This window comes from Paenarthrobacter sp. TE3676 (assembly GCF_056279165.1).
Genome location: NZ_JBWBQU010000003.1, coordinates 341,462 through 456,387 on the forward strand (window position 1 = coordinate 341,462; position 114,926 = coordinate 456,387).

Annotated in this window: 101 protein-coding genes, 3 tRNA genes and 2 pseudogenes (2 of these 106 running past the window's edge); 64 read left to right on the top strand and 42 right to left on the bottom strand. The window is 63.0% G+C overall.

Annotated elements, in window-relative coordinates; genetic code table 11:
* On the top strand, positions 1–1,221 hold the 3' portion of the coding sequence (gene menD, locus ACZ881_RS09155) for a 2-succinyl-5-enolpyruvyl-6-hydroxy-3-cyclohexene-1-carboxylic-acid synthase (RefSeq protein ID WP_476114480.1). 489 nt of this gene lie to the left of the window's left edge; 1,221 of the gene's 1,710 nt are visible here — the last part of the coding sequence; its start codon lies off the left edge, out of view; it ends in the stop codon at positions 1,219–1,221.
* Positions 1,222–1,539: 318 nt separating this feature from the next.
* On the opposite strand, the gene ACZ881_RS09160 is transcribed toward menD, so the two are convergent.
* The 4 genes from ACZ881_RS09160 to ACZ881_RS09175 form a co-directional block, all read right to left on the bottom strand.
* Positions 1,540–2,334 carry an amino acid ABC transporter ATP-binding protein gene (locus ACZ881_RS09160; RefSeq protein ID WP_476114483.1) on the bottom strand — a complete coding sequence of 265 codons (795 nt, stop codon included), beginning with the start codon at positions 2,332–2,334 and terminating at the stop codon, positions 1,540–1,542.
* Positions 2,335–2,345: 11 nt separating this feature from the next.
* The gene (locus ACZ881_RS09165; RefSeq protein WP_011775740.1) at positions 2,346–3,137 is read right to left on the bottom strand and encodes an amino acid ABC transporter permease; all 792 of its coding nucleotides are present in this window, start codon (positions 3,135–3,137) and stop codon (positions 2,346–2,348) included.
* Positions 3,138–3,237: 100 nt separating this feature from the next.
* Complete coding sequence (locus tag ACZ881_RS09170; RefSeq protein ID WP_178997396.1) at positions 3,238–4,035, bottom strand: ABC transporter substrate-binding protein; 798 nt, start codon at positions 4,033–4,035, stop codon at positions 3,238–3,240.
* Between the two features lie 158 nt (positions 4,036–4,193).
* Positions 4,194–5,549, bottom strand: coding sequence for an isochorismate synthase (locus tag ACZ881_RS09175; protein WP_179019558.1), 1,356 nt, complete (start codon positions 5,547–5,549; stop codon positions 4,194–4,196).
* Between the two features lie 91 nt (positions 5,550–5,640).
* Here ACZ881_RS09175 and ACZ881_RS09180 point away from each other — a divergent pair, with 91 nt between their 5' ends.
* The 4 genes from ACZ881_RS09180 to ACZ881_RS09195 all read left to right on the top strand — a co-directional run bounded on the left by ACZ881_RS09180 (position 5,641) and on the right by ACZ881_RS09195 (position 10,336).
* A complete protein-coding gene (locus tag ACZ881_RS09180; protein WP_017197159.1) occupies positions 5,641–6,402 on the top strand; it encodes a demethylmenaquinone methyltransferase in 762 nt (253 codons plus the stop codon).
* Positions 6,403–6,430: 28 nt separating this feature from the next.
* Complete coding sequence (locus ACZ881_RS09185) at positions 6,431–7,774, top strand: geranylgeranyl reductase family protein (protein ID WP_476114488.1); 1,344 nt, start codon at positions 6,431–6,433, stop codon at positions 7,772–7,774.
* A gap of 9 nt (positions 7,775–7,783) precedes the next feature.
* Positions 7,784–8,887 carry a polyprenyl synthetase family protein gene (locus ACZ881_RS09190; protein ID WP_091469256.1) on the top strand — a complete coding sequence of 368 codons (1,104 nt, stop codon included), beginning with the start codon at positions 7,784–7,786 and terminating at the stop codon, positions 8,885–8,887.
* Between the two features lie 579 nt (positions 8,888–9,466).
* The gene (locus ACZ881_RS09195) at positions 9,467–10,336 is read left to right on the top strand and encodes an endonuclease domain-containing protein (RefSeq protein WP_476114492.1); all 870 of its coding nucleotides are present in this window, start codon (positions 9,467–9,469) and stop codon (positions 10,334–10,336) included.
* A gap of 180 nt (positions 10,337–10,516) precedes the next feature.
* Here ACZ881_RS09195 and ACZ881_RS09200 read toward each other — a convergent pair whose 3' ends face one another.
* Both ACZ881_RS09200 and ACZ881_RS09205 read right to left on the bottom strand, forming a co-directional pair.
* On the bottom strand, positions 10,517–10,942 hold the full coding sequence (locus tag ACZ881_RS09200; protein WP_178997390.1) for a hypothetical protein: 426 nt from the start codon (positions 10,940–10,942) through the stop codon (positions 10,517–10,519).
* 13 nt (positions 10,943–10,955) lie between these two features.
* The gene (locus ACZ881_RS09205; RefSeq protein ID WP_091469247.1) at positions 10,956–11,627 is read right to left on the bottom strand and encodes a trimeric intracellular cation channel family protein; all 672 of its coding nucleotides are present in this window, start codon (positions 11,625–11,627) and stop codon (positions 10,956–10,958) included.
* On the opposite strand from ACZ881_RS09205, the gene ACZ881_RS09210 reads away from it, so the two are divergent.
* The 10 genes from ACZ881_RS09210 to ACZ881_RS09255 all read left to right on the top strand — a co-directional run bounded on the left by ACZ881_RS09210 (position 11,628) and on the right by ACZ881_RS09255 (position 22,404).
* A complete protein-coding gene (locus tag ACZ881_RS09210) occupies positions 11,628–12,395 on the top strand; it encodes a sirohydrochlorin chelatase (protein WP_091469243.1) in 768 nt (255 codons plus the stop codon).
* A 153-nt stretch (positions 12,396–12,548) separates the two neighbouring features.
* Positions 12,549–14,291, top strand: coding sequence for a nitrite/sulfite reductase (locus tag ACZ881_RS09215; RefSeq protein ID WP_178997384.1), 1,743 nt, complete (start codon positions 12,549–12,551; stop codon positions 14,289–14,291).
* Positions 14,288–15,040 carry a phosphoadenylyl-sulfate reductase gene (locus ACZ881_RS09220; RefSeq protein WP_091469237.1) on the top strand — a complete coding sequence of 251 codons (753 nt, stop codon included), beginning with the start codon at positions 14,288–14,290 and terminating at the stop codon, positions 15,038–15,040. The genes ACZ881_RS09215 and ACZ881_RS09220 overlap by 4 nt, the downstream gene beginning before the upstream one ends.
* Positions 15,037–16,098, top strand: a complete 1,062-nt coding sequence (gene cysD, locus ACZ881_RS09225) for a sulfate adenylyltransferase subunit CysD (protein WP_442004535.1) — start codon at positions 15,037–15,039, stop codon at positions 16,096–16,098. The genes ACZ881_RS09220 and cysD overlap by 4 nt, the downstream gene beginning before the upstream one ends.
* The gene (locus ACZ881_RS09230) at positions 16,099–17,502 is read left to right on the top strand and encodes a sulfate adenylyltransferase subunit 1 (RefSeq protein ID WP_476114509.1); all 1,404 of its coding nucleotides are present in this window, start codon (positions 16,099–16,101) and stop codon (positions 17,500–17,502) included.
* Between the two features lie 99 nt (positions 17,503–17,601).
* Positions 17,602–18,555 carry a homocysteine S-methyltransferase gene (gene mmuM / locus ACZ881_RS09235; RefSeq protein ID WP_476114512.1) on the top strand — a complete coding sequence of 318 codons (954 nt, stop codon included), beginning with the start codon at positions 17,602–17,604 and terminating at the stop codon, positions 18,553–18,555.
* 154 nt (positions 18,556–18,709) lie between these two features.
* Positions 18,710–19,855 (top strand): ABC transporter substrate-binding protein, encoded by a 1,146-nt coding sequence (locus tag ACZ881_RS09240; RefSeq protein ID WP_476114516.1) that lies wholly within the window; start codon positions 18,710–18,712, stop codon positions 19,853–19,855.
* A 96-nt stretch (positions 19,856–19,951) separates the two neighbouring features.
* Positions 19,952–20,683, top strand: coding sequence for an ABC transporter ATP-binding protein (locus ACZ881_RS09245; RefSeq protein WP_089595922.1), 732 nt, complete (start codon positions 19,952–19,954; stop codon positions 20,681–20,683).
* On the top strand, positions 20,673–21,617 hold the full coding sequence (locus tag ACZ881_RS09250; protein ID WP_476114519.1) for an ABC transporter permease: 945 nt from the start codon (positions 20,673–20,675) through the stop codon (positions 21,615–21,617). Before ACZ881_RS09245 ends, ACZ881_RS09250 begins: the two co-directional genes overlap by 11 nt.
* 247 nt (positions 21,618–21,864) lie before the next feature.
* Positions 21,865–22,404 (top strand): hypothetical protein, encoded by a 540-nt coding sequence (locus ACZ881_RS09255; RefSeq protein WP_476114522.1) that lies wholly within the window; start codon positions 21,865–21,867, stop codon positions 22,402–22,404.
* Positions 22,405–22,496: 92 nt separating this feature from the next.
* Here ACZ881_RS09255 and ACZ881_RS09260 read toward each other — a convergent pair whose 3' ends face one another.
* Together ACZ881_RS09260 and ACZ881_RS09265 are read right to left on the bottom strand one after the other, a co-directional pair.
* A complete protein-coding gene (locus ACZ881_RS09260) occupies positions 22,497–23,117 on the bottom strand; it encodes a DUF305 domain-containing protein (RefSeq protein WP_476114525.1) in 621 nt (206 codons plus the stop codon).
* Between the two features lie 106 nt (positions 23,118–23,223).
* Positions 23,224–23,673, bottom strand: a complete 450-nt coding sequence (locus tag ACZ881_RS09265; protein ID WP_476114527.1) for a hypothetical protein — start codon at positions 23,671–23,673, stop codon at positions 23,224–23,226.
* Positions 23,674–23,804: 131 nt separating this feature from the next.
* Here ACZ881_RS09265 and ACZ881_RS09270 point away from each other — a divergent pair, with 131 nt between their 5' ends.
* Both ACZ881_RS09270 and ACZ881_RS09275 read left to right on the top strand, forming a co-directional pair.
* Positions 23,805–24,362, top strand: coding sequence for a dihydrofolate reductase family protein (locus ACZ881_RS09270; RefSeq protein ID WP_476114529.1), 558 nt, complete (start codon positions 23,805–23,807; stop codon positions 24,360–24,362).
* Positions 24,363–24,397: 35 nt separating this feature from the next.
* The gene (locus tag ACZ881_RS09275) at positions 24,398–25,435 is read left to right on the top strand and encodes an LLM class flavin-dependent oxidoreductase (RefSeq protein ID WP_476114531.1); all 1,038 of its coding nucleotides are present in this window, start codon (positions 24,398–24,400) and stop codon (positions 25,433–25,435) included.
* On the opposite strand, the gene ACZ881_RS09280 is transcribed toward ACZ881_RS09275, so the two are convergent.
* Positions 25,432–28,149, bottom strand: coding sequence for an aminotransferase class I/II-fold pyridoxal phosphate-dependent enzyme (locus ACZ881_RS09280; protein WP_476114533.1), 2,718 nt, complete (start codon positions 28,147–28,149; stop codon positions 25,432–25,434). The genes ACZ881_RS09275 and ACZ881_RS09280 overlap by 4 nt on opposite strands.
* A 28-nt stretch (positions 28,150–28,177) precedes the next feature.
* The gene (locus tag ACZ881_RS09285) at positions 28,178–29,656 is read right to left on the bottom strand and encodes an amino acid permease (protein ID WP_476114535.1); all 1,479 of its coding nucleotides are present in this window, start codon (positions 29,654–29,656) and stop codon (positions 28,178–28,180) included.
* A gap of 342 nt (positions 29,657–29,998) precedes the next feature.
* On the opposite strand from ACZ881_RS09285, the gene ACZ881_RS09290 reads away from it, so the two are divergent.
* The 6 genes from ACZ881_RS09290 (at position 29,999) to ACZ881_RS09315 (ending at position 37,792) form a co-directional block, all read left to right on the top strand.
* Entirely contained in the window at positions 29,999–31,645 is a 1,647-nt protein-coding gene (locus ACZ881_RS09290) for a PucR family transcriptional regulator (protein WP_091469209.1), read from the top strand.
* Between the two features lie 4 nt (positions 31,646–31,649).
* Positions 31,650–32,561, top strand: coding sequence for a glutaminase (locus tag ACZ881_RS09295; protein ID WP_091469207.1), 912 nt, complete (start codon positions 31,650–31,652; stop codon positions 32,559–32,561).
* A 15-nt stretch (positions 32,562–32,576) separates the two neighbouring features.
* The gene (locus tag ACZ881_RS09300; protein WP_476114538.1) at positions 32,577–33,392 is read left to right on the top strand and encodes a DNA alkylation repair protein; all 816 of its coding nucleotides are present in this window, start codon (positions 32,577–32,579) and stop codon (positions 33,390–33,392) included.
* A gap of 90 nt (positions 33,393–33,482) precedes the next feature.
* Positions 33,483–34,754 (top strand): uroporphyrinogen-III C-methyltransferase, encoded by a 1,272-nt coding sequence (gene cobA, locus ACZ881_RS09305; protein ID WP_476114540.1) that lies wholly within the window; start codon positions 33,483–33,485, stop codon positions 34,752–34,754.
* Between the two features lie 101 nt (positions 34,755–34,855).
* The gene (locus ACZ881_RS09310; RefSeq protein WP_476114542.1) at positions 34,856–36,322 is read left to right on the top strand and encodes an FAD-dependent oxidoreductase; all 1,467 of its coding nucleotides are present in this window, start codon (positions 34,856–34,858) and stop codon (positions 36,320–36,322) included.
* 93 nt (positions 36,323–36,415) lie between these two features.
* Positions 36,416–37,792, top strand: coding sequence for an MBL fold metallo-hydrolase (locus ACZ881_RS09315; RefSeq protein WP_476114545.1), 1,377 nt, complete (start codon positions 36,416–36,418; stop codon positions 37,790–37,792).
* A gap of 16 nt (positions 37,793–37,808) precedes the next feature.
* Here ACZ881_RS09315 and ACZ881_RS09320 read toward each other — a convergent pair whose 3' ends face one another.
* The 3 genes from ACZ881_RS09320 to ACZ881_RS09330 form a co-directional block, all read right to left on the bottom strand.
* Positions 37,809–38,489: a FadR/GntR family transcriptional regulator gene (locus ACZ881_RS09320; RefSeq protein ID WP_476114548.1), complete on the bottom strand. Its 681-nt coding sequence runs from the start codon at positions 38,487–38,489 to the stop codon at positions 37,809–37,811.
* Positions 38,486–39,772 carry an MFS transporter gene (locus ACZ881_RS09325; protein WP_476114550.1) on the bottom strand — a complete coding sequence of 429 codons (1,287 nt, stop codon included), beginning with the start codon at positions 39,770–39,772 and terminating at the stop codon, positions 38,486–38,488. The genes ACZ881_RS09320 and ACZ881_RS09325 overlap by 4 nt, the downstream gene beginning before the upstream one ends.
* Positions 39,773–39,838: 66 nt before the next feature.
* Entirely contained in the window at positions 39,839–41,290 is a 1,452-nt protein-coding gene (locus ACZ881_RS09330; protein ID WP_476114553.1) for a PucR family transcriptional regulator, read from the bottom strand.
* A gap of 144 nt (positions 41,291–41,434) precedes the next feature.
* On the opposite strand from ACZ881_RS09330, the gene ACZ881_RS09335 reads away from it, so the two are divergent.
* Positions 41,435–42,865 carry a gamma-aminobutyraldehyde dehydrogenase gene (locus ACZ881_RS09335; RefSeq protein WP_476114555.1) on the top strand — a complete coding sequence of 477 codons (1,431 nt, stop codon included), beginning with the start codon at positions 41,435–41,437 and terminating at the stop codon, positions 42,863–42,865.
* Positions 42,866–42,906: 41 nt separating this feature from the next.
* The gene (gene gabT, locus ACZ881_RS09340; protein WP_017197131.1) at positions 42,907–44,262 is read left to right on the top strand and encodes a 4-aminobutyrate--2-oxoglutarate transaminase; all 1,356 of its coding nucleotides are present in this window, start codon (positions 42,907–42,909) and stop codon (positions 44,260–44,262) included.
* Positions 44,263–44,506: 244 nt separating this feature from the next.
* Here the strand turns inward: gabT and rarD are convergent, their stop codons facing one another.
* Positions 44,507–45,592, bottom strand: a complete 1,086-nt coding sequence (gene rarD, locus ACZ881_RS09345) for an EamA family transporter RarD (protein WP_476114558.1) — start codon at positions 45,590–45,592, stop codon at positions 44,507–44,509.
* Positions 45,593–45,708: 116 nt separating this feature from the next.
* Here rarD and ACZ881_RS09350 point away from each other — a divergent pair, with 116 nt between their 5' ends.
* The 6 genes from ACZ881_RS09350 (at position 45,709) to ACZ881_RS09375 (ending at position 53,385) form a co-directional block, all read left to right on the top strand.
* Positions 45,709–47,142: an FAD-dependent oxidoreductase gene (locus ACZ881_RS09350; protein ID WP_476114560.1), complete on the top strand. Its 1,434-nt coding sequence runs from the start codon at positions 45,709–45,711 to the stop codon at positions 47,140–47,142.
* Positions 47,143–47,231: 89 nt separating this feature from the next.
* Positions 47,232–48,575, top strand: a complete 1,344-nt coding sequence (locus tag ACZ881_RS09355; protein ID WP_476114562.1) for a GAF domain-containing protein — start codon at positions 47,232–47,234, stop codon at positions 48,573–48,575.
* A 96-nt stretch (positions 48,576–48,671) separates the two neighbouring features.
* Positions 48,672–50,195 carry an acetaldehyde dehydrogenase ExaC gene (exaC, locus tag ACZ881_RS09360; protein ID WP_476114564.1) on the top strand — a complete coding sequence of 508 codons (1,524 nt, stop codon included), beginning with the start codon at positions 48,672–48,674 and terminating at the stop codon, positions 50,193–50,195.
* Positions 50,196–50,237: 42 nt separating this feature from the next.
* Positions 50,238–51,248 (top strand): alcohol dehydrogenase AdhP, encoded by a 1,011-nt coding sequence (gene adhP / locus ACZ881_RS09365; RefSeq protein ID WP_091469652.1) that lies wholly within the window; start codon positions 50,238–50,240, stop codon positions 51,246–51,248.
* On the top strand, positions 51,248–51,664 hold the full coding sequence (locus ACZ881_RS09370; protein ID WP_476114567.1) for a DUF779 domain-containing protein: 417 nt from the start codon (positions 51,248–51,250) through the stop codon (positions 51,662–51,664). The genes adhP and ACZ881_RS09370 overlap by 1 nt, the downstream gene beginning before the upstream one ends.
* Positions 51,665–51,831: 167 nt before the next feature.
* Positions 51,832–53,385: an amino acid permease gene (locus ACZ881_RS09375; RefSeq protein ID WP_476114569.1), complete on the top strand. Its 1,554-nt coding sequence runs from the start codon at positions 51,832–51,834 to the stop codon at positions 53,383–53,385.
* Positions 53,386–53,469: 84 nt separating this feature from the next.
* Here the strand turns inward: ACZ881_RS09375 and ACZ881_RS09380 are convergent, their stop codons facing one another.
* The 4 genes from ACZ881_RS09380 to ACZ881_RS09395 all read right to left on the bottom strand — a co-directional run bounded on the left by ACZ881_RS09380 (position 53,470) and on the right by ACZ881_RS09395 (position 57,036).
* A complete protein-coding gene (locus tag ACZ881_RS09380) occupies positions 53,470–54,105 on the bottom strand; it encodes a DUF2461 domain-containing protein (RefSeq protein WP_476114571.1) in 636 nt (211 codons plus the stop codon).
* A 132-nt stretch (positions 54,106–54,237) separates the two neighbouring features.
* Positions 54,238–55,719, bottom strand: coding sequence for a catalase (locus tag ACZ881_RS09385; protein WP_091469174.1), 1,482 nt, complete (start codon positions 55,717–55,719; stop codon positions 54,238–54,240).
* A 15-nt stretch (positions 55,720–55,734) separates the two neighbouring features.
* Positions 55,735–56,211, bottom strand: a complete 477-nt coding sequence (locus ACZ881_RS09390; protein WP_017199873.1) for a Fur family transcriptional regulator — start codon at positions 56,209–56,211, stop codon at positions 55,735–55,737.
* Between the two features lie 30 nt (positions 56,212–56,241).
* Entirely contained in the window at positions 56,242–57,036 is a 795-nt protein-coding gene (locus ACZ881_RS09395; RefSeq protein ID WP_476114577.1) for a hypothetical protein, read from the bottom strand.
* A 92-nt stretch (positions 57,037–57,128) separates the two neighbouring features.
* On the opposite strand from ACZ881_RS09395, the gene ACZ881_RS09400 reads away from it, so the two are divergent.
* On the top strand, positions 57,129–58,400 hold the full coding sequence (locus ACZ881_RS09400) for an MFS transporter (RefSeq protein WP_476114579.1): 1,272 nt from the start codon (positions 57,129–57,131) through the stop codon (positions 58,398–58,400).
* Between the two features lie 133 nt (positions 58,401–58,533).
* Complete coding sequence (gene htpX, locus ACZ881_RS09405; RefSeq protein WP_476114581.1) at positions 58,534–59,403, top strand: zinc metalloprotease HtpX; 870 nt, start codon at positions 58,534–58,536, stop codon at positions 59,401–59,403.
* A 78-nt stretch (positions 59,404–59,481) separates the two neighbouring features.
* Here the strand turns inward: htpX and ACZ881_RS09410 are convergent, their stop codons facing one another.
* Positions 59,482–59,973 carry a YajQ family cyclic di-GMP-binding protein gene (locus ACZ881_RS09410; protein ID WP_017200185.1) on the bottom strand — a complete coding sequence of 164 codons (492 nt, stop codon included), beginning with the start codon at positions 59,971–59,973 and terminating at the stop codon, positions 59,482–59,484.
* 182 nt (positions 59,974–60,155) lie between these two features.
* On the opposite strand from ACZ881_RS09410, the gene ACZ881_RS09415 reads away from it, so the two are divergent.
* The gene (locus ACZ881_RS09415; protein WP_476114584.1) at positions 60,156–60,422 is read left to right on the top strand and encodes a hypothetical protein; all 267 of its coding nucleotides are present in this window, start codon (positions 60,156–60,158) and stop codon (positions 60,420–60,422) included.
* Positions 60,423–60,550: 128 nt separating this feature from the next.
* Positions 60,551–60,632 (top strand) — tRNA-Tyr (locus ACZ881_RS09420).
* Between the two features lie 240 nt (positions 60,633–60,872).
* Here ACZ881_RS09420 and ACZ881_RS09425 read toward each other — a convergent pair.
* Both ACZ881_RS09425 and ACZ881_RS09430 read right to left on the bottom strand, forming a co-directional pair.
* Positions 60,873–61,631 carry a potassium channel family protein gene (locus ACZ881_RS09425; RefSeq protein WP_179019616.1) on the bottom strand — a complete coding sequence of 253 codons (759 nt, stop codon included), beginning with the start codon at positions 61,629–61,631 and terminating at the stop codon, positions 60,873–60,875.
* Positions 61,632–61,668: 37 nt separating this feature from the next.
* Positions 61,669–61,890, bottom strand: coding sequence for a hypothetical protein (locus tag ACZ881_RS09430; protein WP_054808616.1), 222 nt, complete (start codon positions 61,888–61,890; stop codon positions 61,669–61,671).
* A gap of 174 nt (positions 61,891–62,064) precedes the next feature.
* Here ACZ881_RS09430 and ACZ881_RS09435 point away from each other — a divergent pair, with 174 nt between their 5' ends.
* Positions 62,065–62,610 (top strand): acyl-CoA thioesterase, encoded by a 546-nt coding sequence (locus ACZ881_RS09435; RefSeq protein ID WP_454811199.1) that lies wholly within the window; start codon positions 62,065–62,067, stop codon positions 62,608–62,610.
* Here ACZ881_RS09435 and ACZ881_RS09440 read toward each other — a convergent pair.
* The 3 genes from ACZ881_RS09440 to ACZ881_RS09450 are packed head-to-tail and all read right to left on the bottom strand — an operon-like array spanning position 62,607 to position 65,072.
* Positions 62,607–63,407 (bottom strand): ABC transporter permease subunit, encoded by an 801-nt coding sequence (locus tag ACZ881_RS09440; RefSeq protein WP_476114589.1) that lies wholly within the window; start codon positions 63,405–63,407, stop codon positions 62,607–62,609. The genes ACZ881_RS09435 and ACZ881_RS09440 overlap by 4 nt on opposite strands.
* Positions 63,400–64,398, bottom strand: coding sequence for an ABC transporter ATP-binding protein (locus ACZ881_RS09445; protein WP_476114593.1), 999 nt, complete (start codon positions 64,396–64,398; stop codon positions 63,400–63,402). Before ACZ881_RS09445 ends, ACZ881_RS09440 begins: the two co-directional genes overlap by 8 nt.
* Complete coding sequence (locus tag ACZ881_RS09450) at positions 64,395–65,072, bottom strand: TetR/AcrR family transcriptional regulator (protein WP_474658991.1); 678 nt, start codon at positions 65,070–65,072, stop codon at positions 64,395–64,397. The genes ACZ881_RS09445 and ACZ881_RS09450 overlap by 4 nt, the downstream gene beginning before the upstream one ends.
* Positions 65,073–65,214: 142 nt before the next feature.
* Between ACZ881_RS09450 and ACZ881_RS09455 the strand changes: the two genes are divergently transcribed.
* Positions 65,215–65,592 carry a thioredoxin family protein gene (locus tag ACZ881_RS09455; protein ID WP_091469153.1) on the top strand — a complete coding sequence of 126 codons (378 nt, stop codon included), beginning with the start codon at positions 65,215–65,217 and terminating at the stop codon, positions 65,590–65,592.
* A 132-nt stretch (positions 65,593–65,724) separates the two neighbouring features.
* Here the strand turns inward: ACZ881_RS09455 and ACZ881_RS09460 are convergent, their stop codons facing one another.
* The gene (locus ACZ881_RS09460) at positions 65,725–66,003 is read right to left on the bottom strand and encodes a putative quinol monooxygenase (RefSeq protein ID WP_024817673.1); all 279 of its coding nucleotides are present in this window, start codon (positions 66,001–66,003) and stop codon (positions 65,725–65,727) included.
* Between the two features lie 83 nt (positions 66,004–66,086).
* Here ACZ881_RS09460 and ACZ881_RS09465 point away from each other — a divergent pair, with 83 nt between their 5' ends.
* The gene (locus ACZ881_RS09465; protein WP_476114599.1) at positions 66,087–67,763 is read left to right on the top strand and encodes an AMP-binding protein; all 1,677 of its coding nucleotides are present in this window, start codon (positions 66,087–66,089) and stop codon (positions 67,761–67,763) included.
* A gap of 13 nt (positions 67,764–67,776) precedes the next feature.
* On the opposite strand, the gene ACZ881_RS09470 is transcribed toward ACZ881_RS09465, so the two are convergent.
* The 3 genes from ACZ881_RS09470 to ACZ881_RS09480 form a co-directional block, all read right to left on the bottom strand.
* A complete protein-coding gene (locus ACZ881_RS09470) occupies positions 67,777–68,589 on the bottom strand; it encodes an ABC transporter permease (protein WP_091469148.1) in 813 nt (270 codons plus the stop codon).
* On the bottom strand, positions 68,589–69,557 hold the full coding sequence (locus ACZ881_RS09475; protein ID WP_179019626.1) for an ATP-binding cassette domain-containing protein: 969 nt from the start codon (positions 69,555–69,557) through the stop codon (positions 68,589–68,591). Before ACZ881_RS09475 ends, ACZ881_RS09470 begins: the two co-directional genes overlap by 1 nt.
* 103 nt (positions 69,558–69,660) lie before the next feature.
* Complete coding sequence (locus ACZ881_RS09480) at positions 69,661–70,632, bottom strand: DNA-3-methyladenine glycosylase family protein (protein WP_476114602.1); 972 nt, start codon at positions 70,630–70,632, stop codon at positions 69,661–69,663.
* 143 nt (positions 70,633–70,775) lie between these two features.
* Between ACZ881_RS09480 and ACZ881_RS09485 the strand changes: the two genes are divergently transcribed.
* The 3 genes from ACZ881_RS09485 to ACZ881_RS09495 are packed head-to-tail and all read left to right on the top strand — an operon-like array spanning position 70,776 to position 73,812.
* Complete coding sequence (locus tag ACZ881_RS09485; RefSeq protein WP_476114605.1) at positions 70,776–71,168, top strand: VOC family protein; 393 nt, start codon at positions 70,776–70,778, stop codon at positions 71,166–71,168.
* A 50-nt stretch (positions 71,169–71,218) separates the two neighbouring features.
* A complete protein-coding gene (locus ACZ881_RS09490; RefSeq protein ID WP_476114609.1) occupies positions 71,219–72,604 on the top strand; it encodes a cystathionine beta-synthase in 1,386 nt (461 codons plus the stop codon).
* A 44-nt stretch (positions 72,605–72,648) separates the two neighbouring features.
* On the top strand, positions 72,649–73,812 hold the full coding sequence (locus tag ACZ881_RS09495) for a cystathionine gamma-synthase (protein WP_476114611.1): 1,164 nt from the start codon (positions 72,649–72,651) through the stop codon (positions 73,810–73,812).
* Positions 73,813–73,900: 88 nt separating this feature from the next.
* On the opposite strand, the gene ACZ881_RS09500 is transcribed toward ACZ881_RS09495, so the two are convergent.
* Entirely contained in the window at positions 73,901–76,021 is a 2,121-nt protein-coding gene (locus ACZ881_RS09500; RefSeq protein WP_476114613.1) for a phosphocholine-specific phospholipase C, read from the bottom strand.
* A gap of 186 nt (positions 76,022–76,207) precedes the next feature.
* Here ACZ881_RS09500 and ACZ881_RS09505 point away from each other — a divergent pair, with 186 nt between their 5' ends.
* Both ACZ881_RS09505 and ACZ881_RS09510 read left to right on the top strand, forming a co-directional pair.
* Positions 76,208–76,759, top strand: a complete 552-nt coding sequence (locus ACZ881_RS09505; RefSeq protein WP_476114615.1) for a winged helix-turn-helix transcriptional regulator — start codon at positions 76,208–76,210, stop codon at positions 76,757–76,759.
* Positions 76,756–78,198, top strand: a complete 1,443-nt coding sequence (locus ACZ881_RS09510) for an MFS transporter (RefSeq protein WP_476114617.1) — start codon at positions 76,756–76,758, stop codon at positions 78,196–78,198. The genes ACZ881_RS09505 and ACZ881_RS09510 overlap by 4 nt, the downstream gene beginning before the upstream one ends.
* Before the next feature lie 146 nt (positions 78,199–78,344).
* Here the strand turns inward: ACZ881_RS09510 and ACZ881_RS09515 are convergent, their stop codons facing one another.
* From ACZ881_RS09515 to ACZ881_RS09530, 4 genes are read right to left on the bottom strand one after another with little or no spacing between them, the layout of a single operon-like run.
* Complete coding sequence (locus ACZ881_RS09515) at positions 78,345–81,425, bottom strand: glycoside hydrolase family 2 TIM barrel-domain containing protein (RefSeq protein ID WP_476114620.1); 3,081 nt, start codon at positions 81,423–81,425, stop codon at positions 78,345–78,347.
* Positions 81,425–82,339 (bottom strand): carbohydrate ABC transporter permease, encoded by a 915-nt coding sequence (locus tag ACZ881_RS09520; protein WP_091469125.1) that lies wholly within the window; start codon positions 82,337–82,339, stop codon positions 81,425–81,427. Before ACZ881_RS09520 ends, ACZ881_RS09515 begins: the two co-directional genes overlap by 1 nt.
* Positions 82,336–83,295, bottom strand: a complete 960-nt coding sequence (locus tag ACZ881_RS09525) for a carbohydrate ABC transporter permease (protein WP_476114625.1) — start codon at positions 83,293–83,295, stop codon at positions 82,336–82,338. The genes ACZ881_RS09520 and ACZ881_RS09525 overlap by 4 nt, the downstream gene beginning before the upstream one ends.
* Positions 83,292–84,626: an ABC transporter substrate-binding protein gene (locus tag ACZ881_RS09530; protein WP_476114628.1), complete on the bottom strand. Its 1,335-nt coding sequence runs from the start codon at positions 84,624–84,626 to the stop codon at positions 83,292–83,294. The genes ACZ881_RS09525 and ACZ881_RS09530 overlap by 4 nt, the downstream gene beginning before the upstream one ends.
* Positions 84,627–84,775: 149 nt before the next feature.
* Here ACZ881_RS09530 and ACZ881_RS09535 point away from each other — a divergent pair, with 149 nt between their 5' ends.
* Positions 84,776–85,396: a TetR/AcrR family transcriptional regulator gene (locus ACZ881_RS09535; RefSeq protein ID WP_476114630.1), complete on the top strand. Its 621-nt coding sequence runs from the start codon at positions 84,776–84,778 to the stop codon at positions 85,394–85,396.
* A gap of 59 nt (positions 85,397–85,455) precedes the next feature.
* On the opposite strand, the pseudogene ACZ881_RS09540 reads toward ACZ881_RS09535, so the two are convergent.
* The 4 genes and pseudogenes from ACZ881_RS09540 to ACZ881_RS09555 all read right to left on the bottom strand — a co-directional run bounded on the left by ACZ881_RS09540 (position 85,456) and on the right by ACZ881_RS09555 (position 90,126).
* A pseudogene (locus ACZ881_RS09540) lies at positions 85,456–86,630 on the bottom strand (acyl-CoA dehydrogenase family protein).
* A 42-nt stretch (positions 86,631–86,672) separates the two neighbouring features.
* A complete protein-coding gene (locus ACZ881_RS09545) occupies positions 86,673–88,199 on the bottom strand; it encodes an APC family permease (RefSeq protein WP_091469113.1) in 1,527 nt (508 codons plus the stop codon).
* Positions 88,196–89,401: a glutathionylspermidine synthase family protein gene (locus tag ACZ881_RS09550; protein WP_091469111.1), complete on the bottom strand. Its 1,206-nt coding sequence runs from the start codon at positions 89,399–89,401 to the stop codon at positions 88,196–88,198. Before ACZ881_RS09550 ends, ACZ881_RS09545 begins: the two co-directional genes overlap by 4 nt.
* A 2-nt stretch (positions 89,402–89,403) precedes the next feature.
* Positions 89,404–90,126 carry a Tat pathway signal protein gene (locus tag ACZ881_RS09555; protein ID WP_476114636.1) on the bottom strand — a complete coding sequence of 241 codons (723 nt, stop codon included), beginning with the start codon at positions 90,124–90,126 and terminating at the stop codon, positions 89,404–89,406.
* Positions 90,127–90,278: 152 nt separating this feature from the next.
* Between ACZ881_RS09555 and ACZ881_RS09560 the strand changes: the two genes are divergently transcribed.
* The 9 genes from ACZ881_RS09560 (at position 90,279) to ACZ881_RS09600 (ending at position 99,209) form a co-directional block, all read left to right on the top strand.
* Positions 90,279–91,832, top strand: coding sequence for a sensor histidine kinase (locus ACZ881_RS09560; RefSeq protein ID WP_476114638.1), 1,554 nt, complete (start codon positions 90,279–90,281; stop codon positions 91,830–91,832).
* Positions 91,829–92,503 carry a response regulator gene (locus ACZ881_RS09565; protein WP_091469103.1) on the top strand — a complete coding sequence of 225 codons (675 nt, stop codon included), beginning with the start codon at positions 91,829–91,831 and terminating at the stop codon, positions 92,501–92,503. Before ACZ881_RS09560 ends, ACZ881_RS09565 begins: the two co-directional genes overlap by 4 nt.
* Positions 92,504–92,535: 32 nt before the next feature.
* Complete coding sequence (locus ACZ881_RS09570; RefSeq protein ID WP_179019652.1) at positions 92,536–93,192, top strand: MOSC domain-containing protein; 657 nt, start codon at positions 92,536–92,538, stop codon at positions 93,190–93,192.
* 394 nt (positions 93,193–93,586) lie between these two features.
* Positions 93,587–95,743 carry a DEAD/DEAH box helicase gene (locus ACZ881_RS09575; protein ID WP_091469101.1) on the top strand — a complete coding sequence of 719 codons (2,157 nt, stop codon included), beginning with the start codon at positions 93,587–93,589 and terminating at the stop codon, positions 95,741–95,743.
* A gap of 213 nt (positions 95,744–95,956) precedes the next feature.
* Positions 95,957–96,463, top strand: a complete 507-nt coding sequence (locus tag ACZ881_RS09580; RefSeq protein WP_476114641.1) for a LysM peptidoglycan-binding domain-containing protein — start codon at positions 95,957–95,959, stop codon at positions 96,461–96,463.
* A 152-nt stretch (positions 96,464–96,615) separates the two neighbouring features.
* A tRNA-Thr gene (locus tag ACZ881_RS09585) sits at positions 96,616–96,687 on the top strand.
* 61 nt (positions 96,688–96,748) lie between these two features.
* A tRNA-Met gene (locus tag ACZ881_RS09590) sits at positions 96,749–96,822 on the top strand.
* 65 nt (positions 96,823–96,887) lie between these two features.
* A complete protein-coding gene (locus ACZ881_RS09595) occupies positions 96,888–97,544 on the top strand; it encodes an SDR family oxidoreductase (RefSeq protein WP_091469097.1) in 657 nt (218 codons plus the stop codon).
* Between the two features lie 93 nt (positions 97,545–97,637).
* Positions 97,638–99,209 (top strand): Na+/H+ antiporter, encoded by a 1,572-nt coding sequence (locus ACZ881_RS09600; RefSeq protein WP_178997262.1) that lies wholly within the window; start codon positions 97,638–97,640, stop codon positions 99,207–99,209.
* 11 nt (positions 99,210–99,220) lie between these two features.
* On the opposite strand, the gene ACZ881_RS09605 is transcribed toward ACZ881_RS09600, so the two are convergent.
* Positions 99,221–100,444, bottom strand: coding sequence for an ROK family protein (locus tag ACZ881_RS09605; RefSeq protein WP_476114644.1), 1,224 nt, complete (start codon positions 100,442–100,444; stop codon positions 99,221–99,223).
* 239 nt (positions 100,445–100,683) lie between these two features.
* Between ACZ881_RS09605 and ACZ881_RS09610 the strand changes: the two genes are divergently transcribed.
* From ACZ881_RS09610 to ACZ881_RS09630, 5 genes are all read left to right on the top strand, one after another.
* Positions 100,684–101,973: an ABC transporter substrate-binding protein gene (locus ACZ881_RS09610; RefSeq protein WP_476114646.1), complete on the top strand. Its 1,290-nt coding sequence runs from the start codon at positions 100,684–100,686 to the stop codon at positions 101,971–101,973.
* A gap of 24 nt (positions 101,974–101,997) precedes the next feature.
* Positions 101,998–102,927 carry a carbohydrate ABC transporter permease gene (locus tag ACZ881_RS09615; protein WP_364306880.1) on the top strand — a complete coding sequence of 310 codons (930 nt, stop codon included), beginning with the start codon at positions 101,998–102,000 and terminating at the stop codon, positions 102,925–102,927.
* Entirely contained in the window at positions 102,927–103,787 is an 861-nt protein-coding gene (locus ACZ881_RS09620; protein ID WP_476114650.1) for a carbohydrate ABC transporter permease, read from the top strand. The genes ACZ881_RS09615 and ACZ881_RS09620 overlap by 1 nt, the downstream gene beginning before the upstream one ends.
* A gap of 77 nt (positions 103,788–103,864) precedes the next feature.
* A complete protein-coding gene (locus ACZ881_RS09625; RefSeq protein WP_476114653.1) occupies positions 103,865–105,619 on the top strand; it encodes a glycoside hydrolase family 13 protein in 1,755 nt (584 codons plus the stop codon).
* 22 nt (positions 105,620–105,641) lie between these two features.
* A complete protein-coding gene (locus ACZ881_RS09630; protein WP_476114656.1) occupies positions 105,642–106,601 on the top strand; it encodes an aldo/keto reductase in 960 nt (319 codons plus the stop codon).
* 96 nt (positions 106,602–106,697) lie between these two features.
* Here ACZ881_RS09630 and ACZ881_RS09635 read toward each other — a convergent pair whose 3' ends face one another.
* From ACZ881_RS09635 to ACZ881_RS09650, 4 genes are all read right to left on the bottom strand, one after another.
* On the bottom strand, positions 106,698–107,630 hold the full coding sequence (locus ACZ881_RS09635) for a TauD/TfdA dioxygenase family protein (RefSeq protein WP_476114658.1): 933 nt from the start codon (positions 107,628–107,630) through the stop codon (positions 106,698–106,700).
* A gap of 80 nt (positions 107,631–107,710) precedes the next feature.
* Positions 107,711–108,640, bottom strand: a complete 930-nt coding sequence (locus ACZ881_RS09640; protein ID WP_476114661.1) for an ABC transporter permease — start codon at positions 108,638–108,640, stop codon at positions 107,711–107,713.
* Positions 108,640–109,527: an ABC transporter ATP-binding protein gene (locus tag ACZ881_RS09645; protein WP_364306886.1), complete on the bottom strand. Its 888-nt coding sequence runs from the start codon at positions 109,525–109,527 to the stop codon at positions 108,640–108,642. Before ACZ881_RS09645 ends, ACZ881_RS09640 begins: the two co-directional genes overlap by 1 nt.
* A 2-nt stretch (positions 109,528–109,529) precedes the next feature.
* Positions 109,530–110,555, bottom strand: a complete 1,026-nt coding sequence (locus tag ACZ881_RS09650) for an ABC transporter substrate-binding protein (protein ID WP_178997248.1) — start codon at positions 110,553–110,555, stop codon at positions 109,530–109,532.
* Positions 110,556–110,932: 377 nt separating this feature from the next.
* Here ACZ881_RS09650 and ACZ881_RS09655 point away from each other — a divergent pair, with 377 nt between their 5' ends.
* From ACZ881_RS09655 to ACZ881_RS09680, 6 genes and pseudogenes are all read left to right on the top strand, one after another.
* Complete coding sequence (locus ACZ881_RS09655; RefSeq protein ID WP_091469072.1) at positions 110,933–111,796, top strand: HpcH/HpaI aldolase/citrate lyase family protein; 864 nt, start codon at positions 110,933–110,935, stop codon at positions 111,794–111,796.
* Between the two features lie 2 nt (positions 111,797–111,798).
* Positions 111,799–112,721: pseudogene (locus tag ACZ881_RS09660) on the top strand (DUF2797 domain-containing protein).
* Positions 112,722–112,909: 188 nt separating this feature from the next.
* Positions 112,910–113,134 (top strand): DUF3188 domain-containing protein, encoded by a 225-nt coding sequence (locus ACZ881_RS09665; RefSeq protein ID WP_476114665.1) that lies wholly within the window; start codon positions 112,910–112,912, stop codon positions 113,132–113,134.
* A gap of 57 nt (positions 113,135–113,191) precedes the next feature.
* Entirely contained in the window at positions 113,192–113,641 is a 450-nt protein-coding gene (locus tag ACZ881_RS09670; protein WP_024817634.1) for an FAS1-like dehydratase domain-containing protein, read from the top strand.
* Positions 113,642–113,643: 2 nt separating this feature from the next.
* Complete coding sequence (locus ACZ881_RS09675; RefSeq protein WP_091469068.1) at positions 113,644–114,081, top strand: MaoC family dehydratase; 438 nt, start codon at positions 113,644–113,646, stop codon at positions 114,079–114,081.
* A 41-nt stretch (positions 114,082–114,122) separates the two neighbouring features.
* Positions 114,123–114,926 carry the 5' portion of an MFS transporter gene (locus tag ACZ881_RS09680; RefSeq protein WP_476114668.1) on the top strand. Its footprint extends 492 nt past the window's final position, so the window shows 804 of its 1,296 coding nt (coding positions 1–804); its start codon is at positions 114,123–114,125; the stop codon falls past the right edge of the window.

Genomic DNA, 114,926 nt, shown 5'->3' on the forward strand with positions numbered 1-114,926 from the left:
GACACCCCTCCGGGCCCCGCCCAAGTGAACCTTGCCTTCCGCGATCCATTGGTGCCGGCAGACGGCGACGCCCTTCCGGTCGCCGCAGGACACGGGGTGTTTCATTACGACGCCGGTCCCCAAGCGCTGGATCTTCCGGCAGCATCCACCCACCTCGTCGAGCGACGCACCGTGGTCCTCGCGGGCCACGACGCAGGCCCTGTCGCGGAGGCTTTTGCCCGCGCCCATGGCCTGCCGCTGCTGGCGGAACCTTCATCGAACGCACGCTTCGGGCCGAACGCGGTGGGGCCGTACCGGGTACTGTTGGCACATTTCGGACCTGATTCGCCGACGCCGATCGAGCGCGTGGTCCTGTTTGGCCGGGCCACTCTCTCCCGCCCGGTGGCCGCCCTCCTGGCGCGTGAGTCTGTTGAGTCAGCCATTTACCAGCCCGTCCCGGTGGCCTGGTACGAGGCTGGCCGGCGGCGTGAAACCCCTATCGAAACGCTCCCCGAGCTAGCCGAATTTGCCGGGCGTGGCTGCGCCGAATGGCTCGATTCCTGGCTTCTCGCGGGCGCTGCCGCCCAGCACGGCCTCGATGGCGTGTTGTCGGGGGAGAGCTTCGCCAACGGTCCGTCCGTCGGTGCCACCGTCTGGGAGCACTCCCGCGGGCAGCTGGTGCTCGGTTCCTCCAACGGCATCCGCGACGTGGACCTGGCAGGGCAACCTCACACTGAACCCATCGCCACGGTGTACGCCAACCGTGGCCTCGCCGGCATCGACGGCACCATCGCCACGGCCACCGGAATCGCCTTGGGCAGCGGACGCGAAACCACGGTCCTCCTGGGCGACGTCACCTTCCTCCATGACGCCGGCGGGCTGCTCCTCGGCCATGGCGAACCTGTGCCGGACCTCCGCATCGTGGTGCTCAACGACTCTGGCGGCGCCATCTTCAGTCTCCTCGAACACGGGGCGGTTGAGGACTCAGGCGCCTACGGCACCGCCGTCGAGCGCCTCTTTGGCACCCCGCACTCAGTGGACATCGCGGCACTCGCCGCTGCGTACGGCGTCGGACACCAAGCGGTGAGCACGACGGCGGAACTCGCCTCGGCCCTCAAGTCGCCGCTGAAGGGTCGCACCATTGTGGAGGTGCGCGTGGGCCGGACGGGCCTCCGCGAGCTTCATGCCCGGATCAAGGACGCCATCTCGGCCGCAGTGGGCCAAGTCCTGACAGCGGGCTAGTCCCTGCACCTGTTGCCGCCGATCGCCCCCGTAACCGCTGGTGCGAATGGCGCGAAGGAGTGCGATGTGGGCGAACGTGGGGTGCGCCCATCGGGTGAGGGTGCGGTGCCCTTTGACTGAGTCGTGGTGGGTTGCTCGCGCCTGTTGCCGCCGATCGCCCCCGTAACCGCTGGTGCGAATGGCGCGAAGGGGTGCGACGCCGGCGAACGTGGGGTGCGCCGGGCGGGAAAGGGTGCGCACGGCGGAAAAGTCGCAGAACGCAAGAAGGGAGGGACCCCCAAATGTGGGTGTCGCCCTCCCTTCAGTGGCGCCAGCGAGTTAGGCCTCCTCGACGCCAATGTGCGTGGGGTCGAGGACGCGGCGCAGGAATTCCTTGGTGCGCGGGTGGGTGGGGGCGCTGATGACGTTCTCCGCCGGCCCTTCTTCCACCACAACACCGGCGTCCATGAAGACCACACGGTCGGCAACTTCGCGGGCGAAGCCCATCTCGTGCGTGACCACCAACATGGTCATGCCTTCCTGGGCCAGTTTGCGCATGACGGCAAGGACGTCGCCCACGGTCTCGGGGTCCAGGGCAGACGTGGGCTCATCGAAGAGCATGAGCTGCGGGTCCATGGACAGTGCACGTGCGATGGCGACGCGCTGCTGCTGGCCACCGGAGAGCTGGTCCGGGAAGCGATCGGCGAGGTGTCCCAGGCCAACGCGTTCCAGGTTGCGGCGCGCCACATCCGCAGCCTCGGACTTGGACCGCTTGAGGACCTTGGTCTGGGAGATAGTGCAGTTGTCCAGGACGCTGAGGTGCGGGAAGAGGTTGAAGTGCTGGAACACCATTCCCACGCTTCGGCGCATCTTGTTGAGGTCGACGTCGGGGTCGGTGGCTTCAAACGAACCCACGTTGATGGTGCCCGCGTTCGGCTGCTCAAGCAGGTTGACGCAGCGAAGGAGAGTGGACTTGCCTGAACCGGAAGGTCCGATCAGGCAAACAACCTGGCCCGGTTCAACCGTCAACGAGATGCCCTTGAGGACCTCGTTGCTGCCGTAGGACTTGCGCAGATCCTTGATATTTACGCCGGCGGCGCGAACGGTGGCCGTGCTCCCAGTGGAGTTATTCATGACTGTCCTGCCTATCGCTTGGTCCGCGCGGAGCGGCTTTCGAACTTCCGTGCCAGGAGGCTCAAGGGGATGGTGATGACCAGGTAGAAGGCTCCCGCCACGAGCAGCGGCGTGAGACCGGCACCGAGGCTGGAGATTCCGTCGCGGCCAAACTTGGTGAGCTCGTACTGGGAAGCGGTGAGGCCCAGGACGTAGATCAGCGAGGAGTCCTTGGTGAGCAGGATGATCTCGTTGGTCAGCGGCGGCAGGACGATCTTGAACGCCTGGGGGATGACGATGGAAACCATCGCGCGCCAGTGCGGCATGCCCAGCGAACGGGCGGCTTCCATCTGGCCCTTGGGCACAGCCTGAAGGCCGGCGCGCAGGGTTTCAGCGATGTATGCGGCAGCGACCATGCCCAGCGACACCATCACGATGATGTTGACGTCCCATTGGATTCCGAAGGCCAGGGGAACGCCGTAGCCGAACGCGATGAACACCAGCAGGGCCGGAACGCCGCGGAAGAACTCGATGTAGCCGGTGGCAAGCCAACGGTACAGGGGGAACGAGGAGAGCTTCATCAAGGCGAGCAGGAGGCCGCCGGAGAGGCCCACCACAAAGCCCAGGAACGTATAGATAAGGGTGTTTTTGAGGCCCACCAGGAAGATATCCGGGAACATCGGGCCGATCTTGGCGAAGTTGAAGACGCTGGTGCCTACCGTCTTCCAGTCCACGGCAATAATTACGGCGGCCACGGCCACAACAAAGATTCCGGCCTGGACGTACAAACTGACTTTGGCTCGTTGACGTGCAGTCATTGCCATGGGGTTCTCGCATTCATGTTGCGCAGGTGGGGCCCCGAAAGGACCTGAACAGATCGTTTCGGGGCCCGCCTGCGTGGATCTCGGGGAGCCGGGGCTCGGACTACTTGGTGGCTTCGCCGAACCAGGTGGTCTCGAACTTCTTCAGGGTGCCGTCGTCGGTGATGCGCTTCAGCGTGGCGTTCACGGCATCCGTCATGGCGGTGTTGCCCTTCTTGATGGAGATGCCCAGCTTCTCGCCCGTTGCGTAGTCTTCAACGCGCTTGAGGTTGGAATCGTCCTTGATGGCGTAGCCGAGGACGGACTGGTTGCCGACGGCGGCGTCGATGGTGCCGGCCTTGAGGGCTTGGACCAGGAGGCCGGAGTCTTCGAACTGCTGGGCGTCAATTCCCTTGTCCTTGGCGTACTGGGCGCCGGTGGTGGCCTGCTGGACGCCCACCTTCTTGCCCTTTGCGCCATCGAGGTTATCGATGCCGGAAGCCGACGTGGCCACGAGGGTCAGGTCATCGTCCAGATAAGGAGTGGAGAAGTCCATGACGTTCTTGCGGACGTCAGTGATGGAGATCGAGGAGATGGAGACGTCGCAACCGGTCAGTGCGGTGCCGGTCTCGATGGCTTCGAAGGAGCTGTCCACCACGTTGAGCTCGGCCTTGACATCCTTGGCCAGCTCGGCGGCGATGTCCATGTCGAAGCCGACGATCTTGCCGTCCTTCTGGAATTCGAAGGGCTCGTAAGGGACGTCCGAGCAAACCGTGAGCTTGCCGGCGTTGATGAGCTTGAGGCCCGACTCGGAGGAGGCGGCGGGGGTGGAGGAACCACCACAGGCGGTCAGGGCCAGGGCGCCGGCTGCCAGGACGGCGGCAATCTTGGTGCCGGACAGAACCGAACGGGAGATCTGCATGTTGTTTACCTTTTGTTGCGGTGGATGCTGAACTGAGTCGGTTTTAGTGTAGCGCCGAACGTGAGATGTGCATCACAGGAAACGAAGTTTCACTATTGGATAACAAGTTTACCCAGTTATCAACCTCTCCAGCAGCAGCCGCGTCTGGGATCCCAGATTCAGCGCTTGATGCCCAGCGCTTCAAGCATTGGCCGGAACTTGGCCCACGTTTCGGCCAATTCTGCCTCCGGCTGGGAGCCCTCAACGATCCCGCAACCTGCGTACAGGCGCACCGTGTTGGCGTCTTCGATGACCGCGCCGCGGAGCGCGATACCCCATTCACCGTTTCCTGCAGCGTCGAGCCAACCCACCGGTCCGGCGTACGGGCCACGGTCCAGATGCTCGAGTTTGCGGATCAGCGCACCAGCTATCAGCGTGGGCGTTCCGCAGACCGCCGCCGTGGGATGCAAAGCGTTGATCAGGGCAAGGCAAGTGGGAACGTGTCCCTCGATGTCCGCCAGCTCAGCCTTCACGTCCGAGGCCAAATGCCACACATTGGGCAGCTCCAGAATGAACGGTTCGCTATGGGAATTCATCGCCTCCGAGAAAGGCGCCAACTGCCGCGTGAGCGAATCGATGGCGATCTCGTGTTCGTGCCGCTGCTTTTCCGAACCGGCCAAAACCCGTTCCGCATATTCCATGGGGGAGCCGTCCATGCCGTCGGCATCGCGGCGATCCAAGGTTCCTGCCAGCACGCGGGCCTGTGCAGTGCGGCCCTCCACCTGAATCAGCATCTCCGGCGTAGCACCCACGAGCCCGTCCACACCGTACGTCCAGCATTCCCGGTACCTTGCGGCGAGCTGACGAAGCACCTCCGCAGCGTTCACACCCTCGGGGAGGTTGGCCACGACGTCGCGCGCCAGCACAAGCTTTTCCAGCTTCCCGGCACGGATCTCCTCCACGCCGTTGGAAACTGCCTGCATCCAAGCGGCCTCGCTCAGGGAACCACGGCTAAGGTGACCCGCGGAACCGTCCGCAGCAACCGCCTCCGGTGAGAGTCCGACGTCGGACCCTCCTGCCGCTGAACCGTCACCGTTGGGCTCCGGCTCAGTGAGCCAGCGGTCCACCGAGGCGAGGACGCCCGCCTCGGTGAGGGGGCCGTCGTCGAACGTTAACTGGGTGGCCCAGGCGCGGCCGTCGCGGATGCCAACCACCAGCTCGGGAAGAATCAGGCGGGAAACGTGCGGAGAGGTTTTGGAGAAGGCGAACGAGCCGAAAGCCACAGGGCCCGTGCCGGGGACCTCAACGTGGTCCGTGATTTCCGCCTCAAGAATGAGGTGGCGCCACCAGATATCGGCCTCAAGGAATCTCTCGGGGCCGGTGGCATTGAAGCGCGTTAGCTCGCCGTAGCCCACCAGGCCGGCCTCGCGGCGGGACCAGCAAAGGACGTCGTCCCGCACCAGAAACGACGGCAGCCCCCCGGAGGATGATTCAACATCGAGGGGGACTGTCAAGGTACGGAGCGTGCTCGTCATGATGGAACAACAGTACTCCCGCGCGCAGCCAGAATCTGAGCCGACTTCTACAGCGCAGCAAAGTCGGCTGAATGTCTGAGACAATTACAGGGTGAACCGAGCATCCTTGGAAAAGCGTCCGGACGAAGTTGCGACGATGTTTGATGATGTCGCCCCAAAATACGACGTCGTCAATGATGTCCTGTCCATGGGGCAGACGCGGCGTTGGCGGCGGATCGTGGTTGACGCCATGGATGTGAAGGTAGGCCAGAAGGTCCTTGACCTGGCTGCCGGCACAGGAACTTCCAGCGAACCCTACGCTGATGCCGGCGTGGACGTAGTGGCCTGCGACTTCTCCCTGGGCATGCTCAAAGTGGGCAAGCGCCGCCGCCCGGACATTGACTTCATCGCCGGTGACGCCACCAACCTGCCGTTCGCTGACAACAGTTTCGATGCTTCCACCATTTCCTTCGGCCTCCGCAACGTGGTGGAACCCCGCAAGGCCCTCGAGGAAATGCTGCGCGTCACCAAGCCCGGCGGCCGCCTGGTCATCGCCGAGTTCTCCCACCCCGTGGTTCCGCTGTGGCGCAACCTCTACACCGAATACCTGATGCGTGCGCTCCCGGCGATCGCCACCAAGGTCTCCTCCAACCCGGACGCCTACGTGTACCTCGCCGAGTCCATTCGTGCCTGGCCGGACCAGGACCACTTGGCCCAGTGGCTCAGTGATGCCGGCTGGACGGACATCACGTACCGCAACCTCAGCGGCGGAATCGTTGCTGTCCACCGTGCACAGAAGCCCGGCGAGCACCGCGAAAGTGTTCCCGTGGCAAAGCTCCGCCGCCAGATAAAGCCGCGCCACCAGGCCGGCTAACCAGCACTGCCTGTTGAATTAGGACGTTGTGAAAGTACTGATTGTTGGCGCGGGCCCGGCAGGGTCCACCGCTGCGTATTACCTCGCCCAGCAGGGCATCGATGTCACGGTGCTGGAAAAGACTTCCTTTCCCCGTGAAAAGGTATGCGGCGATGGCCTGACTCCGCGCGCCGTCCGCGAGATCCAGAAGCTCGGGCTGCCCCACGCGGTCTCCGAAGGGTGGAGGCGCAACAAGGGCCTCCGCCTCATTGCCGGCGGTCGCACCATTGAACTTCCTTGGCCCGAGGTAGCTGACTTTCCCACGTACGGCCTGATCCGGACCCGCCTCGGTTTTGACGAGGACCTGGCCCGTCACGCTCAGTCCGCGGGCGCCGTCGTGCTTGAACGTCACAGCGTCACCTCCGCGTTGACGGCTGAAGATGGCCGCGTGGTCGGCGCCCGGGCTTCCATCCTTGACGAGTCCGGACGCAAGACGGGCGAAACGCGCGACTTCCACGCCGACGTCGTACTCGCCGCGGACGGAAACTCGACACGAACCGCGGTGTCGCTGGGTATGCACAAACGTGACGACCGTCCGCTGGGCGTCGCGGTGCGCACGTACTTCACCTCGCCCAGGCACGACGACGATTGGATGGAAGGCTGGTTGGAACTTCCAGGCAAGTCCGGTAAGCCGCTGCCCGGTTACGGCTGGGTGTTTGGTGTTGGCGACGGCACGTCCAACGTGGGCCTCGGCATCCTGAACTCGTCCAAGGAATTCGGCAAGCTCGACTACAAGCAGGTTCTTCGCGAATGGACCGCCGGCATGCCCTCCGATTGGGGCTTCACGCCGGAAAATCAGGTGGGGGAGATCCGCGGCGCCGCGCTGCCCATGGGCTTCAACCGCACGCCGCACTACTCACCCGGGCTGCTCCTGCTGGGCGACGCCGGCGGCATGGTGTCGCCGTTCAACGGCGAGGGAATTTCCTACGCGATGGAATCGGCCCGGTTCGCGGCCGAGTTCTTGATTGACGCTTCTTCGCGGTCGGCTTCGGCCGGTTGGTCCACGCACGACGCCGATGCCCACCTTTCGCGGTACGCGGACTATGTGCGGGACCAGTGGGGATCGCACTTCACGCTGGGCCGGATGTTTGCTTCCTTGATCGGGAAGCCTGCCGTGATGAAACTTGCACTGCGCACGGGCATGCCAATTCCGGTGCTCATGCGCTTTGTGGTTCGAATGCTCGCGAATCTCACGGATCCGTCCGCCAAGGGCTTCGAAGACCGCGTAATCCGGGTCTTCGAGATGCTGGTTCCGGCTACGTCCAACACTTCCCCTGCCAGCGCCCTTACGCCGGCAGGCACCGACTCCGCGGTTTCCGCAACAACTAGTTAGGGTTAACCCGTGACGAACTCTGCCGAACACAGCTGGACGCATGCCGGGCACGGCTTGCCGCAGGCTGTTGAGCCTGCTCCCAACACCACTGCAATCGCAACGGGACTCCAGCTGCCCGCCGGATTCGCTGCCATTGCGGGCGATCCCGAGCTCGGCCCTGCCATCACCACCAACCTTGCCCGGGTGGAGAAGAAGCTCCGCGAAGCTATTTCCAACTCGGACCCATTGGCTGATGCGACGTCGCGCCACCTGGTGGAAGCCGGCGGAAAGCGCATCCGTCCGCTGCTTACTCTGCTGTGTGCCCACCTCGGCGATGCTTCACGTCCCGAGGTTGTCCAGGCCGCTGTTGTGGTGGAACTGACGCACCTTGCCACGCTGTACCACGACGACGTGATGGACTCAGCTCCGTTCCGCCGCGGTGCTCCCACTGCCCACGAGGTATGGGGCAACTCGGTGGCGATCCTTACTGGCGACCTCATCTTTGCCCGCGCTTCCATCCTGGTGTCCGAGCTCGGTTCGCGTGCCCTTGGCATCCAGGCCCGCACGTTTGAGCGCTTGTGCCTCGGCCAGCTCCACGAAACCGTGGGCCCTCGCGAAGACGAAGATCCCGTAGAGCACTACCTGTCCGTCATTGCTGACAAGACCGGCTCACTGGTTGCAGCGTCCGGCCAACTCGGGGCGATCTTCGCCGGTGCCGACGAGTCCTTCGAGGACCTGCTGGTGGAGTACGGCGAGAAGGTTGGCGTAGCCTTCCAGCTCGCCGACGACGTCATCGACGTCACCGGTGTCAAGGTCAAATCCGGCAAGTCCCCGGGCACCGACCTCCGCGAGGGTGTTCCCACTCTGCCTGTCCTGCTGCTTCGCCGTGATGCTGCCGCGGGCGATGCCTCGGCCAGTGCACTTCTGGAACTGGTGGACGGCGACTTGTCCTCCGACTCGGCTCTGGCTGAGGTTGTTGCCGGTCTGCGCGAGCACCCGGTCACCGAGGAGTCCTGGAAGATTGCCCGCCAGTGGTCCGCCGAGGCAGTTGCTGCCCTTGACCCGCTGCCGGAGGGCGTCGTGAAGGCCTCACTGACCAACTTTGCCCACGCAGTGGTGGACCGCAGCAGCTAGTTTTTTTGGGTTGGCGGGCGTCCGGACTTTTCATAGGCCGGGCGCCTGCTTTTTGTTTCCCCACATTTTGGGCCCGCAGCCTTGGTGGACCCGGTACCTTCACCACCCACTTTGAGCCTGCGAGGGTGGTGCCACGCCGGTGGATGCGGTGTGTTGTGCCCTCGGTGGAATCAAAGGGGGTGGTGGCCGTACGCGCCCAAACTCTTAGTCCCCCCGAAAAACGGAATGGCCCCGGCTCGCTGCAACGTTACGAGTCATACGCTGCACCGAACCGGGACCACAATCTCCGTTCGCATCAGACCCACCGGAGGCATTTAGTGGATCCGTGAAAAGCTTATGACAATCCTGTCACATATGCAACTCCCGGCGTCAATGGCTTTCCCGTTCCCGCAGCGCAATTTACAGCCAAACGCCGATCCTTCATCACCAACTTTGAATCTTGGAAGTGAGGGACTCGCCGGAAGTAGGGTGTGTCATAACCTCAGGGCCGCCAAACCTAGTGGTGGAGGTACACAGCAGTTATCCACATAGGGGACTTTGCGGCCATCTCAGGGTCCCTGCCGAACTCAGCATGGCTACATGGACATCGACAATTTCCTCCGAAGCCGGCGCGGAGCAGCGACCACTCGGACCCTGCAGACTGCGGGCTTCACTCGCCGCATGCTCGCAAACGCGGTGAGGGACGGAGTAGTCAATCGCCTTCATCGCGGCGTCTACACGTCCCGGGTATCAGACCCCGACGTCGTTGCCGCCTTTCGAGCCGACGGCTTACTTACCTGCGTCTCGGCAGCGCGCTTCTATGGTCTCTGGACCCTGGGAGGCGTAGACGCTCTCCATCTCAGCTGCAGCACGGGACAAGCGAGACGGGGTGTAGTCCACCACGGGGCCTGCCTGCATCCAGTCCACTCGTATCTACCCATAGCGGGGGTGGCCGATGTCCTGATCCACGCCCTCAGATGCCTACGGGAACTTGAAGCACTGGTCATGGTGCAGAGCGCAGTTAGCCAAGCACTGCTGTCCATAGATTTCCTGAAATCAAAGCTTCCGGGCAACAGGAATGGCAAAGTTCGCGAAATCCTGGACTTGGTTTTGCCTCGGGCCGACTCGCTCCTGGAAGTCCTCGCGCACACCCACTTCACCAGGGCAGGTCTTAAAGTCCAGATGCATGTGGACGTCCCGGGCGTAGGGGAGGTGGACTGCTTGGTTAACGAATGCCTGATTGTAGAACTCGACGGCGGCACGCACCTTGAGGGAAAACAGGTCAAGAAGGATCAATATAGGAACAACGCAGCCATGCGCAGAGGCCTATTGACCCTCCATTACTACTACGTCGACGTCGTTCATCACCCAGAGAGGATGGTCGCCGAAGTCATGGCAGTTCTGCGCAACAGGGAAGTTGGCCGCTACGCGCCGGCGAGGTACGCGCCAGGGTGGGTTCCGCCGTCGTGAGCCCCTCTGGGCCTGTACCGCCACCACCTACTTTGACCCCAACTTTCTGGCAACAAACCCCCGAAGCGGCGTGTCAGGGCAGGCCCAAAATCAAAGTGGGTGGTGGCCGCACAGGGTCCCAATAAAACAGCCCCTTCACAACCCGGAATGGGTGGGAAGGGGCTGCTCCAAAACGGGAACTTAGTCTTCGTCGTCGTTGAATGCCCACTCGAACATGTCGAACACGAACTCGGAGAACGTGCCCTCTTCGCTCTTCCACTGGCCGCGGGCGTTGTTGCGGCGCCAGACGATGGGGTCCGGGATGCTGAGGTCGGCGGTGCGGAAGCCCCAGGTGAACTGCTCGTCCTCGTCCTCAAGGAACATGAGGAAGCCTTCGTCGTCCACCTCGAGTTCCTCGGGATCCCAGAAGTAGTGGTAAGCCTCCATGAGGTCCTCGCAGCCGCCGATTGCAAGGTAGAACTCGCGCAGGACCAGCGGGATGGTGAAGGAGTGATCGGAGAGGGCGTCGTCCAGTTCGTCGGGCGTGAGGCCGTCTTCTTCCTGCCATTCATCCTCGAGATACTTTGGGACCAGCGCGCGGAACTTCTCGAGGAACATGTCAGTCATGCTCTTATCCTAGCTAATCCCGGGCACCGGAAATTGCGCCCCCACCGGTGCCTGCGCGATGCCAACCACGCACAGCCAGGGGCACATACCAGCCGCGGCGCCATGCGGTCACCCGGAAAGTGAAAACAACACCGGCAATGACACAGGCCGTAAGCCCGCTAAAGAGGCCAAGGTGCCACAATAACGTGGTCAAACCGGCGCCCACGAAGGCAGGCAGCGCGTAGATATCGCGGTTGTTGAACAAGGTGGGGATCTCGTTGGCGGTGATGTCACGGAGCAGGCCGCCGCCCACTCCGGTGGTGACTCCCAGGAGGATCGCAGCCACCGGGTTCATGCCCGCACTGATGGCTTTCAGGGTGCCGGTGATGCAGAACAACGCCAATCCGCCGGCGTCGAACAACGTTAAAAGGGACGTGAAGCGCTGCACTGACGAGAAAAGGTAGTAGACCAGCAATGCTGCCAGCACAGGCGGGGCGAGGTAGGCGGGGTTTGTGAAGGCGATCGGGGGGCCGGCGTTGATCACGATGTCGCGGATCACCCCACCGCCCAGCGCCGCGATGGAGGCGAGCAGCACCGAACCAACAAAGTCGAACTGCTTCCGGGCGGCCAACAACGAGCCCGACACAGCAAAAAAGAACACGCCGATGAGGTCAAGCCAAAGAAGAACAATGTCAAAGGAAATCAAGTGGACTGGTTCTTTCTTAACGTGCTTCACAACAGGTGCTGGCTCAACGTTACGCTAGCTCCCATGAACAGCCCCGTTTTGATCGCTTGCGCCCATGGAACCCGCAACGCCGAAGGCCAAGCAGCCATCCGGCGCGTGATGGCTGAAATTGAAACTCTCCGCCCCGGTTTGCGCGTGGTTGAAGCGTACGTTGACGTCCAGGAACCCGAGTTGGGCGGTGTGGTGGAGGGCCTGCCCGAGGGGACTGCCGCCGTCGTCGTACCGCTTTTGCTCTCAACGGGCTTCCACATCAAGGTGGACGTTCCCAAAGCCATCAAGAGCCGCCCCGAGGTAGTGGCTGCCAAGCCGCTGGGACCGGATCCCCGTCTGGCTGAGCTGTTGACCACGCACCTGCGTGCGGCTGGGTTGCAGGAGAACGACGGCGTGCTGCTGGCTGCCGCGGGATCGTCCCTTCCGGACGGCTCGGTGGACTCGGAAGAGCAGGCGCGACTCCTCGGTGAGCTGCTGCCCAACAAGGTCCGGGTCGCCTATGGCGCCAGCGCCCAGCCAACAGTGCCCGACGGCGTCGCCTCCTTGCGTGCCGAACTCGCCGCCGACGGTGGGACCGGACGGGTCTTCATTGCCTCCTACCTGCTGGCGACCGGTTATTTCCACGACCAACTGGCAAAGGCCGGCGCGGACATTGTGTCGGCTCCTTTGCTTCCGTCGACGGTGCTGGCAGAGATCGCGCTGGAACGTTACGACGCAGTGTTGGAAAGGCTCTCCTAACCTTTATTCACGCGGGAAAAGCGCCAAATGGACCTGCACAAAACAGGTCCTTCGGACAAGGCCGCTGGCGTGTTCGTGACGAAATGTTTCCCTAGGTGACTTCGCGTTTCCGGACCTTTGCTGGCGAAAACTAGCCAGACCTACAGTCGATGTATGACAGATACAGCTGTAGCCGGTGCGTCCTCGGACACCGCAGTCCCCTCGCGTCCGGCACGCACCCGCCCTGCCGCCAAGCCCCACGGCCAGTGGAAGGTTGACGGCACCGCTCCACTGAACGCCAACGAAACCTGGAAGCAGGAAGACAACGGGCTGAACGTCCGTGAGCGGATTGAGTCTGTCTACTCCAAAGAGGGCTTTGATTCGATCGACGGCACGGACCTTCACGGTCGTTTCCGTTGGTGGGGCCTCTACACCCAGCGCAAACCCGGGATCGACGGCGGCAAGACCGCAACGCTTGAACCGCACGAGCTCGAAGACAAGTACTTCATGCTCCGCGTGCGCATCGACGGCGGTGCGCTGACCACCGAGCAGCTTCGCGTCATCGGCCAGATTTCCGTGGACTTCGCCCGCGGCTCGGCCGACCTCACAGACCGCCAGAACATCCAGCTGCACTGGATCCGCGTTGAGGATGTGCCGGAAATCTGGCGCCGCCTTGAAGGCATTGGCCTGTCCACCACCGAGGCTTGCGGCGACGTTCCCCGTGTCATCCTCGGCTCCCCGGTTGCGGGCATCGCCAAGGATGAGATCATCGATCCCACCCCGCTGATCCACGAGCTCGCCGAACGTTTCATCGGCGACCCTGAGCTGGCCAACCTGCCCCGCAAATACAAGACCGCCATCACGGGCCACCCGTCCCAGGACGTGGTGCACGAGATCAACGACTTCGCCTTGGTGGGCGTTGTCCACCCTGAACTCGGTGCCGGCTACGACCTCTGGGTCGGCGGCGGCCTGTCCACCAACCCGCGCCTGGCCGAACGCCTTGGTGTGTTCGTCTCCGCTGACGTTGCCGCTGAAGTATGGCTCGGCGTCACCAGCATCTTCCGCGACTACGGCTACCGCCGCATGCGCACCAAGGCACGCCTGAAGTTCCTCATGAACGACTGGGGACCGGCCAAGTTCCGCCAAATCCTGGAGGACGAATACCTCGGTTTCAAGCTTCCCGACGGCCCTGCTGCTCCCAAGCCCACGGCCCCCGGCGATCACATCGGCGTTCACGAGCAGAAGGACGGCAAGTTCTTCATCGGCGTGACCCCTACTGTGGGCCGCACATCCGGCGAGGCACTTGTCACGCTGGCGGACACCCTGGAGAAGCACGGCAGCTACCGCTTGCGCACTACCCCTCACCAGAAGCTCGTCATCCTGGACGTGGCCGAGGAGCAGGTTGAACCGCTCATCGCAGAGCTGGACACTTTGGGCCTCTCCGCCCGTCCGTCCGTGTTCCGCCGCGGCACCATCGCCTGCACGGGCATCGAATACTGCAAGCTGGCCATCGTTGAAACCAAGGTCACGGCAGCCACGGCCATCGCTGAGCTGGAGCGCCGCTTGGTGGACCTCGTAGAGACCAAGCAGCTGCCGTCGGCACTGTCCCTCCACATCAACGGCTGCCCGAACTCCTGCGCACGTATCCAGACGGCAGATATCGGCCTGAAGGGCATGATGTTGCCAACGCCCGACGGCGACCCCACTCCGGGTTTCCAGGTCCACCTCGGTGGCGGGCTGGCCAACAACGAGCGCGAGGAAGCCGGTTTGGGACGTACCGTCCGCGGCCTCAAGGTCACGGTGGAAGACCTGCCCGATTACGTGGAGCGCGTGGTCCGTAAATTTGTCGCCGTGGGCGCCGAGGGCCAGACCTTCGCAGAGTGGGCACACTCGGCAGATGAAGGAGATCTCCAATGACAGATCCCGTCACGATTACCAACCTCGCCAGCGCAGCAGCCCGTCCGGCACTGCGTTCCCATGAAGAGCTGAAGGCCCTGGCCGAACAAGGCGCCGCTGAGCTGGGCTGGAACGCCCCCGCCCGGGACGTCATCGCCTGGGTGGCCCGCAACTTCGAGCTGCCCACGGTGACGGTCGCCTGTTCCATGGCTGACGCCGTCCTTCCGGCTTTGGTCGCGGACCAGCTTCCCGGCGTCGACGTTTTGTTCCTGGAGACCGGCTACCACTTCAAGGAAACGTACGAGACCCGCGACGAAGTTGCAGCGAACCTGCGCGTCAACGTAGTGGACGTTCTTCCGGAGAACACCGTGGAACAACAGGATCGCCTGCTCGGCAAGGACCTGTTCGCCCGCGACCCCGCCCAGTGCTGCGCGCTGCGCAAGGTCCAGCCGCTGCGCCGTTCGCTGGCCGGCTACGAGGTGTGGTTCACCGGTGTCCGACGCGACGAGGGCCCCACCCGCACCAACACCCCGGTGATCACCTGGGACGAGGGCTTCGGCCTGGTAAAGGTGAACCCGATGGTCGACTGGACCTTCGATCAGCTGATCGAGTACTCCGAGGACAACATCCTTCCCGTCAACCCCCTCCTGAGCCAGGGCTACCCGTCCATCGGCTGCCAGCCCTGCACCCGCAAAGTGGCCCCGGGTGAAGACCCCCGAGCCGGCCGCTGGGCAGGATCCGACAAGACAGAATGCGGACTACACACATGAGCACTCAAACTACGAACGAGGAACTGGAGCTGGACGTGCTGGAAAGCGACCTAGAGACGCCGTCTGCCGCCCAGGGAGTGGCTTCGGGCCTGTCGGAGCCGCGCGCTGGGCTGATCGAAGATCAGCCGCGCGGCGCAGGGGCGGGGGCGGCAGACGGCGGCTCGTCCCGCCTGAGCAGCCTGGACACCCTCGAATCCGAGGCCATTCACATCATTCGTGAAGTTGTTGCCGAGTTCGAGAAGCCTGCGCTGCTGTTCTCCGGCGGCAAGGATTCCGTGGTCATGCTGCATCTGGCCACCAAGGCGTTCTGGCCGGGCAAGGTTCCCTTCCCCGTCCTGCACGTGGACACGGGCCACAACTTCCCCGAGGTCATCGACTTCCGGGACCGCACGGTTGAGCGCCTCGGCTTGAAGCTGGTTGTCGGCTCGGTGCAGGAGTTCATCGACCGCGGTGAGCTGGCCGAGCGCGCCGACGGTACCCGCAACCCGCTGCAGACCGTCCCGCTGTTGGATGCCATCCAGCGCAACAAGTTCGACGCCGTATTTGGCGGCGGCCGTCGTGACGAGGACAAGGCCCGCGCCAAGGAGCGCATCCTGAGCCTGCGTGACGAGTTCGGCCAGTGGGATCCGCGCAACCAGCGTCCTGAGTTGTGGAACCTGTACAACGGCCGCCACACCGTGGGCCAGCACGTTCGCGCGTTCCCCATCAGCAACTGGACCGAGCTGGACATCTGGCGCTACATCGAGCGCGAGAACATTGAGCTCCCCGGCCTGTATTACGCCCACGAGCGCGAAGTTTTCGCCCGCGACGGCATGTGGCGCGCGGTAGGCGAGGTTTCCGAACCGTTGCCGCACGAGGAAGTCATCACCAAGCTGGTCCGCTACCGCACCGTGGGCGACATGTCCTGCACCGGTGCCGTCGAGTCCGATGCCCGCACCGTGGCCGACGTCGTAGTTGAAGTCGCTGCCTCCACCCTGACCGAACGTGGCGCCACCCGAGCAGATGACCGCATCTCCGAGGCAGCCATGGAAGACCGCAAGAAGGACGGCTACTTCTAAATGAGCACCGAAACACTGCCTGCCGGGCTGGAAACAGCCCTGCCCACAACCCTGTTCCGCTTCGCTACCGCCGGGTCGGTGGACGACGGTAAATCCACTTTGGTGGGCCGCCTCCTTCACGATTCCAAGGCGATTCTTGCTGACACGCTCGACGCCGTTGCCCGCACCTCCGCGGACCGCGGCTTCGGCGGAGAAAAGGGCGGGATTGACCTCGCCCTCCTGACCGACGGACTGCGCGCCGAGCGCGAGCAGGGCATCACCATCGATGTCGCTTACCGCTACTTCGCCACGGACCGCCGCAGCTTCATCCTGGCGGACTGCCCCGGCCACGTTCAGTACACCAAGAACACGGTGACCGGCGCGTCCACTGCGGATGCCGTCGTCGTACTTATCGACGCCCGTAAGGGTGTGCTGGAGCAGACCCGCCGTCACCTGTCCGTGTTGCAGCTGCTGCGCGTTGCCCACGTGATTGTTGCCGTGAACAAGATCGACCTTGTTGATTTCAGCGAGCAGGTATTCCGCGACATCGAAGCCGACGTGCAGAAGGTTGCGCGTGAGCTTGGGCTGGGTTCCGATGGCGTTGCTGATCTGCTGGTGGTTCCTGTTTCGGCCCTTGATGGTGACAACGTGGTGGACCGCTCCGAGCGCACCCCCTGGTACACCGGTCCTGCACTGTTGGAGGTCCTCGAAACCCTCCCGGCTGCTGACGAACTCGAGGCCGAACTGGAGAGCTTCCGCTTTCCGGTCCAGCTGGTGATCCGTCCGCAGGGTGCCCTGGCTCCGGACGCTGTTGCCGCCGGGCTCGATGCGGAGGCGTACCGCGATTACCGCGCCTACGCCGGCCAGATCACCGAGGGCTCCGTCAAGGTTGGCGACGAAGTATCCGTCATCAGCCCGGGCCACGAGCCGCGCACCACCACGGTGATCGGCATCGACTTCGCCGGCCAATCGCTGGAGGAGGCCGCAGCTCCGCAATCGGTGGCCGTTCGTTTGGCCGACGAGATCGACATCGCCCGTGGCGACACCATCGCTGCTGCCGGGACTGTCCGTGAGAGCACAGCTGACCTGTACGCGTCGTTGGCATGGCTCTCACCCAAGCCGCTCCGCGAAGGCCAGAAGGTCCTGGTGAAGCACGGTACACGCACGGTCCAGGCCCTGGTCCGGAACGTCACGGGCAAGCTGGACCTGGCCACGTTCAACGTGGAGCCCGCGTCCAACCTGGAGCTCAACGACATCGGACACGCACAGCTCCGGTTGTCCGCTGCGCTGCCACTGGAGAACTACCTGCACCACCGCCGCACCGGCGCTTTCCTGGTGATCGACCCCATCGACGGCAACACCCTTGCCGCCGGTTTGGTCAAGGACCACCCGGGCGACCACGAAGACGAACGTTACGTCATCTAGGGTCATACGTAGTCACAAAACCGCAGCTTGTTCGCGACTCCTCACGTTGTACGGCGGGAATTTCGAACAGGCTGCGGTTTTCTTTTTTGGGAAGGACCCATGCCACAGAACACAACGCTCAGCACGCTCCTCAACGCCGGCAAGGACCTGGTCCTGGACGGTGCGTTGGCCACGGAATTGGAGGCTCACGGCTGCGATCTGGAAGACGCATTGTGGTCAGCCAAGGTCCTGCTCGAGCAGCCGCACCTGATCAAGCAGGTCCACCGCGACTATTTCGACGCCGGAGCCTCCGTGGCCATCACCGCCAGCTACCAGGCGACTCCGCAGGGTTTTGCGCGGCGCGGGTTGTCCGTTGATGAGTCGTTGGAGCTGGTGGCGTTGAGCGTCCGGTTGGCCGATGAAGCCCGCCAGGAAGCCTTGGCTGAGGGTTCTGCCTGTGGGCCGCTTTTGGTAGCCGGATCCGTGGGTCCCTACGGCGCCTACCTGGCTGATGGCTCTGAGTATCGGGGCGATTACACGCTTTCCGCCGCGGAATTCCGGGACTTCCACCGGCCCCGCATTGCCGCTCTCGTTGAAGCCGGCGCGGATTTCCTGGCGTGCGAGACGCTGCCGTCGTTCGCCGAAGCGGACGCGCTGTTGGCGCTCGTGGCGGAGTTCGACGTCGAATCCTGGTTTACGTTCACGCTGCGGGACAGCGGCCACATCAGTGACGGAACGCCGATTGCGGACGTGGCAGCTCTGCTCGGCGCGGAACCGCGGGTGGCCGCCGTCGGCGTAAATTGCGTGCCGCTGGACCTGGTGACAGAAGCTCTCGGCACCCTGCAGCTGACCTTGAACAAGCCGCTGGTCGCGTATCCGAATTCGGGGGAGAGCTACGATGCCGTGACCAAGACGTGGGGTCCGTCGGAGGGTGTTCAGGGCAACGGAACCTTGGCCGGCAACGCAGCCGTTTGGCAGGACCGGGGCGCCCGTCTCATAGGTGGCTGCTGCCGCACAACTCCGCGCGACATTGAAGGCCTGGCAGCGAATATGACGTCACGTGAACCTGCGTGAACCTTGATTTCTACGGGATTGAAGCCGAAATATGACAGTCCCTACTGTGAAGGCATGACCTCTCCGGAATGGTCCTTGCTTGCCCTCGACGGGCGATGTCACGGGGCCTGATCTTCGCCCCGCTCGCATCCCACCTCCCTAAGGACCCACCCCCATGGCTAACACCCCCGAGTCACCCAACACCGGCACCACCCGCATCGTTGCCGGTGAGACCGCACCCAAGCCCAAGCGCCGCCGCACAGTAGAGATCGCCCTGGCCGTCGGCCTGGTGCTCCTCATCGGTGCGGGCGCCGCAGTCGCTTCCGTTGTTTCGCAGAACAACCAGGCCGCCCCGGCGCCTACCACGACGCCGGCTGCTGAGCTGAAGCTTGGCTACTTCAGCAACGTGACCCACGGCCCCGCGCTGGTAGGCACCAGCAAGGGCCTGATCGCCAAGGAGCTCGGCGACACCAAGCTCAGCACGCAGGTCTTCAACGCAGGCCCCGCCGCAATCGAAGCCCTGAACGCCGGCGCCATCGATGCCACGTACATCGGCCCGAACCCGGCCATCAACTCCTTCGTCAAGAGCAACGGCGAGTCCATCAGCATCATCGCCGGTGCCGCCTCCGGCGGTGCCCAGCTGGTGGTCAAGCCGGAGATCAACTCCGCCGCGGACCTCAAAGGCAAGATCCTCAGCTCCCCGCAGCTCGGCGGAACCCAGGACGTGGCACTCCGCGCCTGGCTCGGTGACCAGGGCTTCAAGACCAACACCGATGGCAGCGGCGATGTGAACATCAACCCGACCGAGAACGCCCAGTCGCTGAAGCTCTTCACCGACGGAAAGCTCGACGGCGCGTGGTTGCCGGAGCCGTGGGCCTCCCGCCTGGTGCTTGAAGCCGGTGCGAAGGTCCTGGTTGATGAGAAGGACCTGTGGGAGAACGGTGACTTCACCACCACCATCCTGATCGTGAACAAGAAGTTCGCCGCTGAACACCCCGAAACCGTGAAGGCGCTCCTGAAGGGCCACGTGGAGTCCGTGAACTGGCTGAATAGCGCTTCCGCTTCCGAGAAGGCGACCACCATCAACGCGGTCCTCAAGGACACTGCGGGCAAGCCGCTTCCGGCGAACGTGATTGAACGGGCGCTGCAGAACATCAAGTTCACCACCGACCCGCTGGCCGGAACGTACAACAAGTTGCTCGAAGACGGCGTCAAGGCCGGCACCACCAAGCAGGCCGACATCAACGGCATCTTCGACCTCCGCACCTTGAACGAGGTTGAAGGCAAGAAAACCTCGGCCGCAGGACTCGGCCAGGACTAAGCAGTAACAGGCTGGTCCGCTTCCCTCTCATCCACAGGGGAAGCGGGCCGGCCTTTGGCCACATCAGCTCTACCAATCAACATGAAGGACGGGACCATGCCAGTCGTACTCGAGAACCTGGGCAAGCGCTTCGGCGACGGCGCCCCGGTGCTGGACGACGTCAACGCCACCATCGCTCAAGGCGAGTTCGTCGCCCTCCTCGGTGCGTCCGGCTGCGGAAAGTCCACCCTCCTGAACATCATGGCGGGACTGGAACCGCCGACGTCGGGCGCTCTTGAAGTCCCCAGCGACGGCGCTGCCTTCATGTTCCAGGACGCAGCCCTGTTCCCGTGGCTGACGGCGAGGGGCAACATCGAGTTGGCTTTGCAGTTGGCGGACAAGTCCAGCACGAAGGCGAGCCGGCGTGCACGTGCCACCGAACTGTTGGAACTGGTGCACTTGGGCGGCGCGGGGGATAAGCGTCCCCACGAGCTGTCCGGTGGCATGAGGCAGCGCGTTGCGTTGGCCCGTTCCTTGGCTCAAGACCGACAGTTGCTGCTGATGGATGAGCCGTTTGCTGCCCTCGATGCGATCACCCGCGACCTTCTGCACGACGAACTCGAGCGGATCTGGAAGGAAACGGGCCGGACCATCGTGTTCGTCACCCACAACGTGCGCGAGGCCGTCCGTCTGGGTCAGCGCGTACTGCTCTTGTCCTCGCGTCCCGGCCGTGTGGTGGCTGAATGGGATGTCACGGAGGAGCACCGTACCGATGCCGGCCGCGCTGGGGAGCTGACCGGAGTTATTACCCGCCGTCTTCGCGAGGAGATCCGCCGCCATGCCAAGTAACCCCATTACCACCGAAGAGCGGACCCTTCCCGTGACTGAATCCAAAGAGCACATCACTTCGCCGTCGCTGAAGGGCAACGCCTCCGAGCTCCGGGACCTGGAAGCCGGGCTGGACAACCTCCAGTCGGACAGCCGACGCAAGGCCGGTATCGACTGGAAGCGGGTGCTGCTGCCCGTTGCCGCGCTGGTGGTCCTGATCCTCGCGTGGCAGTTCTACGTTTCGCTTGAGTTCAAGCGCCGAGACCTAGTTCCCGGGCCGCTGGATGTCCTCACCCAATTCGTGACGATGTGGGGCGAAGGAAAAGTCCAGGAAGCTGTGTGGACATCACTGCAACGTGGTGTGATCGGCTTCCTGATTTCGGTGGTCATCGCTACTCCCGTGGGGTTGATCCTGGCCCAGGTAGCTCCCTTGCGGCGTGCGTTCGGGCCGCTGATTTCCGGGTTGCAGGTGCTCCCTTCCGTGGCCTGGGTTCCCGCAGCGATCATCTGGTTCGGCCTGACCGACGCCACCGTCTACTTCGTAGTGTTCATGGGCGCCATCCCGTCCATCATCAACGGGCTCATTTCCGGTGTGGACCAGATCCCGCCGCAGTACCGCAGCGTGGGCACAGTCCTTGGCGCGAACCGGCTCCAGATGGCACTGCAGATTGTCCTGCCCGCCGCACTTCCCGGTTACATCGGCGGTTTGAAGCAGGGCTGGGCCTTCTCCTGGCGTTCACTCATGGCCGCGGAAATCATCGCAGTGGGCGGCACCATTGGTTTCGGGCTTGGCTCGTTGCTGGACCAAGGCCGGCTCCTTTCCGATATGACAATCGTGATGTCCGCGATCCTGCTGATCCTGTTCGTGGGCATTCTGATCGAGATCCTGGTGTTCGGGCCCATCGAGAAGCGTTTGCTGCAACGCCGGGGTTTGCTGGCGGGCAGCAGCCGCTAAGTCCCGGCGGGCGGGCGCACCACTTTGCGCCGCGCGCACCACTTCTTCGCCGAGTCCGCACCCTTTCGCGCCGTTTGCACCAGCGGTTACGGGGGCGATCGGCGGTAAGCGGTGCGGCAACCGAACCCACTACACGTAGCCCGCGACGCGGCCGGATCTGGTCTCCCAGCGGGCAAACTGCTAGGTTTCCACCAGCCTTGCAATTGGGGGAGGCGGTTCCCGGGAGTCGTGTGAAAGGTGGCAACTTATGATCATGCAGCGAAGAGTGACGGTATCTGCTGCGGTAGTTGCCCTACTGGCCGTATCCTCGTGTACAGCACCAACCCCGCAGCTGGATGCCGGAGAGAAAGCCGCCATTCAGACCCTCATCGAGCGGGCAATCGACCGCAGGAATCATCAAGTGGTTGTTGGGTTCTCGTCCACCACGGAAGAAATCAGTCAGGATTTCGTGCCGGACGCCGTTGAACGCACTGAGCTGGAGTACGGAAAACTCCGTCAACGCAGGGACGCGCTAGCACCCCATAATGTTTTCTTGACGGCCAGCGCATCCGAGATCACCCTCAAGGAACTCACTGCCACCAAGAGCGGCGCCAGGGTAGAGCTTTCTGAGCAGACGCATCTGGAACACTCGCCGGTCAGCGGTGTGCAGGGTCCTGACGAGGGCTACGTCTACGGCCAGAAAGTTGACCTTGCCAAGACCGAAGACGGTTGGAAGATCATCAGTATCGCCCCTCTAAATCCGGTCAAGCCGTTCCCGACAACAGTCATTGATCCGAGCACTCTTTAGGGCTCGCGTACTTTGCCCGCCAACAGAGCGAACAGGCAGAGGCCCGACGGCGACCTTCCGCCGTCGGGCCTCTGCATCACCACACCGTGAGGCTAGAGTTCGGCCAGGAGATCCTGCATTTCCCTAATCTCAGCTTCCTGGGCGGCGATGATGTCCTTGCCAAGCTGAACGGCCTCGGGATTCTTGCCTTGGCTGGTCTCGGTTTTGGCCATGCTGACGGCGCCTTCATGATGCGCGATCATCTGGGTCAGGAAGAGTTTGGCCGCTTCCATGCCTTGGGCATCCTTCAGTTTCTGGAGGTCGGCGTCGCTCAGCATGCCGTCCATGCTGTGGCCACCGTGGCCGTTGGCGGGCATCGTGGCCGACTCGTTCCAGCTCTTGAGCCAAGCCGTCATCTTCTCGATCTCGGGTGCCTGGGCTTCTTTGATCTTGACGGCCAAGGCGGTTACTGCGGGCGGGATGTCAGTCTTCGCGAGCATAGCGTCGGACATCTCCACTGCTTGGGCATGGTGGGGAATCATCATCCGGGCGAACATCGTGTCTGCTGCGTTGTGCCCGGCGTCGCTGCTGTTCGCCGAAGGGCTGACGGAAGTGCCGGAACCTCCGTGGTCCATCCCCGGCATGGAATCGGATCCGGCGTTCGAGGCACAGCCGGCCAGCGCAATCAGGCTTGCGACAGCGGCTCCGGTAAAAGTGAAGTGAGTCCTGTTCATCAGAAAAAGGTCCTTTGCAAATTTAGGCGGGCGTTTGTCAGCCGCCGAGGGGTAAGCAGATGGTGATGGGATAAGCGGGCCCGGCTGTCGCGGGCCGCGCCGGTGCTTACGTACGGCTGATACAGAGCTGCCCGGGTGTAGGACCGAGGGGCTGGTAGGACCAGGAGCGGGGGAGATTGTGAAGTTCCCACGAGACAGGGATTATTCCGAGAGCAACGGCTGGAGGCGGAGCGGCCAAGGAACCTGTTTGTAGCGAAGGGATGCAGTTGGTGGTGGTCGCCTGGGTGCAGGAGCAGCTTCCAGACGTGCACTTGTCCGCATCAGCGGGCGGGCTCCCGTGGAGCTGCACGGTGTCGTGAACGTGGAGCGTAGATTCGGCAGCTATGACAGGTGACGCAGAGCTTGCAGGGTGGGCGCCATGAGATCCGCTGACCACGTGCATTCCGACGATGCCCGCCATGACGGCTGCCACCAGAAGCAGGAGCGAGACCCGCCAGAGGAAGGTAAGACGCCCGAGGAGGGCTGCAGGAGTTTGAGGAGAGATCGGCCTTTTCATGATGCTCCACTACCTCCTTCTCTGTCCTGTTTTGACCATTGTCCAGAGAGTGCGAGCATACCCCGGGTGGGTATGCGTTCCGACAATTTTCTACTCTATGCTCATTTGCCGTCGAAGCCTAGAATCGTCGGATGGGCCTTCTTACGTTCAGCATCAACGTCACGCTCGATGGTTGCGTCGATCATAGGGAGGGCATCGCCGATGACGAGACGCATGCCCACTTCACCCACCTCCTGGACCACAGTGGAGCAATGCTCTGGGGCCGTACTACTTACGAAATGATGGAGGACTACTGGCCGTTGGTTGCCCGCGGCGAGGTGGACGCACCACCAGCCCTACGCGAGTGGGCGCTTAGTCTGGAGACCAAGCCCAAGTACGTCGTATCGGCAACGCGCAGCGACTTCCCCTGGACCAACAGCCATCACCTGGTCGGTGAGTTGCGAACGGCGGTGCAGGAACTCAAGGACAAGACTCCAGGCGGGGTGCTCGTGGGCAGCGGCAAACTTGCCACAGAACTGGACCGGCTGGATCTGATCGACGAGTACAAATTCCTCGTCCACCCCATGATCACCGGCCACGGCCCCACCCTGTATCAGGGCGGACTGCCCGGCACCCGGCGCCTGGAGCTGATCTCGGCCGATCCGCTCAGCAACGGTGCGGTGGCCATGCACTATCGACGGGCTGATTGAGGAATTACCACACGGCTCGAAGTGTTGTCCCGAACATGCACAACAAACGGATCGGCTTCCTTTCCTTCGGACATTGGGCACGTGTCCCGGGCTCCCTCGTACCAACGGCCGGAGAAGCACTTAAGCAGGGAATCGAACTGGCGGTGGCTGCCGAGGAGCTGGGTATAGACGGCGCGTTCTTCCGAGTCCACCACTTCGCCCGGCAGCAGGCTTCGCCCTTCCCGTTGCTAGCAGCCATCGCAGCCCGAACCACGCGCCTTGAAATGGGCACCGGCGTGATCGACATGCGCTACGAGAACCCGCTGTACATGGCCGAGGAAGCAGCGGCCACGGACCTCATCAGCGACGGCCGTCTGCAGCTCGGCGTGAGCCGTGGTTCACCCGAACCCGCACGGAACGGGGCCGCGAACTTCGGGTACGTCCCGGAAGACGGCGAAGACGGCGGGGACATGGCCCGGCGCCACACAGCACTGTTCCGCAAAGCGATTGCCGGGCACGGCGTTGCCGAAGCGGATCCCCATTACGCCGGCGGAGCCACAGGTCTGCTGCCCATACAGCCCCAGTCGCCCGGCCTCCCGCAAAGAATCTGGTGGGGTGCCGGAACACGGAAAACAGCCGTTTGGTCAGCCGAGCAAGGCATGAACCTCATGAGCTCCACCCTCCTCACCGAGGACACGGGGGTGCCCTTCGACGAGCTGCAGGCAGAGCAGATCCAGATGTTCCGCGAGGCGTGGGCTGCAGCCGGACACGACTTTGAACCAAGGATTTCCGTGAGCCGCAGCGTGATACCGATTGTGGACGACGTCGACAACCACTACTTCGGCCTCCGCGCCCAAGCGGACAGCCAGGACCAGGTAGGAATTCTCGACGGCGCGTTGTCCCGTTTCGGGAAGAGCTACATCGGCGAGCCGGACGCCCTGGCTGAGGAGCTGGCCAAGGACGCCGCAGTCCAAGCGGCAGACACCGTCCTGCTCACGGTACCCAACCAGTTGGGTGTGGATTACAACGCCAAGCTTTTGGGCAACGTCGCGAAGCACATCGCCCCGACGATCGGGTGGAACGCGAAGGCCTAGGAAGCCACCGCTGCCACCCCTGCAGCCGAAAACGATAACGGCTCAACGAAGACCCGATACCCGCGGTCGTGATCGAATCCGTGAATTTCGCGGGTGTCCAGGGCATCCATAAATTCGAGCGTCTGCCGTGTAATCACTTGGCCCGGGACAAGGATGGGGAAGCCCGGGGGATACGGCGTGACGAAACCTGCCGAGACCACTTCCTGTCCCGTGGAAACCGCTGCAGCTACCTCAGCTGCGGACAGGTACACAGTGGAATCGGGCTTGTAGCTCTCAAAGTAAGCTGCCCGGATGTCCCCGTCCTCGCAGGCATCGTCAACGCGGAAGCGCGCGGCGAACGTGCTGAAGTCGGGCAGCGGGGGAGTCGGGCGGGGCGCATCGGATGACGCGGGAAGAGTCCGCTGCCGCGCCGCAGGATGTGGATTCTCAAAACTCTCGGCGAGCTTCACCAAGACCTCGATCAGGTAGGCCACGGAGCTGCGGGAGGTGCCGATGTTGGTCATGAACAGCACAGTGTTCCGGGACGTTTTGTTCACCTGGATACCGTGATCGTCCATGAGGTAGCTGTGGCGGAAAGTATCGCCGTCGATCCCTGTCTTGCTGATGTCCAGTGTGAGGCGGCTGGGATCGATGACGAACTCGTCCCGCTGCCAGGCATCCTCCAGTTCGGCCAGCCCGTCCCGCAGCGGCATGCTGGAGCCGGTTTCCCGATAAATCGAACCGATGAGGTCCCGCGAGGTCAGCACCCGGAAGTACTTCTTCAGCAGCGGATGCCTGGCAACAGCCTGGGCCACGGAAACCGCAAGGTCGGATTGCCGCTGAACCAGGCCGAACCCTTCCAGCTCCACCTGTCGCCTTCCGATATCCAGGGACGCCAGAATCTGGTAGTTGGGTGAGGTGGACGTGTGGGTCATGTAAGCCTCGCGGAACGACTCCTGGTTGGAGCCAGCGAAATCCTGATCAAAGACGTGGATCATGGAACCCTGCCGCAAGGATGTCAGGGTCTTGTGGGTGGACTGCGTGGCGTAGACCCGGATCCGCGCCTTCGCGGGATCGGGAATCAGCCGGGTGTTGAGCCAGGCGTCCTCATCCACGGGTTCACCGGTGACCGGGTCGTGCAGGGCGGCCGCCTGTTCGGCGTACCGGGCAGCGTAGGCAGGGCTGTGGAACGAGGCCTCCAAAGCGGCAGCAGCTGCCATGCCGGTTCGACGGCGGTACACGGGATGGGAGCGGGCGAAGGCAAACCACGCCTCGTCCCAGAGGAAAACCAAGTCGGGTTTGATGGCAAGGCATTCCTCCATGACCCTTTCGACGTCGTAGACAACGCCGTCAAAAGTGCAGTTGGTGAGGGTCACCATCTTCACCTCATGGAGCCTGCCTGCCCGCCGGTACTCCAGGAGCCTGCGTTTCAGGCTCGCCAGGGGAACAGCGCCGTAGAAGGCGTACTTGTCCAAAGGGTAGGCGTCCAAGTAGGAAACGCGGGCACCGGCGAGCACGAAGGCGTAGTGGTGGGACTTGTGGCAGTTTCGGTCCACCAGGACAACGTCGCCGGGAGCAAGCAGCGATTGATGCACGATCTTGTTGGCTGTGGACGTGCCGTTGGTGACGAAGTAGGTTCGCTGAGCCCCGAACGCGCGGGCAGCCAGCTCCTGTGCCCGCTTGATGGATCCGTGGGGATCGAGCAGTGAGTCCAGCCCGCCGGAGGTGGCAGAGGTTTCGGCCAACAGCAGGTTCGTCCCATAGAAATCGGCCATGTCCCGGATCCACGGCGAACTCCCGACGGAAGCTCCCCTGGAAATTGGCAGCGCGTGGAAGACGCTGGCGGGGCGACGGCTGTATTCCTGGAGGGCGGTGAAGAACGGTGTTTCGTACCGTTCCGCTACCCCGGACAAAAGCGACAGATGCAGGTCCAAATGATCCTGCCTCCGGAAGATCCGCCTGAACTTCCTGGTGAGCGATCCCGCCAGCGATTCGATGGAAACCCCTGCCACCAGGTAGACGTCCAGCTCGGGCCGAAGCCCTGAGATCGCGTCGGCCAATCCAAGAATCCGTCTGATGGGCCGCGAGTCCTGCAGGTCCGCCGGGGTATGCCGGGCCAGGAAGCGTCGGAGGTCGCTGCCCAGCAGATGTGAGCTGCGGAGTGCGAAGCCCGGCCGAAGGACAACAGACTGGATAGCGGGGTTGAGCATGACGGCAACCAAGGCATCTTCGTAGCTGGGAACCACATTGACGGTGTAAGTGAAAGCATCAGACGGCCGCCTCTGGGCAGCCATGGTGTTCTTCAGTGCTTCGGCTTCGTCGGGGTCAACGGTGTCAACCACCACCACCTCAAAGCGTGGCCGCTCAGCCGGCTCGGGCTGGTCAACAACTTCCTCGTCCACAACCTCTCCGCGCGGCACCGCAACCGTTTCCCCCGCAGAAGCGAGCGGAAGGTTGGACAAGCCCCCCAGAAGCTGGAGCGCGGCCTGTGATTCGCCGTCGTCGATCAACTGGCGCAACTGGACCACGGCGCCGACTCCCGGTTCAGCCCAGTACTGTTCCACCGACATCAGTAGGGCAAGGGTCCGGTCGATCTGGGACAGCAGCCCGGACTCCCGGTGTCGGGCTGAGGCAAGCTGCCTGAGTGCGTATCCCAAAAACTCCCACGCATCGGCACGGGACCGCCAGGCCCGGCTGGGTGTGCCGATTTTCAGGGACGGGGAAGGGTTGCTCATGTGTTTCACTTTCGAACTGAAGATGTGTCTAGGACGTCTGGGCAGTGCGGATGCGGCCGCGATACGCATACCAGCCAGCTATCAGCAGCGGCGCCAGCACCAGCAACGAGGCCAGCACCCAGCGGCCGGTCTCCGAGAACCCCATGGTGACCAGGACAAAGGTCAGGAACGCGAGCGTGATGTAGGAGGTGAAAGGCGCTCCGAACAGCCGGAACGCCGGCCGGACAACTTTGCCGCTGCGGACCCATGATTGGAGCTTGATGTGGCAGAGCATGATGGTGGCCCAACCGCCGATGATGCCCACCGCCGAGATTTCAAGCACGATCTCAAAGACCTGTGACGGGACGACGGCGTTCAAACCAACGCCCACCAGGGTAATGACGGCCGTGAGCAGGATGCCGCCGTAGGGCACTCCGGACGCGCTGATCCGTCCCGTGAATTGCGGAGCCGAGCCGTTCACGGCCATGGAGCGGAGGATACGGCCGGTGGAGTAGAGGCCGGCGTTGAGGCTGGAAAGCGCCGCCGTGAGGACCACGAAGTTCATCACAGAGGCGGAAATCGCTCCCGCCTGCGGATCTCCGAGGTGCGAGAAGAACGTGACAAACGGCGATTCGCCGGATTTGTAGGACGTGAAGGGAAGCAGAAGCGAGAGCAGCAGGACGGAGCCCACATAGAAGACTCCGATGCGGATGACCACAGTGTTCACCGCTTTGGGCATCACCTTGTGGGGGTCGGCCGTTTCTCCTGCGGCGGTGCCTACGAGTTCCACCGCAGCATAGGCAAACACCACGCCGCTGATCGCCAGGAGCGGTGCCACAGCCCCCATGGGGAACATGCCGCCGTTCTCTGCAATGACGTTGAAGCCCGGAACGCCCACATCCGTCCGGCCGCCAAAGACAATAAAGCAGATCCCCACGACGAGGAACGTCACCAAGGCACCCACCTTGATCATGGCGAACCAGAACTCCATCTCGCCGAAGATCTTCACGGACACCAGATTCAGGGCGAGCACCACCACTAAGGCGATGAGCGCAATCAACCATTGCGGGATGTCGTTGATGGGTGCCCAGTATTGCCCCCAGAACTTGACGTAGAGGGCAACTGCGGTGACGTCCACAATGGAGGTCATGGCCCAGTTCAGGAAATAGAGCCAGCCGGCGGTGTATGCCATTTTCTCGCCGTAGAACTCGCGGGCGTAGGAAACGAACGAACCGGACGTGGGGCGATACAGCACCAACTCGCCCAGTGCCCGGAGGATCAGGAAGGCAAAGAATCCGCACACGGCGTAGACCAGGATCAGAGCGGGCCCGGAACCGTTGAGGCGGCCGCCGGCGCCCATGAAGAGCCCGGTACCGATCGCACCGCCGATGGCTATCATCTGGATTTGCCGGGGCTTGAGGGTTTTCCGGTAACCGGCTTCCTCTTGGGCGAAAGCGCCCGACGACGTTTCGGCGGCTAAGTCTGCTGGGGAGGGAAGGGTCTGCGTAGACGCAGGGGCGGGTATCACTTCGGGGGTCTCCTTTGACTCCGGTGCCACCTCAGGTGGCTCAATACTCCAAAACGTGGGGCCTGCCTGTTGGATAAGTGCGGCTGAAATTGGCCGCGCTGCAGGCAGTATTCGTGGTGTTTGGGACAGTCGTTAACTCTAGGTGGCCTCCGCCGTCGACAAATTGGCTGGCGAACCAAATTCAGGGCCCGGCTCTTGTGCCGGGGGGACAACACTGGTGTTCTGGAGGGCCGGTAATGTTTCTCGCTGTGCGTGTCTGCGTACATGTACCGGCGGAGCCCCTCAATGGCGAGGGAGCGTCCTGCTGAAGTGAACTGATGAGGAGAGGAAGCGATAGCTTCGTTGAAAGCCCTGGAAATTGACGACGACGGTGTCGTCACCTTATTGAGCGATGTCCTTGAAGACCTGGGCGTCCACAACGCACGGTTGCTGCTGGCCCCGGCAGAGGACAACAGAAACGTCCGCGAAACTGTCATTGTTGACGCTGAAGACGACGATGCGATCCGCCCGGGGGCATTGGTCATGCTCATCGGCGCACGGGGACGCGCGGCGCTCCCCGCCCTTCGCAGGATTGTTGCTGACCGTCCTACGGCAGTAGCGGTAAAGGGTAACGAACGCGAGTTGGAAGCCGCAGCAGAGTTACTACGACCCACGGGCATCGGACTGGTGGCGGTGGCTCCGGGCTTGCGGTGGGACAAATTCGAAAGCATTGCCCTGGACAGGGTCCGCGAAAACGATGTCCTCGAAAACGACGGCCGCTTCAGCGATGTGCCCGGTGAAAGCGCCACGTCAGTGCATCGGGACCTGTTCGCGATCGCCCAAACAACCGCCACGCTGACCAACGGCCATGTGGTCATCGAAGATCCAGGCAATAAGGTGCTTGCCTACTCGCCGGCGTCCAATGATGTTGATGAGCTCCGCAGGCTGTCCATCCTGGCACGGCGGGGTCCTGAAAAATACCAAAAGCTGCTCAAGGAATCAGGGGTTTACAAGCACCTGCAGGCTACTGAAGCGCCTGTTCATGTGGAAGCCAACCTCGATGCGGGTCTTCGGGAGCGCGTAGCAATCGGTATTCATGCCGGCAGCCGTGTGATGGGGTACATCTGGTTGCAGGAAGGTGCGGAACCCTTGGCGGCCAACACGGATCGCATCATGGTGGGAGCCGCCCGCCACGCAGCGATCGAACTGGTCCGGCACCGCAACGAACAGTCCCAATCCATGCGCGAGGACCGGGTCTCGAGCCTCCTGAGCGGCACGGCTCAGGTGCATTCGCAGGCCCAGTCCGCAGGGATTGATCCGTCAAAACCAGCAGCGTTGGTCCTGATCTCCGCGGGCGGGTTGAGCCAGAGCGCCGCCGGCCTCCAGCTCCGCAGGGGAGAACTCTCCAAAGTGGCATCAATTCACGCCGCCGCGTACAGGCCAGGCGCGGTGGTGGGGGCACTCGGGATGGAAACGGCCATCATCCTTCCCGATCTGGACCCGCTCAAATCCCTTCCTGCCATCAACAGGCTGGTCAACACGATCGTTCGTGACGCCACCACCCACCTTCACTTCCAAGTGCAGGCAGCCGTGGGTCCCATCGTTCCGCGCTTGGACGCCTTGCACGCCACCCTTGATCACGTGCGCAGCGTCCTCAAAGTCATGGAGGCAACCCCCGAAGTCCGCGTGGCCTCCTACAGCGACGTGGAAACGACAGTCCTCACCAGGGAGCTGCTGGAGCTGCTGGAATCACGCACCACCTTGCGTCATGCAGGAATCACCCGGCTGTGCAGCCGCTACCCGGAATTCGCCCTGACCCTCCTGACGTACCTGGAGTTCTTTGGCGACGTGAACCGGTGCGCCGAGGAACTGGCCGTCCACCGCAACACAGTCCACTACAGGCTCCGCCGTGCCTGCGAAGTGGCGGGATTGGACCTGCAATCCGCAGATGAACGCCTCCTGGCGCACCTTCAGATCAGGCTCTGGACCTACGCAGGGACCAAGGGCTAGAACCGTGGACATCCAGAATCTCCTCGACGACATCGTCGGGGCTGTGCAGCCGCATGTCGGCCAGGGCAACGTTGCTGACTACATTCCCCAGCTCGGAGCCGTGGATCCCCAACAATTTGGGATTTCCGTGGCAACCCGGGAGGGCGAGGTCTATTCAGCCGGAGACGCCCACGTGGATTTCTCCATTCAAAGCATCTCCAAGGTTTTCGCGCTCGCGTTGGTGTTGGCTTTTGACGGCGACGGAATCTGGAAACGAGTCTTCCGGGAGCCTTCGGGTAACCCGTTCAACTCGCTGATCCAGCTGGAAAGCGAGGAAGGGATTCCCCGGAACCCCTTCATCAACGCCGGTGCAATCGTGGTGACGGACAGGCTCCTCAGCATCACAGGCAATGCCGCGCACGCGGTGAGGGATTTGATGCGGCAGGAGACCACCAAGGTAAGCATCGATACCGATCACCACGTTGCCGGGTCCGAACTGGCCAATAGCCACCGAAATGCCTCCTTGGCCCATTTCCTGGCGAGCTGCGGCAACCTGGAGAACCCGGTGGACGAAGTCCTGGACTCGTACGCGAAGCAGTGCGCACTGGCCATGACGTGTGAAGACCTGGCGCTCGCAACCCGCTTCCTGGCGGCCAACGGTTTGGGAACGGACGGCACCCTTTTGCTGTCGCCGGCGCAGACCAAGAGGATCAATGCCGTCATGCTTACCTGCGGAACGTACGACGCCGCGGGCGAATTCGCGTACCGCGTGGGCCTTCCCGGGAAGAGCGGCGTGGGCGGAGGGATCGTGGCTGTGGTTCCCAACAAGTGCTCCATCAGCGTGTGGAGCCCTGGCCTGGGACGGTCCGGGAATTCCGTGGCAGGCGTGGCCGCGCTGGACGAATTCACCACGCGTACTGGCTGGTCGGTCTTTTAGGCGCATTATTGATGGATGACCCCCAAGGTTGCTAAGACTCCCAAAGCCGGGAAGGCTCCCAAGACAGCCAAGGCTCCCAAAGCCGCACTGGCGCCGGGAACCGAGCCAACCGCCGTCGAGTTCCTGGCACGGCTCCAGGCGAGGCAATCCGACGTCGAGCAGGCCAAGTACCAGCGGTATTTCAAGACCGGTGAGGGTGACTACGGCGAGGGTGATTTCTTCATGGGTGTCCGCATGGGCGAGGTCTTCACGCTTGCCAAGGAATTCGCGGCCATGCCCCCGGCTGAGATCGAGAAGCTCCTGGAAGAGGATATCCACGAGGCCCGCGCCGGAGCCGTGAAGATCATGGCGCTGCAAACGCAGAAAAAGAAGACCACGGAAGAGCGGCGCAAGGAACTGTACGAGCTGTACCTGCGCAGGCATGACCGCATTAACAACTGGGACCTGGTGGACTTGGGAGCCGGGCGGGTGGTGGGCGGTTGGCTCATGGATAAGTCGCGGGATCCGCTGTATGACCTGGCTCGTTCGGAGAATATGTGGGAGCGCCGGACGGCCATCGTCGCCACGTCGGCGTTCATCCGCGAAGGCCAATTGGATGACACGTTCGCCATCGCTGGGATCCTCCTTCATGACAAGGAAGACCTCCTCCACAAGGCGGTGGGCGGTTGGGTCCGCGATGCCGGGCGCAGCAGTCGCGAGCGTCTGCTGGCGTTCCTCGACGAACACGCAGCCACCATGCCGCGGACGGCGCTTCGTTACGCGATCGAGCACTTGGGCAAGGAACAGCGCGCGTATTACCTGACGCTAAAAGACAGTGTTTCCCCGAACTAAGCGGGAAACTATGTGACGTTGGATTACCCAGCGTTACCGGGTATTTCCGAGCCTTTGAAGCATGTTACGGCGCAGCCCTACAGTTTTTTCATGGCAATACAGGACATTTACCCCACCGCGCTGCGGCTGCTCGGCCGCCCGGTGCTGGTGGTTGGCGGCGGCCCCGTTGCGGAGCGCCGCGCCAAGGGACTGCTCGACGCCGGTGCTAAAGTCACCGTGGTCGCTCCCGTTGCCACCGACACACTTCGCGGTCTCGCCACTGCCGGTCTCCTCACCTGGGAGCAGCGCGAGTACCGCACCTCAGACCTCGACGGCGTCTGGTTCGCTCAAACCGCCACTGGCGCAGCCGCTGTGGACACCCAGGTAGCTGCCGACGCTGAGGCGCAGCGCATCTGGTGCGTCAACGCCTCGGACCACGAGGCATCAGCCGCCTGGACACCCGCCGTTGCCGTGGTGGACGACGTCAAGATCGCCATCAACGCCGGGGGAGACCCGCGCCGTGCCATGGCGCTCCGCAACGCTGTAGCCACTGCCCTTGAAGCCGGTGACCTGCCGCTGCGCCGTCATCGCAAGCCGGGAACCGATGGTTCGCTCGGCTCTGTCGCTTTGGTAGGTGGCGGTCCGGGCGACTCGGGACTCATCACAGTCCGCGGCCGTCGACTGCTGGGCCAGGCCGACGTCGTGGTTGCTGACCGTCTTGGCCCGCGCGAGCTGCTCAAGGAACTAGCCCCGGACGTCCGGGTGATCGAGGTAGGCAAGACGCCCGGCCACCATCCCGTGCCCCAGCTCGAGATCAACAGGATCCTCGTGGAGGAAGCCCTCAAGGGCAACCGGGTGGTCCGCCTCAAAGGCGGCGACCCCTACGTCCTGGGCCGCGGCGGTGAAGAAGCGGAATTCTGCCGCCAGAACGGCGTCGAGGTTGAAGTGGTGTCCGGCGTAACGTCTGCGGTTTCCGTTCCGGCGGCCGCGGGTATCCCAGTGACGCACCGCGGACTGGCCAAGGGCTTCAGCGTGGTAACCGGCCACGAAGAGCTGTCCGAAGTCCCGGCACGCCCCGATCACACTGTGGTGTTGCTCATGGGAGTGGCGCAATTGCGCGATTCTGCGGCTGAGCTGGCGGGCTCGGGTCTGCCTTTGGACACACCAGTAGGTATCGTAGAGAACGGGTATTTGCCGGACCAGCGCGTCACTATCGGCACTCTGGGTACCATCGCGGACCAGGCGGAAGCCGTCGGCGTAGCCAACCCGGCGGTCATAGTGATCGGCGATGTGGTCCGTGTCAGCCCCTTTGCACCGCAGCACTTCAAGATCGCTGACTACAGCACTATTACCCCAAATCGTCCCCGCGTCCGCAGTAACTAGCCCCCGGCCCAACTAGGTAGCAGATAAGGTCGTTTTGAGCCCTCAAAACGCGCACAACTGCGACCTAGTTGGGATGACTGAACAGAAGAAGGAACACAGCCGTGTCAATTAGCACCCCCGTAGGTTCTGCGGACCGTCCGCTTCGCGTCGCCGTCATCGGCTCCGGCCCGGCCGGCGTTTACGCAGCTGACATCCTGACCAAGAGCGAGGCCGTCAAGAGCGGCGAACTCAACGTCAGCATCGACCTCTTCGACCGCTACCCGGCACCGTACGGCCTGATCCGCTACGGCGTCGCGCCGGACCACCCCCGCATCAAGGGCATCGTGAACGCCCTGCACAAGGTCCTGGACCGCGGCGACATCCGATTCTTCGGCAACGTTGACTACGGCACGGACATCTCCATCGAGGACCTCCGCAAGCATTACGACGCCGTCATCTTCGCCACCGGCGCCATCAAGGACGCCGACCTGAATATCCCGGGCATCGAACTCGAGGGTTCCTTCGGCGGCGCCGACTTCGTCTCCTGGTACGACGGTCACCCGGACGTTCCCCGCGAATGGCCGCTTGAGGCCAAGGAAATCGCTGTCCTCGGCAACGGCAACGTGGCCCTTGACGTGGCCCGCGTCCTCTCCAAGCACGCCGATGACCTCCTGGTCACCGAAATCCCGGACAACGTTTACGCCGGCCTGAAGAACTCCCCGGTCACCGACGTTCACGTCTTCGGCCGTCGCGGCCCGGCACAGGTGAAGTTCACCCCGCTGGAACTCCGAGAACTTTCGCACTCCAACGACGTGGACATCATCCTCTACGCCGAGGACTTCGAATTCGACGAAGAGTCCGATCGCCAGGTCCAGACGAACAACCAGACCAAGACCATGGTGGGTACGCTCACCAACTGGATCGCCGAGCAGCCCGAGGATCTTTCCGAGCTCACGGCTTCCCGCCGCCTGCACCTGCACTTCCTGCACAGCCCAGTGGAAATCGTCGACTCCCCGGAAACCCCGGGCAAGGTTGCCGGCATCAAGTTCGAGCGCACCGAGCTTGACGGCACGGGCAACGCCCGCGGCACCGGCGAATTCATCGACTACCCGGTCCAGGCCGTGTACCGCTCCATCGGCTACTTCGGTTCGGCCCTGCCGGACGTCGAGTTCGACCACAAGAAGGGCGTCGTCACCAACGACGGCGGCCGTGTCCTGGACGCCGACGGCCAGCACGTACCCGGCCTCTACGCAACGGGTTGGATCAAGCGCGGGCCGGTTGGCCTCATCGGACACACCAAGGGCGATGCCCTCGAAACCGTCACCTACTTGTTGGAGGACCGCGAAAACCTGCCGGTCGCCGAGGTTCCCGCGGCAGACGCCGTCGTGGATCTGCTCGATGCCCGCGGCGTGAAGTTCACCAGCTGGGAAGGCTGGCTGGCCCTTGATGCACACGAGCTCGCCCTCGGTGCAGCAGCCACCGAGGCCGGCACCTCCCACGGCGTTGAGGTCAAACGTGAGCGGATCAAGGTTGTGCCGCGCGAGGACATGGTCAATATCTCCCGTGATGGCGTAGCCGCACAGGTCTAGTACTTCCGGTTCTTGGCGGGCGGGGTCACTCAATGCGAGTGGCCCCGCCCTGCTTTTAAGCTCGCTCTGCGGCGCCCGGCGGTACCCTGAGTCATGGACGTCGTCGTCATTGAAACTCCGCAGCTGGGCGACCGCAGCTACTTGGTGCATGACGGCTCAGTTGCGTTGGTGATCGACCCCCAGCGGGACATTGACAGGGTGGAGCGAGCGGCAGTAAGGGCCGGGGTCCGGATCACGCATGTGGCCGAGACGCACCTGCACAACGACTACGTCACGGGCGGCCTCGTTCTGGCTGAGAAGCATGGCGCTGATTATTTGGTGAACGCCGCTGATGAGGTCTCCTTCACGCGTGTACCGGTCACTGATGGCCAAGTTCTTCGCGTTGGCCGTCTTTCCGTTTCGGTAGTTGCGACGCCTGGCCACACGCACACACACCTTTCCTATGTGGTGCGGGATGATACGCACGACGCCGGCACGGAGGCTGTGTTTTCCGGCGGCAGCTTGCTTTACGGCTCAGTGGGGAGAACGGACCTGGTCTCTCCGGGGGACACCGCGAAGCTGGCCCATGACCAGTACTCCTCGGTCCGGCGCCTGGTGGATTCGGCGACACCCGAAGCGGCGCTCTACCCGACGCATGGCTTCGGCTCGTTCTGTTCCATCGGCCCGGCGAGCCATCAAGAGACCTCGACGATCAGTGAGCAAACTGCGTCAAACCACGCCCTGACAGATCGGGACGAGGACCACTTTGTCTCGCAGTTGCTACAGAACATCACGGCCTACCCCGCGTACTACGCCCACATGAATCCGCTGAATGCCGCTGGTCCGCACCCGGCAATCCTTGACGTCCCGGACTCCGTGGACGCAAAGGAACTGGGCCGGCGTTTGAAGGCAGGGGAGTGGGTGGTGGACCTCCGGCATCGCGTGGCGTTCGCGGATAGCCACCTCCAGGGCAGCGTGAGTTTCGAGTACGGCCGTGGGGACAATTTCACCAGTTACCTCGGCTGGGTGATCCCGTGGAACCAGCCACTCACGCTACTGGGCCCACTCAGCGAGGTTGAAAAGGCGATCCGTGACTTGGCGAGGATCGGTATCGACAACCCGGATGCCGCCGTCGGGCCTGAAACGGCGGTTCTGAACGTTGGTGCGTTGGCGCCCGAGTCACCACAGGCGAGCTACCTGCACGGGGACTGGAGCTTGTTGCTCAAGGAACGGGAACCGGCTGACGTGGTGCTGGATGTTCGCCGACCGGACGAATTTGAGGCCTCCCATGTGGTGGGTGCCTTGAACGTTCCTGTCTACGAGCTCCTCGGGAAGATCACTGAGCTGCCGGACGCGAGGATCTGGGTGCACTGTGCCACGGGATATCGGGCGAGTGTCGCGGCCAGCCTGCTGGACCGGGCCGGGCGAGAGGTGGTGCTGATCAATGCAAGATTCAGGGATGCGGCCGGGACCGGAATTGAAACCACCTAGCCGTGAAGGGGCCTGGCTAACGCGGCGCCTGGTCTGCGCAGAAATCCAGGTTCCGGTACACGCTCTGGACGGCGGCATCGGGGTCGTGTGCGTCCAAGGCGTCCACCAGTTCGTCGTGGCCTTCGCGCGGGATGCCGTTGAAGCCTTCCTTGCGTTGCTGCCGGAGGAGGTCGTTGTGGAACACTCCGCCGAATGAAACGTACAGCTGATGGAGCAATGGATTCCCTGAAGCCAAGGCAACGCGTTCGTGGAATTCCCAGTCGGCACTGGCCCACGTGGGGTAGTCCTCGGCTTGCCAGGCATCGTGGCGGAGCGCGAGGAGGCGGCGCATCTCGGCCAGGTCCTCGGCGGTAGCGTGCTTGGTGGCCAATCGGGCAGCCTGGGTGTCCAGTCCGAGCCGGACCTCCACGATGTGTTCCTGAGTGTGCTCCAAGTACATGCGCTGCGCCGCGCCGGACATCTCACTATTGGCCCGCACGTAGGTGCCATCCCCGCGCCGGACTTCCAGCATGCCGGAGTGGGCCAGCGCCTTGATGGCCTCGCGCAGGGTTCCCCGCGAAACACCCAAGGTGGACATGAGCTCTGGCTCGGCTGGGATTCGCTCCTGGAGCGGCCATTCACCGGACTTGATCATGTCCCGCAACTTGGCGGTGATCTCCTCGGCAAGGGCCGGGCGATGCGAAGGGGTCAGGGTCATGCTGTCCTCGGTCCGGTCTTGGTGGCAGTGCGCTTGCTCGTGAGCAGGTGGCAGGTAACCATGAGCGCCACGGCCACGATGGACAGCAGGCTCAGCGGCAGCACCCAGCCGCCGGTGGCGCTGTGGAGCAGCCCCATGCCAAAGGGGCCTATTGCCGCAATCAAGTATCCCAGCGATTGGGCGATGGTGGAGAGCGCGGTGGTTTCCGCCGTCGAACGTCCGCTGCGGCTAATGATCACCAGGACCAGCGGGAAGATGCCCAAGCCGAAGCCGAAGAGCACTGCGGGCACAACCGCCAACGACGTCGGCAACCAGACCATTGCGGCGATGGCCAGCAAGGTGGAGCTGCTGGCGAGATACAGTGCGGGGCGGAGCATGCGGGGGCGGGAGCCGAACGCGAGCAGGATCATGCCGGCAGCGACGGAGACCAACTGCATCACGCCGAACTGCAGGCCGCTTTCGGAGGCGCTGAGGCCTTGCGAGGTCAGGATGTAGGCGAACCAGCTCATTACTGCGTAGGCAAGGAACGCCTGGAAGGTGAAGATCGCGGTAATCAGGATGCCGAGGCGGGTACGCAGCAACGGCCACATGGACACCCGCGGACGGTCCGTTTTGGTGGAGTTGCGGTGGGTGTGGAGGACAACCGGCAGGAAGCCCAGCAGGGCCGCGACGCCAAGGATTCCCCAAGCGGCCAGGCCCATGGACGGCGAGCCGAGTTCCTGAGCCAAAGGCACGCTTACGGCTGCAGCGAAGGTAGCGCCCCCGGACATGGTGAAGGTGTAGAGACCCGTCATCATGGAGGTGCGCTCTGAGTAGTGCTCACGGATGAACGACGGCATGGCCACGTTGCATACGGCCAGGCCGGACATCGCCAGGACGGTGCCTCCGAGGAGCGCGCCCGTTACCGGAACGCCACGCACCAGCAAACCGCCGGCCAGCAGGGCCAAGGCGATGGCGATGGCTTTCTCGACACCCACACGCCGGGTCAGCCAGGACGTTCCCATGCCCGCAACCGCAAAGCACAGCAGCGGGATGGAAGGCAGAATGGACGCCACCAGGGCGCCGTAACCCAACAGCTGCTGCAGGTCGTGGAACAGGGCAGCGGCGCTGGTGATGCCCGCGCGCAGGTTCAGGCCGATGAGCACCACCGCAATAATGCCGACGACGGCGACGACGCGCGTCTTGGGGACTGCGGAACTTGCCGAAAGCGCAGGGGCAGCCTGGGCAGAGCTCACAGTAGGGATGTTTCCGGTGCTGGGGGTAAGAGGAGTCGTCGCGGCCATATCTAAAGGTTAGACGTTTGACGTCTAATGTCTAGGGTTTTGTGGCGAAGCTCTCCGTGCGGGCTTTCAGGAGGCCTGGCGAGGGTTGCGCGAGCCCAAACGCTGGACCGCCAAGGCCAACCACAGCTGAACGCGGTCCTGCGTTTGCGAGGGGTCGTAGCCCGTCAGCTCTGTGATCTGGGCCAGGCGGTAACGCACCGTATTACGGTGCAGGGTAAGGGCTTCGGCCACGGCCGCCACTGACCCGTTGTGGTTGAGGTAGCTCTCCAGTGTGGCCACCAGTTCGGCCCCGTGGGCGGCGTCGAACTTCCGCAGCGGCGTGAGGGACTCGCTGGCCATATCCGCCAACGGAACATCCTCGCTGGCCAGCAGCAGGGATGTCAGGCTCAGGCGCTCCGGCTCGTTGACCGGCAAGCCGTGCGCCACGGCGTCGCGCGCTTCAAAGTAGCTCCAACGCAGGCCGTTCGGCTTCGTGTAGGCGCCGCCGATACCAATGACGGCGTGGATGCCGGCTTCCTGCAGGTGATCGCTAAGGCTCTTGGCCAAAGCGGTGGCCGAACTGCCGTCGTCGCTGATGACAGTGACCAGGTCCTTCCCGACGACGGCGCTGACGCCGGCTTCCAGCGCCTGGGGCAGGGAGATGCTGATCAGTTGTTTGTGGTGTGCCGTGGACTCTGCCACGAGCACAACGTTCTTCCGGGTGCTGTTGATGCCGACGCCTGCCAGGCGCCGGGCGGCCTCGATGCTCTCAAGAGTGCCGTGGATGACGTCGTCCAAGACCTGACCGGCCATGGCGCGCTGGGCCTGGCGCTGCTTGACCATGTTGTTGAGCTCCACGCTGATCAGGTTTTGCGCGTAGCTGACGATGCCGGAGTCGACGAACGGCTGCCGCAACCAGAGCGTGCAGGCATCCCTGCGGCCGGTGGGAATCGGATACGAAGCCCAGCCATCCGCCGTCGGGGCCGGCTTCCCCGCCACGCTGTTGTAGAGCTGCGCGCTGAACTGGGTGAGCACCACATCAGTGCGGAGCATGCTGCCCAGTTGCTTGAGAAGTTCGTTCAGGCCTCCGCCGGTGAGGAGTGAGCGTGCCAGGATCTGGTGTCCGGCGAGGAGTCGTTCCAAGTTGGAATAATGGTCGGCAGAGTGCGATTCCGCCACGAGTTTGCCGATCGCGATGAAGGGGATCTCGTAGGGGACTTCCACCAGGGGCAAGCCCCAGCGGTTGGCTTCCGCGATGAGTGCTTCCGGGACGGACTCGTGGGTGAGGCCGATGCCGAAACCGATCCCGACGGCACCAGCGCGTTGGGCCTGGCGGACGAATCGTCGCTGGTCGGCGGCGCTCTTGAGGCGCAGGCCGGTGGTGAGGACCAACTCTCCGCCGCTGAGGAAGCGCTGGGGGTCTTCCAGTTCCGTCACCGCAACCCAACTGATGTCCTGGTTCCACGTGGTTTCGGCAAGGCCGGCTTGGCGGAGTTTCAGGGAGGGGACAGCGACGAGCGAAGCGAGGGACATTGCCATGCTTTCAAGCGTAACCGGTTACTGGGCAAGCGCACTAAGCGGGGGGTCCTTGTGTGTGCAGCTGGCTATTCCTTGGACCCCCTCCCTGGCATAGGCTCTGATCAGCTAAACCCATGCCCAGACTCCGAAAGAGGGTTGCACACCGTGGTTCAAACCTTGCAGAACTTCATCAACGGCGAATTCGTTACGCCGGCAGGTACAGGTCTCCTGGACATCGTGAACCCCGCCACCGGGGAAATCGTTGCCAAGTCGCCCATTTCGGTTCAGGCCGATGTGGACGCCGCCATGACCGCGGCCAACCAGGCTTTCAAGTTGTGGAAGAAGGCCACTCCCGGCCAGCGCCAGCTGATGCTCCTCAAGCTCGCAGACGCCGTCGAGGCCAATAGCGATGAACTCGTGGAAGCCCAGCACCGCAACACCGGTCAGGTCCGTTCCCTGATCGCCTCCGAGGAAGTTGCCGCAGGTGCTGACCAGCTCCGCTTCTTCGCCGGTGCAGCGCGCATCATCGAAGGCAAGTCCGCAGGCGAATACTTCGAGGGCCACACCTCCTACGTACGTCGCGAACCGATCGGCGTCGTAGCCCAGGTTGCTCCGTGGAACTACCCGTTCCTCATGGCCATCTGGAAGATCGGCCCCGCCCTGGCCGCAGGCAACACAATTGTCCTGAAGCCTTCCGACACCACCCCTGAGTCCACCTTGGTGCTGGCACGCCTGGCCGGCGAGATCTTCCCGGCCGGTGTCCTCAACGTTGTCCTGGGCACCGGCGAAACCGGCGCCATGATGGTTGACCACAAGGTCCCCGGCCTGGTGTCCATCACGGGCTCCGTCCGTGCCGGCATTGCTGTGGCCAGCGGCGCAGCCAAGGGCCTCAAGCGGGCCCACCTGGAACTTGGCGGCAAGGCTCCGGCCATCGTCTTCAAGGATGCCGACATCAAGAAGAGTGCCGCGGCCATCGCCGAGTTCGCGTTCTTCAACGCAGGCCAGGACTGCACGGCCATCACCCGCGTGTTGGTGGAGGACTCCGTCCACGACGACGTCGTGGCAGCGATGGTGGAGCACACCAAGACCCTTCACACGGGTTCGCAGAACGACGAAAACAACTACTTCGGCCCGCTCAACAACGTGAACCACTTTAACGCCGTGACCTCCGTGGTGGAGAACCTCCCGGCCAACTGCAAGATCGAAACCGGTGGCCACCGCGCAGGCGAGAAGGGCTTCTTCTTCGAGCCCACCATCATCTCCGGCGCCAAGCAGACTGACGACATCGTGCAGAAGGAAACCTTCGGCCCGGTCATCACCGTCCAGAAGTTCAGCACCGAAGAAGAAGCGCTCGAACTGGCCAACGACGTCGAATACGCCCTGGCTTCCAGCGTCTGGACCACCGACCACGGCACGGCCATGCGCATGAGCCGCGACCTGGACTTCGGTGCGGTCTGGATCAACACCCACATCCTCCTGACGGCAGAGATGCCGCACGGCGGCTTCAAGCAGTCCGGCTACGGCAAGGACCTCTCCATGTACGGCGTTGAGGACTACACGCGCATCAAGCACGTGATGTCTGCGCTCGACGCGTAACCCGTACCTTCACCAGAGCTTCCCAGAAAGGCAACCACCTCATGACCACCACCGCGAACGAACTCTCGTACCGCATCGAGCAGAAGCGCAACATCAACGGCGCTTTCCCCGGCCCCAAGTCGCAGGCACTGGCCGAGCGTCGCGCCGCCGTCGTTGCTGCAGGCGTCGCCTCGGGCGTCCCCGTTTACGTTGAAGACGCCGACGGCGGCATCATCCGCGACGTTGACGGCAACTCCTTCATCGACCTCGGTTCCGGCATCGCCGTGACCAGCGTCGGCGCGTCCGACCCCGCCGTCGTAGCCGCTGTCCAGGAAGCTGCTGCGCACTTCACGCACACCTGCTTCATGGTCACCCCGTACGAGGGCTACGTTGCAGTTGCCGAGCAGCTCAACCGCCTCACCCCGGGCGACCACGCCAAGCGCACCGTGCTGTTCAACTCCGGCGCGGAAGCCGTAGAGAACGCCGTCAAGGTTGCACGCCTGGCCACCGGCCGCGACGCCGTGGTTGCTTTCGACCACGCGTACCACGGCCGCACCAACCTGACCATGGCACTGACCGCCAAGGCCATGCCGTACAAGACCAACTTCGGCCCGTTCGCGCCCGAGGTCTACCGCATGCCCATGAGCTACCCGTTCCGTGAAGAGAACCCGGAAATCACCGGTGCCGAGGCCGCCAAGCGCGCCATCACCATGATCGAGAAGCAGATCGGTGGCGACCAGGTCGCCGCGATCATCATCGAGCCCATCCAGGGCGAGGGCGGCTTCATCGTTCCGGCCGAAGGCTTCCTGCCGGCACTGTCCGCATGGGCCAAGGAAAAGGGCATCGTCTTCATCGCTGACGAGGTCCAGTCCGGTTTCTGCCGCACGGGCGAATGGTTCGCTGTTGACCACGAAGGTGTTGTCCCGGACATCATCACCATGGCCAAGGGCATTGCCGGCGGCCTCCCGCTGTCCGCTATCACCGGCCGCGCAGACCTGCTCGACGCCGTCCACCCGGGCGGCCTCGGCGGCACTTACGGTGGCAACCCGGTTGCTTGCGCCGCAGCACTCGCAGCCATCGACACCATGGAACAGCACGACCTCAACGGCCGTGCACGCCACATCGAAGAGCTCGCCCTGGGCAAGCTCCGCGAACTGGCAGCCGAAGTTTCCGTGGTTGGCGACATCCGTGGCCGCGGGGCCATGCTGGCCATCGAGCTCGTCCAGCCCGGTTCCAAGGAGCCGAATGCTGAGCTCACCAAGGCTGTTGCTGCCGCTTGCCTCAAGGAAGGCGTCGTCATCCTGACCTGTGGCACCTACGGCAACGTGATCCGCCTGCTCCCGCCGCTGGTCATCAGCGACGAACTGCTCATTGACGGCCTCGAGGTCCTCGCAGCAGCCATCAAGGCTCACGCGTAAGACTTCACGCTTGTTGGAGGAGGGCCGGGGACACCCCGGCCCTCCTCCTGCGTTTAACGGATTCTGTTTAGCTGGCTCCACGCTGAGTTCGCGGGAATGCGCCGAGTTCTCTGGAACTAACCAGCGTTCTGGCACCGTTCCGGCGTTCTCGCTGTTCCCGCCCGAGCTAAGAGCCGAGCCTCGCTGTTGTTCGGCAGCCCCGGCTTACAACGCAGGGAGTACCGAACAAGGGCAGGTGGGGGGCTTACGAGCCAGCAGCCGCCAGCCTGGCCCTCTTCTTCAGCGCCGAGTTTTTCCGCGTGGTGCGAAGCATGTCGATGGTCAGCAACACCAGCGCCAACCACACCACGCAGAAACCGATCCAGCGGGCAGTGGTCATGGTCTCGTTGAACACGGTCAGCGCCACCACGAATTGGAGGACCGGCGCGAAGTACTGCAGCAGGCCGATGGTGGTCATGGGAAGGCGGCGGGCTGAGGCGCCGAAGAACAGTAGGGGTACGGCCGTGATGACACCGGAAGCCACCAGCAGCCAGAAGTGGCCCGCGCCCAGCGTGGTAAGGGTTTCGACGCCGGTTACCGCAAGGACAACCATGGTGATGGCTGCAAAGGGAGCCAGCACCACCGTTTCCACGCTAAGGCTCGTGAGCGCGTCCACCTTGGGCCCTACGCGCTTCTTCACGAAGCCATAGAGCCCAAAGCTGAAGGCCAGGATCAGGGCAATCCACGGGAGCTGTCCGTAGGAGAATGTCAGGACGCCCACGGCCACGAAGCCGATGCCTACAGCTGCCCACTGCAGGGGACGCAGCGTTTCTTTGAGGACGAAAACGCCGAGCAAAACCGAGACCAACGGGTTGATGAAGTAGCCCAGGGACGTCTCAACGGCGTGGCCCGTGGTGACCCCGAAAGTGTAGGTGAGCCAGTTGATGGCAATCAGAACTGCCGCCAGGGCCAAAGGACCGAACACGCTGCTGTCCTTCACCGCCGCCCAGAATGTTTTCCAAGCGCGCGTGATGGTGATGAGCAGTGCACAGAAGAGCAAGGACCAAACGATCCGGTTGGCCACGATCTCGATTGCGCTGGCCGGCATGAGGACGAAGAAGTACAGCGGAAGCAGGCCCCATAGACCGTAAGCGCCGATGCCGAACAGGATTCCCGCCGTCGACTCGCTCCGCACAGGCTTGCTGCCGGTTTTAGCGGAACCGCCGGTACCTCCACCGCCGCCGCCGACTGTCGTCGTCGTTGGCTGGTTTGAAGAGGGAGAGTTGGCAGCTATCTGATCCGGAGTCGACACATTGTCGCCAACACCGCCTGCACGCGCAATATTCCGCAATCTTTATCAATTTCTGTGACTCCTGCCATATAGGCGGTCCGGCGCAGGGTCGACATCTAGAATTGGAATCTGCGCGCCCCAACAACGGCGTGGCTCACTGCTTCGGAAGGGTAACGGTGTCCAACTCAGCCGCAACAACCCCCAATCGTCCGCTTCGCGTTGCGATCGTTGGTGCAGGACCCGCGGGCGTGTACGCCGCGGACATCCTGACGAAATCGAACGAGGTCAAAGACGGGCATGTGGAGGTCAGCATCGATCTCTTCGAGGCATATCCGGCGCCGTACGGCCTGATCCGCTACGGCGTGGCGCCGGATCACCCGCGGATCAAGGGCATCGTGAACGCGTTGCACAAGGTATTGGACCGCGGCGATATTCGCTTCCTCGGCAACGTGACCTACGGCAAGGACCTCACACTCCACGATTTCCGTGCGTTCTACGACGCCGTGATCTTCTCCACGGGTGCCATCAAAGACGCCGATTTGAGGATCCCCGGCGTCGAACTGGAGGGCTCCTTCGGCGGAGCCGACTTCGTGTCGTGGTACGACGGCCACCCGGACGTTCCCCGGGACTGGCCCCTGGATGCCAAGGAAATCGCCGTGATCGGCAACGGCAACGTGGCCTTGGATGTGGCCCGCATGCTGGCCAAGCATCCCGAGGAACTCCTGGTTACGGAGATCCCGGACAACGTCTACGCGGGGCTCAAGGAATCGCCGGTCACCGACGTTCACGTCTTCGGCCGCCGTGGCCCGGCCCAGGTGAAGTTCACGCCGTTGGAGTTGCGCGAGTTGTCCCACTGCAAGGATGTGGACATCGTCCTGTACCCGGAGGACTTCGAGTTCGACGAAGCATCGGATGAAGCCATCAAGACAAACAACCAGATCAAGACCATGGTCAACACCATGACCAACTGGCTGGTGGAGGAGCACGCAGAATCGGAACAACCGTCATCGCGGCGCCTGCACCTGCACTTCCTGCACAGTCCCGTGGAGATCCTCGACTCGCCTGAGACGCCCGGCAAGGTCTCGGGCATCAAATTCGAGCGCATGCAATTGGACGGAACCGGCAACGTCAAAGGCACCGGCGAGTTCATTGAATACCCGGTCCAATCCGTCTACCGCGCCATCGGCTACCACGGTTCCCCGCTGGAGGAACTTGAGTACGATGCCCGCCGGGGCGTCATACCGAACGACGGCGGTCGCGTCCTGGACGCCGAGGGCGAGCCCGTGCCGGGAATTTACGCCACGGGTTGGATCAAGCGCGGACCGGTCGGGCTGATCGGCCATACCAAGGGTGATGCCCTGGAGACCATCGGCTTCCTCCTCGAGGACAGGCTCAACCTGCCCCCTGCTGAGAACCCGGATCCGCAGGCCATCATCGACCTCCTTGAGGAACGCGGCGTCGAATACACCACGTGGGAGGGCTGGAACAGGCTTGATGCCCACGAAGCCGCGCTTGGTGCTGAGTGGACCGCCGGTGAAGGTAACGGTGTGGTCCGCGAGCGCATCAAGGTTGTTCCGCGCGAGGAAATGATCCGGATCTCCCGCGGCTGACATTCGTCTCCACCCGAACTAGACTTCACGGTACTGTCCCGCCCACCACACGTGCAGCGCACTGTCATTGCGGACTACCAGGGAGTTCGATGAGGAATCCAGTTCATCCGCCGGTTCCAGGCAGCGATGCCGCGGAGCTGTTGCAGAAGCGTGCTCTTACCGGCCACGAGCGTCTGGACTCCTTGCGTCTCGGGATGCCCGAGGACATCGTCGGATTGCGCCGCTTGGTACGGGAATCCTGGCAACGCTCGGCAACTCTGCAGGCCAACCCGGACGTCGCGGAGGCTCCCCTCGCAATGGATGGAGATGAGCTTGAGGAGTACCGCAGGCAGCACCCCTTGGCGACGATCATGCCCGTGATCAAGAAGCTTTTGGTTCAGCCCAGCCATGACAGCGGGCTACTGGTGGCAGTGGGTGACGACGTCGGCCGGCTCTTGTGGGTGGATGGGGATCCCGTGATGCAGCGCCGGGCTGAGGGCATGATGTTCGTGGCCGGCGCCGACTGGTCCGAAGCTTCCGTGGGCACTAGCGCACCCGGGACTGCGCTGGCACTGGACCGCAGCATCCAAATCTCCGGGGCGGAACACTTCAAACGCTCGGTCCATCCTTGGAGCTGTACGGCTGTTCCCTTCCACGACCCCGATTCCGGCGCAGTGCTGGGCGTTGTGGATATCACGGGCACGGAAACCGCCGTCGCCGCCCATACTCTTTCGTTGGTGGAGGCTACCGTTGCCGCCGCCCAGGCCCAGCTCCGTATTGAACGACTGACGCTCGCCGCCGCCGTCAAGGACAAACCCCGACGCCGGAGCGCGGCTGCCGCTTCCGGCCACGCGCTCTACCGGAACAGCCTCCAGCTGCTGGGCCGTGACCAAGCCCTGCTCAGCATCAATGGACGGACGGTTTCCCTATCTGCCCGGCACAGCGAGATCCTTGCCATCCTGAGTAACCACCCCGCCGGGCTCAGCGCTGAAGACCTGTGCACCCAGCTGTATCCCGGGGACGGCTCTGCCGTGACGCTTCGCGCGGAGATGGTGCGGCTCCGGAAGGTCATGCAGGAACTCAGCCCGGAGGCGGTCCCGGAATCCCGTCCTTACCGCCTGCCGGTTGAGTTGTTGCCCGACTCCGGCCAGGTCCTCAGTTGCCTCCAGCGCGGCGCCCACCGCATCGCCTTGGAAATCTACAAAGGCGGGCTCTTGCCACGCTCGGTGGCGCCCGGCGTCGTGCAGTTGCGTGAACGGGTCTCGCACCTGCTGCGCGAGGCGCTGCTCAGCGACGGCAGCGTTGACTCGCTCCTCAAGTACGCTGAGCTGCCCGAGGCGAAGTACGACGTCGACCTCCGCCTTGCCGTCCTGAAGCTGCTGCCGCCGCGCTCACCCAAACGGGCCGCCGTCGTGGCCGACCTTGAACGGATCGAAACGGAAATGTCAGCGTGAGCTGACTCACAGGGTTGCAACGTAGCTGCAACCTCCCTGCTCCTAGGCTCGGATCAATGGCGACAGCCACCGTGATTCGCAGCAAAGGAGCTAGCAATGACTGTTTATGCACAGCCGGGTGCCGAAGGTTCGAAGGTCACCTTCAAGGACCGCTACGAGAACTGGATCGGCGGCGAATGGGTTGCCCCGGTCAAGGGCGCCTACTTCGAGAACATCACCCCCGTCACGGGCAAAGCCTTCTGCGAAGTTGCCCGTGGTACCTCGGAGGACATCGAGCTGGCGCTGGACGCCGCCCACAAGGTTGCACCCTCCTGGGGCAAGACGCCGGCCACCGAACGCGCGGCCATCCTGAACAAGATCGCAGACCGCATCGACGAGAATGTGGAGCTTCTCGCGGTGGCGGAAACGTGGGACAACGGCAAGCCCGTCCGCGAAACCCTGAACGCCGATATCCCGTTGGCTGCCGACCACTTCCGTTACTTTGCCTCCGCAGTCCGCGCGCAGGAAGGCCATCTCTCCCAGCTGGACGAGGACACCACGGCCTACCACTTCAAGGAACCGTTGGGCGTTGTCGGTCAGATCATCCCGTGGAACTTCCCCATCCTCATGGCCGTGTGGAAGCTGGCACCGGCGCTCGCAGCCGGCAACGCCGTGGTTCTCAAGCCCGCCGAGCAGACGCCCACGTCCATCCTGGTCCTCATGGAACTCATCGGAGACCTCCTGCCGGCAGGTGTGGTGAACGTCGTCAACGGCTTCGGTGTAGAGGCCGGAAAGCCTCTCGCTTCAAGCTCCCGGATCCGTAAGATCGCCTTCACGGGTGAGACCACCACCGGCCGCCTCATCAGTCAGTACGCATCCAACAACCTCATCCCCGTCACCCTGGAACTCGGCGGCAAGAGCCCGAACATCTTCTTCGATGACGTCGCCGCCCAGAACGATGCTTTCTACGACAAGGCCCAGGAAGGCTTCACACTCTTTGCCTTCAACCAGGGCGAGGTCTGCACCTGCCCGTCCCGTGCACTGGTCCAGGAAGGCATCTACGACTCCTTCATGACGGATGTCGTGGCCCGGACCAACAACATCATCCAGGGAAACCCGCTGGACACCGACACCCAGGTAGGTGCCCAGGCCTCGAATGACCAGCTGGAGAAGATCCTGTCCTACATCGACATCGGAAAGCAGGAAGGCGCCAAGGTCCTCACTGGTGGTGCCCGGGCCGAGCTGTCCGGTGACCTGGCCGGTGGCTACTACGTCCAGCCCACCATTTTCGAAGGCCACAACCGGATGCGCATCTTCCAGGAGGAGATCTTCGGTCCGGTGGTGTCCGTGACCAAGTTCAGTGACTACAACGACGCCATCGGAATCGCCAACGACACCCTCTATGGGCTGGGTGCCGGGGTCTGGTCGCGTAACGGAAATGTCGCCTACCGCGCGGGCCGGGAAATCCAGGCCGGCCGTGTGTGGGTCAACAACTACCACGCCTACCCGGCAGGTGCCGCCTTCGGTGGCTACAAGTCCTCAGGTATTGGCCGTGAGAACCACGCCATGATGCTGGACCACTACCAGCAGACCAAGAACCTCCTGGTCAGCTACAACGAGAACAAGCTCGGCTTCTTCTAAACCGTCCTGTTCATCGATCAAAGGAGATCGCCAATGGCCACCATGCAAGCTGCAGTAGTTACGGAATTTGGAACCGACCTTACAGTCAAGGAAGTGGAAAGGCCGACGCCGGGTCCCGGCCAGGCGCTGGTCCGCCTCATCACCTCGGGGGTATGTCATACCGACCTCCATGCCGCCGAAGGCGACTGGCCGGTCAAACCCACGCCGCCCTTCATTCCCGGACACGAAGGTGTCGGTGAAGTGGTGGCTCTGGGCGAGGGTGTCACGGACGTTGCCGTGGGCGACCTTGTGGGGAACGCCTGGCTGTGGTCCGCCTGCGGAGACTGCCAGTACTGCCGCACCGGTTGGGAAACCCTGTGCGAGTCTCAGCAGAACGGTGGTTACAGCGTTGACGGCTCGTTCGGCGAGTACATGCTGGTTGACACGCGCTTTGCTGCCCGCATCCCGGAAGGCTCGGACCCGGTGGAAGTCGCGCCGGTTCTGTGTGCCGGGGTCACGGTCTACAAGGGCCTGAAGATGACCGAGGCCAGGCCCGGTCAGTGGGTCACCATCTCCGGCATCGGGGGACTGGGGCACATCGCCGTGCAGTATGCGGTGGCCATGGGGCTCCGGGTCGCGGCAGTGGACATTGCCGACGACAAGCTGGCGCTGGCCCGCGAACACGGCGCCGAGCTGACCGTCAACGCCCTGCATGAGGACCCGGCAGAGGTCATCCAACGTGAAACGGGTGGCTGCCATGGTGTCTTGGTGACAGCGGTTCACCCTTCGGCCTTCGGCCAGGCGATCGGCATGGCGCGCCGTGGTGGAACGATCGTTTTCAATGGGTTGCCTCCGGGAGACTTCCCGGCGCCGATCTTCGAGATCGTCCTCAAGGGCCTTACGGTCCGCGGCTCGATCGTGGGAACGCGGCAGGACCTGGAGGAAGCACTGGAGTTCTACGCCCAGGGAAAGATCAAGCCAACGGTCTCCACCCGGGAACTCTCCGAAGTCAACGCGGTCTTTGACGAGATGAAGCACGCCAAGATCGACGGCCGAGTGGTCCTGAAGTTCTGATGGACAACACGAGCTTGGAAGCTGCGGTGACGCTGCCCGGGGAGGATTTCTCCCGGGTGGCGCTCACCGCGGTGTCCGTTGAACTCCTCCGCAAACTTTGGGACCAGCACGGGCCACTTATGTTCCACCAGTCGGGTGGTTGCTGCGACGGCTCTGCACCTATGTGCTATCCCGCTGGGGAGTTCCTGACCGGCGACTCTGATGTCCTTCTGGGCCGCTTCGATATCGGAACCGGAGGAGAGCGGCAGCCCTTGGAGTTTTGGATGTCCAAGGAGCAGTACAACTACTGGTCCCACACGCACCTCACAGTCGATGTGGTCCCGGGCCGAGGTAGTGGATTCTCAGTGGAATCACCTGAGGGCAAACGGTTCCTGATCCGTTCCACCCTCATGGACTGGGACGTTCCAAGCGTTTAGGAGCCCATGGCTGGTGTGACGGGGACTACGTGTCCTCGTCACACCAGCCACAGCTGTCACAGCGCTTCGTGGTTCGTCTCACTATCTGGGATAAATATGGTCGTCCAAGGGCCGGACACTATTCTTGATGAGTCCTATACCACTCCCATCCAGAATGTGGCATTTTCATGAACATTTTCAGGACCAAGTCGATCGAGCAATCGATCGCCGATGCCGACGAGCCCGGGCGAAAGCTGAAGCGCAGCCTCAGCACCTGGGACTTGATGATCATGGGCGTCGCCGTTGCTGTCGGCGCCGGGATCTTCTCAGTGGGCGCCAAGGCTGCCGCGAACTTTGCCGGCCCTGCCGTCACCATCTCCTTCGCCATCGCCGCTGTCACGTGTGCTTTGGCCATCATGTGCTACGCGGAATTCGCTACAGCGATCCCCGTGGCAGGCTCCGCCTACGTATTCACGTACGCCACCATGGGCGAGGTCCTCGCGTGGATCATCGGCTGGAACCTCATCCTTGAACTCTTCACTGCCGCAGCCGTGATCGCAAAGTACTGGGGCATTTACCTCAGTACGGTCTTCGGCCTGATGGGCGTGGAAATGCCGCCGTCAATCCAGGTGGCTGGTGTTGATCTCTACTGGGGAGCCTTCCTCATTGTCGCGATCTTCACCGTCCTGCTGGTGCTGGGGACAAAGCTGTCCGCCCGCGTTGGCAACGTCTTCACGCTGATCAAGATCGCCGTAGTGCTGTTCGTGATCGTTGTTGGCTTCAGCTACGTGAAGTTCTCCAACTACACCCCCTTCATTCCTGCCTCCGAGCCCACCGACTCCGGCGCCGCCGACGTCATGAAGCAGTCCTTCTTCGGCTTCCTCACTGGCGCTGCTCCGGCCCAGTACGGAACGCTCGGCGTCTTCGCCGGCGCAGCCCTGGTGTTCTTCGCCTTCATCGGCTTTGACGTGGTGGCAACCTCCGCAGAAGAGGTCAAGAACCCGCAGAAGACCCTTCCCCGCGGTATCTTCGGTGGCCTCGCGGTGGTTACGCTGCTCTACATCCTGGTGTCCCTCGCATTGACCGGCATGGTGTCCTACACGCAGTTGGCCGAGGTGAAGAACCCCACCCTGACCACGGCTTTCGAGGCCGTGGGCAACACCGACGCTGCCAAGATCATCGCGTTCGGTTCCCTGGTGGGCCTGACCACGGTGATCATGGTGCTGCTCATGGGCCTGTCCCGCGTGGTCCTGGCCATGAGCCGCGACGGCCTCCTGCCCCGCTCGCTGTCCAAGACGAGCGAAAAGCGCTCGACGCCGGCCCGGTTGCAGATCATTTGTGGTGCGGCCGTGGCCCTGGTAGCAGGCGTAACCAAGGTGGACCTGCTCGAGGAAATGATCAACATCGGAACGCTGTCCGCGTTTGTGATGGTCAGCCTGGGCATCCTGGTATTGCGCAAGAAGCGGCCTGACCTCAAGCCGGCCTTCCGGGTCCCGTTCGGGAAGGTTCTGCCGTGGGTCTCCGCAGTCCTCTGCTTCTACCTCATGACCAACCTGGCCGTGGAAACCTGGATCTTCTTCGCGATCTGGCTGGTCATCGGCATGGCCATCTACTTCGCCTACGGCCAGCGCCACTCGCGGTTGAATGAGAAATTCGCCGCAGCCAAGGCCTCCGTCAATGGTGCCGCCGAAAGCCGCCAGGCCAAGGGCGACGAGGACGAGGACAGCTACACCAAGGTTTAGACCAATGTGGGCAGCTTGTCGGACAGCTGAGCGATATTGAAGTACGGAACGCCCGGAGATCATCGGTTTCCGGGCGTTCCCGCGTTACGGCGCAGCATGCTCACCGACCCATTCCACCAGCGGCCTCAGCTCTTCCCAACGCGCAGCAATCTCGTCACGGGCTGCGGGAGTGGACAACCAGTCCGGCTGACCCACCTCAACGCTGGCGGACAAGGACTTGTGCTTGAGCAGCTCTGCGCGTGGATGTTCTTTGTCGAAACCCCGTGGAACGGTCTTGAGGGTCTCACCCTCAATGGCGAAGCCTGCCGCTGCCACGGCGTCTACGGTTCGCTGCAACTCCGATCCACTGTCAGGAGCGTCCACTGCGGCCCGGAAACGTGCCAGTTGGGCAGGCGTGTGGGAGTGGTAGCCGCCGCCGATCAGCAGACCGTCGGCACTGATCTGAAGATAGAAGCCGACGCCTTCCTGGCTGGCAGCGAAGGCGCCTTGCGCTGTCTTGTACGGTGATTTGTCCTGCGAGAATCTGATGTCCCTGTTCGGCCGGAAGATCTTTGCCGGCCCGAACTTCGGCTCCAGCTCCGAAAGGAGGGCTGTCAGCGGTCCCTTCACCTCGGCGTCGTACGTTGTTTTATGCTCCAGCCACCACTCGCGGTTGTTGTTCTCTTCAAGCTCGGCGTAGAAACGGAATGCGGCAGTAGGGATGCCTTCGAATGTGCTCATAGAAGGATCCTAGGGACGCCATTACCCGCCCAGCCATAGCCAACAAGAGCTATGTGGAAAACAAAAGGAACACCCCGTCGCGGAGAAGATCCGCAACGGGGTGTTCCTGGAAATGCAGTAGAGCAGAGACGCTTAGAGCTTGTTGGCTGCTTCGGCGTCGGACTCGGTCTGGCCTGCACCGAGGTTGGCGCGGAGCTTGGCGCCGAGCTCGGAGTCAACATTGGTCCAGTACTGGATGGCGCGTTCCTTGATGTCGGCGGTCTTCACGCCGCCAACGGCACCGGTGATGGTGTCCAGGAGGCGGGCCTTGGCAGCGTCATCGTAGACCTCGCGGTACAAGGTACCGGCCTGGCCGAAGTCGTCGTCCTCAGCGTGCAGGGTGTGGGCGGAGAGGGTGAGCTCACCGTCGTTCTCCCAGCCACCAGCAGGCGAAGCGGGCTCAACAGCAGCCGGGCCACCCACCGAGTTGGGTGCGTACACCGGGGTGGAGGGGGAGTTGAACAGGAAGCGACCCTGTCCGTCCTGGCTGTAGTTGTTGACCTGGTTCTTGGGCTGGTTCACCGGGATCTGTGCGTGGTTGGTGCCCACGCGGTAGCGGTGTGCGTCTGCGTAGGAGAAGATGCGGGCCTGCAGCATCTTGTCCGGGGAAGCGGCGATGCCCGGTACGAAGTTCGACGGCGCGAAGGTGGCCTGCTCGATCTGCGCGAAGTAGTTCTCCGGGTTCTTGTTCAGCTCCATGGTGCCCACGTGGATCAGCGGGTAGTCGGAGTGCGGCCAAACCTTGGTGAGGTCGAACGGGTTGAAGCGGTACGTCTTGGCGTCCTCGTACGGCATGACCTGGACGTGCAGTTCCCAGGAGGGGAAGTTGCCATCGGCAATGTTCTCCTGGAGGTCGCGGATGTAGAAGTCCGCATCCGAGCCGGCAAGCTGTTCAGCCTGGTCGCCCGTGATGGTCTTGACGCCTTGGTTGGACTTGAAGTGGTACTTGACCCAGAAACGCTCGCCGGCGGCGTTGATCCACTGGTAGGTGTGCGAGCCGTAGCCCTGCATTTCGCGCCAGGAAGCCGGGAGGCCGCGGTCGCCCATGAGCCAGGTGACCTGGTGTGCGGACTCGGGGGAGAGTGTCCAGAAGTCCCACTGCATGTCAGCGTCGCGCAGGTGGCTGCCCGGGAGGCGCTTCTGGGAGTGGATGAAGTCCGGGAACTTGATGCCGTCGCGGATGAAGAAGACGGGAGTGTTGTTGCCAACGAGGTCGTAATTGCCCTCGGAGGTGTAGAACTTCACAGCGAAACCGCGGGGGTCGCGCCAGGTGTCGGGAGAACCGTTCTCGCCTGCAACGGAGGAGAAGCGGATCAGCATGTCCGTCTCAACGCCCGGCTGCAGGAAGGCTGCCTTGGTGTAAGCCGAAACGTCCGAGGTGGTCTTGAACGTACCGAATGCGCCGCCACCCTTGGCGTGCACTACACGCTCCGGGACCCGCTCGCGGTTGAACTGAGCGAGCTTTTCCACCAGGTAGTGGTCGGTGAGGATGATGGCACCGTCAGCGCCGACGGACTTCGAGTGCGCGTCGGAGGTAACGGGGGCACCTGACTGGGTTGTTGAAATGGCAGTCATTGTTCTCCTTTTTCTTTATTTCTGAGTTACGGAAGTTACGGGAAGCTGTTGTTTGGACTGGCAGTCCTGGCAGATGCCTTGGTAAAGGACGTCTGCGATCTGGATGGTCATGGGCTTGGAATTTTCATCCCAGTGCGGGGTGAGGCACGGTGCATGTCCCACGGCGCAATCCACGTCCTCCACCTTGCCGCAGCTGATACACACGGCGTGATGGTGGTTGTCACCCACCCGGGTTTCGTACAGCGCCGGGGAGTGTGGGGGTTCGAAGCGGCGCAGCATCTGCAGGTCCGTGAGGTCGCTGAGCACTACGTAAACGGACTGCGCCGTCAGTTCAGGAAGCTCTTTGCGGGCAGCGGCAAGAATGCCTTCTGCCGGAGAATGCGGATGGTGCTGGACTGCGGCAAGCACGGCCAGCCGCTGTTTGGTCACACGCCGGCCGTGGGCATGCAGGGCGGCGGCCCATTCTGCTTGCTCGGCTGTGTGATCTGTCATGCATTCATTGAAACACTTATTTTGATCAGTTCACAATAAGGCGAGGCTAACTTCTGGTGAACGGAACAGATCCTCCATGGGATTCGCGTCCTCAGCTGCGGATCGACCCAGCGCATGCACCCGTAGAGGCGCGCCAGCTGTCTCTGATTCCAATGCCAGGCAACTGAAACCACTGAGGCCTCCGCTGAGGGGAAGAGCGGCCAAGGCCCCAGCCATGGCCAGCAGTTCCGCCGGCAGGATGTCACGAACGTTCGCCACAGCCCGGACAGGTTCGATCACCGTATGGCGGGGCCCCGTTTCCATGGTCCGCACCAGCGGACCAGCGTCAGAAGAGGGCTTGTCTTCGGAAGAACGCACGACGGCGGCGCCCGCCCCGGGTTCGGAACTCACGGAGGCCTCAGGTCGGCTCAGTCGCAGCGCCTCACGGACCGCCGTGTCGGTGGCTTCCAAGATGTGCTCAGGCTCCCCGACACGACGGTGGGCCGGCAAGGAAAGCTGAGCGCCCGGCGTCGTGGTTTCTCCGTCCCAACGCCCGAACAGGTGGAACGTGGGGGTTGAGGACTCGGCCACTGGCTCGCCTATTGCGGAACCGAGCGGGTGCCAGCGGTGGGCGAACATCACGGAGAAGCGTGTTGCCCCCAGTACGTCCTGGAGTGCGGCGCGTACCAGGTTGTGGCAGAAGAGCCAGTCGGACGCTGAAGCCTGCGCGAATTCGGTGGACGGATCGGACAGCCTGATCAAGATGTGCCCGGCCGTGAGGGGATGGCGAGGCCGGGCGATTTCCCAAAACCCCGAACGGTACAGCAAACGTCGCTCCAAGCCCATGTCAACTCCCTCCCCGGGGTGAGCCTACCAAGCACCTCCCGCAGCCAGGGAGAGTTGCGGGAGGTTGCTGTAATGCTCGTTAAGGTAGGACGGTGGCGAAACTACTGGCAGACATCACTCCCCTGAAGGAGAGTCCCGCTTTTCGGCGGCTCTGGCTGGGGGCTTCAGTAGCTGCCATAGGAACCCAGTTGACCTTGGTGGCTGTCAGCCTGGAGGTCTATCGGCTCACGCAGGAGAGCTTCTATGTGGGCCTCCTGGGAATCTTTGCGCTGGTTCCGTTGGTGATCGCCGGGCTCTACGGGGGTTCCGTTTCGGACGCCTACGATCGCCGCAAAGTAGCCCTCATTGCCTCCCTTGTCCTCTGGGTCACGACGGCCGGATTGGCCTTGCAGGCGTGGCTGGAGATCGGCAACATCTGGCTCCTTTACGCACTGGTGGCCATCCAAAGTGGCGCCCAAGGCATCAACGGCCCCGCCCGGAGCGCCATTATCCCGCTACTGGTCCGCAAGGACCTCCTTCCCGCTGCCAATGCCCTGAGCATGCTGACGTTCGGCTTGTCCATGACCGCTGGACCACTCCTGGCAGGCGTGCTCGTGGCCACCATCGGCTTCGGCTGGACCTATACCATCGACGTCATCAGCTTCACGTTCGCACTGTGGGGGCTCTTCAAACTCCCGCCCCTTCCGCCGTCCAAGGATGCCGTGCGACCAGGGCTTCGCTCCGTGGTGGAAGGCTTTAGGTTCCTCGGGACACGGCCTAACGTCCGCATGACCTTCATTTTCGACCTCATCGCCATGATCTGCGCCCAGCCCCGCGCACTGATGCCGGCCATCGGTGCGGTGATGATCGGCGGGGGCGAGACCACTGTTGGAGTGCTGCTCGCGTCAACGGCCGTGGGCGCATTCCTGGCCGGCCTGTTTTCCGGGCCCTTGGGGCGGGTCCGCAAGCAGGGCACTGCCGTGGTGTGGTCCGTGATTGGTTGGGGCGCGTCCATTGCCGGCTTCGGATTGGTGGTGCTGCTGGCAGGGGATGCCGGCCGCGACGGTGTCACGCCGTGGCTGATCCCGGCAGCATTCTGTTGCGCCCTTGCCGGAATCTCGGACTCCGTCAGCGCCGTTTTCCGCACCACCATCCTGCAAGCAGCCACACCGGACCACTTGCGGGGGCGACTCCAGGGCGTGTTCATCGTGGTGGTGGCCGGAGGGCCCCGGGTAGGGGACATGCTTGCTGGCGGTGTCACCCAGTTCCTGAGCGAAGGCGGAGTGTTGCTGCTGGGCGGGCTCCTCTGCATCCTTGTTGCATGGTTCGCTTCGCGCATGCAGCCCGGATTCGTCGCGTACGACGCCAAACACCCCGTGCCCTGACGCTGCCAGTCACCACTTTGCCGGCGGGCGCTGCCGGCCCCCCGCCCACGTAGGCTGACAACGGAACACGAGGGGCGGCGTCGGCGTTAATCCGTACAGAACCCTTGCGACAACGAAAGCGACAAGAACAACCGTGCATAAACACAACAATGGACTCAAGACCGCGGCGCTCTTCGGTGTGCTGTGGGCGGTGTTGTTGGGTTTGGGCGCCATCATCGCGGCCGGGATGCGCAGCACCACGCCCATCTGGATCATGGCACTGATCGGTGTGGCCACCACGGCCTATGGTTACTGGAACAGCGACAAGATCGCCATCCGTTCCATGGCCGCCTACCCCGTCACCGAGGCACAGGCACCGCAGCTGTACCAGATTGTTCGAGAGCTGTCCGTGCGTGCCAACAAACCCATGCCGCGGATCTACCTATCGCCCACCATGACGCCCAACGCCTTCGCCACCGGACGCAATCCCAAGAACGCTGCCGTGTGCTGCACCGAGGGGATACTCCACCTGCTCGACGCCCGCGAACTCAGGGGAGTACTGGGGCATGAGCTGATGCACGTGTACAACCGCGACATCCTCACCTCATCGGTTGCTGCTGCCGTGGCCGGCGTCATCACTTCAGTGGGTCAGATGCTGCTGATCTTTGGCAGCGGGGACCGGCGCAACGCCAACCCGCTGGCTACTATCGCGATGGCCCTGCTCGCGCCTTTCGCGGCGTCACTGATTCAGATGGCTATCTCCCGTACGCGTGAGTTCGACGCCGATGAGGACGGTGCGGAGCTGACCGGCGATCCACTGGCGCTCGCCTCAGCCCTGCGCAAGATCGAATCCGGTGTCACCCAGTTGCCGCTCCCGCAGGACCAGCGGCTGGTCAATGCCTCACACCTCATGATCGCCAACCCGTTCCGTGGCGGCGGCATACGGCGCATGTTCTCCACGCACCCGCCCATGAAGGAACGGATCAGCCGACTGGAACGGATGGCCGGGCGCCCGTTGCTGTAATTGCCTTGAACGTCGCTGGCCCGCTTTTCCGTGGGTGGTCAACAACGGAACAGCGGGCCGGCAACGTGTCAGCAGAGACTAGCTGCGGAAGTTCACGAACTGCAGGTCAGCCTCTTCGAATTTCTTGAGGATGTTCATGGTCTCCTGCAGGTCGTCACGGGACTTGGAGGTGACACGGAGTTCGTCGCCCTGGATCTGGGACTTGACGGACTTCGGGGCTTCGTCGCGGATGATCTTGTTGATCTTCTTGGCGATGTCCTGGGCAATGCCTTCCTTGATGGTGCACTCCAGGCGGAATTCCTTGCCGGAGGGGAAAGGCTCACCCTGGTCCAGGGACTTCAGTGAGATGCCCCGCTTGATGAGCTTGGACTGGAAGACGTCCAGGACAGCCAGGACGCGGTCCTCGGAATTGGCCTTCATGAGGATCTTTTCGCCACTGAAATCAATCTCAGCGCCGACGCCCTTGAAGTCGTATCGCTGCGCGATTTCCTTCTGGGACTGGTTGAGCGCGTTGGCGACCTCTTGCTTGTCTACCTTGCTTACGACGTCGAATGTGGATTCGCCTGCCATGACTCTCCTTAGGTTGGGGGCCCTGTGAGGGCGGGTTGGTCTGGCATCCAGCCTAGTACGGAAGGCGTGGGTTAGGGCCGTGGACTTCTTTCACAGTTCGCTCACAGCACATGCAGGGTTGGAACAGAGGCTGCTGGTTGAGAGTTGTACCAGTTGGAAGAACGCATCCACGGAGGATCAGCATGAGCAGCAAGGCCGCCCAGTCCATCAGCAAATCCGCATCTGCAGCAGCAGGCTCCATTGGCACGGCTGCAGTCGCCGCAGCGAGTGCCGTAGCTGCCGCGGCTGTTGCCGCATCGATCGTCCTGAGCCCGGTTCCCGACGCTACTGCCCGGATGGACGGAGTGCACGCGGACTTGTTGCGCGCAGTGCAGCTCAACCAGATCACCGCCGAGCAAGCCGAAAAGTTCGAAGCGAAACTGGCCGGCCGGATCCTCGGGGAAGCCTGAAATAGCGCGAATTCCCGAGTGTCTGCGGCCGATTAGATTCTTCGCAGAAAGTTCTGTAAGGTTGTCTCTGCCTTCGGTTACCGGATCTAAAAGAAACGGTCTCCGGAAGTGATCTTCTTTTGAAGTTCGGCAGATTACCCGAGCGGCCAAAGGGGGCTGACTGTAAATCAGCTGGCAACGCCTACGGGGGTTCGAATCCCTCATCTGCCACCCAAGGAGAATCCCCGGAACCATTGGTTCCGGGGATTTTTTCGTGTGCCCTCGCGCCGCCTGAGGACACTCACATCCGTTCGTGCCGCGCAAATGCGGCGGCGACACTCGATTCCGCGTGTCGCCAGCGGGGATCCGGGTCCTCGGGGAGTGTGTGTGACGGCACGGCTGGCCCAATCCCGGGGTTGTCCGCCTGACAGTGCGTTGACCGGCGGGGTATCCGAACAATCCCGGGGTCGGTCAGCGGCGCTCCGTCGCTTGTCGGAGCTCCGCGATCTCCATCCGTAGCGCGGCGATCTCCGTCACCAGGTCGGCCATCTCGGCGCGGACCGGTTCCTCGGCTGCGGCGGCTTTGATTTCCGCTGCCGCTGCTACGCCCTCGGCGTTCTCCTCGATTCGTTGAAGCAGCCAGGAAGCAATGGAGGCTGTCACGATACCCAGGACCGCGATTCCGCTCATCATGAGGGCCGCAGCGACGATCCTGCCGATGGGGGTTACCGGGTAGAGGTCGCCGTAGCCCACGGTGGTGATGGTGGTGATGGCCCACCACGCGGCGTCCCCGAAGGTGACGATCTTGGCGTCGGGTGCGTTCTGTTCGACATCCAGCACGGCCAGTGCTCCGATGAGGATAAGCATCGCGGCTGCTCCTGCTACGTACGTGGCGACGCGTCCGCGCAGGGTTTCACCTACGGTGCGTTGCAGGACGGAGAGCAACGTGACCAGCCGCAGCAACCGGAGTGGTCGGAAGAACGGGAGTACCACGATCAGGAGTTCGTGCAGGTTCCACAGGAACCAGCGCATTCGGTCTTCGGCAAGCCAGAGATTGACGAAGTAGTCCAAGGCGAAAATTCCCCAGGTGATCCAGAGAACAACCTCGAAAGGTATTGCCTCGGCTCCGGTGACGCGACCGATGACCTGCCACGCGTAAGCCGTGAGGAAAATCAGTGCCGTGGCCATGAGGGGCCATTCAACGAGGTCCCTGTATCGCGCTTGAGTCATACGGGAATACTAGCCACCGCGGAAGTACTCAACAGCTTCAGGCGGCCGGTGTCTCCAGCCAGTAGCCGTCCAAGTGGTGAATCAGTTGGCGGCCCAAGCCGCCCTTCAGTTGGATCCACAGCGTGCTGCGGTCATTGGTCATGCCATCGATGGTTCCCTCGATGCGGTTGCCGCGGGCATCCTGGAGGACCACGTTCTGGTGGCGGGAGAGTTCCGGCCAAACGTCGCCTTGCGGCCTGGCGGTTTGCAGCGTGCTCAAAGGTCCCCCTTATGTGTTCGATCAATATGAGTTTCAGATATTGTGCACGTCTTTCATGAACCGGCGGTAAACGTTAGTGCAATCGTTGTACATAAACGGTCTTTGGGCTATGAGCCGGGTCCGCGATGTGGTCTGCATATTCCCCATGAAGTTACCGACGGGTAACATTGAGCCATGCACTTGCTTCTTCGTACCCTCATGCTGCTGTTCACGTCATCCAAACGTTCGCCCTTGGGTGTCTGGGAAGAATCCTCGCTGCCTTTGCGGGTTCTGCCCACTGACATCGACATCGCGATGCACGTCAACAACGGTATGTATTTCTCGCTCATGGACCTCGGCCGTTTCGACCTGATGGTCCGCAGCGGCATCTGGACAAGAATGCGCAAGCGGGGTTGGAGCCCGGTGGCAGCCGGTGAGACCATCGCTTTCCGCAAATCGCTGCAGCTCTGGCAGCAATACACCATCGAGACCCGCATCATTGGCTTGGACAGTAAGGCCATCTACTTCGAACAACGCATGGTGGTGGACGGTGAAATCTATGCACGGGCACACATCGCCACCCGTCTGGTGCACAAGGGCAAGCCTGTCTCTCAGGAAGAAATCATTGCCGAGTTCGGCGCGCCGCCGGCTGACCTGGAACTGCCCGAGTGGATCCACGAGTGGCGCGAAAACAATGCACTTCCCGGGGCGCGTCGTCCCGCCCCGCACGTGTGGAGCTAAACCCCCACGTCACGTTGCTGCAGTGCCACCGCTCCGAGCACGATCAGGGCTGCGGAGATGCCATACAGTCCCGCGGCAGCTCCCCAATCGGCCCCGTTTGCCACAGGGGAGTTGCCGTACGCCCAGTGATAGGGCGAAAGGTTCAGCAACCATTCGACGTCGGGACTTTGCCGCCCCACTGCGTTGAACACATATCCGAGGACGGCCACGGCGGCGCCCGCCGCGATCCCATACACTTTCCGGCCGCTCAACGCTCCGGCGCAAAGCGCAGCTGTCCCGCTGAGCAGCGCCAGGGCGGCGAACAGCAGCACCGCTCCGGCGAGATGTCCGACGTCGATGCTCAGTTGCGAGGGCCCGTTCAGTCCCAGCACCAGCAGGAAAACGAGAACGGAAAGCAGTGCGATACGAACCACGATGGCCAGTGCACGCTCGAGGACTACCTGCACCCGGGTGACACTGTGGGCGAGCGTCAGTTCAAGTAATCCGGATTCCTCGTCGCCGCCCACGGCCGCGGCGCCCCAGCCGACCGAGGCCATGGACATCAGCAGGAAGCCGATCAGCCCGAACATGGTGGCTTGGGTGTAGCCGGGGCCTGACGCGATTTGATCGTAGTTCAGGGCTTTGGTCATTTCGGGGGGAAGCGCGTTGATCAGGTCCTGCATTTGCGCACTGCCCCCGATCGAGGGATACAGCGGCAGGTAGAGCATGCACGCCGTCGACAAGCCCAGTGCCCATGCCAACGTTGAACGCCACGAGTCAGTCAGGGCCTTGGTGAACAATGGGAGAACCCTAGGCACGGTGTGCTCCTTCCGCGCGGCGTGCCGAAGCATGAAGCTTCCCGGCAGCGTGGTCATTCCCCACGGATTGTGCCGTGTAGAGAGTCAATACGGCTTCCTCCAGATCGGGTTCTTCAAGGACCAGATCCGTCACGTTCAGCTTGGACAACTCCTGGATCAAGGGCTGGACGTGGCCGGAGAGCGTTGCCGTAGCCTCAACTGTTCCGGCGGCGTGACCGTCGGCCTTGAGCTCCCGTACTGCCACGTTGGCGACGCCGGGCACCCTGGCCAGCAGCGCGCCGACGTCGTGCGGTTCCGTCCCTGTGCTGTTGAACCGCAGCTGCCGGACTGCTGCCGTCCTGAGCGCCTCCACGGTGGAAACGGTGACGATTTCGCCGTCGCGGAGGATGGCGACGGCGTCGGCGGCTTGCTGTACTTCGCTGAGGACGTGCGAGCTGAGGAATACCGTGGTGCCGTCATCCAAGGCTTCACGAACCAACGCATGGAATACCTGCTGAACCAAGGGATCCAGGCCGCTGGTGGGTTCGTCGAGGACCAGGAGTTCCGGCTTGTGCATAAAGGCCTGCAGCAGTCCGAGCTTTTGTTTGTTGCCTTTGGAGAGCTTCCGGGTTTGGCGATCGAGGTCAAGGTTCAGCCGCTCGGCGAGTTCGATGACGTGCCGTTGCTCAACGGGTCCGCTGATGGCTGCGAAGTGCTCCAGCATGCGCCGGCCCGTGGTCCTGTTTTCCAAATGCAGTTCGCCGGGCAGGTAGCCGATCCTGCGGCGAAGCGCAGTGCCTGCCTGTCGCGGGTCCTGTCCCAGCACCGAGATGGACCCCGCGCTGGGCCTGATGATGTCCAAAAGGCAGCGCATGGTGGTGGTCTTGCCCGCTCCGTTCGGCCCGATGACGCCGAACACCGTCCCGCGTTCCACTGCGAAGTCGAGCCCATGGAGGACTTCCCGGGCTCCGAATCTCTTGCGCAAACCCTCGACGACGATTGCCTGGGTCACAGTGCATGCTCCCTTCCGGCGCTGGTGCTGTCTTGCTGCAAGGCGTCGCGGGCCGCATCCAGGAACCGCGAATCGGTGTAAAAGCCGTGTGTGTAAATCTCCAGGGCGGGCAGGGTGAGTTGCCGGAGAAGGTCGGGGCCGATGCCTTGCGGCTCCGGGGCAACTGTCCCCAACGTCCGTGAGAGGTGCCGGCCCAGCATGAGAATCGACAGGCTGTTCGAGGCGATGACGACGGCGGTGGACCGGGCGTCGTCGAACTTCCGGATGGTGCCGGCTTCGATTCCGGCATGGATGATGTCCTGGGTCTGCCTGACCACGGCATCAAAGAAGGCGTCACCTGCCTCGGACTCATCGCTGAGGACACGACGGATGTAGGCGATCTCGTCCGAGTATTGGTCGGGGTGGTTGAGGTAATCCTGGATGAGTTGCCGAGTGGACTCCGGGTGGGTTTTCTCGCGACCCTGCGTTGCTGTTTGGGCCAGGACGTGCTGGTCGCAAGCGTCGCGGAGCCCGTCTTTGCTACCGAAATGGTGAATGACCAGGCCTGGGCTGACTCCCGCAGCAGCGGCTACCGCCCTGACGGTGGCGCGGGCAAATCCTTCACGGCCGAAGAGACCGATGGCGGCGTCGCGGATGCGCGCCCGGGTGGTGAGATCTTCTGCGTTTGAACGCATGTTTCATACACTAAACAGCTGTTCAATCTGGATCAAGGGTTTGCCGTGATATGCAGTTCGTCCCTTTATTCCCGGTGACGCGGGAAGCGAACAGGGCCCGCCTCAACGGGACTTAGCGGGCAGGGTCGCGTACCGTGGAAGCATGGCTACAGTTGACATCACTGGAGAACAGTTCGCATCGACCATCGAGGACAACGACATTGTCCTGGTGGATTTCTGGGCGGCCTGGTGCGCCCCGTGCCGTCAGTTCGCCCCCACGTACGGGGCAGCTTCAGAAAAGCACACTGACGTCGTGTTTGCGAAGGTAGACACCGAGGCTGAGCAACAGCTCGCCGCCGAAGCCGGGATCACATCCATCCCGACGCTCATGGCATTCCGTGAAAAGGTCCTTGTCTTCTCGCAGCCGGGAGCCCTCAACGGTCCGCAGTTGGAGCAGGTCATCGAGGCCGTGAAGGGCCTGGACATGGAAGAGGTCCACGCCCACGTTGCCAAGGCGCGTGCCGAGGCTCAGGAAAACTAAGACTAAGCGGCGGCTCTAAACATCGAGGGCGCCGGAACGCATCGAGGTCGCCGGAAAATTCCGGCGACCTCGATGCGTTTAAGGCGTTCTCGCAGTCTTGCAGCGATTTCGCCGGACTGAAGCAGGGAGAGCCTAGAGCCGTTCCAGCTTGACCGGCTCGGCGAGCAGTGCGCTGAGGGACTCGTTCAGGTCCTGGACGGCGATGCCCTTGGAGTGCTTCTCCAGAAGCTCCTCGGATTCCCAGCGCTCAGTCAGGACTAGCTTTTCTTCTGTGGCCTCGGTCAGTTCATAGCGGATGCAGCCAGGCTCGTTGACGACCTCGTCGATCGCGATTTCCAGGGCGAGCTTCACGCGGAAAAATTCGCCTTCGTTGGGGATGAACGTGGCCTGCAGGTCAATGGGTTCACTCATGGCTCCAACCCTACCGGCAGGACACGGCGCTGCTGGAGGCGGTTACGGTTCTGTTGCGCGCCGTCCCTTGGTAGCGTTCCGTCATGTTGTCCTACACTGCCGGAGACACTGACGTCCCGCTGCTCGAAGAGACCATTGGCGCCAATTTTGAGCGCATCGCGGCCCGGTTTCCCCTGCGGGACGCGCTTATCGAAGCGGCTGTGGTGCCGGGCGGTGACGCCCGCCGCTGGAGCTACCAAAAGCTTAACGACGACGTCGATCGCCTTGCCCGCGCCCTGCTCGCCATGGGCGTGGCCAAGGGCGAGCGGATCGGCATTTGGAGTCCCAACTGCGCCGAGTGGACCATTCTTCAGTACGCCACAGCCAAGATCGGTGCGGTGCTGGTCAACGTGAACCCTGCCTACCGGAGCCATGAGCTGGAGTTCGTAGTGAAGCAGAATGGCATGCGAATGCTGGTGGCAGCGCCATCGGATAAGCACAGTGACTACGTGGGCATGGCCAGGGATGCGGCCCGTAACTGTCCCGACCTCAGGGAGATCGTCTTCCTCCCGGGAGAGCCGGAATTGGGACTCACTGCGGGCGTCCCGGAAGCCAACCACGAACTCACCTACGGTGAACTCCTGACCCGGGCAGACGGCGTCGGGCTTTCAGCGCTTCGGGACCGCATGGCCGGCCTTGACCCACACGACCCCATCAACCTGCAATACACCTCCGGCACCACGGGGTTCCCCAAGGGCGCCACCTTGACTCACCACAACATCCTCAACAACGGGCACTCGATCGGCCGGCTCCTGAACTACACCGAGCACGATCGTGTGGTGATCCCCGTGCCGTTCTACCACTGCTTCGGCATGGTGATCGGGAACTTGAATGCGCTGAGCTTTGGTGCGGCGACCATCATTCCGGGCCGCGGTTTCAACCCGTCGGCGGCGTTGGAAGCAGTTCAGGACTTCGGCGGGACTTCCCTGTATGGCGTGCCCACCATGTTCATTGCCGAGCTCGCACTGGAGGATTTCAACTCCTATGATCTCTCCACGCTGCGTACCGGAGTCATGGCCGGTTCCTTATGTCCCATGGAGGTGATGCGCCGGGTCATCGATGAGATGCACATGGTTGACGTCGCCATTTGCTACGGCATGACCGAGACCTCGCCGGTGTCCACCATGACCCGCGCGGGGGACACCCTGGAGCAGCGGACCAGCACGGTGGGCAGGACCATGCCGCACCTTGAGAGCCGCATTGTCGATCCGGGATCGGGTGAAGTGGTGGAGCGCGGCGTCATCGGTGAGCTCTGCACGCGGGGTTACTCGGTGATGCAGGGCTACTGGGGCCAACCGGACAAAACGGCGGAGGCAATCGACGCTGAGGGGTGGATGCACACCGGCGACCTCGCCCGCATGGATGAGGAAGGCTATGTGGTGATTGAGGGCCGGATCAAGGACATGGTGATCCGCGGTGGAGAGAACATCTACCCGCGCGAGATCGAGGAATTCCTGTATCTCCACCCGTCCATCCAGGATGTGCAGGTGATTGGTGTTCCCGACGAGAAGTATGGAGAGGAGCTGATGGCGTGCATCATCCTCAAGCCCGGTACTGAGACGCTGACTGCCGAGGACCTGGCCGATTACTGTCGCGGAAAGCTGGCCCACTACAAAATCCCGCGTTACATCGACGTCCGTGAGTCCTTCCCCATGACTGTGTCCGGGAAGGTACGGAAGGTGGACATGCGCCAGGAGGCGGTGTCCCGGCTGCACCTGTAGCTGAAACAGGCCGTCAGTTGGTATTCCGGCTGATGGTCCGGATTCCCACTACAAGTCCGACGGCGGCCGTCACCACGGCGGCCACGAGACCCCACATCGTGTCCATCCCAATGCGTCCGGCAAACAACTCCCGTTCGGCGTTCACCAGGTAGGTCAGGGGATTGAAGAGGCTTGCCACCTTCATCCACCCCGGACCGGCTTCTATGGGCAACATGATGCCGGAAAGGATCATCAGCGGGAACAGCAGCGTTTGCTGCACGCCCCAGAAGATCCATTCCTTGTTCTGCGAGACCAGGGCAAGGGCATAGGACAGCGCGCCGAGCCCGATGCCGAAGATGCCCAGAATGACCAAGCCCAGCACCACATGCAAAGGGTAGAAAACGAAACCAAAGGGAATGCAGACCACGGAGATCAGCAGACCCTGCAACACCAGGGGAGCCCACTCCTTCAGCGCCCGGCCGATCATGAGCGAAGACCGGGAGAGCGGCGTGGCCAGGATCCGTTCGTAGGAACCGGTCATGAGTTCGTACTGCAGGTTGGAGCCGGTCATGGAGGTGCCGAACAGTGCGATCATCACCACCACTCCAGGAAGGAACCATTGCAGCGTGGACTGGCCACCGAAGGCCGGGGCACCAACAGCTGAGCCGAGCAGCGGCCCGAACAACCCCAGGAAAACCAGCGGTTGGATCAGGGAGAAAATCAGCGAGAAAGGATCCCGCAGCGGCAGCAGCATCTCGCGCCAGAAAACGAACCACGTGTCAGTGACTACGCTGCGTGGTCCACGCCTTTGGAGGGCCACACCCGGGGCAACGGCTTGTTCAATCATCAGACTTCAGCTCCTTCCCGCAAGCTGCGGCCGGTCAATTCCAGGAAAACGTCGTCCAGCGTGGGTGGTTTCAGTTCGAGGGACTGGGCGGGAGCGCCGGCGTCGTGCATTTCCTTCAGCAACCCCGGTGCAAGTCGGGCACCCTGCGCCAACCGAAGTCGGAAGCGGACCACGCCGTCGTACGCGTTTTCCTCCATGTCGCCCTCCGCGGCCGCGCGGCCCAGCAGCCCCCGCACCTCGGACGCGGAACCGGCGGCAACTTCCACGGCGAGGAGGTCCCCGGCGAGGTTCGCCTTGAGCCGTGACGCGGTGTCGTCGGCAATGATGGTCCCGTGGTCGATCACGATGACACGCTCGGACATGGAATCGGCCTCGTCCATGTAATGGGTGGTCAGCACAATGGTGGTCCCGTGCTCCTCGCGCATCCGCATGATGTGCTCCCAGAGGTTGGCGCGGTTCTGGGGGTCCATTCCGGTGGACGGCTCATCGAGGAACAGCAAGCCGGGGGAGTGCATCAACCCGAGGGCCACGTCCATGCGGCGCCGTTGCCCGCCGGAAAGTTTGATCACGGTGCGCTTTGCGAGGTCGCTGAGGTCCAGGGATGCCATGAGTGTCTCGGCACGGGCTTTCGCGTCTGTGGTGTTCATTCCGTAGAAGCGGCCTTGCATGATCAGTTCGTCGATCACGCGGTAGCTGTGCCCGCCGCCATTGCCTTGGCCGATGTAGCCGATCCGGGCGCGCACCCCCGCCGGGTCCTTGGCCACATCAACGCCCGCCACTGTGGCCGACCCGGAGGTGGGTTTCAACAGGGTGGTGAGCATCCGCAGGGTCGTGGACTTGCCGGCGCCGTTCGGGCCAAGGAAGGCGACAAGTTCGCCGGGCGCGACGTCGATGTCCACGCCCTTCACTGCCTCGACGGTTTCCTTCTTCACGGTGAAGGTCTTGGTGAGCTTGTTGGTGTGGATCACGGTCACTCCAGGGATGGCAGGTGATGGCTCCTAGGCGCCACGCTATACCCGTGGATGAAGGCCGTCCATGCTCCTGCGGACAGGTCCCGTCCGCAATCAAAACTTAGTGGCCGCGGTGATCCTGGACCGTCATCCGCGGCCCGAAAGTGGGTTTGCGGAAGCCGCTCAAATACAGCATCCGCACCAGTCGCTGCCGTTGTCCGCGCCATGGTTCCAGCAGCTCGAGCATGCCGGCGTCGTCGGTCTTTTGACCTGTCAGGGCGTACCCCACGTAAGCGGCCAGATGGTAGTCGCCCACGGAAATCGAGTCCGGGCAGCCGTGGGTGCGTTGGACCACTTCGGCTGCGGTCCAGATGCCGATGCCCGGAATGGTCTGCAGCTTGGCACCGGCCTGCGTTGAGTTCAGGTCCGCCAGGCGTTCAAGCGCGACGGCGGACTGCAGCGCCCGCATCACCGTGGCCGATCGCTGTGGTCCAACGCCGGCTTTGTGCCACTCCCACGAAGGGACGGCTAACCACTGCCCGGCGGTAGGAGGAACAAGGAGTCCCGCAGGGGCCTTGCCCGGCGCCGGCGTTCCGTAGCGATACATCAGGTACCGGTAGCCTCGCCTTGCCTCCAGGGTGGTGACCTTTTGCTCCAAAATGGTGGGCACAAGGGAGTCAACCATCCGCCCGGTGGAGGGCAACCGCAGGGCCAGGTTCCGGCGTCGTGATTCTGTCACCAGCCGCGGAAGGGTGGCATGGAAGGCGGGGTCATCGAAGGCCGACCAATCGTCATCGGCGCCGAGCAACCGCGGAACTCCCGCGATGGCGTCGTCCGCACCGGGTCCCCAGGCTTGGGCATCCACGAAGGAATCGACTCCCAGGCCGCCTCCCGAGAGGCGGAGCGTCACCGGGCCGGACGGTGCAGTGAAGGCCATCCAAAAACCGCTGGAGTGCGCTGCGAAGGACGGATCCGCGTTGCCGCGCATGAGCGGAAACATGGTCTGGTCCAAGCGGAAGGAACCGCCCGGATGCCACCGGACGGCCGCATCTGCCGCGGCCGCAACAACGGGCGGGGCGTCTGCGATGGTCATGTTTTCATGGTCCCACGCCCGGCTGACAATCTGCAGCCGCCGACCCCTTACGGCAACAACCGCACGCAGCTAGACTCCCTGATGTGGCGTGGGTGGGCCGCGCCATATCTGAGGAAAACTTCCAGGAACGAGGAGCGCGGACCATGGCCGCCATAGTGCATTTCGAGATTCCGACCGACAACAGAGACAGAGCCAACACCTTCTACGAGAGTGCCTTCGGCTGGAACCTGAGCCCCATGCAGGGGATGGACTACACGATCGCAATCACAGCGCCTTCCGACGAACAGACCGGCACGCCAACGGAGCCTGGAGCCATCAACGGCGCCCTGTTTCCACGGACGGACGCACTGAAGACCCCTATCCTCACCATCGATGTGGAAGATATTGACGCCGCGCTAGGGCAGATCGAGTCCGCAGGCGGCAGGGTGGTCCAGGCCAAGGACGCCGTACCCACCATGGGCTGGTACGCCTACTTCAAGGACACGGAGGGCAACGTCCTGGGCGTGTGGCAGACCGACACCTCCGCAGGGACCTAGCGAAGGGGCCGGGTCAATCCCCCTAGCGACCAGGCGGTAACTTTGTACATATGAAGTACGCCCAGTCCGTGTTGGACCTCATCGGCAATACGCCCCTCATCAAGCTCAACCACGTCACCGAGGGCATCAAAGCCACCGTCCTGGTGAAGCTCGAATACATCAATCCCGGCGGATCCATCAAAGACCGGATCGCCGTGAAGATGATCGAAGATGCGGAAAAGGACGGCCGGCTCAAGCCGGGTGGAACCATCGTTGAACCGACGTCGGGCAACACCGGAGTGGGACTGGCGCTCGTAGCCCAGCAAAAGGGCTACAAGTGCATTTTCGTGGTGCCGGACAAAGTAGGCGAAGACAAGCGCGCCGTGCTTCAGGCGTACGGTGCCGAAGTTGTGGTGACGCCCACCGCCGTCGCGCCCGACAGCCCGCAGAGCTATTACGGGGTCTCCGACCGCCTGGTCAAGGAGATCCCGGGCGCCTTCAAGCCGGACCAGTTCTCCAACCCCGCCGCTCCCGGCAGCCACTTCGAGTCCACGGGCCCGGAAATCTGGCAGGACACAGACGGGCGGGTCACGCACGTAGTCATCGGCGCCGGAACCGGCGGCACCATCACTGGAACCGGCCGCTACCTCAAGCAGGTCTCGGCGGACCGTTCGGAGTCCGACGGCGGCCCGGTCAAGGTCATCGGCGCGGACCCGGAAGGCTCGGTCTACTCAGGCGGAACCGGCCGGCCCTATTTCGTGGAGGGCGTGGGCGAGGACATGTGGCCCGGCAACTACGATCCCGCTGTTCCGGATGCCGTGATCGCTGTCTCCGACGCCGACTCCTTCTCCATGACCCGCCGGCTGGCCCGGGAAGAGGGCCTCTTGGTGGGCGGTTCCTCCGGCATGGCCGTGGTCGCGGCGCTCCAGGCTGCCAAGGACCTGGACGAGTCCGCCGTGGTAGTGGTGATCCTCCCGGATTCCGGCCGCGGCTACCTTGCCAAGATTTTCAACGACCAATGGATGCGTTCCTACGGCTTCCTCTCCGGCGGCGAAGAAGCCTCCGTGGGCGAGGTGCTCAAATCCAAGACGGGCGAGATGCCGGACCTGGTCCACATCCACCCGAATGAAACCGTCCGCGACGTCATCAACATCATGAACGAGTTCGGCGTCTCCCACATCCCGGTGCTCTCGCAGGAACCACCGGTGGTGATGGGCGAGGTCTTGGGTGCCGTGGACGAGCGCAGCCTCACCAGCAAGTTGTTCCGTGGGGAAGCGAAGCTGACGGACATGATCTCCGAACATATGGGGGACAGGCTCCCGGTCATCGGATCAATGGAGACCATTTCCGCCGCGCGTGAGCTGCTGTCCGACGTCGATACCGTCATGGTGACTTTCGTCGGCGCGCCGGTGGGCATCCTGACGCGCCACGACCTTTTGGCGTACCTGAGCAATTAGGCGCCCCGCGCTGATCCAATCAATTCAAACCCAGAGGAGCTTCCATGTCTGCCAGCAACAACGCCGGGTTCAACACACGCGCCGTCCACGCCGGACAGGCCTTCGAACCGGTGACCGGGGCTGTGGTGCCTCCGCTGCACTTCAGCACCACCTATGCCCAGGACGGTATTGGCAACCTGCGCTCAGGCTACGAATACGGGCGCGGCGGGAACCCCACCCGCGACGCCCTTCAAGAGCAGCTTGCCGCCCTCGAAGGTGGCACCGCGGCGTTCTCCTTCGGCTCGGGCCTGGCTGCTGAGGACTCACTGATCCGCGCGATCGCCCGCCCGGGTGACCACATCGTCCTGGGCAACGACGCCTACGGTGGCACGTACCGCCTCATCAACCGAGTGCTGGGAGACTGGGGCATCGGCAACACCCCCGTGGACATGTCCGATCTCGACGCCGTGGCTGCTGCTGTTGCAGCGAACAAGACACGCCTGGTGTGGGTGGAGACGCCGTCCAACCCGATGATGAAGATCACGGACATCGAGGCACTCGCCGCCGTAGCGCACGACGCCGGTGCCCTCCTGGTGGTGGACAACACCTTCGCGTCTCCCTACTTGCAGACCCCGCTCGCCTTGGGCGCCGATGTGGTGGTCCACTCCACCACCAAGTACATCGGCGGCCATTCCGACGTTGTGGGCGGTGCGATCGTGGTCAAGGACGCTGAGCTTGCCGAGAAGATCGGTTTCATCCAGTTCGCCGTCGGTGCCGTCTCGGGGCCCATGGATGCCTTCCTGACAACCCGTGGCTTGAAGACCCTGGGTGTCCGCATGGATCGACACAGCGAGAACGGCCAGGCCGTGGCCGAATGGTTGCTGCAGCGTCCCGAGGTTGAAGCGGTGCTCTACCCGGGCCTCCCGGACCACCCCGGACACGAGCTCGCGGCCAAGCAGATGAAGAAGTTCGGCGGCATGGTCTCCGTACAGTTCAAGGGTGGCGAAGCGGCTGCCCGCACGGTTGCCGAATCCACGTCGGTGTTCACTCTTGCCGAATCCCTGGGTGGCATCGAGTCCCTCATGAACTACCCCTCGGAGATGACCCACGCTTCCGTGAAGGGTACTGAACTGGCTGTCCCGGTCAACCTCCTCCGCCTTTCCTGCGGAATCGAAGAAGCCGAGGACCTGATCGCAGACCTTGAGCAGGCCTTCGCCAGAATCGGCTAAGCCCCGAATCCGGCTCTTGTTCGTGCTCCTCGCCGTTCAACGGCGGGGGTGACGAACAAGAGCCGGATTTCTTGCTGGTGCTCTTCGGCTAGCCGGAGATTCCCTCGCGGCCGTCTTCTTCACGGCCCGTCAGGCGACGACGGAACGTGGTGTCTTCGGCAGAGGTGATTTCCAGGTCGTACCAGCCGTTCAGGGTCTCCCAACCGATCTTCCTGGTGTGTCCCGGCTTGAGCTTCACGGTTTCGACGCCGTCCGCATACTGCAGCGACTTCAGCCCCAGGCTTACCGTTGCGGTGCCGTTGTTGCGCAGCTCCAGTTCAACGTCCTTCCTGCCGCGGCGGCCGTTGACGGTGACGTCGACGCCGAACGCCGCGCCCGCCGTCGTGCCTTTCAGTTCGTACTGGTACCGGTTGGGGCCGGTGACGACGACGTCGAAGGCGCCGGACGCGACTGGGAGGTCCACGTTTTGCCGGCCGAGGACGTCCACGTGCCGGGGTTCGGTAACTTCGCCTGCGTACCCGTACACGGTGAAGTGGGTTGAACTGGTGCCTGCGTTAGCTAGCGTCAGGGCGATCTTTCCGGCTTGCACAGAAGCCGAAACCCGAGGCCTGTAGGGGAGCGGGCGGGCCGGCCGGCTGCCCGTTTCCTGGATGGGCGCTACCTGGACGACCGGGGGATTCGGGCGCCAGCGGCTGATCTTGGCGGGGACAGCGTCGGGGTGCTCAAGAGTTGGCGGTGTGCCGGGGGATGCGAAGTTGAAGACACCCGTCAGGTCACCGCAGACTTCACGGCGCCACGGGGAGATGTTGGGTTCCTCCACGCCGGTCCAGCGCTCCAGGAAGCGTAGCACCGACGTGTGGTCGAAGACTTCGGAGCTGACGTAACCGCCCACGGTCCACGGTGAAACAACGGTCATGGGCACTCGAGGTCCCAGGCCGATGGGCCGTGCCGTGGTCCACTCAGTGGATTCGCCTGACGCTGGTCGCGGCTGGACGGGCGGCGGGACGTGGTCGAAGTAGCCATCGTTCTCGTCAAAGTTCAGGAAGATGGCAGTGCTGTCCCACGTGTCAGGGTTGCTGGCCACAGTGTCCAAAAGGCGGTAGACGAAGTTGGCACTGCCCACCGGTGTGGAGGCGCCGGGGTGTTCGGAGTCAGCTGCGGACGGTACCAGCCAGCTGACCTTCGGGAGGGTGCCGCCTGTAATGTCTGCGCCGAGGCGTTCCAGGAGAGTGTTGGGACGTCCGCGCCACATGGCTTTGTCGAACAGGGACCTCTCGGCTTCGGTGAGGGCGGCGCGGCCTTGCTCCAGCTGGGCGAGGAGGCGGTCCTGCTCGGCTGTGGACTTCCCCGCGAGGTGGTCGTAGAACTCTTCCGTGGTGCGGAGGTTTCCCTCCACGGATGCCAGCATTTTGCGGCCAATCGCCTTGAACGTTTGGAAGTACTCCACGGCGTTGTCGGTGAAGTTGTCCCAGTCCTGGTAGATCTTCCATGACACCCCGGAGTTCTCCAGGCGCTCAGGGTAGGTGGTCCAGTCGTAACCGCCGTGATCGTAGCCGTAGGCCGCGTTGGTCACGGCACGCTTGGTGCTGCCGGGCTCATTGCCTGTGGTGCCGCTCCAGAGGTAGTTGCGGTTAGGGTTCGTGGAGCCGTTGACCGAGCAGTGGTAGGCATCGCAGATGGTGAAAGTGTCCGCGAGTTCGTACTGCAGCGGGATGTCCTGGCGCTCGTAGAAAGTCATGGTGGAGGCACTCTTCGCGGGAATCCACTTGTCACACCAGCCGTTGTTCCACGCCGTCGTGGTCCCGTTGAACGAGTGGTCCAGATCGCCCAGGTACTGGATGTCGGAACCGGGCCTGCCAGCTAGTTCCGCGGCCTTGCGAAGGGAGAACGGCAGGACAGTTTCGCCGGTGGCCCGGGGCTGCTCGAACATGGACTTGCCATTGGGCAAGCGGGTCACGGACTTGTCACCGTATCCTCGGACGCCTCGCAGCGAGCCGAAGTAGTGATCGAAAGATCGGTTCTCCTGCATCAGGACAATCACGTGCTTGATGGACTGCAAGTTTCCGGGCGGGACAGGCCTGGCCATGGCTGCCTGCACTGACGGAGGCAGTAGGGAGCCCGCAGCAGCAAGCGCCGTCGCTGCAGCTGCCGTGCCGAGGAAGCCGCGACGGGACAGTCCGCCGGTTCCATCGGTTGAACGATTCACCATATCAGGAGTATTCGAGGACATTCAGGGGTGCCTTTCGTGGTCGGAGTCGACTGGGCCAGCGTAGGCATGGAGAGTGAACCGATGATGAAACTGCGGCAAACCGGCGGGGTGTGTTTCGCCGTAGCGGCTCATATCCGGTGCAGCAGCACCTAGCTTTCTTTAGGGAAGTCAGCTAGTTTTATGCGCATGCCTCTTCGTTCCGACTGGTCTGCCCGCACGTGCAGCCTTGCCCGTGGCCTGGATGTCCTCGGCGACCCTTGGGGGAGCCTGGTCCTCCGCGAAATCTTCTTCGGCAACGGACGCTTCGACGCCATCAAGCAACGCCTCGAGGTAGCGGACAACGTCCTCAGCAAACGCCTGGGATGGCTCCTCGACGCCGGACTGCTCGCCCAACGCCCATACCAGGACGGCTCCCGCACGCGGCAGGAATATGTCCTCACGAGCAAAGGCGAGGACACGCTTCCAGTGCTCAACGCCATCATCATCTGGGCCGAGAAGCACCTGGACGCTCCCAACGAGGTGTCCCATATGAAGGTCATCCACACCGACTGCGGGCAAGCCACGTTGTCAGCGGACACGTGCACCAGCTGCGGGGCCCGGCTGACCGCCGCCAACACCAGCTGGCATAGCCTCAAACGCAGCGACCACCCACTCCCACTCGCCATTGCACCGCCGGAAACCCGCCCCACCGCTGAAACCGGCACCCCGACTTCCCCTGAAACGGAGATCCTCGCATGACCGCTTCCGACGTCACCGGGGCTCCGCCCGAAAACCCCGGGACACGTGCCGGCAAAACAAGCAACGGCAAAACTCCTGACGGCAAGAACCGCCGTCTCCACCCCGCCTGGATCGTGGCCGCAGTTGCCTTCCTGGCGCTGGTTGGAGCCGCAGGCTTCCGTGCGGCGCCCGGGGTGCTCATGGTCCCGTTGCAGGAGGAGTTCGGCTGGTCCACCACGGTGCTGTCACTGGCCGTGAGCATCAACCTGGTCCTGTTCGGCTTGACGGCCCCGTTCGCAGCCGCCCTCATGGAACGCTTCGGCATCCGGAAGGTTACCTCGCTGGCGCTGTGCCTCATCGGGCTGGGCTCAGCATTGACCGTCTTCGTGAACCAGTCCTGGCAGATCCTGCTCACCTGGGGGCTGCTGATCGGCCTGGGCACCGGCTCCATGGCCCTGGTTTTCGCTGCGACCATCGCCAACACATGGTTCGCCAAGAGCCGTGGCCTGGTCATTGGCATCCTGACCGCAGGAAGTGCAGCCGGACAGTTGGTGTTCCTGCCCTTCATCGCCGCGCTTGCCCAGAATCCGGGCTGGCGAGGCGCATCCTTGCTCATCGCTGCCGGTGCGCTCGCAGTCGTCCCGCTGGTCCTGCGCTGGCTGCGGAACTCGCCCGCCGACGTCGGGGTCTTGCCGTACGGTGCGGAGAAGCCTGACGGCGGGCAGGCGGGTGCCGAAGAACCTGACGCTAAAGACGCCGACGCCGGGACAAAAGCGACGACGCAAAGCCGGCCCGCCGCTGTGGTTGCGTCGCCGGTCTCAGGGGATTCCCCCAATGCAGCGATCCGTGCCCTGCAGGTCCTCAAGCGCGCAGCTAAAGTCCGCACGTTCTGGGCCTTGGCTGCCGGTTTCGCGATTTGCGGAGCCACCACCAACGGACTGATCGGCACGCACTTCATTCCGTCGGCGCACGATCACGGCATGCCCGAAACCACGGCGGCAGGCTTGTTGGCCGTCGTCGGAATCTTCGACATCGTGGGGACCATCGCGTCCGGCTGGTTGACCGACCGTTTCAACCCCAAGGTCCTGCTGGCGGTTTACTACCAGTTCAGGGGGATCGGCCTGCTGGTGCTGCCGCTGCTGCTTGGCTCATCCGTGGAGCCGAGCATGATCATCTTCGTAGTGGTGTACGGGCTCGACTGGGTTGCCACCGTGCCTCCCACTGCAGCTATCTGCCGCTCGGTGTTCGGTGCCGATGGTTCCGTGGTGTTCGGCTGGGTGTTCGCGGCCCACCAGCTCGGCGCTGCAGTGGCCGCACTCCTGGCCGGGTTCATCCGCGACGCCACCGGGCACTACAACTACGCCTGGCTGGGTGCAGCTGCCATGTGCACGGTGGCCGCGGTCATCAGTGCCACCATCCGCAAGGACGCCGTGAAGAAGGAACCCGTGCCGGTTGCTTGAGGCTTGTTGCGAGGTCCGCTCTGCGCGTTATTCGTCCCCGAAAGCAAGCAGAGCAGGCCCCGCAACGGGGTTCCGGCGGGTTGCGAGGCCCGCTCTGCGCGGTATTCGTCCCCGAAAGCAAGCAGAGCGGGCCCCACAACGCACGATTAGCGCGCTTCTGTGATCCGGAAAGTCAGAGTCCGTGCTCCCGGGCGCAACGCGTACTCCGGCCAAACATCCGGTCCGCATGCCCTGGAACCCAGCCCGTGCTGGGCGGCATCGAGGTACAAGTAGCTGCCCTTGCTTGCCGGCAACTCGTGCGGATGTGCTGCGGACGAGATCTCCTGCGCTGTGTGCCGGGAGAGCGTGAAGCCGGGCAGACGGCCGCGTGAGTCCGGGACGGCATCGAGTTGCAGCCAGGAAGCGCCGTGGTTCTGGAGATCCAGCGTCCGGACAGCACTGCGGTGGCCCGTTTCCTGCGGCTTGGCGTAATTTACCGAAAGCTCGTCGATGCCCGCCGAGTAGCTGCCCACAAGCGTCGCGTGCATGCTGTCCGGGTAGGACTCACGAGGTCCCGCGCCGAACCACGACACACCGTCCACCGATCCGGGCAGATCAAAGCGCACCCCCACCCGCGGCCAGATGATGTCCCATGCCGCGCTCGGAACAATGTCCAAGCGGAGCCACAGCTCGCCGTCGGATAGTTGCCAAGTCTCCTCCACAGACACCCAATGCGCGGCGTCGGCTGCGGCGTACCGGGTGCGGGTCACTACGCTGCTTTCGCTGGTTGAGACCTTCTCTACCCGGGCCGTGAGCCTGTCCAAACCGGCATGGCGCCACACTTTTTCCATCGAAGGTGCAGCAACGCCGTTACCGTTGTTGAGCCAAGGATCGGCGAGGTCGTAGCTGCCGCGGCCGGCACCGGAGTCGTTATCCGTGGGTGCACGCCACAGCTCCAGCCGCGGCCCGGACACCGGCAGCCCCGCGAGCGAGACCAAGCGACCATCCTCAAAGACACCAGGACCCAGCGAGACGGTCCCGGAAACCTGCGAAGCTGCCCGACCAGCCGATGCCAAGGGGCGAGGGGGTGTCAGACGCGGACGTGGCGTGGCCAATTCCAGCTGCGCGGCGGAGATGACATGCCCGGCTTCGGCCCAGGCCGTGTCCTTGCGAAGCGCCACCTCCACGGTCAGCCACTGCTCGCCGACTTCCACAACATCAACATCAGGCAATCCGATAAGCGCCGAATCCCCGGCGGCGAGGGGCGCACCCGATGCAGTGACGACGTCGAGCTCGCCGGAAGTGGTCACCACTCCGTCCACCTCCGTGCGCCAGCGCAGTACGACGTCGGACGCGTCCGCCGTGTGCCGCAGGTTGGCGACCGAGACGAAGCGGCGCGTGCCGCCGTCGTGGGTTTCCGTGCTGAAGCCCAAGCGCAGGGGAGCGACGATCTGCTTGTACTCATAGAGCCCGGGGCTGGGAGTGGAGTCGGAGAGGACCATGCCGTCCATGACGAAGTTGCCGTCGTGGACAACCTCGCCGAAGTCGCCGCCGTAGGCGAAGAATTCAGTGCCGTCGGCCGTGGTGGTACGGATTCCGTGATCCCGCCACTCCCAGACGAATCCGCCGTGCAGCCGCGGGTAGCGGTCCACCAGGTCCTCGTACTGGTCGATCGCGCCGGGACCATTGCCCATGGCGTGGACGTACTCGCACAGGATGAACGGTTTGGTGCGTTGGCGTGCGGACTCCGCCGCGGAGCAGCCCAGCAACAGCGAGCCGGAATCGTCGCGGCCGATCGCCTCAGTCTCAGGAACCGAGGAGTACATGCGTGAGTAAACGTCTGTGTAAGCACCGCTGTAGTCGCCCTCGTAGTGGACGGGCCGGCTGGCATCGCGGGCATGGGTCCAAGCGGACATTGCGGCGAGGTTTGAGCCCGTTCCGGACTCGTTGCCCAGGGACCACATGACGATTGAAGGGTGGTTCTTGTCCCGCTCCACCGTCCGCTCCATGCGGTCCACGTACGCCTCCCGCCAGGCGGGGTCGTCACTGGGGTTGCCTACCCAGCCGTGCCGTTCAAAGCCGTGGGTCTCGAGGTCGCATTCCAGGATCACCCAGAAGCCCATCTCGTCGGCGATGTCCAGCAAACGAGGATGCGGCGGGTAATGACTGGTGCGGATCGCGTTGACGTTGAACTGCTTCATCAAGGCAAGGTCGGCGCGGGCAAAATCTTCGTCGAACACGCGGCCGCGGTCAGGATGCGTTTCATGCCGGTTCACGCCGTGGAACACCACACGGCGGCCGTTCACCAGGAACTGATCGCCCTTGATCTCCACCGTACGGAAACCGATGCGCAGCGAAATGGTCTCGCCTCCGCTTGCCACCGTTACGTTGTAGAGGCGCGGAACCTCTGCGGACCAAGGTTCGACGCCGGTGATCGCCACCGGGGCGACGTCGGCAGGGGAGTTCCAGACGACGTCGACGTCCAGTTCCGGTACTGCCAGCCGAATCGGGTAGGCGGCCTGGTCCGCGGTGATTTCGGGATCGATGACGCCGGAGCCGACGGTGTAGGACGTCCGCAACCAGACGTCGTCGATGCACTTTCCGGGGCGGGCCTGTAGGGTGACGTCGCGGACGATGCCCGGCATCCACCACTGATCCTGGTCCTCCACGTAGCTCGAAGCCGACCATTGATGGACCCGGACAGCCAGTAAGTTATGCCCGGGACGCGCGGCGTCGGTGACGTCGAATTCCTGGGCCAGCCGGCTGCCCGTCCCTACGCCGATTTCGCTGCCGTTGAGCCATACCTTGTAACGGGATTCGACGCCGTCGAACCTCAGCACGATGCGCTCGGATTCGCTCCAATCCGCTGGCAGATCGAAGGTTCGACGGTAATCACCGGTGGGGTTCTCATCCGGGACGTGGGGTGCGTCCGTGGGGAAGGGGAACTGGACGTTGGTGTAAATGGGGTTCCCGTAGCTGCCCCCACCCTCCAAAACCCAGTGCGCCGGGACCGGGATCCGGTCCCATGTGGAGTCATCCAAACCTTCCTCGGCGAAGCCTTCGATTGCCTCGCCCGCGGGAAGGACGCCCCGTCCGCCGGGGGTTCCGGGTGCTCCGGGGAGAAGTCTGAAACGCCACTGGCCGTTCAGGGAAAGTGTTGGCGCGTCAGAGTGCAGCCAGGAGCGGGCGGGGAGTCTCTTGCCGGTGCCGGGACCGGTATCAGTGATGTAGTTGGCGGTGTCGGTCATTACTTAACGGCTCCTTCTGTCAGCCCGCCGCGCCAGAAGCGCTGCAGGACAACCATGGCGATGCTGAGCGGAATGATGGAAAGGAGCACCCCGCCCGTGGTCAGTTCATAGAATTCGGGCAGACGGTCAACCTGGCTCAGCCAGTTATTCAGGCCGAGCGTGATGGGGTACAGCTCGGAGTCGGACAGCATGACCAGCGGCAGGAAGTAGTTGTTCCAGATGCCCACCAGCTGGAACAGGAATACGGTGACCAGGGCCGGGGTGAGTACCTTCAACCCGATGGTGTGGAAGATGCGGAGCTCGCCGGCGCCGTCGATCCTGGCGGCCTCGATCAGCGAGGTATCAACAGTGGCCTGGGCGTAGATGCGGCAGAGGAACAGCCCGAAAGGGGAGACCAGTGATGGCAGCAGGACACTCCAGTAGGTGTTCGCCAGGCCCATCTGGCTAAACAGCAGGAAGAGCGGCAAGGCAGTGGCCGTACCGGGGACCAGCACGCCGCCCAGGATGGTGCCGAACACCAAATTCCGGCCCCGGAACTGGTACTTGGCCAGCGCGTAGCCTCCGGCCGCAGCGAAGTACGTGGCCAGGAGTGCGCCGATGCCGGCGTAGATCGCCGAGTTCAGGAACCATCGGCCAAAGATGCCGTTGTCATAGCTGACCACGCGAGCGATGTTTTCCCACAAAGAGAATGTGGGCGCGAACCAGAAGCCGTTGGTGGAAAAGAGATCGGCGGTGGACTTCGTGGAGGCGACGAACACCCAGTACACGGGAATCAGGAAGTACAAGGCCACCACCACCAAAAGTGCGGTGACGATGATGGTGGATGACCGCCGTCGTCCTGCTGAGCGGTCCGGGCCTGCCGAAGCCTTGCTGCGGACGGCAGTGGTGGTGGGTTTCGTGGCGGTGGCGGTCATGAGGACTTCCTGTTCGTCAGTGCGAGGAAGGCGAAGGAAAGGGCAAAAGCGGCCACGGCGATGATGACCGACTGGGCTGCTGCGACGTTGTAGTCGTTATAGGCAAAGGCCGTTGTGTAGGCACTGAGGTTCGGCGTGTATTGGCTGTCGATTGCCGGAGCCACCGTCTTGAGGACTTGCGCCTCAGCGAAGAGCTGCAGGGTTCCGATGATGGAAAACACGGTGGTGAGCATAAGGGCCGGACGAATCAGGGGGAGCTGGATGCTCCGGGCAACGCGCCACGTGGAGGCACCATCCACCTTTGCGGCCTCGTAAAGTTCCACCGGAATGGCTTTCAGCTGCGCCACGATGATCAGCATGTTGTAGCCCGTGTAGCTCCACGTGACGATATTCGCGATGGACCACAGCACGCTGTTCGCGCCGAGGAAATCCGGGGTCAGGCCAACAATCTTGGCCACGTCAAACAACGGGCTGAGCCCGGGCACGTACAGGAAGGACCAGAGGATGGTGGCGATCACGCCCGGCACGCCGTAGGGGAGGAAGTAGGCGGCACGGAAGAAGCCCGGCCATTTTGCCGAGGCCGATTCCAGCATGAGGGCCAACGCCGTGCACAAGACGATCATGACGGGCACCTGGACTACGCCGAACAGCAGCATTCGACCGATGGACGCGACGAAGCTGCCGTCGGCAAGGGCTTGAGCGTAGTTGCTGAAGCCGGCGAACTCGCTGGTCACGCCTGCCTCGCCGAAGAGTCCGCTGCGGGTCACTTTGGTGAAGCTGGAAATGATGGCCACAACAATGGGCAGCAGGAAGGTGAGGACGAAGAGTCCCAGGAACGGTGCCAGCAGGAGCCAGGGCGCGCGGGCGGCAGCGCCGGCCCGATTGCCGGCCCGCTTGCCGGAACGGCTTGGTGCTGCGGGGCGCTGGGCGGTGGGTGCGGTGCGGGTGGTGGTCATGCCGTTTCCTTCCGGATGCTGAGGCCCTTGTTCTTGAAAACGGTCATGATCTGCTGCTCCGAGGCGGCAATGGAATCTACCAATGAGGTGCCGAAGGCTTTCTTGCGGAAACCGTCGCTGAGGATGTTGAAGGACTGCTGGGTTACCGGCCACCATGACCAGTCAGGGTTCTGCTGTTGGGTGGCGGGGACGAAGACTTCCTCGTTGTAGCGCTGGCCGCCGAAGAACGCTGACGGTTGTTGCCGATCCGTGCCGATGAAGTCGGGGTTGGGTGACCAGCCGATTCCGCTGTTCTTGATTTGGGCGTCGATTCCCTCGGTGGACGTAGTCATCCACACCGCGAACTCGAGTGCTTCCCTGGGGTGCTTACTATTGGCCAGGACTGCTGCCGTGGAACCGCCGAGGTAGCTTGAGCCGAAGCCTGTATCGCCCCATGTGGGCATCGGTGCTGCGCGCCACTTTCCTTCGGAACCGCTGACACCCTGAACCAAAGCATCACCCCAGCTGCCGGTTATGGTCGAGGCAATCCCGCCCTTGGCGGCAGCCGCAAACCAGCCCGGGGAGAAGGCTCCATACGCGGTGGTGACGAGGTCGTCGTCGATCGCTGTGTCGAAGAAACGCGCGGTGTTGAGCGTGGCGTCGTCGGTCATGTTAATGACCCAGCCATCCTCCTCCGGGCGCAGCCACTGCGCGCCGGCCTGCCCCGCGAAAGAGGCAAAAGGAGAGGCATCACTGATGGGGAAACAGTCCAGGTAGCTGTCCACGGAGCGAAGTTCGGCGGCGAGCGCGGCCCATTCGTCCCAGGTCGTCGGAGTGCTGCCGCCTACTTTGTCCAGGATGGCCGGCTGGTAGAACATGCCCATGGGGCCCGCGTCCTGGGGGATGCCATAGACGCCCCCGGTGTAGCTGACTTGCTTCCATAGGGTGGGGTCGTACAAGTGGGCGTGATCGTTGGCGCCGTAGCGGGACACATCAACCAGGCCATTTACCAGCATGAACTCCGGGATGGAGCGGAACTCGACCTGGGCCAGGTCCGGTCCGCCTCCTGCTGCCAAGGCCGAGTAAAGCTTCTGATATCCGCCGTTGTTGCCGCCTGGGATCCACACCACGTCCACTTGGATGTTCGGGTTGGCTGCATTCCAGACGTCGGCCACTTTCTGGAAATCCTTGAGCCAGGCCCAATAGGTCAGTCGCACGGGCTCACCGGCGGCAGGGATGGTTGGGGCAGCATTGACGGACTGCGTTCCTGGTGTAGCGCACCCGGTCAGTAGGCCCATGGCTGCTGTTCCCAGGCCTGCGCCCAAGAGTTGTCTTCGCGTGAATCGGGTCATTAGCCTTCACCTCTTCGTGTCAGGTTGACGATGACGCGGGCTTGGATTCGTGGGTCCCGCCGCGGCAAGTGTGACCACGGTAACAGAAAATTCGAGTGGGTACTCGAATTTCATAGTGAAGCCGTAACACGCATGTACACTGGCTAGCCATGACCACAAAGGACGTGGGTCGCGCAGCGCGGCGGGGCCCCTACGCGAAATCCGAAGAACGGCGCCGGACCATCCTGGATGCTGCCCATGAGGTGTTTGCTGCCCACGGCTATCGTGGCGGATCCCTCCAGGATGTTGCCGACAAGGTGGGGCTAAGCCAAACCAGCCTGCTGCACTATTTCCCGTCCAAACGCGATCTCCTGATGGCAGTCCTGGAGCGCCGCGACGAAATCACCGGCGATGCCTTCCCGGACGACATGGAAGATGGCTTGGTTGACTCAGTGATCCGGACGGCGCTGTTCAACGAGAACATTCCAGGCGTGGTTGAGCTGTACAGCGTTCTGTGCGCGGAGTCGGTCACCGATTCGCACCCGGGGCGGGTCTACTTCACCGAACGGTTCGAACGCCTCCGCAAGAGCTATGCCCGGCGGTTCGCCGAGCTGGCTGCCCAGGGCAGGCTCCGACCCGGCGTGGATCCTGAATTGGCTGCCATGTCCCTGGTTGCCTTGTGGGACGGGCTGCAGACGCAATGGTTGCTGGCCCCCGAGGAGGTGGACGTGGTGAAGGGCCTGCGTGGCTACTTCAATCTGGTGGTCCTCCCCGAACCCTCACCCAACTAGGTAACAGCAAACGTCCCACTGAGCGGTCTAACCGACATGTGCTGTTACCTAGTTGGGGGCTAGCCGCGGAAGGCCCCGATGCCCGTGATGTGCTGGCCCAGGATCAGCGTGTGAACCTCATCTGTGCCCTCGTAAGTCCGCACGGATTCCAGATTGTTGGCGTGGCGCAGCGGTGAGTAGTCCAGTGTGACTCCGTTACCGCCCAGGATGGTGCGCGCCTCGCGGGCAATTTTGATGGCCTCGCGGACGTTGTTTAGCTTGCCCAAGGAAATCTGCTGGGGCTGGAGGTGGCCGGCGTCCTTCAACCGGCCCAGGTGAAGGGCCAGCAGGGTGCCCTTCTGGATCTCCACCAACATGTTCACCAGTTTCTCCTGCGTCAACTGGTATCCGGCCAGCGGGCGGCCGAACTGGAGTCGGCTTCCGGCGTACTCCAAAGCAGCTTCGTACGAGTCCCGGGCAGCGCCCATGGCGCCCCACGCGATACCGTAGCGCGCCTCGTTCAGGCAGGAGAACGGTCCTCGAAGTCCAAGCGCACCCGGGAGGATGGCCTCGGCGCCCAGCCTCACGCCGTCGAACTTCATATCGCATTGAATGGACGCGCGCATGGAGAGTTTCGGCTCAATGGGCGTCGCGGTTACACCCGGCGTTCCGGCGGGAACAAGGAACCCGCGGAGTCCGTCCTCAGTGTTTGCCCACACCACCATGACGTCCGCGATCGAGGCGAGGCCGATCCACCGCTTGGCACCGTCCAGGACCCAGCCATCGGCGGTTTCGCGGGCAAACGTTGTCATGGACGCCGGTCCGACCCCGCCGTCGGCTCCGTCAGGGCGAAGCAGCCGATCAGCTCGCCGGCAGCCATCCGCGGCAGCCACTGCTCTTTCTGCGCCTCCGAACCCCACTTGTGGATCGCCGTCATGGCAAGGGAGCCCTGCACCGAGACGAACGTGCGGATCCCCGAATCGCCGGCCTCCAGTTCCATTGCCGCAAGGCCATACTCGACGGCGGTCCTCCCGGGACAGCCGTAGCCTTCCAAGTGCATGCCCAGGACACCGAGCTCGCCCAACTCCGGGGCGAGCTCGCGTGGGAAATGAGCGTCCTCGTACCAGCGTGCGATGTTCGGACGGATCCGTTGCGCTGTGTAGTCGCGGACCCGGTCGCGGAGGGCCAGCTCGTCCACAGCCAGCAGGGAATCGAGGGCAAGGACGTCGGAGGTGTTCGTCGTTGAATCGCTCATTCCAGCATCCTAGGCGGCTAACCCGCCGCCCGGCAGCACAGCCTACTCGCCGCGGACCGCCCCGACGTCTGCGCGTTCGCCCGTGAAGTAGCCCTTGGTGGAGGGCGCGAAGCGGCACACGATGGCCAAAACGACGCCCAGAGCGAGCAGCAGCACGCCGCTCACGAACGCCCCGCCAATGCCAAAGATCTGCGTATCACCATAGGCCGGGTCCCACATCTGGACTGCGGAGATGAAGAACGCCACGGTAAGGGACAGCGCACCGAGGAACGGCAGGATGCCCCGGAACCACAGGTTCCGTGCCGAGTCCCGGAGCGTAGAGCGGAAGAACCATACGCAGGAGAAGCCGGTCAGTGCGTAGTAGAACGCGATGAACAGGCTGATGGCGCTGATGGAGTCCGAGAGCAGGTTTTCGCTCAGGAAGCTCATGGCCACGTAGTACACCACGGCCACCGCACCCATCACCTGAGTGGAGAAGCCCGGCGTCATGAAGCGCTCGTGTACCTTGCCGAAACGGGGAGGAAGCGCGCCGTGGACACCCATGGACAGGGTTCCGCGGGCAGTCGGAAGGATGGTGGTCTGCGTGGAGGACAGTACGGACGCCAGCACGGCCACGATGATCAGCCAGCCCCAAGGACCCAATACGACGTCCTTCATGGCCAGGAAGACGTCGTCCTGGTTGGCTTCGTTGCCCAGCCCGATACCGTCGGTACCGATCGTGGCGTACATCATCACCAGGAGGGCCACGGAAACGTAGATCGCCACCAGGACAGAGGCCGAGATCACGGCGCCGCGGCCGGGGGTCTTGGCCGGGTTTTCGGTCTCCTCGTTGAGCGCCAGGCACGTGTCCCAGCCCCAGTAGATGAACAGGGCGAGCAGGACACCGTGGACCACGGCACCGGGATCGGCAAAGGCGCCGGCCGGGTTGAACCACTCGAAGTCGAAGGCCTGCCCTTCAGGCGCTCCACCGGCGATCCGGAAGACGATGGCCACCGCGAAGATGCCCAACGAGATGTACTGGATATAGGTCAGGGTGCGCTGGACATGCTCGCCCAGCCGGATTCCGCGATGGTTCACGTACGTCATGAACACGATGAACAGCACGCCGGTGGCGGTCACGAGCCACGTGTTATCGGCCAGGGAACCGTCGCCGATCAACAGCCACAGATACTTGCCCGCGATCTGCGCCAGGTTGGCCAGCACCACCACGCCCGCAAGTGCCACGCCCCAGCCGCCCAGCCAACCGGCCCACGGCCCGAAGGCCTTCCGGGCCCAGAAGAACGTAGTGCCGCAGTCGGGCATGGCGCTGTTGAGCTCACGGAACGCGTAGGCGATGAACAGCACCGGGATGAAGCCGAGGATCAGGATCAGGGGAGTGTAGTTGCCGTTGACGGCAACAATGAGGCCCAGCGTTGCCGCCAGTGAGTAGACGGGCGCGGTGGATGCAAGGCCCAGCATGACGGAGTCGCCAAGGTCCAGGATCCCGGCGTGGAGGCCTTTGGAAGGTACGACGGCGGTACGGTCGCCGCCCGCTGAGCCGCCACCCGGCGTCGAGGTTTCAGTGCTCATAGTGCAGCTCCGTAGGAAGTAGCAGGGGGCGCGATGGGCGCCGGGGAGTCGATGGTGTTGGGTACAAAGCGGCAGAAATAGTCCGTGATGGGTCCGTCGGATTCCCGGATGCCACACCCCACGGATTCGCCATCCACTACCCAGAGACCCAGTACCGGGTGGTTCCCGTCGAAGTCGGGGAGGGAATGGTACTGCTGGAAGCACCAGCCTTCGCGCCCGTAACCACCGGGCTGCTGGATCTCGATGCCCGGGGCGTGGATGCGGATGTTGTCGCCCTCCCGTCCGTGCAGCGGCTTGGCTACCCATTCTTTGAGGGGACCAGGATCGCCCAGGTAGGCGGGAAGCAGATTCTCGTGGTTGGGGTACAGATGCCACAGCGCAGCCAGCAAGGCTTTGTTGGACAGCAGCATCTTCCACGCCGGTTCAACCCAGCGGGGGTTGTGGGCACGCTGGAAGAGACGCTGTCCGAAGGGCTCCTTCATCATCAGTTCCCACGGGTACAGCTTGAACATGGTGCTGATCATGAAGTTGTCCAGGTCCACGAACCGGTTCAGGTTGGGGTCCCAGCCAATATCGGACATGTTGATGCCAATGGTGGTCCACCCGCCTTGGCTTGCGACATCGCGCATGTAGGCCGCAGTCATCCAGTCCTCGCCGGATTCCTCCGCCTCCGAGTGGGCAACGTGCAGGGTGCTCATGCCGGTGCGGAACTGAAGCTTCTTCCACTGGCGGATCAGGGCCTCATGGATTCCGTTCCACTGGTCCTTCTCCGGGAAGACATCCTGCAGCCAGAACCACTGGGCCACGGACGCTTCGATCAGGCCGGTGGGGGTATCGGCGTTGTACTCCAGCATCTTTGCCGGGCCGCCCTTGCCGTCATAGATGAAGTCGAAGCGACCGTAAATGTCCATGTCGGCGGCCAGCAGTGATTCGCCGGCGAGTTCCAACGCCTGCTGCCCGATGCCGATATCGCCCATGGCCCCGGTGGCGAGGTACTTTGCGGCCTCCAAGCACATGATGTGCATGTCCTCGGCCGTTTTCTCCAGGGTTTCCACCTCGTCCATGGTGAATTCGTAGTAAGCCGATTCGTTCCAGTATTCGATTTTCCGGCCATCGGGCATGGTGGTTGTGGAAAATACCAAGCCCTGTTCCTCGATCTTTTGCTTCCAGTCCGGCCTGGGCTCGGAGAGCAGTCGACGCACGCCTAGCCTCCCGAGCTTCCGCCGCTTTTGGAGCTGCTGCCGAAGCCGCCGCGGCTCACCGTGCCGCCCTTGGTGCTGTAACCCTTGGAAGTCTTGGCGTCCGTAGGCACGTTCTTTGTATAGCTCGGGTAGGAACTGCGGTTCTGGCCCACGGCGGGCACACTGGCTCCGCGTGAGTAGAAGTACCAGGCGTAGACGCCTGAGCTGCGGCCCGCCGAGCTGCTGTTGTCGCACTGGTTGTCGTCGACGCGCTCGCCGGTTTCCTCATTGAAACAGACCTGCGCGTAGTCAGCTTCCTTCTCGTTGCTGGCCACGATCGCGGTGATGGTTCCCGCCAGGAGGGCAGTTACACCCAGACCCACGACGACGGTGCGGCGCTGCGAGCGCTTTTTCTTCTTTGCTGCCTCGGCTTCACCGCGTTCGCGTTCTTTGGCGAAAGGGTCGACCACGGGGAGGGGCTGGCCGGGCTGGGGCGTCCCGGCCGGGAATGCCCCGCCCTGCGGTGCCCCGGCGGGAGTTTTCTTCCTCTTACCGGTGCCCCCGTTGCCGGGGCCGCCTTGCGCCGGGTCGTTTTTCACGGGCGTGAACAGCTCAGGATGCAGCTCGGGTTTGGGTACCTGCCATGGAGGAGGCTTGGGCTGGTTGTTGCCCGCTCCGAAGTCGCCGTTGTTGTCCCTGCCGCTGCCGTTGTTGCCGGCTGCGTCAGGGCTGTCTTTCGGGCCCATGTGTATCCCCCTGGATAGACCGTTGAAGTGTCCGGCGCCACGCCGGACCAGAATGCTCAGAGCAAGCCTAGTCCTTGTGCGCGGTGCAGGCACGGGTGACAGCCGTAAATGGGAAGAAGTCCCCATCTACGGAACCATGTAAGGATGTAGCCATGCCGGGACCAGAAGCACACAGCAACGTCGACGACGGCGTGCTGCTGCGGCTTCCGCCGGTCCGCGGCATTGGCTCCGCCCGGGTCATCACTGGCCTGGTGTTGGCCGTCCTGTTACCGCCCGGCATTGAACTCATGGTCACTGTCCTCGGGTTCCGCAACTTCGCCATGATCATGCTGTTGCAACTGGCAGTAGCTGTTGCGGTGGCGGCCATCGGTGGTTTGTGGCCGGCAGTGGTCGCCGCGGTGCTGGGCAGCTTCCTCCTTAACTACTTCTCCGCCGACCCCGTTGGTTCCCTGTCCATCGCCGATCCCACCACGTTGTTCACGCTGGTGGTTTTCCTTGCGGTGGCCTGTGGGGTGGCGCTCGCCGTGGGCCTCGCAAGCCGCCGTGCCCAGGAGGCGGCTCGCTCCGGAGCCGAGGCCACGGCGCTCAGTGGGCTCGCCCTGCAAATCCTTAGCTCGGATGGAAGCTTGGAAGCGTTTCTTGAAAAAGTGCGCAGCAACCTGGGCATGGAGGCAGTAACGCTCCTGGGTTCGTGGGGCCAAGGTTCATCAGGTCAGACGCCCGGAGCCTCGGGTACGGCGTCAGCCGGTACCCAACCCGAGTTGCGTGTCCTGGCGAGTGCCGGCCCGAATCCGCCGTTGACCCATGCCGCCGCCGACCACACCGCCGTCGTCGATCCCCATTACACCCTGCTGTTGCGCGGCGGACCGTTATCAGCGCAACGCCAACGGATGTTGGCTGCGTTCGGGGCTTTCGTGGTGGCTGTCCGGGAGAGGCAGCAGCTGGTGAAGAGCCGGCGGGATAACGTGCGGTTGGCCGAGGGCAACAAGATGCGGACGTCCATCCTGCGCGCTGTGTCGCATGACCTTCGGACTCCCTTGGCCGGGATCAAGCTCGCTGTCAGCAGCTTGCGCCAGGAGGATGTGCATTTTCCGCCGGATGTTGAGCGCGAGTTGCTGGAGACCATCGAGGATTATGCGGACCGACTGGACCATTTGGTGGACAACCTCTTGGACATGTCGCGGATCACGGCGGACGCGGTGAATCCGCTCTTGAGCGGGATTGTGTGGGCGGAGGTGCTGCCGCAGGCGCTAAGGGGGATTCCCCGGGAGCGGCTGCGCAACGAGCTCCCGCCCAACCTTCCTCCGGTGCAGGCCGACGCCGGAATGCTTGAGAGGGTGGTGGCCAACATCGTGGAGAATGCCGTGAAGTACGCGCCCGACTCCGACGTCGTCCTCACCGCCCGTGCGGGTGCGGGCATCACGTTGGGGGACCGGCCCGCCAGCGAACTGAGAATCATCGATCACGGCAGCGGAGTAGGGCAGAAGGAAGTGGTGGATATTTTCCAACCTTTCCAGCGCTTTGGTGATTCGCCGTCGCCTGCGATCGGAGGCGGAACCAGCGCCGGCGGCGGGATTGGACTGGGACTGGCCGTCGCGAAGGGTTTCAGCGAGGCCATGGGTGGCAGGCTCGCAGCGGAGCCGACGCCGGGTGGCGGGCTGACCATGGTGGTCACCTTGCCGCTGTGGACCGGGGGCCCGCAATGACGCTGGTGCTGATCGTCGAGGACGAAGCCCGCATCGCCAGGGCCATGCAGATCACCCTTCAAGCCCATGGCTACCAGGCACTGACGGTGGGAAATGGCGCCGACGCCCTGCAAGCCGCTGCCAAGCAGCCCGTGGAGATCGTGGTGCTGGACCTTGGCCTGCCGGACATGGACGGGGTGGAGATCATCAGACGCATCCGCGGCTGGAGCAGTATGCCCATCATTGTGCTGTCCGCCCGGCATGCCTCGGAGGACAAGGTTGAAGCGCTCGACGCCGGTGCGGACGACTACGTGACCAAGCCTTTCGGTTTGGATGAGCTGCTTGCGCGGCTTAGGGTCGCTTCGCGCCGGGTTGTGACCGAACATGAGGAACCAACGCTGGCCACCACGGACTTCATGGTTGACCTGGCGGGCAAGAAGATTCTCAAGGATGGCTCGGAAGTGCGCCTGACGCCCACGGAATGGAACATCCTGGAGTTGCTGGTCCGTAATAAGGGCAAGCTCGTGAGCCAGCAGCAGATCCTCACTCAGGTATGGGGACAGGCGTACGCGAAGGAAACACAGTACCTGCGCGTATATATAGCCCAGCTACGGCGAAAGCTGGAGCGGGATCCTGCCGAGCCCCGGCATCTGCACACGGAAGCCGGTATGGGCTACCGATTCGATCCTTAATCTTGGAGCTGCCCGTCCGTACACTGGTGATCATGAACACCGCATCCCTCCTTGCCGTCTGCCGTGTCCACCAGTTGCTGCCCGATCCCGAGGGGAGTGTGGGAGTCACGGGCATGGACAAGCGTCCGGTGGAAGGGCAAGTCAAGGTTCACAAACTTGGGCTTCACGGGGACGTGCAGGCGAACCGGGTGGACCACGGCGGTGAAGACCAAGCCCTGTACGCATACTCGCAGGCGGATGCGGACTATTGGGCGGGCGAGTTGCAGCGGGAGTTGCCTGCCGGCGTCTTCGGAGAGAACCTTCGCGTGGCTGGAATCGAAACCACCGGCGCGGTCATCGGCGAACGTTGGAAGATTGGCCTGGATGTGGAGCTGGAAGTCACGTCCCCGCGCGTACCGTGCGCCACTTTCCAGCGGGTGATCGGCGAAGCCCAATGGGTGAAGCGCTTCACGCAGGCCGGCCGGGTTGGGACGTACCTCCGGGTGATCAAGACAGGCACGATTTCCGCGGGGGACCACATTCACCGCACCTTCATCCCCCAACACGGCATCACGGTGGGTCAGTGGTTCAGTGAGCCCACTCCTGAACTGGTACAGATCCTGCTGGATGCGGACGCCGATGGGGAGATCCGTTTGCAGGAGGATTACCACCCGGTCTTCGAAAAGGTGCTCCGGAGAAACGGGCTCTAGAACCTTGGCGGGGGAGCCTTCCAAGCCGGTGTGAACAAGCTCACCCGGCCTTCGAGGACTCTCAACTCGCGGTGATGGGCCTCTGTGCCCTACACTTGAAATATCCCCCACTCCGGAAATCCCTTTATCCTGCCCAATTCTTGAGGCAGGACTGGTAAGTGTTGGGGCCCGCAAATGTGTGCGGGCATTTTCATAGGGAGAGCCGGCTAAAGAAAACGCTGTACAGACTGCTGGGATAGCAGCCAAGAGATGCAGCGGGAAGTCCTGCCATGGGATTGCGATAGCGCCGGACTTCTTGCGAAAGCAGGGCACCTTTTCCTGTTTCTCGCGACGAGTAATGCGGCCAGCCCAACCGGGCCGCGCCGACTGCCCTATGGATGAGGAATTTCCCCCTATGACCGAAAATCTCAACGAAAACTTCGACGCCAACACTGCTGAGTCCGCTGATGTAGCAGAGACCTCCGCACCCGCCGAAGCTGAAGCACCGGCTGCTGCCGCTGCCCCCGTCGAGACCGCTGCAGCCGAGACTGCAGCCCCCACCTTCACTGAAGCTCCTGCCCCCAAGGCAGAAGAAGAGGAAGAAGAAGGCGTCCGCTTCGTCGATCTTGGCATCGACGGTCGCGTTCTGGCCGCCCTGCAGGACGTCGGCTACGAGAAGCCGTCTCCCATCCAGGCCGCCACCATCCCGCTGCTCCTCGAAGGCCGCGACGTAGTTGGCCTCGCTCAGACCGGTACCGGCAAGACCGCAGCTTTCGCTGTTCCTGCCCTGTCCCGCCTGGCCGAACTTCATGACCTCAACGGCCCGTCCCGCAAGACCCAGGCCCTGGTCCTGGCTCCGACGCGTGAACTGGCTCTCCAGGTTGCCGAGGCTTTCACCTCCTACGCCAAGCACATTGATGATTTCACCGTGCTTCCGGTTTACGGTGGCTCGGCTTACGGTCCCCAGCTCGCAGGCCTGCGCCGAGGCGCACAGGTTGTTGTCGGTACCCCCGGCCGCGTGATCGACCACATCGCCAAGGGTTCCCTGGACCTTTCGGAACTCCAGTACCTGGTACTGGACGAAGCTGACGAAATGCTGCGCATGGGCTTTGCCGATGACGTAGAGCAGATCTTCCAGCAGACTCCGGAAACCCGCCAGGTTGCGCTGTTCTCTGCCACCATGCCGGGCCAGATCCGCCGCATGTCCAAGCAGTACCTGAACAACCCGGCCGAGATCTCGGTGAAGTCCAAGACCACCACCGGCGCCAACACCAAGCAGCGCTACCTTCAGGTCATGGGCCCGCACAAGCTGGACGCCCTGACCCGCATCCTCGAGGTTGAAGAATTCGACGGCGTTATCGCCTTCGTGCGCACCAAGATGGCTACCGAGGACCTGGCTGACAAGCTCAAGGCCCGCGGTTTCCAGGCTGCCGCCATCAACGGCGACATCCCGCAGCAGCAGCGCGAACGCACTGTGGACGCGCTGAAGGAAGGCCGCATCGACATCCTGGTTGCTACCGACGTCGCGGCCCGTGGCCTTGACGTTGAGCGCATCAGCCACGTGATCAACTACGACATCCCCCACGACACCGAGTCCTACGTGCACCGCATTGGCCGTACGGGCCGTGCAGGCCGTTCCGGCGATGCCATCCTGTTCATGACGCCGCGTGAAAAGTACCTGCTGCGTTCCATCGAAAAGGCCACGCGTCAGCCGGTGGAGCAGATGCACCTGCCTACCGCCGAGACCGTCAACACTCTTCGCCTGGGCAAGTTCGCCGAGCGCATCACCGAGACCCTCGAGTCCGAGGATGTTGCAGCGTTCCGCGACCTCATCTCCTCCTACGAAGAAGAGCACAACGTTCCGGCATCGGAAATCGCTGCAGCCCTGGCCGTCATGGCCCAGGGTGGACAGCCGCTGCTGGTCAAGGAACTGCCTGCCGCTCCTGAGTACCAGAAGCGCGAGCGCTCCAAGGACGGCTTCGGCTCACGTGGCCCGACCCGTGCACTGACCGAGGGCAACGCCACCTACCGGATCTCCGTGGGACGCCGCCAGCGCGTCATGCCGGGTTCGATCGTTGGCGCCATTGCCAACGAAGGCGGCATCTCCTCCGCACAGATCGGCGGCATCGACATCCGCTCGGACCACTCCCTGGTGGAGCTCCCGGCAGACTTGAGCGCCGATCAGTTGCGCGCACTGTCCCGCACCCGTATCGGCGGCGAGCTGATCAACCTTGAGCTGGATAACGGCCGCAAGCCCAGTGGCGACCGCGGCAGTTACTCCGGTGGTGGCCGTGGTGGCTATGGCGACCGCGAGAACCGTGGCGGCGGAAACTTCAAGGGCGCCGGTGGATTCAAGAAGGACTTCCGCAAGTCCGACGGCGAGCGTACCTCCGCTGACCGTGGCGGCCGCTCCTACAGCGACCGTTCCGAGCGCACCGCAGGCAGCTACGGCGACCGCGATCGCGGCCAGGCCAGCGGTTCACGCTTCGGCGGTCACGGTGACGGCGCCCGCAAGCCCCGCACCGGTGGAGAAGGCGCAAACCGCGACTTCAACCGCAAGGGCAAGTGGTAAACACTCTCTGGGTGATCATCACTGAGTAGTTCCCGTGAGGGGGTCGGCTTTCGAGCCGGCCCCCTCACGCGTTTAACGCTTCACTCCGGTTCTTGTTCGCTGTGCACGCCCTTGTGCGGCTCGGATTTCGAACAGGACCGGGTTCCATGGGGCCGGGCTCGGCCGTACGATCGAGGCACGGCTGAACGCAAGCAGAAATCAGGAGGGTGCTCCATGGGATTGCTGGACAACGTGAAGAAGAACCTGGGCTTCGGCGGCAAGGACGCTGGTGAAAGCGAGGCAGCTCCAGTAGGCCAGGGTGCGGCGAACCCGGTGCCGGTAGACCAGAGTGCGGCGAGCCAGGCAGCAGAGGATGCTGCCGCCGTCGAGGTTTCCGCTGCGGACAAGGCCGCTGCGGAGGCTGCAGCCGTGCAGGCAACCCAGCAGCAGGCGGCTGCGGACGCCGCAGCAGCGCAGGAGGCCGAGCAGGAGGGCTTGGAGCCCGAGGCCCCGGAAGTCCAGCTGCGGGCGCAGGAGGCCGCCTCAGAGGCCGCCGCAGGGACCGGTCTGCCGGGTCCGGTGGCGCCGCGGGTCACGGAGGTCGTGGTGGAGCAGGGGGACACCATGGACGGAATCGCTGCGCAGTACGGCGTGGACCTTGGAGCCCTCATCGCCACCAACGCAGATACGGTGCCCAATCCGGACAGGATCTACCCTGGCCAGGTGCTTCGGCTGCCCTGATTCGATCCGCCAAAAACGCCGACGGCGGTTGCCTGCGTCGCGAAAAATGGATCAGGAAATCTGCATCTTCGCAAATTGTGTCGGCGCCGCTTTTCCGCGTTTTTTCGCCGATTTGTAGCTTCCGAAAACGTCCGGTAGAGTATTTACTCGTTGCCCCCCTAGCTCAGTGGTAGAGCGCGTTCTTGGTAAGAACGAGGTCACCGGATCGATTCCGGTGGGGGGCTCTGGATGAGGGCCTGTGTCAAGGCGGTTTTGACCGGCTTGACACAGGTTTTTCTCATTCGTGGCGGTGTAGCTCAGTTGGTTAGAGCGCACGACTCATAATCGTGAGGTCGGGAGATCGAGCCTCCCCACCGCTACAGAGCAAGACCCCGCAGCATTCGCCTGCGGGGTCTTTTTTCATTCTGTGGGACAGAATGGGTCCATGAGCCGAATCGCAATCATTGGCGGCCACGGGAAAGTGGCCCTGCATCTGTCCCGCATTCTGAGTGGCGAAGGTCACGACGTCACGTCTTTCATCCGAAATCCCGATCATGTGGCAGATGTCACGGAGACCGGCGCAACCGCTGAGGTGCTGGACGTGGAAAATTCGACGACGGCGGAACTCGCCCAGGCGTTCAAGGGCCACGACGCCGTGGTCTGGTCGGCCGGGGCCGGCGGAGGCAATCCTGCCAGGACCTACGCCGTTGATCGTGACGCAGCCATCCGCTCCATGGACGCGGCGGCCGAAGCCGGCGTCAAGCGATATGTGATGGTGTCCTACATCGGAGCCTCCACGGATCATGGCGTCCCGGAAGACCACCCGTTCTTTGCCTATGCCGAGGCCAAAGCGGCGGCAGACGACTACCTGCGCAGCACTGCCCTCGACTGGACTGTTTTGGGCCCGGGAACTTTGACGGACGAACCTGCCACCGGTCTGATCGAAACGGATCCAGCCAACCCCGGCAATGGCACGGAGACTTCCAGGGCCAATGTTGCCTTGGTGGCAGCGGCCGTCCTGGAACTCCCGGGGACCATCCGCCGGACCATCGCGTTCAAGGATGGTACCGACGATGTTGTAGACGCCCTCACGGAGGACTGACTCAGCGCTGCCTGTTCCGCCGGGATATGTTGGTAGGGAACTTTTTCGGCTTGGCCTGGGGAAGTGCCGCACAACCTCTGGGGAAGCAGGAAAATGGATCAGTTGGCGCTCATTGTCGGGTTGCTGCTTGCAACGGTGGTGGCAGTGGGCCTGGGGGATAGGCTCCGGCTTCCCTACCCTGTCCTGATGCTGCTTCTGGCTGTTGCCCTCACCTTCATTCCGGGTTTTCCCGAGTTTGAGATCTCGCCTGAACTGATCCTGCCCATCTTCCTTCCGCCCTTGCTTTTCGCAACAGCGCAGAAGAGTTCCTGGGCTGTTTTCCGCGTCCGCTGGCGGACACTGCTGCTGATGGCTGTGGCCCTGGTAGTGGTGTCCACGGCAGTGGTGGCTGGCGCTGCGTGGCTCATGATTCCGGGCATCGGTATCCCGGCTGCCATTGCCTTGGGTGCGATGGTGGCCCCGCCGGACCCCGTTGCCGTGGAGTCCGTAGCTGGCCGCGTGCACATGCCCCGCCGGCTCATTACCGTCCTTCAGAGCGAAGGGCTCTTCAACGACGCCGCGGCAATCGTGATCTTCCAGGCAGCGGTGGCAGCGACAATGTCGGGCAAGGACGTGGGCCCGGAAGTCGTTCCACAGTTTGTCATCGGCGCTGCGCTGGCTGTTGTGATTGGCATCGCGATGGGATGGCTGACCAAGTTCATCACCAAGCTGGTCACCTCCATGGTTGCCCGCAGCGCCGTGACTTTGGTGGTTCCTTTTGCCGCCTACATCCTCGCGGAAGAGCTCCACGCCTCAGGTGTGGTGGCCGTCGTCGTTACCGCTTTGGAATTGCAGCGTCATACGCGGCCGCAGGACGCTGCGGAGCGGATTACGCGCACCGCCTTCTGGGACGTGGTGGAGCTCCTGGCCACAGGGCTGGCCTTTGGGCTGGTGGGGCTGGAGATCCGTCACGTCATCCGGGATGAAGGCACCGCCATATTCGGGATGATCGGTATGGCCGTGGTGATCTGCATCCTGGTGTTCGTGGTGCGCTTCCTCTGGCTTGGCCTCCTCGCCCTCACCGCACGTAAACGCAGAAACCTGTTGCAACCAACGTCGCCCAAGGAAGTGCTGATCCTGACTTGGTGCGGCATGCGCGGCCTGGCCACACTGGCCCTTGCTTTGGCCCTCCCCATGACCTTGCCGGATGGCAGCGACTTCCCGGCCCGTCACGAGATCCTGGTGATTGCCTGCGCGGTGCTCCTGGCCACCTTGGTCCTCCCCGGCCTGACTCTGCCGTGGCTCATGCGCGTCCTGGATGCGACGGAGGACGGATCACATGAGCAGGACGCAGCAAAGGTCCTTGCCAAGCGGGCCCAGTCGGCGGCGGTGGCTGCTTTGAAAGACCATGACCTCATGAAGGAACTTCCCGCCGAGAAGGTGACCCTGGTCAAGGAAAAGATGCGCCGCCTCCACGCCGAGCTGTTGGATGGCACGCTGCAGAACGAATCCGTGGCTGAGAAGCGCAAGCGTGGACGGGAACTGTCCATCGCAGTGCAGACCATCGCCCTGGATGCCGCCCGCCAGGAAGTGGTGGCAGCCCGCAACGAGCCAGGCACCGACCCGGAAGTGGCTGACAGGGTCCTCCGGCAACTTGACCTGCGGACGATGTCAATGCCGGACTAGGTCGAGCCGGATCAGCCCGCGGCAACCTGCTTTGACAGTGAAGCCGGGTAGAGATCCAGTGCATTCTCTTCTACGTAGTCCAACGCGTGGCGGATCGCGCCGAGGGACACAATGCCATCTCCCAAAGTTGATGTTGCCAGGCGTGGGGGAGTGAAGGTGAAGTCGGGCACCTGCTTTTCCATGGCTGGGATCAGGGTCTGGGCAGAGGCTGCGACGGCTCCGGCGATAACCACCAGCTCGGGATTGACCAGCGTACTGATGGAGCCAATCACCCGGGCCATGCGGTGCGCCATACGGTCCATGACCTTGCGCGCTGCGTGGTCGCCTTCCTTTGCCGCCCTGAAAACCATCTCTGCCGTCAGGGCTTCGGGATCACCACCGCACAGTGCCCGCAGGTTGGTTTCCGCGCCGGAATCGAGGGCTTCCCGGCCCCATAGGGTTGCGTAGTGGGCGATGCCGTAGGTGTCGCCCACACCATCCACGTTGTCCAGGTATCCCAGCTCGCCAAAACCACCAACCTGCCCGTGGAGCAAACGGCCGGATTCGAGGATTCCGGACCCCAAACGGTCGCCGGCGAGCATGACTACCAGGTTGTCGACCCCCTGTGCGCTGCCCTGCCAGCGTTCTGCGAGGGCTGCGAGGTTGGCGTCGTTTTCCAAGAGTACGTGCCAACCGTGGCGCTCGGATACGATCTTGCGGACATCGAACGATTTCCAGAATTCCTGCGCCCGGAGGACCTCGCCCGCGCGGCTGACCGGCGCAGCCACGCCAACAGACACGGCTAGGACAGAGTCGGCAAATACGCACGCCTTCTCCAAGGCCTCTGCCGCTATGCTGTCCAGCACGTCTGCGCGTTCATTGGCCGGAACGTTATAGGCACGGAAAGGCATCGTGACTTGGGACAAGGGCGTACCGGCCATGTCCGCCACAATCGCTGTGATCTTGTTGGCACCTATGTCAATGCCGATCACGCTGGCCGCACTGTCATCAAATGCGAAGCGCCGCGCAGGCCTGCCCTTGACGTAGTCACCGGCTCCTCGCTGGTTCTCCAATTCCTGAAGCCAGCCGAGCCGGACCAGTTCGTCGCAGATCGAAATGACGGTGGCCCGTGAGAGCCCCGTGGCGGCCATCAGCTCGGTGCCGGTGACGATGCCGGCGCCGCGCATGGCTTTGAGCATGGCGCTGGCGTTGACCCTGCGTACCAGTTGCGTTGACGGTGCGGTCCCGGCCTGCATTCGGAGCTCCCACTTCTCAGCCGCCCTATCGGAGTGATAGAGCGGTCTCTCTAAATTTAGTACATAAATTTAGATGACGACGCATTTCGGCAAGCTCTTGACCCTGTGGCGGGCATCACTCACCATGGTTAGCGATAGGGCGTAAATTTAGCTCCTATCTAAACTTCGGGTGGCGATGCGCATGGTCCGCCGCACGATGATGATGCGGCCACTGAGGTCCGCACGACGAAAGGGCTACGGTGTCTGTGAAATCGACACGCAGGAAACGCTTTGCAGCAATGGGCCTGGGCTTGGCACTGCTCGCCGGCCTACTCTCCGGCTGCACCGGGGACCCAGGTGATAGCGGGAACTCGGACAAGGAGACAATCCGCTTCACGTTCAGCAAACGGGAAGCCATCGGCTTCATGACCAAACTTGTTGCCGACTACAACGCGTCCCAGGACGAAACCGAGGTGGTACTCGACACTTCCGGCGTCGACGTCGTGTCTGCGAGTTTCGTTCGCGGCAATCCGCCGGACATCGCCCTTGCCAACTACAACATGGAGACGTCCCGGTTCGTCCAGCGCGGAGCGTTGAGCGACTTGTCAGGGACGGAGGCGGCATCCCGCATCCGCGAGGACCTCCGGCCGCTCATGGAACAGTACGGTTCGTATCCCGGACGGACCAGTGCCCTGCCGTATTCGGTCATGGCGTCCTCCGTGATCTACAACAAGGAAATCTTCGCTGCCAACAACCTTGCCGTGCCCACCACCTGGAGCGAATTGATCGCGGCGTGCGAAACGCTGAAAGCTGCTGGAGTAACGCCGTTTTATGCCACCTGGAAGGATGACTGGACTATCGCCCAGGGGTGGTTTGACTACTCGGTAGGCGGGCAGGTGGACACCCTTGACTTCTTCAAGAAGCTTGAAGCTGAAGGCGTGGACGTCGGGCCGGAGTCTTCGGTGTCATTCCAAAAGGATTTTGACCAGCCCGTCCAGAAGATGTTGACGCTGGCAAAGAGCTACGTAAACAAGGACGCTGCGAGTCGGGCGTACGGCGACGGCAACCTGGCGTTCTCGCAGGGCAAGGCTGCTATGTATTTGCAAGGCCCGTGGGCCTTCAGCGAGATCGCCAAGACCGCCCCCGGCCTGAAGCTCGGAACCTTTCCGCTGCCGATGACTGAGGACCCCAAGGACTTGCGCGTCCGCGTCAATGTGGACCTCGCGGCCTGGATTCCGGAGGCGTCCAAGCACAAGGACGCTGCCCGAGGCTTCCTCGAGTATTTGTACCGGCCCGAGGTGATTGATGCCTACAACAAATCGCAGCTGGGTTTCACGCCCACCAAGGAGACCGCAAACGTCCCGGACCCTCGGATTGAGGGAATGGTGGAGTACTACGACAACGGCAAGGTCTATCAGGGTCCCTCGGTGCTCGTTCCCCGCACCATCCCCATCATGAACTACACGCAGGCAATCGTGTTCGGCGCACCCCCTGCATCCACCCTCCGCACCCTCGACGCAGATTGGGCGCGCCTGGCGTTCCGCCAGTAGTGCAGACCATAGGGAGTCAGCTACATGTCCACCATCACCACCCCAACCACGTCCAAGCAAGGTCTTCAAAAAAACGGTCACCCGGCCCCACGCAGCAGGCGGCGCGTTGAACCGATCTTCTACCTTTTCCTGGTCCCCAGCCTCATCCTGTTCACGCTGGCCATCACGATTCCCGGCATCATGGGCATCTTCTTCAGTTTCACGAACTCCATTGGAATCGGTGACTGGGAGTTCATCGGCCTCACCAACTACATCGCGATCTTCAGCGACCCGGCGATCCTGCAGAGTTACCTCTTCACTTTCGGGTTCTCCATCGTCACCGTGATCGCGGTCAACGTGGTGGCTTTCCTCCTCGCCGTCGGGCTCACGTCGCGCATCCGGATGAAGTCGGCGCTCCGGACCATCTTTGTCATCCCCATGGTGGTTTCCGGCATCATCATCGCCTACGTCTTCAACTTCCTGTTTTCGAACTCCCTGCCGTCGCTTGGAGCCGCGACAGGGATTCCTTGGCTGGAAAGCAGTCTGCTCGCCAACCCGGACCTGGCATGGATTGCGATCGTGATGGTTACGGCCTGGCAGGCCGTTCCCGGCGCACTGCTCATCTATATTGCAGGCCTTGTGGCCGTCCCAGGAGATGTCTATGAGGCCGCCGACATCGACGGCGCGAGCAAATTCCAGCAGCTTCTGAAGATCACGCTTCCGCTGGTGGCGGGGTACGTGGTCATCAACATCATTCTCGGGTTCAAGGGCTTCCTCAATGCCTACGACATCATCGTCGGGCTGACGAACGGAGGCCCGGGAACCTCCACCAGGAGCATCGCGATGACTGTCATTTCCGGCTTCAACGGCGGCGATTACGCCTATCAGATGGCCAACGCAACGATCTTCTTCGTGGTCGCCATCCTCATCTCTCTCGTACAGCTCTCGCTGACTCGCGGACGGAATGCACTGTAATGACCAACCAACTGATGACCAAAAAATCCAGCTCCAAAGTTGAACGCGTCAACTGGCCGGCAACCACCGTCCTCGTTCTTTGTGCAGTGACTGTGCTTCTTCCCCTGTATGTCACGCTCTCCATGGCTTTCAAGACCCAGGGGCAGGCGGTGGATGGCAATGCCTTCTCCTTCCCCGCACCCTTTAGCCTCGAGGGCTTCGTCCAGGCCTGGACCCTGACGAACTTCCCGGTGGGAGCCGCGATGTCGCTGCTGGTGACGGCGGGGACCGTCTTTGCCACGATCATCCTGGCCGCCTTCGCCTCCTACGCGATCGTGCGCAACTGGGAGCGGCGGCTTTTCAGGTACTCGTTCTTCTATCTTCTGGGCGCAATGTTCATTCCCTTCCCCGTGGTTGCGCTGCCGCAGATCCAGCTCACGGGCCGGCTCGGCCTGGACAACCCGTTCGGCGTGATCCTGCTGGCCACCATGTTCCAACTGAGCTTCAGCGTCCTGCTCTTCACCGCGTTCCTCCGTTCGATCCCGATGGAACTGGAAGAGAGCGCCAGGATTGATGGCGCAACCACGTGGCAGACCTTCTGGAAACTGATTTTCCCGTTGCTGGCGCCAATGAGTGCCACCGTTGGGATCTTCGCGTTCCTCTATGCATGGAACGACTTCATGATGCCGTCGCTGATTATTTCCGATCCGGCAATGCAGACGCTGCCCGTGCGGCAGAACCTTTTCCAAACGCAGTTCAGCAACAACTATCACGTGTCCTTCGCGTCCTACCTGATGGCGATGGCGCCGGCCATTGTTGCCTACCTCTTTACGCAGCGCTGGGTCATGGCCGGCGTGACACAAGGTGCCGTAAAGGGCTAGCCGTTGTTGACCTTCCCGGACCGGGCATTCCATACTGGTCCGGAAGATAAATTTAGATTCTAAATCAAAGGAGTTTCGTGAGCACTTCCGCCACTCAGGCACACCGTACCGACGTCCACCGCATGTCTGATCCGATCTGGTGGCGCCAAGCGGCCGTCTACCAGATCTACCCGCGCAGCTTCTACGATGCCAACGGTGACGGCCTCGGAGACATCAAGGGCATCACGGCCAAAGTTCCGTACCTGAAGGAGCTGGGGATCGACGCCGTCTGGCTGAGCCCGTTCTACCCGTCGGCGCTCGCGGACGGCGGCTATGACGTGGACGACTACCGCAACGTGGACCCGAAGTTGGGAACCCTTGAGGACTTCGACGAAATGGCAGCAGCCCTGCACGCCGCAGGCATCAAGATCGTGGTGGACATCGTTCCCAACCACTCCTCCGACCGCCACGAGTGGTTCAAGGAAGCGCTGGCATCACCCAAGGGTTCTGCGGCTCGCGACCGCTATATCTTCCGCGACGGCAGGGGCGAAAACGGCGAGTTGCCGCCGTCGGACTGGGACTCCGTCTTCGGCGGACCTATCTGGGACCGCATCACCGAACCCGACGGCACGCCGGGACAGTGGTACCTGCACATCTTTGCCAAGGAGCAGCCGGACTTCAACTGGGAGAACCCGGAGATCCGGGAGGACTTCCTCAAGACACTGCGTTTCTGGTCCGACCGTGGCGTGGACGGCTTCCGCATCGACGTGGCCCACGGCATGGCCAAGGATCTTTCCGAGCCGCTGCCCATGAAGGCCGATTTGGAAGCCAAAGCCCACGGCACCGATGGTTTCACAGATGGTTCGCACCCCTTCTGGGACCGCGACGAAGTCCACGAGGTCTACGCCGAGTGGCGGAAGCTCTTCAACGAGTACAACCCGCCCCGCACCGCCGTTGCCGAGGCTTGGGTGCACGAGTCACGCCGTGCCCGCTACGCCAGCCCCGAAGGACTGGGCCAGGCGTTCAACTTCGACCTCCTGCAGTCCGATTTCGACGCCGGGTCGTTCAAGAAGATCATCACGGACAACCTGGTAGCGGCCAAGGAATCGGGAGCATCCTCCACGTGGGTCTTCTCCAACCACGACGTCGTCCGCCACGCCACCCGTTACGGCCTGCCCAAGGGCGGTTCCGTAGCGCAGGGAACCAACGCGGCGCAGGACATTACCGGCGGCAAGCCCAAGGGCCAGGACGGCAAGGGGTGGCTGCTGGCCGGCGCGCCGGCGGAAGAGCTCGACGTCGAACTTGGCTTGCGTCGTGCACGCGCCGCGACGCTCTTGCTGCTTGCGCTCCCTGGTTCTGCCTACCTCTACCAGGGTGAAGAGCTTGGGCTGCGTGAAGTCTCGGAAATTCCTGACTCTGAACGCCAGGACCCGTCCTTCTTCCGGAACCCCGGCGTCGAGATTGGCCGTGACGGTTGCCGTGTGCCGCTGCCGTGGACCGCAGAAGGTGCTTCCTTCGGTTTCGGTGCGGGCAAAGCACACCTCCCGCAGCCGGAGTGGTTCAAGGACTACGCAGTCTCCAGGCAGGAGGGCGTGGAAGGTTCCACCCTTGAGCTCTACCGCAAGGCACTGGGCTTGCGCAGCGAACTCCAAACCGACGAGGAACTCGAGTGGGTGGAAACCGGCAACCAGGATGTGCTGCACTTCAGCCGCCCCGGAGGCTGGCACACAGTGACCAACTTCGGCAGCGAGCCTGTGGAGCTTCCGGAAGGTGACATCGTGGTGACAAGCGGTCCGTTGGAGGACGGTAAACTGCCGTCCGACACCACTGCTTGGGTTGTCCGCAAAGCCTAAGGGCCGCGGTGATACTGAAAGCATGACTGTTGCGAACGGGCGGGGACGCCTCATTTACGGCTGCATGGGACTCGGCGGCCCTTGGGACGGCACGTCCTACGGGGCTTCGGAGATCGATCAGGCAGCCGCGGTGATTGAAGCTGCGCAAGGGATTGGCATTGAGCTTTTCGACCATGCGGATATCTATCGCAGCGGAAAGTCCGAGGCCGTCTTTGGTGAAGTCCTCGCCCGTTCGCAGGGTCTGCGCGACAAGGTCCAGCTTCAGACCAAATGCGGGATCAGGCTGGGGGAGCGCGGACTGGAGACGCATTACGACCTCAGCCGTGACGCCATCCTTGAACGGGTCCATGAAAGCCTGAAGCGGCTCCAAACGGACTACGTGGACGTACTGCTCCTGCACCGGCCCGATCCGTTGATGGACCCGCGCGAGGTGGCGGACGCCGTCGGACAGCTCATGGCGGAAGGCAAAGTGCGGCAGTTGGGTGTGTCCAACATGTCCGGCGCTCAGATCGCCTTCCTGCAGGACAGGTTGGAGGTGCCCATCGTGGCGAACCAGCTGGAAATGAGCCTGCTTCGCCGTGGCTGGCTGGAGAGTACCGTGTTGGTCAACCATGCGGAGAGTCTGGAATACAGCTTTCCGCACGGGGCTCTTGAGCACTGCATGGCCAAGGGAATTGAACTGCAGGCATACGGGTCGTTGGCCCAGGGGCGCTATACAGGTGCGCCGTCCGCGGAGCATTCGCCGGCCGAGTCGGCTACCGCGGATATGCTCGAAAAATTGGCGGGGGAGAAAAGCACCACGCCGGAGTCAGTACTGCTGGGTTGGCTCATGAAGCACCCGGCCAGGATCTCGCCGGTAGTGGGAACCACCAACCCTGCCCGGATCGCTGCCTGCGCCGATGCCGCCTCCGTGGCTGCCGGCATGACCCGTGCCGAGTGGTACGGACTGTGGGTGGCAGCGCGGGGAAACAACATCCCCTAACCCCGGTTTTAACCCAACTGAGTCGCAGTTGTGCGCGTTATAACGACTCAAAACGCGCTTAACTGCGACTCAGTTGGGTCACAACAGCAACACATACTACGAGGCGCCGCTGATCGGAGCGACCACGGAGTAGGTGCTCGAGTCACCCTGGATGGCCTGGCTGGGTTTGCCATCGATGCTGACGGGAATGTCGCCCGCTATGGTCACGCGGTTGAGCTTGCGGGGCTGGCCGTCGTAGTTGTCCGGTGCATAGTGCTGGGTGATGCGGTTATCGAACAGGACCACCTGGTTGGGCTCCCAGTTCACCCGGACCACGTTCTCCGGACGCGTCACGTAGGCCTGCAGCAGGCGGATGATGTCCTTGGATTCGGTGTTGGACAGGCCCACGATCCTGAGCCGCTGCGCGAAGCCCCCAATAAACAATCCGCGCTCGCCGGTCAAAGGGTGGACCCGCACCACAGGGTGGGCGGTTTCGAACTTCAGCCGGGTGAATTCCTTGCGTCGTTCTTCCGCGTTGGAGTGCTCAAGGTTCTTGGGCACCGAGTAGTCGTAGTCGTTGGTGTGGATGGCCCACAGGGTGTCCGCGAAGTTCCGCAACTCTTCCGGGAGGTCCTGGTAAGCCCCGGCCGAAGACGCGATGAGCGTCTCGCCACCGTAGGCGGGGAGATCGATGCTGCGCAGTGTGGAGGCCTGCGGCGGGTTGACCACGAAAGTGACGTCCGTGTGCCAATTGTTGGCCGAGCCATTCTCGCTGTCCACGGGCAGGACATTCTCTTCGCCGTCCACCGAAGCGACCGTCGGGTGCGCCTTGGTGAGCGGGCCGAAGTGGCTGGCGAACTTCACCTGGGCTTCGTCCGTGAGAATGTTGGCCTCGCGGAAAACGAGTGCCTTGTGCTCGTTCAGGGCTGCCCGGATCTGCGCAACAGTTTCTTCACCCAGGTCGCCGCTGATGTCCAGGCCACGGATTTCGGCGCCGATACGGGAGCCGAGTTTGGCGAACTCGAGTTTGGTTTCGGTAATGACGGTCATGACGTGTTCCTTACTTGTTGAGATGGATCATGTTGAGATGGATCTTGTTGTGATGGTTGCGGCAGGTGCCGCGGGGTGGGTCAGGAAGCGGCAGAGCCAACAGCGGTCCGCCAGCGGGAGAAGTGCTTTTCAAGGGCAACCAGCAGGAAGTTCACGCCGAGCCCCAGCAAGGACACTGTGAGGATGCCCGCGTACATGTCCGGGATGAGGAAGCTGCTCTGCGCATTCACGATCAGGTAACCCAGCCCAGCCTTGGCTCCCACCATTTCAGCGGCGATCAGCACCAGGATGGAGGCGGTGCCGGCCATGCGAATGCCCGTGAAGATCGTTGGTACAGCCGACGGGAGAATAACCTTCTGGAAGAGCCTGAAGCTGTTGAGCCCCAAGGAGCGGGCGGCCCTGATCAGGAGCGGGTCCACGGTCTTCACACCGGCAATGGTGTTGAGGAGAACAGGGAAGAAGGCCGCGTACGCCACGATGCTGATCTTGGATTCTTCTCCAATGCCCAGCAGCAGCGTGAACACGGGTAGAAGAGCCAGCGCCGCTGTGTTGCGGAAAAGCTCCAACAGCGGGTTCAGCACCGAGTTCAGGCGGCCGTACCAAGCGATGAGCAAGCCCAGCGAGACACCCGCCACCAACGCCGCGCCGAAGCCGGCCACGGACCGGGTGAGGCTGGCCGCGATATGGCCTTGGATGGTGCCTGCTTCGAAGAGCTTGCCCCAGGCCAGCAGCACTTCGTGCAGCGGCGGGAGGAACACCCGGGTGGACGGGCTCGCCAAATAGGTAGGTCCAAGCTCCCACAGTGCCAGGAAAGCCAGGACCGCTGCGGACTTCCACAGACCCGACCCCACGGCTCCGGCGACGCGTCGCGCTATGCCGGGTGCCGGCGTCGTACGCTCTGCAGTTGCCACCTGAGTAACGGAACGTTCGACGGCGGCACTTGGGTCAGTCGCGGTACTCGCCTTGGGCGCTGTGGCGGCAGTTTCGGCTTGAGTGAGTGTGGTGGTCATCAGGCGGCGCTCCTTTCGGTGATGGTTGCCGGTTCGTCCGGTGCGCTGCCGTCCGGCAGGATCTTGCGGTGGCCGGCGTCCTGGGCACGGCGGACTTCGTCGTGCAGAAGAGTCCACACCTGGTGGCGGTGCTCCACGAAGGCGTGGTTGGAACGGATGTCCTCGTCGCCGTCGCGGTCCGGGATGTTGATGTCCACGATTTCCTTGAGCCGGCCGGGGCGGGCGCTCAGCACAGCAACGCGCTCGCCGAGGTACACAGCTTCATCGATGCCGTGCGTGATGAAGACGATGGTCTTGCCGGTGGCCTTCCAGATCCTGAGGAGCTCATCCTGAAGCTGCTCGCGGGTCTGGGCGTCCAAGGCTGCGAACGGCTCGTCCATCAGCAGCACATCCGGCTCGTAGGCCAGGCTTCGGGCGATGGCAACACGCTGCTTCATACCGCCGGAGAGTTCGTGAGGGTAGCGGTCCTCGAAGCCCGCGAGCCCCACCAGAGCCAGGTATTCGCTGGCTTTCGCGGCGCGTTCGCGGCGATTCAGCTTCTTGCCATCCGGACCCACACCTTCGAGCCCGATCGAGACGTTGGCCGACGCCGTCCGCCACGGGAACAACGCATACTGCTGGAACACCACGGCGCGGTCCTTGCCCGGCCCTGTGACGGCTTTGCCATCCACCAGGACTTCACCGGAAGTCGGGGTGGAGAGCCCGGCCAGGAGGTCCAGGAGCGTCGTTTTGCCCGAGCCGCTGGGCCCTACCAAGGTGAGGAACTCGCCGTCGCGGACGTCCAGGCTCAAAGAATCTATGGCGGTGAGGCGGGTGGCGCTTGTGGTTTTGGTGGCCCGGACCGTGAATTCCTTGGTGACGTTCCGGAGGCTGATTTTGGCGGTCATGGCTATCCCTTCGCTGCAGCGAGCTCGTTGAACTCGTTCGTGTAGTACTTGGACGGCGTGAGCTTGTCCTTGACGATTCCCGACGAGTTCAGCCAGGCCTCCCAGCGGGTGAAGTCCTCATCCTTGACCACACCGTTTTCCGGAACGCCGGGGCTCTTCCAGAACTTCAGGTTGGCTGTGCTCTCATTGCGGCCACGGCTCTCGATGATCTTGGTGTAGCGGGCAATGACCTCATCGCGGGGCGTTTCAGTGGCCCACTTGAGTGCTTTCGCTATTGCCGTGGTGAAGGTCCGGGTAGTGGTGGGGTTCTTCTCGATGAAGTCGTTGCGGAGCACAATCTGGCCGCCGGCGAACGTGCCAAACAGCTCGTAGTCGTTGAACAGGGACCTCAACCCACCGGCCTCGATGGCCCGGTCCTGCAGGACGCCGCCCAAGGTTCCCACGTCCACTTGTCCGCGGCGGATGGCTTCTTCGGTGTCATTCGGCGCGAGGGGTACCAGTTGGACTTGCTTGATCTCGTCCTGGCTGAGCCCGTTCTTGGTCAGGTACGTGTTGATGACGGCCTCATGGTGGGCTCCGAGTGTGTTGACGGCGATCTTCTTGCCGATCAGGTCCCGCGGTTCCTTGATGGCGCTGTCCGCTTTCACGTAGTAGCCGCTGAAGTTCTTCTCGTCGGCGCCGTAGTAGTTGATGACGCCTTTCACGGGCGCCCCGGCTTCGATGAGTTTGGTGACGGCGCCGGTGAACGCGCCACCAAAATCGGTCTGGTTTGTGGCCGCTGACTGGATGTCCTGGGGGCCGCTGGTGGTGTTTCCCACCCACTTCAGCTTGACGTCACCCAGGTATCCAAGGTCTTCCGCCAATTCCGGGAAGGTGACCTGGTTGGCCCAGCCCTGGTACCGGAGTTCCGTGATTTCGTTGCCGGCTTGAGCGCCTTGCCCGGCTTCGGCTGCACCGCCGCAGCCGGACACCGTCAGCGCTAGTACGACGGCGGCCGCGACGCTCAGCAGGGGCAGATGCAGTTTCATGGGAGCTACTTTCGATGGTTTGTGATCTGTTGGGTGGCCGGCTTAGGCAAGTGCTTGGGAGCCTTGCAACGGCTTGGGAACGATGTAAACCCATCCCGACGCCGACTGGGAAGTGCGGCGGTAACTCCCGGAAACCCTGCGAAACAGCCCGAAATGGAACGAAATCCGGGGCCATTCCCGGCAACCCTGGGACACAAAGACGCCGTGTTGAGCCCTGTGAACAACAGCGACAGGTGGGCCGGATATGACTGGCGCGTCACGCCGTCGGGCGTTCATACTGCGGGACCCCACAGTCATATGGGCTTTAGTTCGTATTGATCCTCACAACCGGGCGGAATTCTTCGCTGTGCGGGGTGCCGGACGGATACGGTAGATACATGACGTCTAGCATCGCCGCCGAATCAGTTCGGCCTACCCGCAATATTCCCGCCGACATTGCCCGTTCATGGCTCCTTGTGAATGCCATGAAGACGGAGCTTTTTGACGAATCCGCGGGTTCACGGGCAGACGCCATCATCCTTGACATCGAAGACGCCGTTGACCCTTCCCAGAAGGACATTGCCCGCGAGAACGTGGTCAACTGGCTGACCTCCGGCGGCAAGGCGTGGGTCCGCATCAATGACGCCACCAGCCCGTTCTGGGCCGACGACCTTGCTGGATTGCGTGGCACCCCGGGCCTGCTCGGCGTCATGCTCGCCAAGACCGAGTCCGCTGACCAGGTCACAGAGTCCTACCACCGCATGGACGGCAAGACACCCGTAGTCGCATTGGTTGAGTCCGCCCTCGGCATCGAGGAAGCAAACCACATCGCCCGTGCACAGGGTGCTTTCCGGCTTGCCTTCGGTTCCGGCGACTTCCGCCGCGACACCGGCATGGCGGCCACCCCGGAGGCCATGGCCTACCCGCGCGCAAAGCTCGTCGTCGCCAGCCGCGTTGGTAACCTGCCGGGCCCCATCGACGGCCCCACCGTCGGCACCAATCACCCCATCCTGCGTGAGCAGACGGGCATCACCGTGACCATGGGAATGACCGGCAAGCTCTGCCTGGCCATCGACCAGACCACCGTGATCAACGAGGTCATCAGCCCCACGCCTTCGGACGTCGCCTGGGCCACGGACTTCATGAACGACTTCGAGGCCAACGGCCGCGTCATCCGCGATGGTTCCGACCTCCCGCGCCTGGGCCGTGCTGAGAAGATCATGAAGCTCGCAGTGGCCTTCGGAGTCCAGCCTTCCCTGTAAGCATGCTTGTCCACGGGGTCGCTTGGGACACTTCCTCCCCTTCGCTGCGAATGTTCACGCCGGACGCGGAGTTCAGTGACGTTGCGTTGGTCCAGGGTTCAGCCCTGGGCCTTCGCGTACTCCCCGGATTGTGGTGCCTTGGCCACACCAAAGTCCACGGCCCCGGGGATCGGACGCATGTCCCGTGCCGCAGCGGTTCTCCAGCCGAGCGTGGGAAGCAATGCGGAGCCTGCTTCGCGCGGGACGACTCCCGGCTGATGCACGACTTCCACCGCGGCACGTCCGTTCCCACCGGCCTCCGTGCCTACCTGATTGCAACCGCACTGGCTTTATGTGGCTACGTTCGCCAACGGTGCCAGCAAAGTGGGTACGGCCTCTGCTCCGCGCAAGTGGAACCGGCTCGCCGAACAGGGCGCTGTCCACGCTTCCTATGTGGCGCACACCGATGACGGCCGCGTTGTTCGTGTTCTCGAGGATATGGTGACGCGCGAGCTTGGCCTCGTCCAGCAAGTCCGCTCCGCTTCCAAGGCTGCGGGCCTCGTGGAGCCGCGTGCCGGCGTCGAGCTTTTGACGCTGAACCGTCAGCACGCTGGCCGGGGTGCGCGAGCTTCTAGGTGGTTTGGCGATGACCGGCTATTCCGTTGTGGAGGAAGAGTGGGAGCGGCCCGCCTTTGCGGAGCGGCTCTGTGTTCCTGCTGCCGAAGGGGTCCGTCGCCACGCCTACCCGGCAACGTTCGACGGCGGCGGGCACGGTTTGCGGATCCGCTCCCTATCGGGGGCGATCGCCTTGGCGGGCCTCCCGGATGCTTCGGGTAACGAGGTAGAGGGCAGTTTTGTGGCGGACCTGGGTGCTTTGAAGGGCCGCAAGATCGAGTTCGGCCCGCACACCACGGAAATCCCGGCGCTGCAGGACTCCTTGTTCTAATGCGTTGTGGGCCCCGCAACGCACCCCCTGTTTCGTTGTGAGGCCCGCTTTGCGGGGTATTTCGGGGTTTTGGGGTGCAGAGTAGGCCCCGCAACGCACCCCTTTGCGTTGTGAGGCCCGCTTTGCGGGGTATTTCGGGGTTTTAGGGTGCAGAGTAGGCCTCGCAACGCACCCCGTAGACTTGGACGGTGCTGGAACAATTTTGGGCTACGGCCTCTACGTCTTACAAAGTGCTGGTTTTCAGCGCCATGGGGCTGATCGCCGTCGGGCTCATCCTGTCCATCGTGGGGAATACCTCCGGCAACCAAGGTCTGGCCATTGCTTCGTTGCCCGTCATTGGCGTTGGCCTGGTGCTCCACGTCGCCGGACTGGTGGTTCGGGGCCAGAAGATCCGCAAGAACTACAAGAAGTAGCCTCTTCACCCAAGCAACGCGCTGCGTCCGGGCTCCCGGGGCCGATAGGGTTGGAGCATGAGTATCAATCCGGACTTGCAGGGCCGAAGCTACCCTGCCGCAGAGGTATACGACGTCGGCCGTGAAAAGATCCGCGAGTTCGCAAAGGCTGTAAAAGCCAGCAACCCGGCGCATTTTGATGTTGAGGCAGCCAAGGCCCTGGGCCACAGCGACCTCGTAGCCCCGCCGACTTTCGCCATCATCGTCGCCCAGCGTGCTGACGCCCAGTTGGTCCAGGACCCGGAGTCGGGCATCGACTTTTCCCGTGTGGTCCACGCCGACCAGCGTTTCACGCACCACCGAGCCATCGTTGCCGGCGACCGCCTTGTTGCCGAATTGCATGTTGACGGCGTCCGGGCCATGGGCGGGGGAGCGATGATCACCACCCGCTCCGAGATTTCCACCGAAGCCGGCGAAAAGGTCGCCACCACAACCTCGTCCATCCTGGTCCGCGGAGAGGGACAGTAACCATGAGCCCAACATTCGAAGAACTGACGGTCGGCCAGGAAATCGGCACCCGCAGCATTGACGTCACCCGTCAGGACCTGGTCAAGTACGCCGGAGCATCGGGCGACTTCAACCCCATCCACTGGAACGAATCGTTCGCAACCTCCGTGGAACTGCCGGGTGTCATCGCGCACGGCATGTTCACCATGGGTGCCGCAGTGCAGCTGGTGAGCGACTGGGCAGTCGACCCCGCCGCCGTCGTCGATTACCAGACCCGCTTCACCAAGCCCGTCCTCGTCACCGACACCACCGGGACCGATGAGGCCGGTGCTGTCATCGACGTCACCGGCGTGGTGGGAGCGCTCGACGCCGATGCCCGCACCGCGCGCATTGATCTCACCGTCGTTGCGGGCGGACAGAAGGTCCTCATGAAGTCGCAGGCGGTTGTGAAGGTCTCTTGAACCAACCGAACACCACTCAACGGCGCGCTACTTCGACTGACATGTCGCGGTGGCGCGCCGCTGTTCTTGCTTCATACGGGGCCAGCGGTATCGCGTTCGCCACCTGGGTTTCCCGCCTCCCTGCCATCCGCGACGGGCTGAATCTCACGCCTGGTGGCATCGGCCTCTTGCTCATGTGCATGACGGTGGCCTCGTTCATTTCGATCTCCGCCTCGGGGCTTATTGTGCTGCGGCTCGGTCCCAAACTGACCACGAGGATCGGCAGCTGCATGGTGGGCGCGGGCCTTGTCATCGTGGGTGTGGGCACCTCTATTGCAGCCAATCCACTGGTGGTGGCCGCAGGCTTGGTAGTCCTGGGTCTGGGTACGGCCAGTTGGAACACTGCGTCCAATGTGGAAGGGGCCTCGCTTGAACGCGAATTGCAACGGCACATCATGCCGCACTTGCACGGCGCTTTCAGCCTCGGAACCGTCGCCGCTGCGGGGTTCGGTGCCTGGGCCGCTGCCATCCATATGCCGGTGTTCTGGCATTTCCTGATCTCGGGTGTGGTTGTAGCGTCATCCGTGGTTACCGCAACCTTCTGGTTCCGTGCGGAAAAGACCGCTGCAGCCACGCACACGTACCGCGCCGAAGAAACCGACACTTTCCAGGATCCGTCCACGGGCCCGCTGCCCATCATCTCCGGAGACGCGGCCGGCCCTCAGACGGACGACGGCAAAGCCGACGCTCCACTGGATAACAAGCGGCTCGTGGCCCTTGCCTGGCGTGACCGAAGGACTTTGCTGATCGGCGTCCTGGTCCTCGGCTTGGCGTTAGCCGAAGGAGCCGCGGGGGACTGGGTTGCA

Bases quoted from the DNA above. Each gene is read 5' to 3' on its own strand.
- ACZ881_RS09160 (WP_476114483.1), bottom strand. From the start codon at position 2,334: ATGAATAACTCCACTGGGAGCACGGCCACCGTTCGCGCCGCCGGCGTA.
- ACZ881_RS09165 (WP_011775740.1), bottom strand. From the start codon at position 3,137: ATGGCAATGACTGCACGTCAACGAGCCAAAGTCAGTTTGTACGTCCAG.
- ACZ881_RS09170 (WP_178997396.1), bottom strand. From the start codon at position 4,035: ATGCAGATCTCCCGTTCGGTTCTGTCCGGCACCAAGATTGCCGCCGTC.
- ACZ881_RS09175 (WP_179019558.1), bottom strand. From the start codon at position 5,549: ATGACGAGCACGCTCCGTACCTTGACAGTCCCCCTCGATGTTGAATCA.
- ACZ881_RS09195 (WP_476114492.1), top strand. From the start codon at position 9,467: ATGGACATCGACAATTTCCTCCGAAGCCGGCGCGGAGCAGCGACCACT.
- ACZ881_RS09200 (WP_178997390.1), bottom strand. From the start codon at position 10,942: ATGACTGACATGTTCCTCGAGAAGTTCCGCGCGCTGGTCCCAAAGTAT.
- ACZ881_RS09215 (WP_178997384.1), top strand. From the start codon at position 12,549: ATGACAGATACAGCTGTAGCCGGTGCGTCCTCGGACACCGCAGTCCCC.
- ACZ881_RS09220 (WP_091469237.1), top strand. From the start codon at position 14,288: ATGACAGATCCCGTCACGATTACCAACCTCGCCAGCGCAGCAGCCCGT.
- cysD (WP_442004535.1), top strand. From the start codon at position 15,037: ATGAGCACTCAAACTACGAACGAGGAACTGGAGCTGGACGTGCTGGAA.
- ACZ881_RS09230 (WP_476114509.1), top strand. From the start codon at position 16,099: ATGAGCACCGAAACACTGCCTGCCGGGCTGGAAACAGCCCTGCCCACA.
- mmuM (WP_476114512.1), top strand. From the start codon at position 17,602: ATGCCACAGAACACAACGCTCAGCACGCTCCTCAACGCCGGCAAGGAC.
- ACZ881_RS09240 (WP_476114516.1), top strand. From the start codon at position 18,710: ATGGCTAACACCCCCGAGTCACCCAACACCGGCACCACCCGCATCGTT.
- ACZ881_RS09245 (WP_089595922.1), top strand. From the start codon at position 19,952: ATGCCAGTCGTACTCGAGAACCTGGGCAAGCGCTTCGGCGACGGCGCC.
- ACZ881_RS09250 (WP_476114519.1), top strand. From the start codon at position 20,673: ATGCCAAGTAACCCCATTACCACCGAAGAGCGGACCCTTCCCGTGACT.
- ACZ881_RS09255 (WP_476114522.1), top strand. From the start codon at position 21,865: ATGATCATGCAGCGAAGAGTGACGGTATCTGCTGCGGTAGTTGCCCTA.
- ACZ881_RS09260 (WP_476114525.1), bottom strand. From the start codon at position 23,117: ATGAACAGGACTCACTTCACTTTTACCGGAGCCGCTGTCGCAAGCCTG.
- ACZ881_RS09265 (WP_476114527.1), bottom strand. From the start codon at position 23,673: ATGAAAAGGCCGATCTCTCCTCAAACTCCTGCAGCCCTCCTCGGGCGT.
- ACZ881_RS09270 (WP_476114529.1), top strand. From the start codon at position 23,805: ATGGGCCTTCTTACGTTCAGCATCAACGTCACGCTCGATGGTTGCGTC.
- ACZ881_RS09275 (WP_476114531.1), top strand. From the start codon at position 24,398: ATGCACAACAAACGGATCGGCTTCCTTTCCTTCGGACATTGGGCACGT.
- ACZ881_RS09280 (WP_476114533.1), bottom strand. From the start codon at position 28,149: ATGAGCAACCCTTCCCCGTCCCTGAAAATCGGCACACCCAGCCGGGCC.
- ACZ881_RS09300 (WP_476114538.1), top strand. From the start codon at position 32,577: ATGACCCCCAAGGTTGCTAAGACTCCCAAAGCCGGGAAGGCTCCCAAG.
- cobA (WP_476114540.1), top strand. From the start codon at position 33,483: ATGGCAATACAGGACATTTACCCCACCGCGCTGCGGCTGCTCGGCCGC.
- ACZ881_RS09315 (WP_476114545.1), top strand. From the start codon at position 36,416: ATGGACGTCGTCGTCATTGAAACTCCGCAGCTGGGCGACCGCAGCTAC.
- ACZ881_RS09320 (WP_476114548.1), bottom strand. From the start codon at position 38,489: ATGACCCTGACCCCTTCGCATCGCCCGGCCCTTGCCGAGGAGATCACC.
- ACZ881_RS09325 (WP_476114550.1), bottom strand. From the start codon at position 39,772: ATGGCCGCGACGACTCCTCTTACCCCCAGCACCGGAAACATCCCTACT.
- ACZ881_RS09330 (WP_476114553.1), bottom strand. From the start codon at position 41,290: ATGGCAATGTCCCTCGCTTCGCTCGTCGCTGTCCCCTCCCTGAAACTC.
- gabT (WP_017197131.1), top strand. From the start codon at position 42,907: ATGACCACCACCGCGAACGAACTCTCGTACCGCATCGAGCAGAAGCGC.
- ACZ881_RS09355 (WP_476114562.1), top strand. From the start codon at position 47,232: ATGAGGAATCCAGTTCATCCGCCGGTTCCAGGCAGCGATGCCGCGGAG.
- exaC (WP_476114564.1), top strand. From the start codon at position 48,672: ATGACTGTTTATGCACAGCCGGGTGCCGAAGGTTCGAAGGTCACCTTC.
- adhP (WP_091469652.1), top strand. From the start codon at position 50,238: ATGCAAGCTGCAGTAGTTACGGAATTTGGAACCGACCTTACAGTCAAG.
- ACZ881_RS09370 (WP_476114567.1), top strand. From the start codon at position 51,248: ATGGACAACACGAGCTTGGAAGCTGCGGTGACGCTGCCCGGGGAGGAT.
- ACZ881_RS09375 (WP_476114569.1), top strand. From the start codon at position 51,832: ATGAACATTTTCAGGACCAAGTCGATCGAGCAATCGATCGCCGATGCC.
- ACZ881_RS09380 (WP_476114571.1), bottom strand. From the start codon at position 54,105: ATGAGCACATTCGAAGGCATCCCTACTGCCGCATTCCGTTTCTACGCC.
- ACZ881_RS09385 (WP_091469174.1), bottom strand. From the start codon at position 55,719: ATGACTGCCATTTCAACAACCCAGTCAGGTGCCCCCGTTACCTCCGAC.
- ACZ881_RS09390 (WP_017199873.1), bottom strand. From the start codon at position 56,211: ATGACAGATCACACAGCCGAGCAAGCAGAATGGGCCGCCGCCCTGCAT.
- ACZ881_RS09395 (WP_476114577.1), bottom strand. From the start codon at position 57,036: ATGGGCTTGGAGCGACGTTTGCTGTACCGTTCGGGGTTTTGGGAAATC.
- ACZ881_RS09410 (WP_017200185.1), bottom strand. From the start codon at position 59,973: ATGGCAGGCGAATCCACATTCGACGTCGTAAGCAAGGTAGACAAGCAA.
- ACZ881_RS09415 (WP_476114584.1), top strand. From the start codon at position 60,156: ATGAGCAGCAAGGCCGCCCAGTCCATCAGCAAATCCGCATCTGCAGCA.
- ACZ881_RS09425 (WP_179019616.1), bottom strand. From the start codon at position 61,631: ATGACTCAAGCGCGATACAGGGACCTCGTTGAATGGCCCCTCATGGCC.
- ACZ881_RS09435 (WP_454811199.1), top strand. From the start codon at position 62,065: ATGCACTTGCTTCTTCGTACCCTCATGCTGCTGTTCACGTCATCCAAA.
- ACZ881_RS09450 (WP_474658991.1), bottom strand. From the start codon at position 65,072: ATGCGTTCAAACGCAGAAGATCTCACCACCCGGGCGCGCATCCGCGAC.
- ACZ881_RS09455 (WP_091469153.1), top strand. From the start codon at position 65,215: ATGGCTACAGTTGACATCACTGGAGAACAGTTCGCATCGACCATCGAG.
- ACZ881_RS09460 (WP_024817673.1), bottom strand. From the start codon at position 66,003: ATGAGTGAACCCATTGACCTGCAGGCCACGTTCATCCCCAACGAAGGC.
- ACZ881_RS09465 (WP_476114599.1), top strand. From the start codon at position 66,087: ATGTTGTCCTACACTGCCGGAGACACTGACGTCCCGCTGCTCGAAGAG.
- ACZ881_RS09470 (WP_091469148.1), bottom strand. From the start codon at position 68,589: ATGATTGAACAAGCCGTTGCCCCGGGTGTGGCCCTCCAAAGGCGTGGA.
- ACZ881_RS09480 (WP_476114602.1), bottom strand. From the start codon at position 70,632: ATGACCATCGCAGACGCCCCGCCCGTTGTTGCGGCCGCGGCAGATGCG.
- ACZ881_RS09485 (WP_476114605.1), top strand. From the start codon at position 70,776: ATGGCCGCCATAGTGCATTTCGAGATTCCGACCGACAACAGAGACAGA.
- ACZ881_RS09490 (WP_476114609.1), top strand. From the start codon at position 71,219: ATGAAGTACGCCCAGTCCGTGTTGGACCTCATCGGCAATACGCCCCTC.
- ACZ881_RS09495 (WP_476114611.1), top strand. From the start codon at position 72,649: ATGTCTGCCAGCAACAACGCCGGGTTCAACACACGCGCCGTCCACGCC.
- ACZ881_RS09500 (WP_476114613.1), bottom strand. From the start codon at position 76,021: ATGGTGAATCGTTCAACCGATGGAACCGGCGGACTGTCCCGTCGCGGC.
- ACZ881_RS09505 (WP_476114615.1), top strand. From the start codon at position 76,208: ATGCCTCTTCGTTCCGACTGGTCTGCCCGCACGTGCAGCCTTGCCCGT.
- ACZ881_RS09510 (WP_476114617.1), top strand. From the start codon at position 76,756: ATGACCGCTTCCGACGTCACCGGGGCTCCGCCCGAAAACCCCGGGACA.
- ACZ881_RS09515 (WP_476114620.1), bottom strand. From the start codon at position 81,425: ATGACCGACACCGCCAACTACATCACTGATACCGGTCCCGGCACCGGC.
- ACZ881_RS09520 (WP_091469125.1), bottom strand. From the start codon at position 82,339: ATGACCGCCACCGCCACGAAACCCACCACCACTGCCGTCCGCAGCAAG.
- ACZ881_RS09525 (WP_476114625.1), bottom strand. From the start codon at position 83,295: ATGACCACCACCCGCACCGCACCCACCGCCCAGCGCCCCGCAGCACCA.
- ACZ881_RS09530 (WP_476114628.1), bottom strand. From the start codon at position 84,626: ATGACCCGATTCACGCGAAGACAACTCTTGGGCGCAGGCCTGGGAACA.
- ACZ881_RS09535 (WP_476114630.1), top strand. From the start codon at position 84,776: ATGACCACAAAGGACGTGGGTCGCGCAGCGCGGCGGGGCCCCTACGCG.
- ACZ881_RS09545 (WP_091469113.1), bottom strand. From the start codon at position 88,199: ATGAGCACTGAAACCTCGACGCCGGGTGGCGGCTCAGCGGGCGGCGAC.
- ACZ881_RS09555 (WP_476114636.1), bottom strand. From the start codon at position 90,126: ATGGGCCCGAAAGACAGCCCTGACGCAGCCGGCAACAACGGCAGCGGC.
- ACZ881_RS09560 (WP_476114638.1), top strand. From the start codon at position 90,279: ATGCCGGGACCAGAAGCACACAGCAACGTCGACGACGGCGTGCTGCTG.
- ACZ881_RS09565 (WP_091469103.1), top strand. From the start codon at position 91,829: ATGACGCTGGTGCTGATCGTCGAGGACGAAGCCCGCATCGCCAGGGCC.
- ACZ881_RS09570 (WP_179019652.1), top strand. From the start codon at position 92,536: ATGAACACCGCATCCCTCCTTGCCGTCTGCCGTGTCCACCAGTTGCTG.
- ACZ881_RS09575 (WP_091469101.1), top strand. From the start codon at position 93,587: ATGACCGAAAATCTCAACGAAAACTTCGACGCCAACACTGCTGAGTCC.
- ACZ881_RS09580 (WP_476114641.1), top strand. From the start codon at position 95,957: ATGGGATTGCTGGACAACGTGAAGAAGAACCTGGGCTTCGGCGGCAAG.
- ACZ881_RS09595 (WP_091469097.1), top strand. From the start codon at position 96,888: ATGAGCCGAATCGCAATCATTGGCGGCCACGGGAAAGTGGCCCTGCAT.
- ACZ881_RS09600 (WP_178997262.1), top strand. From the start codon at position 97,638: ATGGATCAGTTGGCGCTCATTGTCGGGTTGCTGCTTGCAACGGTGGTG.
- ACZ881_RS09605 (WP_476114644.1), bottom strand. From the start codon at position 100,444: ATGCAGGCCGGGACCGCACCGTCAACGCAACTGGTACGCAGGGTCAAC.
- ACZ881_RS09615 (WP_364306880.1), top strand. From the start codon at position 101,998: ATGTCCACCATCACCACCCCAACCACGTCCAAGCAAGGTCTTCAAAAA.
- ACZ881_RS09620 (WP_476114650.1), top strand. From the start codon at position 102,927: ATGACCAACCAACTGATGACCAAAAAATCCAGCTCCAAAGTTGAACGC.
- ACZ881_RS09630 (WP_476114656.1), top strand. From the start codon at position 105,642: ATGACTGTTGCGAACGGGCGGGGACGCCTCATTTACGGCTGCATGGGA.
- ACZ881_RS09635 (WP_476114658.1), bottom strand. From the start codon at position 107,630: ATGACCGTCATTACCGAAACCAAACTCGAGTTCGCCAAACTCGGCTCC.
- ACZ881_RS09640 (WP_476114661.1), bottom strand. From the start codon at position 108,640: ATGACCACCACACTCACTCAAGCCGAAACTGCCGCCACAGCGCCCAAG.
- ACZ881_RS09645 (WP_364306886.1), bottom strand. From the start codon at position 109,527: ATGACCGCCAAAATCAGCCTCCGGAACGTCACCAAGGAATTCACGGTC.
- ACZ881_RS09650 (WP_178997248.1), bottom strand. From the start codon at position 110,555: ATGAAACTGCATCTGCCCCTGCTGAGCGTCGCGGCCGCCGTCGTACTA.
- ACZ881_RS09655 (WP_091469072.1), top strand. From the start codon at position 110,933: ATGACGTCTAGCATCGCCGCCGAATCAGTTCGGCCTACCCGCAATATT.
- ACZ881_RS09670 (WP_024817634.1), top strand. From the start codon at position 113,192: ATGAGTATCAATCCGGACTTGCAGGGCCGAAGCTACCCTGCCGCAGAG.
- ACZ881_RS09675 (WP_091469068.1), top strand. From the start codon at position 113,644: ATGAGCCCAACATTCGAAGAACTGACGGTCGGCCAGGAAATCGGCACC.